The following is a 115,343-nucleotide window of genomic DNA, read 5'->3' on the forward strand; positions in this document are numbered from 1 at the left end:
ACTAAGACTTCATATTGGCCAACCTTGACTAACCTGAGGCTGGCTCAGTATCTGCCAGTCAGGTTATCTAGATGTAGTAAAAGACAGTTAAACCATGAGAACCTCCGCCTTGCTTACGCAACTTTTTTTGGCTGGTTTATCTTGGTAGAGGCGGGGTGTCTGTCGCATCTTTTTTGTTATGTAGAACTATTTCTTTTGCAAATGGATATATAAAAAATAACATCTTGGGCATGTTGATTTTCCCTATGTTACAACGGCATCTTCTAATAAATTTCTTACTTAAAACTTTCTCATTTTCAATGTTATAACCTTGTACTTCACAAGCTCTGCACCAAATTTCAACCGCTGCCTTAATTTTGTTGGTCGAGCTTAATCCATAAGATTTTCCGCATAAATAACTTAAAAGTACCAAAAATATAAAAGTAATAATTTCTTTTAACACGTCAACATTGTTATAAGATGATGTTGTAAGGTTAAAATAATTGTTCAATAGAATAATAATCAATATCGCCAACGATGAAATTGCCGTAAATTTCGTCACCATTAATATTTCTCTAAAGAATATTCCGTCTAGACGTTTTGCTTTTTTTGATAATGCATTCATTAATGCCAAAGCTTCATCGTCATCAAATTTTTGTCCTTGATTTACTATATTCTCTGTAATGTGACCAATAACTTCATCACTGAATTTTAGAGAGTATATGTCTGTTATGGATATAGCTTTTGCTATTGTGTTTCCAATTAGTTTGTCTTCATCGTTATTAGGGTTTACTTTTATCTGGATAAAGTTAGCAAATAGTGCTTCCAAAAAAGATTTATGTGCAAATTTAAATGCATTAATACTTGTTAAGTCTCTAACTAAAACCCCCGCAGTTCTAACGTCATTGAAGACTGATTCAAAAGCATTTTCACGAAGTCTTTCGCGCAAGGTCAAGGTATCACTGTGATGATCTCGACTACAACAACCTGGTATATTAGTAAATAATGGGAAGACGATTTCTTCTAGCTCTCTACCTGAGATGTGGTTAGAGTAACCCCCATTCTTTACCATTCCAACAGCTATTCCCAACATGAAATATGCTCGCTCTTGCACTGTGAGAACTGGTGCCTCTAAGTCTGTACCACTAATTGAGAGTAACTTCTGTGCTTGTCTTTTATATGCGTGTTCAATGAAACTATTTATTATTTTAGAAGAGTTTAATTTTGTTTTGTCTAAACCCTCCCAAATTATACTAGTTTGAAATAGAGTCGATGGTCTGGATATCAGATCTGAAAACCCTACTCCAGATTTTGTTGAGTCGTAATGTTCTAAAATACTTTTTGAAATGTTTTCAGGTGTATTTCTAAGTGCAAGTTTGATTTTTTCTCTATTGAAAGGTTCTAGTTTAATAGCTTTTACGCTGAATGTCGAACGTTCACCATTATTTAGTTGTAGGTAGTTTCTTGCTTCTTCGTTATTTAAAAAAAGATTAGGCCTACCTGTTATTATTATTTTTGATTTTTTATATCGAGCAAACTCCCATAGCTTCTTAAAGTGTTCAAGTCTCCGCAGTTGGTCACCCACCATATCAAGTTCATCAAATCCTTCTAGAATTATAACTAACTTTCCTTCTTGCAAAAGTTTCAAAACTGCTTTTACGTTATAATTAAAACGATATGCCCACGCTGCAACCATTTCTGTCATGGGCATATTTCTTGGGCTTTTACCTCTTAATTCCATTATAATAGGTTGTCTATCTATTTTTTTTGACTTTACTAATTCATTCGCAAATCTGAGTGATAAAACACTCTTTCCTTGTCCGTAATCACCTAAAAGTACTATCTGTTCTTCACTCTTTCTCTCTGATGCCCAGTTAATAAGATATTTTTCTACGCTTTTTATTGTTTTGCTTTTTTTATTTGTTAAGTCAGTTAGGGAGCCTTCACTTTCAACGTAAATGTCTTGGAGGGTTACTCTGTCTCCTTCAGATATTTCATCTGATTCAAATTGTTTCCTTAAACTCTCGTTATAATCAGAGAAGTCTATTAGGTTCTCTAATAAAGTGTTTTTTGAAAAGAAAAGTATTTCTCTATTTTTGCTTTTATTGAGTTCGTGGTTTACAATGTTTTTTATTGCGATTACAGTTTTTACATGTTCTGATTTCGTTACTTTTTTGAACTCAATTATGCTGTTCTCTATTGTTGTTTCGCTAGGCGGTTTTAATTGACATATTACTAGTAGTGGAGTTCCCATGTAGTTACTATAGAAACTGTTTTCCTCCTTGTTCCATTCGCTACTTTTTATTTTATACTGATTAGAGTACATATTAAGTAAATCTTTAGCTTCGCTTGGCCAATCTCTATCTAAATCTAGATAATTCAATTCAAAACTTTTTTTCCCTATATCTATCTGAGTAAGGTCTTCATCTACCAATTCTATCTTTGAAGGCTTCATTCCGATAACTGCAGCATGTAAGAAACTTAGCTCTTCTCTGACATCTTTCATGCTTTTATCGAGTTTGCTGACACTTCCTTTATCTCCCCATGTTTGAAATATTGCAACTACGAATGTACATAGTATTATCAGGAATAAAATAGACCATGCTTTATCTGACCAGGATGTTGTAGGGATTGGTATATTTTCAAATGGTAAGTAGTTGTACAGCATTAACAGTATCTGAAATAATGACACATCAAAAAACAAATGAGTTAACACTGTTACTATGTATGTGAATACAAAGCTTGTAGCAAAAAAAGCATACCTCTCTCTTGTATATTTTTTCCTTTTAAAAAGAATATAAAAGACAATAATAATTAGTATGACTATTATAGAGCCAAGGGTTATGTACCAGTTCATTGCAATATTTCCTGTTTTTATATTTTTATATTTTTATATTTAGCTGTATATTAAATTCAGACTTTATATTTCCATTATTCCCCCGCTTCGCTTTTACTCATACATCTTTGGGCGACTTGGTAGATGATGGTGTCGACTTGTTGCTGGGTAAGATCTTGGGTTTTCAGTTTCGGGATCGTTCCGACTAATTGTTTGTGGTTCAGGATCGGGAACGGTGGCTTGGTCTGACAGGTGACATACCAGCCGGGGAATACGAGGACTGGGGTTGATGATACTGGTGTCCCTGTAGCCTTGGTTAACCATTGACTGACCCATTTGCTTTGCCGTTCTGCCTGTTCTATGGGTTTGGTTTCTGTCCACGAGGGGAAGTCTAAGCGCCCGTCTTTATAAAATACTTGATAGCCTTTTTTGCCAGAGCTTGAGCCATTGCCATTGGTTTGGAGTAGGTCTTTGTTCCGTTTATGGCGGCCTTTGGTTTCAATGGCGAATACACCATTTTTGCCTACGACAAGATGGTCGATGTTAAAGCCGTCGGCTTGGACATCGTGAAACACTTGATAACCGAGTGCTTGTAAGCCTATGAGTTCATTGGCTGTGGCGATTTCTGCTGTATGACCTAGGCGTAATTTGATTAGTTTGGAAAAGAGTTTCCAGGTTTTAATGCCGAAGTAAATTACTCCTATTAAACCTGTTAAGGCGAACAACCAAGGGAATTTTCCGACTGTGATATGCGCTTGGATGCTGCTGGCGGCAAATGGAAGGCAAACAATCAATAGTCCCATCATCATGCAGCCGATTAAATCTAATTGCAGATCATGGATTTGCTCTTGTAAGCCATAGGCGGGGATACGGGTCAGTTGCTCACGATCAACGGGCAACTTGACGGTTGCATCGCGATGTTTGAGCAACACATACATCACACCCACTGTGACAAGAAGGCCAGACAGAAGTATCCCGTAGGATAAAAGAATGCTGCTGAAATCGGTCATTTACGTCCCTGAAGTAATGCGAGTCAATAGTTAACCCGATGACATAACCCGCTAATAAAATGTACTTATTATTTTGGAAAGTGGTGGCAGGCTTGTCTGCTTAGAGTTTGGGCGCACATTGCTGATTTGCTTCTTCTTCCCTAAATGGCGTGCTCGATGATTGAGTTCGAGTTTGCCCTGCATTTTCCTTAAGTGGTCACACTTTTTACTTAGTGGTCACACTTTAACCCGCTCTATACGGTTTAATCAATGCGTTTTATCACAAAAATGTATTTTAAATAATGACTTGTGGCCGGGGCTGTCTGAGTTTAAACGCAGTGTGTTAGTGACTAGAAGCTAACGCGATACTGTGGCATTTTTAAACAAAATGCTTGCCGCGATAGGGATGATTTGTTATTACTGGCCCATGAACAAAATATACGTAAGCGCAATTAACACCACCACTACCACCACGAGAATTCTCGGGGGGTAGTTTTTTGCGTCTTTAAAAAAACCCTCTGAGCGACATCGCCAGAGGGTTTTTTTATACCTTGGTTTTGTATTTCGCTCAGATTTAACTCAGATTTTACTCAGGAGAGATTGATGAAAACACATCGCGAAATTGCAGAACAACTTGACCTGTTTCACTCTGAACCACAGGCGCCAGGTATGATTTTTTGGCACCCGAATGGCTGGGCGTTATTCCGAGATATTCAAGAGCACATGAGGCGCGTGTACCGTCGAAATGGTTTTGAGGAGGTGAACACGCCTGTTTTTATGAAGAAGGAGTTATGGCAAACGTCTGGGCATATGGACATGTTTGCAGATAACATGTTTTTCGGTGGTGGGAAGGAAAACATCGATGAATATGTGTTAAAACCTATGTCTTGTCCTGCCCATATTTTGCTGTTTAAGCGCGGAGTACATAGCCATAGAGATTTGCCTCTGCGGCTATTTGAGTTTGGCTTGGTGCACCGTAATGAATCCTCTGGCTCGTTAAATGGTTGCCTGCGCGCACGCCAGTTCACTCAGGATGATGCCCATGTTTTTTGCTGTTGGTCTCAGGCAGAGGAGGAGATACGTGGTTTTCTCCAGCGTGCAAAGCAGGTTTATGGTGATTACGGCTACCATAATTTAGACGTAAAAATATCGACTAAACCTGAGAAGGCATTAGGCAGCGATGAGCAATGGTGCCGAGCACAAAAGCTATTGGATTCAGCCTGCTATAGTGAGGGCTTTGATGCCGAGTATCAAGCTGGCGAAGGGGCTTTTTATGGTCCCAAAATTGAACTGTCACTGACAGATTCTATGGGAAGACGCTGGCAGTGTGGAACAATTCAGTTTGATTTTAATTTGCCTGAAAGATTCGATGTTCAGTACGCCAATGAGCAAGGTGAATTCGAACGGCCAGTGATTATGCACCAAGCTATGTATGGCTCTATCGAGCGTTGGTTGGGGATTCTCTTGGAAGTCTCACAGGGTAACCTACCGGATTGGTTGCATCCTGTGCCTGTTGCTATCGCCTCAGTGAATGAGTCAAACAGTCAATTTGTCCGCCAGCTAGCCACATTATGCTTAGCACGAGACATGCGAGTGTTGGTTGATATCAGTCAAAACTCAGTTGCCCGCAAAATGAAACGCTTTCACAAGCAAAAAGTGCCTTACATCTTAACGGTTGGGGATAAGGAAGAAGCCGAGAAGTGTGTGTCAGTTAAGTGCCGCAAAGATGGTGTTATGACTCACATCCCTCTTGCTGAATTAGCTGACTATCTTGCGGATAAACTAGTTCGAAAACAATAACATAAGTGGAATGGTGTTTGCTATTTAAGGCTAGCTAGGGTTCCCACGGCTAGCCTTTACTCATTTTATGATCCTGCTCTTTGCGCTAAAGCTTAACGATAAAACGCTTCTACTGTGCCTTTTACTGTGAGTAAAAGTGGTTGGCCGCGACGGTCTAAGGATTTGCTTGGTACTTTTACCCAACCTTCACTGATGCAATATTCTTCGACATCAAAACGCTCTTTGCCGTTGAGCTTAATACCGATATCGTGCTCGAAAATTTCTGCCACATGGTGTGGGCTGCGTGGGTTAACGGAAAGGCGATCCGGTAAAGCAGGTAATGATGTTGTGTCGGTCATGGTCGTGATCTGTCATTGTCTATAGTGAAAAAGCGTGCGCTATTGTAGGCAATCCCAGCGCAACGCTCAAGACTTTAACTGTGACTGATTACGCGCCTTGCGTTACAAGGTTAGGTTGTCCTGTTAGGACACTGCTGTTAAGACACTGTGCCGCAGCTGGAAAAGGCTTTCAGCACTCGGCCGTTTTCTCTGCCCATGACTGAGCGCAAATAAACCTTGGCTAATGTGTCGGCATTGATTGCACTAAAACCGGGAAAATAGTCCTGATAGCTCGCTAACGACTCGCTTAATACCGTTGGGCTGACAATGTTTATTCGCTGCTGCGCAGGTAATTCTCCCGCGACGGCGGTAACAAAATGCTCAAGTGCGCCATTGATTGTGGCTGCACTGATGCCATCTTTTACTGGGACATCGGCAATAATGCCACTGGTCAGTGTAAAACTCCCCCCAGCGTTGAGGTATTGGCTACCTATTTGCACTAACTGTATCTGCCCCAATAACTTACTTTGGAGCCCTGTATACCAGTCTGCTTGAGTCATAGCGTTGAAGGGTTTAAACACGACGTCACCCATGGCCGAAATCATTGCATCGACTTTACCGATTTTTTCTAGCCCTTGTTTAAGTGAATGTTCATCCCGAATATCTATCAGGACATCCCCCGTTGTTCGCCCTACCTGAATCACTTCATGCTGAGTTGAATGAAATAAGCGGACTATCGCTTGTCCGATTGTGCCTGATGCACCCACTACGACTATTTTCATGACATGCTCCTAAATTGAATACGAATTGAGGATAGTCTGATTAATTAAATAGAAAAAGCGCATATAATCATCACATTGTTTCGTTAATGGATTTAATTAATGAATCTCACCCATCTGCAGTCATTTATGCTGGTTGCCAAAATGCACAGTTTTAGCGCTGCGTCTGAACAACTCGGGGCTTCTAAAGGTTTAGTATCGCGCCATGTTAAATCCCTTGAAGATGAAATGGGTTGTCAATTACTCCACCGAACTACTCGGCGAGTATCAATGACCGAAGCAGGGCAAGCGTTATATGGTAAAGCCTGCGAAATCGAGAGGCTGGCCAATGAAGCAGGACGTTTAGTGCAGGACTTAACGCAGGACTCCTGCGGCACTTTAAAATTTACCGCTCCAACGGAACTGGGCAAAAAATTGCTGAGTCCTATGCTGCTCCAGTTTATTGCTGCGTATCCTCAAGTGAAACTCGAACTGTGTTTTGAGCAGAATATTCAAGATGTTGAGTTCGGCAAGTTTGATCTCGCCTTAAGAACAAGCATTGCGCACAGCGATAATCTGATCGCCAGATATCTTGGCAGAATTCGTCATGTCTTAGTGGTTTCGCCCGCGCATCCCGCCGCAGAGGTGCGTCACCCTGATGATTTACGCCATTATCGTCTATTGTCTTCGGGTGAAACTCAGTGGGTGTTTGAACCGCTTGCTGGGGACAGTCTCACGCTCACTTTTGAGCCTACACTGTGTAGTTCAAACTATGCCACTACACATTTGCTTACTTTGAGTGGTACAGGTATCGCTAGCCTGCCTTATTATTTGGTAGAGGAGGATGTCGCTCAGCATAAACTCACTTTGCTCGTTCCCCAATGGCAATGCTATCCACATGAGTTGTATATGGTTTATGCCAAGCAGAGCCATTACCCAAAGAAGCTGCGTGATTTACAACATAAGCTACAAACTTGGTGCGAAACTCACTCAAAATATGTGGGTTAATGAGTCAAAGCGTCATCACAGCAAATCTTATCCGGCAGAGGGCGGAGCTTTTAGAATAAAGTGGGCAGAGTACACTGCCGCGCATTGAATTTTGTATTTGAATCTAAAGTCGAGCAGGCTTTTCCCTTTATCCATGCAGGCATAATAGAGCGGCGATGAACCAAGCGTTATGAACGACGACATTAGTATCTCGCTGCCCTCGCTGATTCATCGAATTGGGCGGGAGGCGGTTAAACAAGCTCAAGCGATTGCAACTCAGTATGATTGCGAGCTTAAGCGTGTGCGGCGTTCGAGAAATTGGTGCATTGTTGGCGCGGCGATTAAGATCCAATCCTGCAGTGCACATTTACAAAGTGAGCCATTGCTGGCGCAGCAGTTAATCGCTAATGATGGCCAGTTTGGTTATCTTATCAAAAAGTTGGAAGCTGCCTTGCTGCAACATGCGGACAAGTTAGAGCCCTTAGACGCTAAGTTGATTCGGCTTATCGCAGACAATCCCGCGATCACTTTAGGTGAGTTGATGCAACTGACCCAATGCACTATCACAGAGGCCAGATTGGCACGTTTTCAAGCCGACTCTTGGTAGTTTGCTTGCTTCGCGTTCTCACTATGCGCTTCTATTGCTGGGTTGCTTTTTCTAACACTTTTATTTGATTTTCGATTTGCTCGGCTTCAGCGGTCAGCATTGAGTAGGATCGAATATCGCCTTTTCTCTGTGCATGCATAGCTTCTTCAAGCTTGGCGTTATATTGCTGAGTTAATTTTTTTAAGGGATTTTTCTTAAAGATTGAAAACATGGCCATTTCTACTGAGTTGAGTATTTGGGTTATATACGTAGGTAACGGGATTTAAGTTTTACTTTTTGAAATTAAAAGTAGCGCCTTCAACTTCTAATCCACAACTCTTAAACCACAAACCACAAACCACAAACCACAAACCACAAACCACAAACCACAAACCTTCAATTCCACTGCCATCGGCCTCAGCAAGGCAGAGACTTTATGTTACATTTGCAGCAAACCAATGGGTTGCTATGTCTTATTTAGCTTGCAACCCATTGAAAATATTTTAAATCTTAAACTGACCGACGAGTTTACCTAGGTTAATTCCTTCTTGCGATACGGTTTGGCTGACTCTGGCAGCATCTTCACTGGAATGAAGTAGCTCATTCACAATCTCTTGGATGGCGAACACGTTGCGGTTGATTTCTTCGGTCACAGAGCTTTGTTCCGTAGCCGCCGTTGCAATTTGGGTGCTCATATCGTTGATTGCCGTGACCGCCGATGTCACTGAGCCAAGGCTTTCGGAGATTGCGCGAGAAGAGTCTACCGAGCGTACGCAGCTTTGCTGACTTTCTTCCATCGTTTTCACCGCCAGCGCCACAAGCTTGTGCAGTTCGGATAGCATCTCATTGATTTCTAGCGTGCTTGATTGCGTTCGACTCGCTAAGTTACGCACTTCATCGGCCACCACGGCAAAGCCTCTACCTTGTTCTCCGGCGCGGGCCGCTTCGATGGCGGCATTTAATGCTAATAGATTAGTTTGCTCAGCAATACCGCCAATCACTGACAGCACATTGTTGATTTTTTTAGATTGTTCGCTCAAGGATTGAATGCTGCCCGCCGCATTGTTGATTTGCGCCATGAGTGCCGAAATTTCTTCTAAAGACGCATCGACGCAGCGCTGAGCATTAGCTACATCGCCAGTGGCAGCGTGGGTCGCTTCTGCCACTTGCGTGGTATTTTGTGCCACTTCGCTGGCGGTAGCTGACATTTCAGTAATAGCAGTAACTACTTGATCGGTTTCATTGTTATGGCTGATGAGTTGGCTCGACATCACTTTGGTTTGATCGTGAATCGCGTTGGCTGCGGTTTTAACTTTAGCGGTCGCGTTTGCCACATCGCCTATGATGGTTTGGAGTTTATCGACAAACAGGTTAAAGGATTGGCCTAGTTGTGCAATTTCATCTTCACCTTTCACAATAAGACGTTTGGTTAAATCGCCTTCGCCTTTGGCTATGTCGTTTAAATTGTCTGCCATATTTTTAATAGGCGCGACCATACGTTGGGCGGTGATCAGAATAACAGCGGCAGTAATCGCGGCGAGTAACAGCGCAATTAGCAGAATGGCATAGGACTTATCGATCATCTGCTCTGTGACCGTTGCACGATAATCCTCAACGACAGCGTCGATATCATCGATATAAGCGCCCGTGCCTAGCATCCAATCTGTGCCAGGGATCATCATGGAGTAACCGATTTTCTCAATTTGCTCATTAGTATTCGGTTTTTGGAAATAGAAGGAGAAGTTACCGTCGCCCTTTTTAGCAGCATCGAGTAAACCAACAATGATTTTTGTGCCGCGGGGATCTGTCATATCAATTTTATTTTGCCCTTCGAGGTTGGGCATGACGGCATGGAATAGGTTTTTGCCTTGGGAGTCGTAGATAAAGAAGTAGCCTGAACTGCCAAAACGGATATCACGAAGCGCTTGGTTCACATTGCCATTTTCTTTTAAAGACAACTGATATTGCACTATGCCAGCGGCAATTTCGGTGGCTTCTTTTATTTGGGTTTTACGTTCACCGATAAGCTTAGTTCTAAACGTTGTGACTTCATCGGCAAGGGCGCTTTGTTCGACGTAGTAAGAAACTGTCATGAGTATGCACAGGGTCAAGATTAACGGGAACAGCGATAACAGCAGCAATTTGTTACGTAAACTGAAATTAGACATGCTTGATGACTCCGTGATGAACATCCTTTTATTGCAGGGCAGTATAGCTAATTCCCCATATTCTTAAGTGCTTAAGTTAACAAAAATATAATGTAAATGACAAAAAGCACGCTTTTTCTTATGCCTTATGGGTTGGGTATACCTTAAGTTGGGTCACTTTGGTTGATCTTAATCAAGGCCCTATGTGGAAAATGCGTTCACTATATTAGTTAAACTTGATGCAAATGGCGGCTAGACTTTCGCGAACCTTGAGCAGGTATCTAAACTTGCAGCGGGTCGGCAGCAAAGCGACATAGCGGCGAAGGGTAAGGGCGAAACAGTGACGAATGAAAAGCTGATTTTAACGCTGAAAATCTGCATTAGTGTGGGTATTTGTCTTATTGCGCTGGGTATTTATCTGCATAATTTTAATGACACAGTTGAAGCGATGGGCGTGCAGGGGATTATTCTCAGTGCTATGTGTGTCGCCTTTGGCATGGCGTTGTCATTACCGACTAAGATGTATTTAACCTTTATGTTGGTTAAGCGAGAGACTGAAAAACATCAATAATTTGTTCTTATACTTGGTTTTACTCAGCGACTAATTGGTTTACTTGGCCTTCCTGTTATTTAATCTAAGCTCCAACTCAAACCCGCTAAGCTCAGCTGCAAATGCCCCTATTGTGGTTTTTAACATAATTAACCCAAGACTAATGGGCCAAAAACACCGATAATTCCCCCTTAATGACTCATTACCAATGACGCGACTTGGTCGATGGGCTGCTACAGACTCGCATATTTAGTGGAAATCATATTCAATGGAAATCAAAGTTAATTTTCTCGACAATCTTAGACTTGAAGCCAAGTTTGATGATTTTACCGTGACCGCCGATCAACCGATCCGCTACAAAGGTGATGGTTCTGCTCCTAGTCCGTTTGATTATTTCTTAGCGTCGTCAGCCCTGTGTGCGGGCTATTTCGTGAAGGTGTATTGCAAAGCCCGCGATATTCCAACGGATAACATCAGACTGTCGCAGAACAATATTGTTGATCCAGAAGATCGCTACAACCAGATTTTCCAAATTCAGGTTGAATTGCCAGAAGATATTTCCGATAAAGATCGCGAAGGTATTTTGCGTTCAATTGACCGTTGTACTGTTAAAAAAGTGGTGCAAACGGGCCCAGAATTTAAGATTGAAACTGTTGAGAACTTAGACGCAGACGCCAATGCTATGCTGATGGGCCAGCCTAATGGCGCATCGAGCACCTTTATTCTGGGTAAAGATCTGCCGCTGGAGCAGACCATTGCCAATATGACGGGCATGCTCGCCGAGCTTGGGATGAAGATTGAGATCTCATCATGGCGTAATATAGTGCCGAACGTGTGGTCACTGCATATTCGTGACGCCGCTTCGCCAATGTGTTTTACCAATGGTAAAGGCGCGACCAAAGAAAGCGCACTGTGCTCGGCACTCGGCGAGTTTATTGAGCGGTTAAATAACAACTTTTTCTATAATGATCAATTCTTTGGTACCGAAATCGCTAATAGCGAATTTGTGCATTATCCCAATGAAAAGTGGTTTGCGTTAGAAGAAGACGATGCGTTGCCAGCGGGTATTCTGGATGACTATTGTTTAGAGATTTATAATCCAGACGACGAGCTGTGCGGCTCGCACTTGATTGATACTAACTCAGGTAATGTTAAGCGCGGCATTTGCGCGATTCCTTACACCCGTAAATCTGACGGTGAAACGGTTTACTTCCCATCGAACCTGATTGAAAACTTGTTCTTAAGCAATGGCATGAGTGCGGGTAATAATCTGCAAGAAGCCCATGTGCAGTGCTTGTCAGAGATTTTCGAGCGTGCGGTTAAACGTCAAATCATTGAGCAAGAAATTGTCCTGCCAGATGTGCCAATGCAGGTACTTGAAAAATATCCAAGTATCCTCGCGGGCATTAACGGCTTAGAAGAGCAAGGTTTCCCGGTTGTGGTCAAAGACGCTTCACTCGGCGGCCAGTTCCCTGTGATGTGCGTGACCCTGATGAACCCGAAAACCGGCGGCGTGTTTGCCTCATTTGGTGCGCACCCAAGCTTTGAAGTGGCACTAGAGCGCAGCTTAACTGAATTACTGCAAGGCCGCAGCTTCGAAGGCTTAAACGACGTACCAAAACCGACCTTTAATAGCATGGCGGTCAGCGAGCCAGAAAACTTTGTTGAGCACTTTATTGATTCAACAGGAGTGATTTCATGGCGCTTCTTTAGTAGCAAATTCGATTATGAATTTTGCGAATGGGATTTCTCTGGCACCAGCGAAGAAGAGGCCAGCGGTCTGTTTGGTATCTTAGAAGCGTTAGGTAAAGAGGTGTATATCGCTGAATTTACCGATTTAGGTGCATCGGCGTGCCGAATTTTAGTTCCTGATTACTCTGAGATTTATCCAGTTGATGACTTGATTTGGGATAACACCAATAAGGCGCTGGCATACCGTGAAGATATCCTAAATCTGCATTCGTTAAGCACTAAGCAATTGGCTAATTTGGTCAACCGTTTAGAAGAAAGCCAACTCGATAACTACACGGATATCCGCACCTTAATCGGCATTGTATTCGATGAAAATACCGTTTGGGGTCAGCTCACGATTATCGAGCTTAAGATTCTGATTTATTTGGCGCTCGGTGCGCACGAAGACGCGATTGAGCTAGTTGGTGAGTTCCTACAGTTTAACGACAATACCGTTAAACGCGGCCTGTTCTACCAAGCCATGAATGCTGTATTGGAAGTGACCTTAGATGACGAGCTAGAACTTGATGATTTTATCCACAACTTCAACCGTATGTTCGGTAAAGAAGTGATGGACAATGTCGTTGGCTCAGTCACAGGTAAAGTGCGTTTTTATGGCCTGACTAAGACCAGCATGCAGCTCGAAGGCATTGAGCCGCACTTAAGGTTGATTGAAAGTTATAAAAAACTGCATCAAGCCCGTAAAGCTGCGAAAGATCTGAATTAAGTCTGTTGTTTGGCAATAGCTTTATGCATTAAAAAGCGAACCTTAGGGTTCGCTTTTTTGTTGGCTGCCTTTTGATGCGCGCTTCTTATGAGCACTTGTGACTATCACTTATTAAGGGCGCTTGTTATTGCTATGTGTGCTTTGAAATGTTCAACCCGCTCAGGCTGTATTTGATATAACTCGATTTTTGCCGTTACGTTTCGCTTGATACAGGGCCGCATCGGCCCGCTTAAGCGTGTCTTCATAGGAGGTATCTAATGCTTCTATGCTGGCGACCCCGATACTTACGGTGGCAAACAAACCATTAACCGCATGTTGTTGCAGCGCAGAGTAAAAACAATCGCAGAGGTATTCAGCAAATTTAACCGCTTGCGAATGCTCGACACCGGGCAGGGCAATCACAAATTCATCACCACCAAAACGATACGCACTGTCAGTTTTTCTAAATTGAGTGCGACAGGTTTCAGCAACGGCGATGATAATTTTATCGCCAGCATGGTGGCCTAACTGGTCATTGATAGACTTTAAGTGGTCTAAATCGAGGATCAAGATTGAGGTGGGCGTACGGTGGCGCTGAAAAGTGTCGAATTGAACGGTTAAGTCACGTTCTAATCGGCGGCGATTATATAACCCTGTGAGCTGATCGGTATCGCTGAGCTGACGCAGCTGCAGTTCAAGCTCATGTCGCTGGGAGATATTACTGGCGACCCAGAGCACCACTGGCTCATCATTGACGAGAAAATCTAGCGCTTGAATTCGTCCCTCAAACCAAATGGGTTGATCTGGGCCCGCATCGGGTAAGCCTTTGACATCTTTATTACTGAGTTCATATTCTTCAATCAGTAATGCTCGGCTAGCTAAGGCTTGTTCGATAATGCCTAAGAAGTAATTTGTTTTATCGGGGTTTAATACATCAGCAATGTACAAACCGACTAAGCCACTGCCATCGTGGTAATAACGCCCATCTTTACCGCCGAATACAGCCACGTACCGACCACTTTTTGACAATATTAAGGCAGGATCTGGCAGTGCATCGAGGATTAACGCCATCTGTTCAATATTGATCATCAATTAAGATCCCTGTGGAAAATCACTTAACTTTATGTCTGCGTGTCCAAGTCATCATTACGAGCCGCTCTTTGGAGCTTTAGCCGCCAATGAATCCCGCTAACTCATAATAATCTATCCGCTTTTGGTGCGAACAACAAACCATAACGACACGCCGTACAATTTATTTGTCGTCACGATTTTGCCAAGTCGCCAGCGCGATTGATGCCACAAGCCATAACTCTCTCTTTCCTATTGTAACGAGTCAAAAGTGATATGTTGAACTTTGGTGTGTGTGCTTATGTTCAAAAGCTCAACCGCAGCGCTTAGTGAGCAGATGTTTTTCGAGTAGACTCTAGAACCTGAATTGCGGTTTTAATTTTATCCAGGGATTTATAATGCATACAGCCGATGATTTTATTGAACATTTAGCACTAGAACAGCATGTTGAAGGCGGCTATTACCGCTCATCCTATCGTTCTGAAACGCCGTTTGATAAGACTCGGGCATTATGGAGCAGCATCTATTTTTTACTGCGCACGGGGGAAGTTTCCCACTTTCACCGTCTAACCGCCGATGAAATGTGGTACTTCCATGCAGGACAATCGCTCACCATTTATATGATTGCCCCTGATGGCGTGTTAACCACGGCGCAATTGGGACTCGATTTAGCGGCGGGCGAGCGACCACAATTTTTGGTGCCTAAGGGCTGTATCTTTGGTTCGGCGATGAATCAACCCGGCTTTTCGCTCGTGGGCTGCATGGTGTCCCCCGGTTTTACCTTCGATGATTTCGAGTTATTTAGCCAAAAAACGTTACTAGCTCAATATCCGCAGCACAGTGAAATCATCAAGCGTCTGAGCCGATAGTGGTGTAAAAAAAGCGCGTTCATTAGTGCGTGAATTAACCCATTAATGAGTGAGAGTTCGATTCGGTCGAAATAACATCATTCGGCTAAATCAATGCTACTCAGTGTCGTTAAATTTGACTCAATAGTAAGATATCCCCGCGACAAGGCTTGTCTATTGGCGTTTAACCACGTAAAACATGCTTTTTGGCGTACCTCTATGTACCAAGTGTTATGGAGTAATTGAATTTGGAACACTTAGTGTGGGAGCTCGATCCTGTATTAATCTCGTTTATGGGACTAAAAATACATTGGTATGGAGTCTTGTTTGCTGTTGCTATCACTGCTGGTTTTCAGGTGATGAAGCGGATTTATATCAAGGAAAACCTCGATGTCGAGTCCCTTGATAATCTACTGATTTATTGTGTGGTTGGCATCATAGTGGGCGCGCGTTTAGCCCATTGTATTTTTTACGATCCGGCTTATTACTTTGCCCATCCGCTTAAGATTTTGGCGATTTGGGAAGGTGGGCTCGCCAGCCACGGTGGGGGTTTAGGGGCGATTCTGGCGCTGTATTATTACCAACGCAAAGTGAAGCTGCCCTTCCTGTTTTTGTTGGATAGACTTGCGATCGCCACCGCCATTTTTGGCTTTTTTGTGCGTATGGCTAACTTTGCCAACTCAGAGATTTTAGGCGATCCAACGACTCAACCTTGGGGCATTATATTTGCCCGTGTTGATATGTTGCCAAGGCATCCGGCGCAGCTTTATGAGGCTTTTGCCTATTTGGCTATCTTTGTCGCGCTTTATGCTCTGTATCAATTTACGCAGATTAAACAACGGCATGGCGCGATTTTTGGCCTGTTTCTGGTGTCGGTATTTAGTGCGCGAATTGCGATTGAATCGATTAAAGTCAGCCAAGCGGCTTACTCTGAATCAGTGCTAAGTGCGGGGCAACTGCTCAGCTTACCGTTTTTAGCCGTAGGTATAGTCTTGTTGTTTTTGGCGTATCGAAAAAAAGCCGTTTAAGTCAGAATATCAAACGGTTTAAAAAGGCTTTCTATCTAGATAGAAAGCCTTTTTTATGAAGGAATTAATCATCAAGGATGACGTTAGGCTGTCTTCACTATATTGCTCACTTGCACCATGGCATCCCGTGCGGAGCGGCTCACTCCCGAGAGTTGGAAGAATCCATGGATCACCCCAAGATAGCGGCGGCAGTGGGCATTCACGCCAGCCTCTAATAGATGCCTAAATAGCTGTTCTCCTTCATCGACGAGCGGATCAAATTCAGCTGTGATGATATGGGTTTCGGGCAGTCCCGCTAGGTCAGTGCTTCGCAGCGGACTGGCTTCGGCATCGGTTCTGGGGTGCCAATCTAAATACAGATCAAATCCAGTGAGTAAGGTATCGCGGGTAATAATATATTTCTCGCCATTGTCGCTATAGCTTTGGCTTTTAGCAGTGGCATCGAGCATTGGATAGATAAGCACTTGTTTTTGTGGCAACCATTGCCCTTTGGCTTTTAAACGTAGGCAAGTGACTAGGGCTAAATGGCCGCCGGCGCTGTCGCCCATCAGGGTAATCTTGTCCTTATCGCCACCCCATTGTTGGCAATGCGCATATATGACCTCGGCGGCATGGCAGGCATCGTCGTGGGCAGCGGGGTAAACATGTTCAGGGGCGAGACGATAGCTCACCGCAATCACCAGTGCGCCAGCATCATTAGCAAGTTTACGCAGTTGTTGATTGTGGGTTTCAACGCCGCCACTGACAAAACAGCCGCCATGGTAGTAAATGACAACGGGTAAATCGTTTGCCGCCGAGGGTTTGAACAGGGTTAATTCTGCGCCATCGATGGAAACTGCGCGCACCTCGAACACGTCTTCCGCTTCACCTGCGAGTACCGTGCTGGCGATATAACCTTGCCTACGTTGCTCAATGGTTTGCTCTCGCACCGATGGGCAACCCGCTGCGATAAACTCGCTAACCAATTGTTTAATTCCATCTTCTAAATAGAGTTGGCTCATTTAATCTTTCCTCGATGTTCAGTGTGCTTAGCAGTTCTGCAATGGGCTGAGTTTATCGGCAGCTTAACGGAATTGGTAGCCAAGATTAATGCTCAGCTATGAGCTTTGTTATGGGCTTATCATGATGGCGGAAATTAACTTTGGCATTAACTCAGTAATGAATACGGTTGCAGCCAGCATCTTTTTCACGATCACAGATTGAGTTGTAGTGTGCCATGTAAGAAAATTACCAACTAAATTGACTGACAGGCTTTATGCGCTTAGATTTCCGCCTTATTGTGCGTTCGATAGCACTTTGATGTCTATTTGTGAAAGTTGCTTTCAGTATCTTGGCTAAAATATAGGTTGCCAAGATGCCGTTTGAGCGACACATTGAGCCAGCGCTCACATCGTTATTCGTACTCTATTTGCAGGAATTCTTCGTGGCTAAAGCACCCAAAACATTGCAACAACGCATGAGCATAGTCGCCCTCACTTGGCCGATTTTTGTCGAGACCTTGCTGCAATCACTGCTTGGGATTAGCGACATTTTTATGCTCAGCCATTATTCCGATAACGCGGTAGCGGCAGTGGGACTCACGACTCAGCTGATGTTCTTCATGATGGTCATGTCCATGATGGTGAGCACAGGTGCGAGCATCTTGATTAGCCAGAATAATGGCGCAGGCCAGTCGCAACAGGCGGTTGATATCGGGGTGGCAAGTGTTGCATTGAGCTTAGGACTCGCCTTGATCATGGGCGCCTCTATGTTCTTCGGCGCTAAGGGGATTATCGGCCTGTTTGCGCTTGAACACGATGTGGCAGGCTTTGGATATGACTACTTAGTGATTTGCGGCAGCTTGAGTATAGGCTTGGTCATGAACATCGCTTTTGCTGCGATTTTAAGGAGTTACGGCTTTACCCGCTCGGCCATGTTAGTTACCTCAAGCACAGGCTTGATGAACGTCATTGGTAATTATATTGCCCTGTATTCTCCCTTTGGCTTGCCTGTTTATGGGGTAACAGGGGTGGCAATTTCCACCGTCACCAGCCAGATCATCGGCGCTGTGATCATGCTGATGGTGATCCGCTATAAAAAGATCCCGTTGCCGCTGCAACGACTTAAGCTTTTACCGCGCAGCACTTATTGGAGCGTGATGCGTATCGGCTTGCTCAATGCTGGCGAGATGCTGTCTTACAATGTAGCTCAGATGACCATTATCTATTTTATCAGTCAGATGGGGACGTTATCGCTCACGGCTTATACCTATGGGCTAAACATCAGCCGGTTTATTTATTGTTTTGCGGTGGCGCTCGGGCAGGCGACGCAAATTCAGACCGGATACTATGTCGGCAAACAATGGTTCGATGAAATCACCACTCGGGTGCAGCGTTACTGTCTAGTGGGCTTTATGGTTTCCCTTGGTATCGTCTTAGTATTCTACTGGCAGCGATTCACTATTGTTGGCTGGCTAAGTGAGAACGAAGAAGTCATTCAACTGACGGCGTTATTGCTTGCAGGTTCAATCGCGCTCGAAACGGGGCGGGTGTTTAATCTGGTGATTATTTCGGCATTAAAAGGCGCGGGTGATGTGGCGTTCCCTGTGCGGGTTGGCCTCTTTAGCATGTGGGGCATTGGCGTGCTATTGGCATGGTTCTTTGGATTGCATTTAGGTTACGGCGTGCTTGCAGCATGGCTTGCCGTTGCGGCAGATGAATGGATCCGCGGCCTGATTATGGTGTATCGCTGGCGCTCGTGCCGCTGGCAGCGTTTTACTCGAATACCGCCTGCGACTGCAGTGTAGTTTTGGTGAGATGAATTGGAAGCGCAGCAAATATTGGCCGCGCTTTTTGCTCGATAAGCTTAACTTTGCTGTTGCAGCAGGGTACGACACAGCTTAATAAAGTCCGATGAGGTGACGATACCGAGTACCTTTTTATCAACATCGACAACGGGCAAGCAGCCGAGTTTGTTTTCGATAAAATATTCCACCACCACAGTTAAGGGCTCGTCGGCGGTAAGATGCTGATAGTCTTGGTCCATCACAGTTGTGATCGGCGTGTATCGTTCTTTGCGCTCGAGCGCGCCTTGGCCGTACTTGTTCAACATAGTCATCACGCTGGCGATCATCTTTTTATGGGTGAGTACGCCAACGAGGGTGCCATCAATTTCAGAAATCACGGGTAAGTGGCGTACGCCACGGGTTTGCATCAGATGGTGGGCATCTTTCAAACTGGCGCCATCGCTGATGCAGATGACTTGATCACTCATAATATCGCTGACTTTCATTGTTAAATTCCTTTTCTTGCCATTCTTAGGCGTGCATTTAACACGCTGCGTTAGCCTGCACCGATGTTAGCAGCTTCCTTGTTCGCTGCGCCAGCCCTGCTTAAATAAAGTACGCCATTCAGTATAAGTGTTTGAATTGATAGAAATCATAAAAGGCTGACAAAGATGTCACAAATGTGTAACAGTGATGTCTCACAATCGGGGTCTCATTAGACCTCATACCAGTGAAGCCTTATCTAACAAGGAATAATAATAATGAATCGTACCGTAACTCGTCGTGACTTTTTGGCTATGTCGGCCAAAGGTGTTGGCGTTGCTGTGATCTCTTACGGCTTGATGGGCTGTAGCGATAGTAATGATGATAATTCTGTGCCCGCGCAATTTTTACATGGGATTGCCAGTGGCGATCCTGCGATTGATGCTGTGATCCTTTGGACCCGTGTCACGCCTGAATCTGAGGGCGATGTAAAAGTGAGTTGGCAAGTGGCAAGCGATGCGGCCTTTAGTCAATTAGTGACCACGGGTGAGATGGTCACTAATGCAAGCCGTGACTACACGGTTAAGATTGATGCCCGCGGCTTACGTGCTGGCCAAAACTACTTTTACCGCTTTATGACAGGTGACAAAACCTCTGTCGTGGGTAAAACCCGTACTCTGCCTGAGGGTGACGTAAGCTCAGTCAAATTAGCCGTGATGTCCTGTGCGAACTTTCCTGCCGGATACTTTAACGTCTATGAGTTAGCGGCGGCGCAGGATGATTTAGATGCCGTGGTGCATTTAGGCGATTACATCTATGAATATGCCCGTGGCGGTTATGCCAGTGAGCATGCTGCAGAGCTTGGCCGTGAAGTCTTACCGGCCACTGAGTTGCTGACATTGGGCGATTATCGCACCCGTTATGGTCAGTACCATACCGATGCGAGCCTGCAAAAGTTACACGCGAAAGTGCCTTTTATCACAGTTTGGGATGATCACGAAGTAGCCAACGATACTTGGCGTGATGGCGCCGAGAATCATAATGAAGGCGAAGGCGATTTTGCCGTCCGCAAAGAGGCGGCACTGCAAGCTTATTTCGAATGGTTGCCTATTCGTCCATGGCGCGAAGGGAACCATGAAGAGATTTACCGCAGTTTCAGTTACGGTAATCTTGTCGACCTGCACATGCTCGATACCCGCGTATTGGCCCGTGATAAGCAGCTCGATTATGCCGATTATATGGATCCGACAACGGGTTCGTTTGCGGGCGAGCGTTTCCTTGCCGATGTGACTTCGACTACTCGCACTATGCTGGGTCTGACGCAATTGTTATGGCTGCAGGGCACTCTGCTGCAAGCAACGGGCAAGTGGCAGGTGTTAGGGCAACAGATTTTGATGGGCAAGATGTCATTGCCGGCGGCGATTGCGACGCAGCAGATGAGCATTCCCCAATATGCCATGTTAGGTGCGTTAGCTAAGTTAGCAGCGCGTGCGGCGGCAAATGATCCCACGCTGACCGCCCAAGAATTACAATATCTTCTGGCTAATCAAGCCTTATTAACCCCAGAAGTTATCGCACTGCTGCAATTACCTGCCATTCCATACAACTTAGATGCTTGGGACGGTTACGCCTACGAGCGTGAGGTGATTTTAGGTACGGCTAAATCGAAAAACCTCAACCTAGTCGTGATCGCGGGTGATACCCATAATGCCTGGGCTAACGAGCTTAAAGATGTGAATGGCGATACCGTTGGGGTGGAGTTTGCGACCAGCTCAGTGTCTTCACCAGGTCTTGAGTACTATTTGAATCTGCCCGCTGAGCAGATCCCTGCGACTGAGGCGGCGATCGTCGAGTTAGTGCCAGATCTTAAGTACGCTAACTTAAAAGACCGAGGCTTTATGACGCTCACCTTTACCGCTGATGAGGTGCGCAGCGACTGGCATTATGTGGATACCATTTTGTCGAAGGATTTCCAAGCGGCAACGGCACGTGGTTATAGTGCCAAGGCAAAAGTGGGCGAGCATGTGATTACGCCTATCGTTTAACGCAGGTATTTATTCGCTGTTTTTCGGCCACCTTAGGGTGGCCTTTTTGTTGCTTTTTGCCTAAAAAGGCAAAATAAATGTCTGTTGTCACGCAAGTTCTTACTATTACTGCAGCACATCGCATTTTTTTGGTATAAAATTCGCTCCCAAAATTCGGCGGCTGCCTACACTTGCTAAGGCTAAGCTGTTTTAGTGTTTTGGGAACCTTTACCCGCCGAACAGACCTTACAGGGGTCATAAGCTTTAACGACCTAAGAATAAAATCAATGTGATGGGGACTGTGTCATGTCAGAAAAGTATTTTGTTACCGCGCAGCAATTGCTGGAAGATTCATTTTTATTAGCTTCGCAAGTGTATGAGAGTGGCTTTCGTCCGCAGTTTATCGTGGGTATTTGGCGTGGCGGCGCTCCAATCGGGATCGCGGTACAGGAATTTTTCGACTTTAAACAAGTTGAAACCGATCACATTGCCGTGCGTACTTCTTCCTATTATGGGATTGGCACCGACAAACAAAGCAAAGAAATCAAAGTTCATGGCCTGCATTACATCGTTGAAAATGCGAACGCGAGCGATGGTTTATTGATTGTGGATGACGTGTTTGACTCTGGCCGTAGTATCCATGCATTAAAAGAAAAACTCAGCCAACTGATGCGCCTGAATATGCCAACCGATATACGTATCGCTTGCCCTTACTACAAGCCAAAAAATACCGCAGTGCCTTTAAAGCCTGACTATTACATCCATGCCTCTGAAGACTGGTTAGTGTTCCCGCATGAAGTCACAGGTTTAACGCCGGAAGAAATTGCCGAAGGCAAGGGCGATTTAAAGAATATCCAGCACCTGTTTAAATAACCTGAATTCGGGATGATGAGTGTCGAAATATCTAAGTTTAACAAATTAAATCAATAAGATAAGTTATTTGTTTGAAACGAAAAATATATTTTCTGACTGAATGCGCAGATTTTTGCGCATATCAAGGCGCTCTGTTGTAGGCCATAGCGAGCTATGGTTAGACAGAGCAACGCAGAGAGGCCCGAAAAGATGCCTATTCAGCGGCTCTGCTTATCCCGAGCTCAGGTTAAAGAGCTTGCTCGCGGCGAAATATAGACTATTTTCGCAATAAAAAATGCGTTAACGATTAATCGTTAACGCATTTTTTGTTTTCTATATCGACGACTTATAAATCCATACAGTTAGCATAGTAAGTCACAGTGGCGGGCCAGTCGGAGAACACCCCAATCACACCGACATCTTTAGCTAACACATCGAGTAATTCAAAGGTATCGCCTTCGTTATCTATGGCTTCGGTAATGCTTTGATAATAAAAGCCGCCGCCATTTTTTAATAAACCAGAACGTTCCAGCGACCAAGTGATGATCTTAAGCCCAGCGCCTTTGGCGGCCTTAGCGTATTCCGAAGGAATGATTTTCTTATCCGCATCTAAGGCGACTAAAACCCAGAGTGGCGGCGCAATAATTTCGACACCTTGGATCTTCAAATCCGCCATTGATGGTGACCAAGTGGCTGAATTTTGTGGATCGAAAGCGCTGTTATAATCGTATCTGTCATCGAGAAATACGGCTTGTTTCGCAAACTCGGGTGCGTTGGCGACCCAATATTTGATGTCATCTAAGATAAATGATTGAGGGAATACTTGCGAAGCATCGACGCCTGCCGCCGTGTATTCATCTAACATTTTTTGTGCGTAATCCTGCTGAGTAAAACCATCGAATGGCATAGATACGCTGGCGGCTTTGAGCTCTGGCGTCATCTTCACGCCAGCTTTTTTAAACATTTCAATACTTTCGGCATGGGTCATCAAGGTGCCATTGCCAGCGTAGAGATCGGTGCGCCAGCTTGGAGTGCCATTGATGAATTCGGCCGCAGTGGTCGCTTTAGGATTGCTGCCTTCCATCTTACCCTTGAGGGTTTTAAATTCGGCGAGGGTGATATCGCTGGTGCAACAGGTCGCCGATGCGCTGACGCCATTGGCGGCATCAGCAGGAGTGAATGGGCTCGAACATTTATTGGCCAGTTCAGGCACGGCTAAAATGTTGGTCGTGCTGGCAAGATCGCACTGTGAGTGGCGGCACACTAAGGCTTTATCGGCGGTGAAGGTGACATCACATTCAACTATGCCTGCGCCCGAATCGATAGCCGCTTGGTAGGATTCCTTTGTATGCTCAGGGAATTGCATTGGTGCGCCACGGTGGCCGATGGAAAACTCGCTGCGATAAAAATTGTCAGTGGTGCATTGTTCTAAGCGGGTTTTAAGTGTGCTGTCTTGCATTTGACGCACGAGGAATAAAGGTCTTTCTCCCACTTGAGCTGGAACAGGTTTGCTGGCCGGTGGCGTGACTTCTGTGTTGTTATCGTCACTATTGCAACCAGCTAATAAAGCGCTGGTGGCAATTAACAGGCCGAGTGAGAGCGACGAAATAGGGCGTAGTTTCATCAGATTTACCTATGAGTAATGATGTAAATTATTAATATTAATCAGAAACTCTAAAGTGTTAATGTGACTAAAAAAGCCTATTTTTATGACATAAACAAGAATATATACCGTTTGCATGACGATTATCTTAGGCATGTTTGTTTGCGCTAGCTCGCGATAAACTGCCATAGACAGAGGATGAGCGGGATATATACGCAGTGTTGTTTTAGACTTGAGAATTGACTCCACTGGGCGAGTCGATGAAACTGGCATGAATATTTTCATCTGGGCGATCTTTCTGGGCCGAAATCAAGTACACTGCGCTCCTTTTGTTTTATGATGAGCGTTTGGTTCGCTTGATAAGACAAACGTGACAAGCATCATTTAGGAAATAGAGCAGAATGAGCAAGGGCAAAAAATACGATTTTCGCGTGACACAGGGCGACAAAGGTTGGAAAACTGAAATCACTCGTCGCATGACATCAACTAAAACGGTTGTGTCTAAGAGCCATGATGGTTTTGCGACCGAAGCCGAAGCGCAAGCTTGGGGCTTGACTGAATTACAAGTGTTTTTAGGCACGTTAACTGAGCGCAATAAACGTCGTTCAGAGAAACAAGCTAAAGCAAAATTAGCGGCAGCATTAGCGGCTGAAGCGGCAACTGATGCCGAAGATCTTGATGAAGATGATTTCGACGAAGAGTAACACTCACTCGTTTAGTATTGTCTTATCAAGCTAGTGTGACTGTTAGGGCGCGCATGACGCGTTCTGAAACGTCACTCTGGCTATAAATAACAAAAGGCGGATCTTAGGATCCGCCTTTTGTGTTTTTGTCGCTCAACCTCGTTGAGCTTATGAACTCATTTTTTCCTGTTCACTCCGCACGTTTTGGCCGATTAAGGGTCGTTATCGCTATAGTCTTGTTTTTAGAGAGTTTCAGCGCTATTGCGTATTCTATACCATTAATAAATAACGATAATTATTATCGTTTGGTTTACTTGGATTCAGGTCTGTGCTCATATGTAGAGAATTCGAACACACGTTTAATTTTATTAAGGTAAGGGAACTCCTATGAAACTACTTCAATCCAGTTTATTGCTGTGTTTGTCGGCTTCGGCAACCATGAGTTATGGCCAAGCCTTAGATGGAGAGGCGTTACGCTTGCTACAGGCGTCGCTAAAGGATTCGACTTTGGATGCACAAGCTCAGTTAACCAATACTAAGCGGGCATTGGCGTTAGATTTGAGCCATCAATATGCGCAGCTTGCGCCTATCTTACAGACTGAAATAAACCAGTATCAGTTGGCAGTAAATGCCGATGACATTCTGTCTCAGCATAGGCTCAATGATAATGTGATCACCAAAGCCGATGCGTCGATTCGCCGAGTGAAGGGCTTAAGTGCCAAAGCGGATTCTCTGGTGCAAGTGCGTCTGGCGGATGAAACCATGTTAACCCCATGGCAGCAAGGTGAGTCTCCTTTATTTGCCTATGAGCCCGATGGTGACGAGAGTCAGTGGGATTATATTGAAGCCTTTGATATTCATGGGCAAGTGCATCAATTAGACGTGTATAACCTACCGCAGCAGCCGGTGTTTGTGGTCGGTATCGACAGTAAAAAAGCCTTTTTGGCTGGCTTAGAGGTGATGCGGGCGACATTTGCCGAAGCACAATCGGCGAAAAAAGATGGCGTGCTACTGAGCCGTGCGCAAACACAGGCGGTGGCAGACAAGCCTATTTCAACCACAGTGATCAAACAAATATCCTTGAAGGATGACCATGAGCCGTGGATTTCTGGTCGAGCCGAGATTTACGGCATAGTGACTGGGGTTGACCCGAGCCGTGAAGAACCTGTGCTCGATATCGTCGAAATGCCCTATTTAGATTATGCGGATACGACCTATTATCCGAATCAAATCATCATCCATTGGGAGCGTTATCGTTGGGCGGCTGCGGACATGATCCTAATGGAGCATGACGATGGCACTAACTATAAAGTGTTGGCCACTAAGTTGTTGGAAGCGGCGGAGCAGATCTTAAAGTCGATCCCCGATCCTGAAGCTCAGGGTTATGCGCTGATCCCGCAAATCACCAATGGTATTTTAAGTGTGATGCCGGATGCTTGGTTCACTAATGACGATGACTTTGTTGACGTGTATTACACCTTGCAGGAAGGGGTTGAATATCCTAACTTGAACGGGGCTAACGGTAATGCGATGACGAGCTTTGCGCCATTAGTCATCCAACCAAGACCATGATGAATTATTGCGGCTAAATGCAATGGCTGGAATGTAAAAGCGGATCCTAAGATCCGCTTTTTTGTTTTTATCACTTAACGTTAGGCTAAGCCATTCACCTTAAGCTTTTAGCTTGAAACTACCTTGCATAATCGCCCAGTGGCCTGGGAAGCTACAGAAGAATTGGTAGGCTTCAGTAGCGCTCATGCCAGCAGTGCTAAAGGTGATAGACGTTGATTCGCCGCCGCCCACTAATGGCGTGTGAGCGATAACGCGAGTATCACCTGCTTTGACATAGGCTGCATCAGGACCGGCACTCATACCTTCGGTCGCTACGGCTGACATATCGGCTGCCTTAGTTAATACCCAGTTGTGGCCCATAGCTGCTTTTGGCAACGTGCCTGAGTGGGTTAAGGTTAAGGTCACTTCTTTACAGCTTGCAGGTACAGACAGCTCTTTAGTGTCAAATTGCATTGCATCAGTGGCGGCAATTTTCAGTTCACATTCGTTGGCACTCGCTTGGCTAGCGAATAATAATCCGAGGCCGATTAGGCTAGTGCTGGTCACGTTACGTAAAGCTGTGCTTTTTGCTTTCATCTGGTACTTCCTTAGTTGAACAAGGGTAGCCGAGTCCTTTTGACTCGGACATGCGCCTACCAGAATAAGCAATCTTCATTAAATGGGAATGAAATCAGCGTGTAAATTATGTATATGCAACTTTCGTTTGAAAGCTTGCATCGTTATTGGCGGCAAAATTGTTAGCGGTAAACATAGGTGAGTACTTAGTTGGAGTGAACTAAGTACTCAGAAGTTATTATTTATATGTTTGATTTATAAATGATAATTTGTAGGTTCTAACGCAGGGCGTCTACTTCAGAACTTCTTACGTTTTTAGTACGAAAGCTCCTGTCGATAGGGAATAGCACGTTGTGCACCTGGGCGAGTGACAGTAATGGCACTGGCCGCATTGGCAAATCCCACGGCGGCAGCAATTGACATACCTTCGCTCAAGCCGACGACTAGGGCGCCGTTGAAGGTATCCCCTGCAGCGACTGTGTCTATGGCTTGCACTTCAAGTGCGGGCACTAGCCCGGTAAAACCTGGGCTGCTGATATATGCGCCGCGACTGCCTAAAGTAATCACTACAATTCCTACACCTTGCTGGTGCAGAAGCTGCGCAGCCATTTGAGCATCATCGAGATGGTTAATTTCAACGCCAGTTAAAGCTTCTGCTTCAGTCTCATTAGGCGTAATCACATCAACCCATTTGAGTACATCGTGGCCAAGGGCGGTCGCTGGGGCGGGATTTAATACCGTAGTTACGCCAAAGGTTTTTGCCATTTGTAATGCCTTTGCCACTGTGGCAGCAGGCGTTTCTAGTTGAATTAAAAGGAATTGAGCACGGGAAAACAGAGCATAGTGATTTTCTAAATCATCGGGTGAAAGAGTGGCGTTGGCTCCCGCAGCAACACCTATGGTGTTTTCACCGTTGTCACCGATAAAAATCATCGCTGTGCCTGTACTCTGCTCCGCTATCTGGCTAATACCTTCTGTACTGATGCCATCTTTAATCCAGCTTTGACGCATATCATCGCCGATACTGTCTTGGCCGAGGTGGCAGATAAAGTCAGTGCGGGTGCCTGATTTAGCTAAACGCGCGCAGGCGACTGCTTGGTTGGCTCCTTTACCTCCCTGTTCGAGTCGATAATCTCGGCTCATTAAGGTTTGCCCTGCTGCGGGCAGGTACTCAAATTTCATCACATGATCGGCATTAGCACTGCCGATAACGAGTATCTGGCTCATAGAAAACTCACTGTTATTTTCATCTGCGATTGAGATAAGTTGGATCATAGACACGTAAACTGTCTACCAGTAAATCGACAAAACCGAGTCTGTCGAGCCCAAATAGCACAGTCGCATTGGCGGTTTTGCCTGTGAGTTGATAGCGATCAACCACTGTCATGCCTAAGGTCAACTCGCTTTGGGTTTCAATCCCGACCCAGCAATCTTGTGCCTCAAACAGCTCAGGTTTGAGCAACCAAGCGATAGTACAGGGGTCGTGCAATGGCGCGCCAATGAAGCCCCATTTAGGATCTCTGTGGTAAATCATAAAGAAATCTAATAACTCGGCGACGCACTGAGCAATTGGATTTGGGATGGCGCGAATCCGTTCTATATCTTCATCCATGATTTGCGCTTGATGGGTCACATCGAGCCCGCACATAGTGATGGGAATACCTGACTTAAAGACGATATCTGCGGCTTCGGGATCGACAAAAATATTAAACTCGGCGGCAGGCGTCCAATTACCGACACCCGCGGCGCCGCCCATCAGCACAATGCGCTCGATTTTAGGGCGCAGCTCGCTATGACTCGCCAGTAAAAGGGCAATGTTAGTCAGCGGCCCCGTGGGCACTAAAGTCACTGGCTGTGTGCTTTGGCGGATTTGTTGCGCCATCAGTTCAACGGCCGTTATGGCTTGTGGGCTGAAGCTCGGTTCGGGCAATGCGGGGCCATCGAGGCCAGTCTCGCCGTGAACATTGTCGGCGATAATCAGTTCACGTGTTAGCGGCTTAGTGGCACCGCCCGCGACTGGGATATCACCACGGTTTAACAGGGTTAAGATCCGCAGGGCGTTGTTGAGGGTTTTATCTGGGGTTTGATTGCCAGCGCTAGTCGTGACGGCAAGGGGAACGAGGTCTGGGTGAGCTAAGGCTAAGATCAGCGCGATAGCATCGTCATGGCCGGGATCGCAATCAAGAATAATGTGACGAGTCATACTGTTACTCCTTTAAACAGCGGTACTGGATACTTAGAATAGCATGCCATAAGTTAGGCGCTAGCCTGTGGAGGATACTTGCAGAGCAAACTGTGAGCGTTTTCGTCTTTTTATCAACAAGCTGCTAGAATTCTGCCCATTTTTGACACTAGGCGATGCTAGGTTAATCCATTCTCGCTCTGTCCGCTGCACAATATTGAATGACATATCCAAGCAAATACAAGGAAATAAGTAATGCTCACTCATCGAATCACTTGGCCCATGGCTTTACTCGCGGGCATGGTTGCCATGCAGATCTCTGGCTGTAGCGATCCTCAACCTATGGCCATTATTGAAAGCAATAACGAGTCATTGCTGCAGTTCGATAATGGTAAACTCATCCAATTTAAGGAAAAACCGAGTCCGCAGTATCGCCATATTCCCTGTGATTTACCCGCGGTAAATACCGTTGTAGCAAATGATATGGCAGTGGCTGCCATCACCCAAAATGGCGATGTGATCACTTGGGGAAATAGTTTTAGCGGCGGCGATAGTCGTGAAGTTGCTGCGGAGCTTAAACACGTCAAACAAGTCGTGCCTATAAAGGAAGGTTTTGCCGCACTACGTGAAGATGGCACTGTGGTGTACTGGGGACGTGCAGGGAAACTGAGCCTCGACAAAGCCCTGCAAAGTCGAATGACAAACATCACTAAACTCTATGCTAATCGTGAGGCGGTAGCCGCACTCGATGCTAGTGGAAAAGTGCACACTTGGGGTTATGGGGCCGAAGGCGGCAATAGCCAACATGTGCAGGATAAACTGTTTGATGTCGTGGATATTTTTGCTGAAGGACGAAGTTTTACTGCTCTTAAAAAAGACGGAAGCACTGTGATTTGGGGGCAAGTTGAACGGTCAACCAATATGAAAAAGCTGCTGCCACAGTTAATGGATGTTGTGAGTGTTGAATATACCCAAGGAACTTATGCAGCTCTAAAAAAGGATGGCAGCGTCGTAACTTGGGGGCAGAGTAGTGATGTTTATTCTATTCGCAGTGCGCTACTGGATGTCGCGAGTATTACGTCAAATAGCTGTGCTTTTGCAATCTTAAGTCCAACGGGTGAGGCGCACTTTTGGGGCAATGAAACGAACTGTGGTATCGATTGGCTTAAACAAACGGATATTAAAGGCGTGAACAGTATTGTCAGTGTTGGCACGGGATTTTTGTTGCTGCGTGACAATGCCGTACCGCAAATCCTGGTCGATGATAGTGACTACGCCTATCTATATGGTTTTCACTATGCTCAAGATATCCTCAATCGGTATTGGCAGGATGGAAGCAAGATCACCCCAGGTTCGGCATCATTTGTATTTACCCGTCCTGACGGCAAAGTCGTGCCAGTAGGTTATAGGGCTAACCTAGACAATGTTGAGAAGCTCATAGCGCGTATTCCACGATTAACTTGGTTAGCGAGGGCGGGTGAGGGGTATGTCGGGATCAGTGAAAAGGGGGAATGGGTCTCTTGGTCGATGAATAACGAGATGTTCGCTAAATCTCCGCTACCGCCTGCCGATTCGTTGGTGATAAAGCCGCTGGATTTTACCCCTGTTGCACAATGCGAAACGCCAGAGCAACGACAGGTGATTCTGAGTCAGGAAAGGCCTAAACCTGAAGTGAAAATGTGGTTGTTTAGTGAATAGCACTAACCTCTTTGCCGCTATTGTGCTGATAAACGGGATATTTCCCTGTTATTCAAGTCGTGATAGTGATTATTTCTTTTAAAGTGGCAGTTAATATAACTTTTTGACTGTTTTCAGCGAAGGTTCTTCGTTAGAATGCTGGGTGTTTTCTGTTCAATTTCATGATGTCGTATTAATTATAAGTGCGATACAAGGATGATAAGTATGAAATTAGCATTGTGTTCACCTATTGGATTGTTTCAAGGTGCCAGTGTGTTATTACTCTGCAGCTTAATTGGCTCAGAGCCAGTTCAAGCCACATTAGATTTAGCTCGGAGCGAAAGCGGCGCTGCTCATACCCATGTATTGCCGGTATTTGGTCAGCAATTAGGGTTCAATCTGCCTGCGGGCTGGAAGCAGGCTTATCATGAGGAGCAAGCAGGCATGTTTATGGCAGAATATGTGCCTGAGCAGGAAGCATTAACCCAGTGGAGTGCACTATTTTGCGTGCAGGGCTTTAAGGATATGGCCGAGAGTATTAGCCCTGAGCGTTTTTTAGATGCGATGGCCCAGACCTATAAATCGACCTGTGACGGCGAAGTGGTGTACCAGAAGCTCGGCGACACTGAAGTTGATGGACACGAGGGATTTAAAGCTATTTTAGGCTGTACAGCCATGCCCAATATCCACAATGCCACGCAAGTGAATCCCAAAGCCTATGCTTCGATTCCTCAAGGGGAAATTGGCTACTATACGGTTGTCAGTGGCAATAAAGATTTGTATCTACTGCATAAGTCGATGCGAGGTGCCGTTTTTTCTGCCGATAAACCACCACTGCAGGCAGATAATAGCCAAGATTTTATCTCCGCTTTAGTCCCATTCTCCTTGAAGTAGACTGTAGATGTTCGCTTGAGTTTGATGGACTTTCATCCGTATAGACGTCTATAATGCGCGCGCTCAGGCTCTATAATGTGCTGAGCCTTAAGGGAGTATCGCTGTTTTATTGATGGCTGTGCCCTATGAATCAAATTTTTAGTCAACCTTCTGAGGTGCTTGCGTGCGAAAGCCGCGAGATAATCGGGAAGCCAGTGAAATTCTGGCACTGCCCCCGCAACGGTAAAAGGTGAGAGAAGACCGCGTTTGATTGGTGTGTTCAAGACAGAACCCGATAGTCAGAATGTTAAAGGTCAGTCTCGCGTTAATTCTATTTTTACGGATTAACATAGCCTAAGTCCGGAGACCGGCCCTAAAGGTGTTTTTGAGATTTCGGTGGGCAGATCTCAAAATGCGATAGTCACTGTCAGTATCTTTTACTGAATGAACAGTATCGTGGCGCTAATGCCCCGTTTTCCTTGCAGGAGTTAAAGGTAAAATGGGAACAAATCCAACAAAAATCGCGCTGCTGATCGGTAGCCTTTGCAGTTTTTCCGTTATCGCGCCCGCTATGGCGGCAGACGATACCAGCACAGCGAAAGTCGACGAGCATCTTGTCGTGATCGGCCGCTCTGACAATACCCCGTTAAATATTGCCGCGAATGTGAATGTGATTGACGCTGCGGCGATTGAAATGAGCGGTGCCACTAGCGTGACTGAGGTTTTACGCGGTCAAAGCGGTATTCAAATTTCGGATAATAACATCGGTACTAGTTTTGCGATGCGTGGCTTTAGCGCCAGCACTGCCGTTAATAACACGCTGATTTTACTTGATGGTCGTCGCCTCAATAATATCGATATCGCTGCTCCTAGTCTTAATGCCATTCCGCTTAACCAAGTCGAGCGCATCGAAATTTTATCGGGTAGTGCGGGTGTGCTTTATGGCGACCAAGCGGTAGGCGGCGTGATCAATATTGTCACTAAATCCCCTGAAAATACTGGTGGTAGCGTGCAGTTATCCGGCGGCAGCTTTGATACCTATGAAGGTCGCGGTGATGTGTCTGGCGCGATCAACAAGGATTGGCGTTACTTTTTCACTGGTAGCTATAACCAAGGTGACAACTACCGCAAGCATAATGCCAATGAAACAGGGTCGATTTTAGGTCGCATTCAATATAAAACGGCCACAGATTCGTTCTTTATTGAAACCAGCTATTACGACGATGACCGTGAAAATCCTGGCTCATTGACAGAAGAACAGTTCAATAAAGACCCACGCCAATCTTTCAAGAGCAGCGAATATGTCCATGAGATGACCACTGCGGCGCGCACGGGTTATCAGCATCAGCTTAATCAAAATTGGGCTTTAGCAGCGGATTTAGATTATAGCGATACCTTAGTGTCTTCTTTTAATTGGGGGGCGAACAGCCATAACACGCGCTCACTGTTGATGTTTAGCCCTAAAGCGTTAGCGAACTACAGTACCCGTCAAGGTGAGCTAAATCTAGTCACAGGTTTAGACATCAGCCGTGGTAAGGCCGATTTTGACACTATGGCGCGGAGTAATGTACAACAAATGCAAAGCGCCTATCTACAAGCCACTGTGCCATTAAGCCATACCCTAAGTTATGTTGTGGGTGGTCGTTATGCGCGGGTGACCGACGAGTTAGTCGATGGTAATGTCTATCCTAATGGCATGGATTTAGATGAAGATGCGACAGCATTCGAGTTTGGCCTGAACTACCGTCCTAGTACAGAGCACAGATTCTATCTACGTGGCGATGAAAACTTCCGTTTTGCGAAAGTGGATGAGCAAGCTTATACCTCTAAAAATGTGTTTGGCTTAAAGCCGCAGACGGGCCGCTCCTACGAAGCGGGTTGGGATTGGACTCTTGCGAGCCAAACTTTACGAGTAAGCCTATACCGTCTCGATTTGGAAGATGAAATTGTCTTCGACCCAAGTGCGGAAAAACCTGAACTTGGCAGTTTCCAAGGTGCGAACGTTAATGCCGACGCTTCTCGTCGTTATGGCGCGAGTGCCGATTGGGATTGGCAGGTGACTCAAGCAATGCAACTCGGGTTAGAGTATAACTATATCGATGCTGAATTTACTGACGGTATCAATGATGGCAAGGAGCTGTCTTGGGTGGCAAAACACACGGGGCGTGGTTATGTCAGCATGGATTTTGCTGAGCATTTCCAAGTCTTTGCCGAAGCTATCTACACGGGTGATCGTTTTATTGAAGGCGATAACGGTAACGAAGGCGATAAGCTGGCCAGTTATGTGCTTGGTAATTTAGCCTTGAACTACAACCGTGATGCTTGGCTTGCCAGTCTGCGTATCGATAACCTATTTGATAAAGACTATGTTAGCGCAGGCTATTATGGTGGTGGAATATATAATGGTTATTACTCAGGCCGTGGTCGCGATATTCGTTTAACCCTTGGTTATCGTTTTTAATATCTGACTAAATGAGCGAATTTAGCAGCCTTTAAATCAATATAAAGGCTGCTTTTTTTGCAATTATTTACTCTTAAATTGTTTATCTTGTTCTTCTTTATTTAGCGGTTTAATACCAAGATAATATTCATAACTATTTTTATCGCTGTTATCGACAGTCGTCTCATTTTTGCTATTAATTTCTTTCGATGTACTGTCTTCTTTATTTGCATACATAGTTAATTTAGGCTTAGTCTGTTTAGGCTTAGTCTCATCAGCAGTCGACTTATTCGCTATGCTCTTAATTTCTTCATTATCAGTAGCGGATTTATCTTCTACCTTGCCAAATCTATAGTTAAAAATTGCATTGGTTTCTACTGTTTCAATGGTTGATTTTTTCATGGTTTTGTATGAAGCAACAATGCCATGCTTACCTAAGGTAACTTCGGGGTAAATTTTCTTACCAGTACCAACCTTCGCACCATCGATATACCAGTCTGCATCAACGTTACTCGTAAGGGTAATGACTGTGGACTTCAGGCCCAGTTTTTCATTGAGTAATGATTCTATTTTGTTGTTATATGACGGTTTAAACGTCATATTAACTCTGTAATGCAGTTCACCATTCATATTCATACTAGCATCAATAACCTTGTATGATAGCAGTACACTTTTATCACTAAGGAATGGATCTGAATTAATCGTGTTTTTAACTGTATACTTTTCGGTATTTTTTAAACAATCATTTATAGATTGAAATTTAGAACAGGTCATGGAGCTTTCTAGGTCAACTGACTTAATACTATCAACACTAGATAACTCAGCAACAATACGATTAACAATTTCTTTTTTTAATGCAAAAAGCTGTGCGCTTCTTTGGGTGCGTTGACTGTTAACAACTTCGTATTGTTTTAATATGTCTTGATAGTTTTCTTTATTTTTAACTTCGTCATCGACTGATTTCTTTTCAAGTGAATCAATGTTTTTTACTAAGGTTTCGATTCCTTTGAAGTAATTGCTCGGGTCACTTTCTGTTAAAATAGCATTGGGTAATGCCAATATTGCCTTGTTATAATTCTCTTTCTCGTTTTTGATGTTTTTTAATAGTGATTCATAATCATATTCACTTTTCTTATGATTAGATAAACGATCATTTATAGATATTAACAAGTTATCAATATCAAACTTTTGTTCGATTTGGTTTACTGTTTGGTTTTCAGTTGCTGTTATCAACTCTAAGGCGTACGAGTTACTTGCACACAAGCACAACAAAGCAATGGTAAATTTACTGTATCTCACGTTTCTCTCCGATATTTTATCTGAAACAGTCAAAACTGCTTACTATTTCCGTGCTTTGAGCAAAAAACTCTACGTTTTGACCATGATACTTAAGTTGATTTTTCTTTTCAAATGGATTGTTTGTTTGCCAATTCCAAATAAAGACATTTCCACTTTGATATCAGTTTGAGGCTCAATTGTATCCTTTGATTGAGTCATCTTATATTGGCAAGATTCTCATGACCATGATACTAAATGATGCTCATTACAGAACAATTGTTGCTGAAAACTGTGGCACTAGAGTGATGAGTAGTAATGAGCTAAAAGTCGACTATGTAGCGGGAATGCTATGCTTCAACACTGATGTTGAATTGGTCATTGTAAGTGAGAGGCATATTGCAATGAAATGCGAATGGGTGTCGCTTACCCTCGTTGTAGAAATAGAGATAAATTATTAGACGGACAGGCTCGTGACGACTTGAAGAATGGAAATGTTAAAATTGTTTTAAAACATGGGATTATATCTCCACCTCCAGCACCTTATTTGCTTCACCATTTGATGTTACATATAAGGTAGTCATTTTTTATTCTTTTCGTTAGGCTATTGTGCGACTTAGTACTGAAATTCTTTAAATTTTGGGTATGATGTGAAGAGTAACCGAATCATCTTATTGCTAATAAACAGGTGCAAAGTGTCTTATGACAGATCTTGAGCAACAGGTTTTTACTCAAGTTAGAGCTATCATAGCGAATGAAGAGCAAGTGATTGGCCGCCGAGGGATTTTAATTCCACTCAAAAAAGCGATCCTCGCTGAAGGCGACATTCGTAACGTGATCGACATTATCTCGAGCGATCCCGCATTAGCGGCGCACATGTTAATGCGCAGTAATTCCGCACAGGCATCTGGGGTGATTAACCCTAAGACGCGCTCTTTGAAAGAAGCTTTGGTCCGCTTAGGTCAAGTTAATATTTATCGCTACGCCTTTACGTTCTATTTAAAAGAACGCCTCGATGAACTACCACAGCCCTATAAAAAGTTGGTCCAAGGTTATTGGAAGCTGACTGAAGATATTGCAACTGATGCGGTGGATAGTTTAGCGGAGATGGAAGGTGTGGAGGTTGATGCTGACGAAGTACAAACCTTAGCTCTGTTCAGTGTGTTCGGGCAAATTATCGCACTTACGGCCTTTGCCTATTTAAATGCTAATGCCGAACAGTCATTTCCTTTAAGTGTGATTAAGTCATTGATTGATAATCAACAACAGACCTTAACCATCGAAGCGTTCGAGGCGTTAGATCTCGATCAGGATCTGCGTCAAGAATTTATGATCGCCCATAATTTGCGTCAGACCCGTAATCCTAATTCATCAGGGTTGATACTGCGCCGTGTCTTGTCTATGCGTGGATTGTTGATGAATCCGCTGTAATTTTGAGATTCGCTAAACAGCTGCTTGATCCTATGAAATAATCATACAATTCAATAAGAAAGCCTGCATCAGCAGGCTTTTTTTTTAGGTTTCACCTGTGTTAATTTGTCTTCTGCTGGCGGGATAAACCTTCACTCGCCACCAGTTGTAACCAATTTTGGATCAAGGCTGAGTTGGCGCTATGGCGGCGATAGGCGCCAAACAGAGGGCGTTTCAAGCCTTCTTGCCCTAGCTTCACCGTGGTGAGGCTTAGGCCATGTCCTTCATTTATCGACCAGTTCGGCAGGGCAGCGATACCATCTTTGCAGGCGATGCGTTGCAATAACATCATGGTTAAATCACAGGTTTTTTGCTCGCCCGCTTCTATGCCTGCGGGTTCTAAAAAGTGGCGATAGATGTCTAAACGCGTTAGTGGTACGGGATAACTGATAATAGGCAAGTGTGCTAATTGCTTAGGGGTGACATAGGCTTCTTTTGCTAGAGGATGATCTTTAGCAACCACTAACTTCACTTCAAAATCAAACAAATGCTGATAAGCGAGTGAATGCCCAGGTACAGGATCTGAGGTCAGCACTATATCCAGTTCACCCATTTCCAAGGCATTGAGCGAGTCGAACAAGTGACGGCTCGACAAGTCTAACTCGGCTTGGGGATGTTCTTGTCTAAATTGCTCCATCACAGGCATTAACCAGCGAAAACAGCTGTGACACTCAATGCCGACACGTAACTGATTGGTTTCGGTTTCAAGGCCATTCTTAAGATCTGTCTCGGTTTCTAGCACCTTAGGCAAAATTTCTTCCGCGAGATGAAGCAGACGCGCACCTTCTTGGGTGAATGACAGCGGCTTACTTTTACGCACAAAAATAGGCGAGTTAATCCTTTGCTCCAACTCCTTTATTTGGTGGGAGAGGGCGGATTGAGTGACAAAACGTTTTTTGGCTGCGCCCGCCAAACTGCCACTTTCCTTCAGGGCCATTAAGGTTCGCAGATGTCTTAGTTCGATCATGTTCACTCCAGGTGAAATTCGCTCATGTTGTGCTTGAAATCAATTCGGTTGCTGGAATAGAGACTAACACAATAAACTTCTAGACGTCCAGACGCCCATTGTTATTTATCAAGGCGGAAATACTGAAAAGTGCCAAGAGAACACAATCTGGTGGGTGCAAGTGCCGAATTTGGCTTATCTCAAATAAAGGAAGATAGGGTATGCAATTAAATAGTCTTGGGTTTCCCCGTATCGGGCGTCGACGTGAATTGAAATTTGCTTTAGAAAAATACTGGCGTGGTGAGAGTACTCAAGCCGAATTATGTGAAGTAGCGAGTGAACTGCGCCGTACCCATTGGCAGTGGCAAACCGCAGCGGGCATCGAGCAAGTACCCGTGGGGGATTTTGCCTTTTACGATCAAGTATTAACCCTGAGTGCGACCTTGAATGCCATCCCTGATCGCCACCGCGGCGAAGGCGCTATCGATCTCGATACCTTATTCCGTGTTGCCCGCGGCAGAGCGCCGACAGGCCAAGATGCGCCAGCCTCTGAAATGACCAAGTATTTCAATACTAATTATCATTATTTGGTGCCAGAGCTGACGCAAAACCAAGAGTTTTCGATTGCTTACGAGCAGTTTTTTGATGAAGTCAGCGAAGCGCAAGCGCTAGGCTATAAAGCCAAACCTGTTCTACTCGGTCCAGTCAGTTACTTATACCTTGCTAAAACCGTCGGCCAAGAGTTCGATAAGTTAAGTTTATTACCGAATTTATTAACGGCTTATGCTGATATTCTGGCGCGTTTCGCCGCCCAAGGTGTGGAATGGGTACAGTTAGATGAGCCTGTGCTGGCATTAGAATTAGACCTGCATTGGCAAGCGGCGATGACTAAGACTTATCAAGCATTAAGCACTGCTAACGTTAAGGTTCTCTTAGCGAGTTATTATGGCGGTATTGCGCATCATCAAGCCCTCGTATCTGCCTTGCCTGTTGCTGGTTTGCACTTGGATTTAGTTACGGCGCCAGAACAACTGGTTGTGTTTGCAAATGCGTTGCGCAGTGAGCAAATTTTGTCGGTGGGCGTGGTTAATGGCCGTAACGTGTGGGCGGCAGAAATCGATTTGATTGCCGAGCGTATTGGCGCAGTGGCGCGTGATTTAGGCGATCGTCTGTGGATTGGCACATCATGTTCATTGCTGCACAGCCCAGTCGATTTAGATGTTGAAGTCAAACTATTACCTGTGCTGCGTAAACAGTTAGCCTTTGCTAAGCAGAAACTGTTGGAATTGAGCAAAATTCGCCAATTATTGTTGGCGCCTAATTCGGATGAAGCACAAAAAATCAGTGCTTTTTGTATCGCTCGTCGTCAAGCCAAAGCACAGGCTGCGGATAAGCAAGTGATTGAGCGTGTTGCGGCATTAACCACTGCGGATTACGAGCGTGTCAGTGATTTCAGCGTACGCCAAAGCGTGCAGCAGCAAAAATACCGTTTACCCCTGTTACCCACTACGACCATAGGTTCGTTCCCGCAAACACCCGCTATTCGAGGATTACGCAGCCGCTGGCGTAAGGGCGAGATAAGTGATGCTCAGTATACTGAGCAGTTACAGCAAGTGACCCGCGATACTATCGAACGCCAACTAAAACTGGGTATCGACGTACTCGTGCACGGTGAAGCCGAACGTAACGACATGGTGGAATACTTTGGCGAGCAGTTAGCTGGCGTTGGTTTTAGTAAAAATGGCTGGGTACAAAGTTATGGCTCACGTTGTGTTAAGCCACCCTTGATTTACGGCGATGTGAGTCGTCCAAAAGCTATGACAGTCGAGTGGGCTGAGTTTGCCCAGAGTCTTACCGACAAGCCCGTAAAAGGCATGTTGACGGGGCCTGTGACAATTCTGCATTGGTCATTCGCCCGTGAAGATATCAGCCGCGATGCGATTGCGACACAACTGGCGCTGGCGATTCGTGATGAAGTGGTCGATTTACAAAATGCGGGGATTGGCATTATTCAAATCGATGAGCCCGCCTTTCGTGAAGGTTTGCCATTGAAGCAAAGTGAGTGGCAAACCTATTTAGATTGGGCGGTGAATGCCTTTAAACTCAGCGCTGCTGGCGTGACTGATGAGACTCAAATCCACACTCACATGTGTTACAGCGAGTTTAACGACACGATTGCCGCGATTGCTGCCATGGATGCCGATGTGATCACAATCGAGACGTCGCGTTCGCGGATGGAGTTACTCAACGCCTTTGAAGATTTTGAATATCCAAATGAAATCGGCCCCGGTGTGTATGACATCCACTCACCAAATATCCCAAGTGTGGAGGCCATGGTGCAGTTAATCGAGAAAGCGGCGCAGAAAGTACCCGTGCGTCAATTATGGGTCAACCCAGATTGTGGCCTAAAAACCCGAACTTGGGATGAAGTTGAACCTGCATTGAAAAACATGGTCGATGCCACGCGAGAACTACGTCGCCGCCTTGGTTAATATCACTGCTTGAGTGAGAGTTCTTAACTGAACTTATTGAGCTTACTCAGTAAAAAGACACCGGATGTTTATGCCTCCGGTGTCTTTTATTCGCTGCGAATAAGGGAAACGCCACAGTCTATTGGCCATGTTTAATATCAAGGTTCAATAGACGTACGGAGCGAATAACGATTCTTAGTTTAGGCTAATTAATCAGTAGTAAGCTATTGATAACCTTGTTAGATGTTAAGCATCTCGTGGTAAGCCTTTTTTGATAATACGCACCATGCGTTCAGTCTTGCGGCGTGCTTTTTGTTGTTCAATTGCTGCGATATCGGCAAGGCGCGATTGTTGCGCATTGAGCGCCCACTCGATATGTTCACTCACTATCTCATCGATATCGTCACTGTTATTGCGGGCGTTAAGTGCGGCAATAATACTTGGGCTTGCGGGGGCGTTACCCAGTGCGACTGCGATATTACGTAACCAGCGTTTATGGCCAATGCGGCGAATGGCGCTGCCTTCAGTTTGCTTTAGAAATTCGGCCTCGCTCCAAGCAAAAAGGCTGAGAAGGTCGGGCTGTTTTAACTGAGGGCGAATGTGGAAGTCGGTTTCGGCGGTGAGCGGCGCTTGGCGATTGATAGGGCACACGAGCTGACAATCATCGCAGCCATAGATGCGATTGCCCATGAGTGGCCTAAATTCTTCAGGAATGGCGCCTTGCAGCTCGATGGTGAGATAGGAAATACAGCGTCTGCCATCGACCACATAGGGTTCTACGATTGCACCTGTTGGGCAGGAGGTGATGCAGGCGACGCAACTGTTACAGCCTTCTTGGATTGGAATATCCACAGGCAGAGGCAAATTGATCAGTAGCTCACCTAAAAAGAACCAACTACCCGCCTCATGGTTGAGTATGAGTGAGTGTTTACCTGTCCAGCCGATACCGGCTTTTTCGGCTAATGGGCGCTCGAGTACGGGCGCTGAGTCGACGAAGGGACGGAAATCGGCGGCATCGAAACCGAGCGCAACTAACTCTGCACTGATTTGATCCCCCAGCTTTTTAAGCCGAGCGCGGATCAACTTGTGGTAGTCGCGACCTCCCGCATAACGGGAAATATAACCTAAGTTGGGATCGGTGAGATTCGTAGCAAAGCCAGCTTCGGGTGGTAAATAATCCATCCGTACGGATATCACCCGCACTGTGCCCGAATGCAATTCTTGCGGGCGAGCGCGCATCATGCCATGGGTGGCCATATACGCCATTTCGCCATGAAACCCTTTGTCTAGCCATGCTTGGAGTTTGGCTTCTTCGGCCGTTAAATCTGTATCGCAAATGCCAACCTGCGCAAATCCGAGTGCTTTTCCCCACGTTTTTATTTGCAGCGCGAGCCGCGACAGTGTGCTGGCATAGGATTGATTAGGGATTGGATTGGCTAAAGTCGACATGGATTCATTGCAGCGAGGCTCTTGGCTAGGTGGCAATATGATAGCAAGTTTTCACTTGTTGCGGACGAGTTTACTCAGTGAGCATGAATGAGGCGCGATTTTCTTTAGGCAATATGTTTATTTGCAGCTGAGATTGAGTCTATGATTAGGTTTAATGTTTCGCTTTTGGTATCAGTATGCTGAGTGCGTTTTCTCCTAGGGCATTTTTTCTTGCGATGAGTCTGTTAGGCCTAATGCCTAATCTTGTTTTTGCTGCGCCTGATAAGTTGAAATTGGTGACCGAAGCTTGGCCTCCCATGAGTTACGAGCAAGATGGCGTTCCCCATGGTTTTGCTGTGGACTTAGTGAATACCCTGCAATCGAGGCTGGGACAGAGCGAGAAAATCGAGGTGTTACCTTGGGCACGGGCGTATTCGATTGCCAATACTTCGGCGAATGTCTTACTTTTTGCGACGTCTATTAATGACGAGCGTGAAGATCATTTCGATTTCATTGGCCCGATTGCAACCAGCAAAATTGCTTTGTATGCGAGGGCGGCAGATCCCATAGTGCTCGAGCAACTTGCTGAACTGCAATCTAAAGATATTGTCGGGGTTTATCGAGAATCCGCTGGAGCACAGCTGTTACAACAAGCGGGTGTCGATAACTTACTGGTGGCGAGTTTTCCACAGCAATCGGCAAAGCAGTTACTGTTTTCTCGAATTCGTTTCTGGTGCCAAGCGGATCTTGCGGTTAAGCAGATATTAGAAGAGGTTGGCGCAAGTGAGGCCGATATACGCCAAGTGTATGTCGTATCTGAGATTAATCTGTACTTAGCCTTTTCTAAAGGGACCTCGGCGGTCACGGTCACGAGTTGGCAAACAGAGCTTGAGAAAATGAAAGACTCAGGGGAATTTAGTCGTTTATATCAGACATGGTTTGGTGCTCTGCCACCGCCCTTACAGCATCAAGTGTTTTGGCATAAAAGTGTTTAACTCTCACTCGCAGCCTCATTTTTGGCGGCTTTAACACAATTTCTTCCCGCATTTTTAGCCTCATAAAGGGCGTCGTCGGCACGTTTCAGTAGGCTGGCAAAGTCTTTGTCTTGATAGGTGTTGTCACTATTGGGCTGCGGCGCTAAGGTTGCGACTCCTGCGCTAACAGTCAATTTGAGTTCAGCGGGTAAATCCCCTGCGCCTAGGCGGCTAATATGAGCTTGCAACTGATGGGCAAGTTCACAAGCACGTTCAGCATCCGTGTTGGGTAAGAGAATTAAAAACTCTTCACCACCGATACGGCCAATAAGATCTTTATTACCTGTTAGGGCTTTACCTGCGCTTGCGATCGTCAGTAAGGCGCGATCGCCCAGTTCATGGCCGAAGTTATCGTTAATTTTCTTGAAGTGGTCCGCATCAAAGATAATCACCGAAAAAGGGTTTTGTTGTTTTAAGGCTTGCTGAAAATACTGCGCGGCTTGGGCATAAATATGCCGACGATTAGGGAGTTTGGTGAGGTAATCGGTGAGGGCGATGACCTGCAGTTGGCGATTTCTCTGTACTTGTTTATACGCAAATATCGACACTATTGTCAGGATAAAGCCCGTCAATAATAAAATAATGTGTTGTAATGATTTATTCTTCTCGAGTAGCGCGAGTTCTTGTTCTTTAAGGTTTTGGTTTTCAATCAAACGTTGATTTTCAGATTCAATCCTAGTGGTATCAAACTTCACTTTTAATTCTGTGGTTTGATGAGAGAAGGAGTTGTCATCGACTTTTTTGGTGAGGGCGACAAATTCCTGCAGTGCGCCATAGGCCGCAGGTAAATTATCCATCGCCGCATAGACATCACTTTTCAGCTGTAATAGTTGGGTGAGTCCCCGATCATTTTGCAGAGTTCTAAAGGCTTTTTCCCCTTGTTCGAGTTCAGTAAGCGCTTCTTTATAACGTGCTTGTTGAAACTTGATATTGGCCGTAAAGAGTTTCATAAAGCTATAAGCGGCATAATCTTTTTCGCTAATCACAGCTGCGGCTTCAGTTAAATATTTTTCCGCTTCATTAAGACGATGGAGTTTGATTAAGCTAAAGGCAATGTCCGTCGCCATAGTGGCGGCCACTTTTTCTAGCTGATGTTCCTTAAAGTATTGATAGCTGAGCAAGAAATGATCAATAGCTTGTTGATGTTCACCCAGTTCATCTAAAGCCAGACCTATTTCTGAGGTGACATACATTGCCTGCTCTTGGTTATTGTTCTTTAAATAGAGTGCTTTGAGTTTATTGTAGTAACGGATTGCACTTTGGGGATCGCCATAACGTCTAAAGCTGGTGGCCATATCGGCAAGATTGATGTTAGCCCAGCCGGTTAAATTCAGTGACTCGTAGAGATCTTGTGCAGTTATCAGATCGTCTAATGCCGCAGAAAAATCGCCAATATAGGAATACAGAGCGCCGCGAAGGCTGCGTGAGTCGGCAATGAGTTTAAGATCCTCATGCTCATAGGCACGCTTAACGCTGAGGTTAAAGCCTTCCATTGCGCTATCTACATCACCATTTAACTGCAAAAACCAAGAATGACAAAGCATGAGGTCGGTGATGAAATGCGCGGAAGCCGTTGGTGGAATAAGGGTGAGTGTTTGACTCGTATTCTTAACTGCCTGTGCTATGTCTGTATCCGTTTCGGCACTTTGATCCCAGCATTTTAGTAGCTGTAGCTTTTCATTGCGTAGTACATCGTCGGTTGCAATCAGTTTGCTCAATAACGCAAGATCGTTGTCAATTGCTTCGCGGGTCATGGGCTCACCGCTTTCAAGTCTTTCAAATATTTTATCAACCTGAGTCTTTTCTTCTGCCATAGCGAGGCTGAGCGGCAGCAAGAGCAGCAACAAGGTAAATGATAAGTATCGGAATGGACGTAGCAAAAAAGGTTTCCTGTTCGCATTAAAATCAATAGGTAATAATGAGCTTAGCATAACTTGTTTGTTCATTTTGAATATAGATGTATCTCAATTTTGCATTCGGCTAGTGATCAAGGTATAAACTTCGCCTTGAAAATTATTCTAAAAAGGAATCACCCTTGAAAAAATTACTTTGTGCTGCCCTACTTATGATAAGCAGCAATAGTTGGGCTGGTTCAGATTTAGAAACCTCGGGCGATGTATTGCACTTATTGCTCCCCGCAACGGCAATGGGCACGACATTATTCTATGAAGACGGTTACGACGGCAGCTGGCAACTCATTCAGGCGGCAGTATCGAGTCGATTAATTGTTGAAGGCCTAAAATATGGCGTGAGCAAAGACAGACCCGACGGTAGTGGCGACGATTCGTTCCCATCGGGTCATACTTCAGATAGCTTTATGGCGGCGACGTTTATTCAGCAGCGTTATGGCTGGCAATATGGTTTACCCGCCTATGTCGCTGCATCGTATGTTGGCTATACCCGAGTGGCGAGCGATCAACATTACCTAGAAGACGTGTTAGCGGGTGCTGCAATTGGCGCACTAGCGGGTTGGTATTTTACTCAGCCCTATGAAGGAATTACTGTCACACCGATAGCAGGTAACGGCGTTTATGGTTTATATGTGAGTGGTCAGTTTTAAGTTTATTTTTTGAATGAATGTTAATCGAGATTTTTTATGAGTGAATTATCAGCTGTTTACCGTGAAACTGCCGAGCAGATTTCTTACAATGTCGCGAATAAAGTGCTGCCAATGGCAAAACTACCTGACGGATTATTAGCCGCATATCAAAGCCTGTGCGCCGAACTGTTGGAAGACAGAGAGGGCAAATTTAGCCAAGCTTGGGCATCCTTGCCAGCTAGCGCGCGTAATCTCATGGAACAAGCTGCATTCCATGGTTTTTATATTGCGAATGCTTGGTTGCAGTTGAGTCGTGTTGCCCAAGAGATTTCTGAGCAGGCCGATACCGATGGTGAGATCCAAGAGCAAGAATATAACGGTATCTTTACCCGTTTAGCCGATGAGTCGCTCAAAGAAAGTCTACGTAAATTGAAAAAGGCACGTACCGATCGCTCTATGCTCAATAGCTTTAAACAGGTGATGGCGCCTTAGTTTTTATTGAAATAAGCGCTGAGTCTGAAAATCAAAAAGCCCGTCACTTTGCAGTGACGGGCTTTTTGTTGGCACAAACGCTTAGCTAAAGCTGCTTTGCCACGACTCAAGTCGCGGCAACGCTATGCTTAGAACGAAGTGCGTTTGTAGCGGCGATATTCTGGACTCCAGAAATTGCCTTCAATTGACTGTTGTAAGATTTCATCGCTCATTGGTAGCGTTAACCCTTGTTCAACTGCAACTTTACCCACAGCGAAAGCGATGTGTTTACTGACCGCGTGGATATCTTCCAGTTTCGGTAATAATGGGCCGCTACCGTCGATCGCCAGTGGTGAGCATTCCGCGAGTGCGCGGCTTGATGCCATTAACATGGCATCGGAAACGTGTCGGGCACCTGAGGCTAAAACACCTAAGCCAATACCAGGGAAGATAAAGCTGTTGTTACACTGGGCAATCTCATAGGTTTCACCATCGACCACAACTGGCTCGAACGGGCTACCCGTGGCGACTAATGCTTGACCTGAAGTCCAATGCAAAATGTCTTTTGGTGTCGCTTCAACACGGCTGGTTGGGTTAGACAGTGGGAAAATAATCGGGCGGGCACAATGGCTGTGCATAGCGCGAATAATTTCTTCGGTGAATAGACCCGGTACGCCAGACACGCCAATCAGCACGGTCGGCTTAGTGTTGTTAACCACATCCAATAGCGAAATATTGTCGCTGAAATTACTCCAGTTTTGGATATTGGTGCATTTCTGCGCCAATTTTTGCTGGAATGGCAACAGGTTAGGCATGTTGTCTAACAATAAGCCCCAACGGTCAACCATGCACACTTGAGTGCGAGCTTGCTCGTCGCTGATCCCTTCGGACACCATTTGCGCCACGATAGCTTCGGCGATACCGCAACCCGCGCTACCCGCACCAAGGAAGGCAATACGTTGTTGATTTAATTCAGTACCTGCAGCTTTACAAGCGGCCAGCAATGAACCGACAGCAACGGCAGCGGTACCTTGAATATCATCGTTAAAGCAGCAATAGCGATCTTTATAACGCTCTAAGATAGGCATGGCGTTCTTTTGGGCAAAGTCTTCGAATTGGATCAAAGTGTCTGGCCAACGCACATGTACAGCTTGCATAAAGGCTTCGATAAACTCGGCGTATTCTTCGCCACCGATGCGCGGATGGCGCCAGCCCATATACATAGGATCTTCTAACAACTGCGGATTATCTGTGCCTACGTCTAAAGTGATAGGCAGAGTATAAGCCGGACTGATGCCACCACAGCTAGTGTAGAGTGATAACTTACCGATAGGGATCCCCATGCCGCCAATACCTTGATCGCCAAGGCCTAAAATACGTTCACCGTCGGTAACAACGATGATTTTAACTTTTTGGCGAGTCGAGTTATTGAGAATGTCATCGATCCTATCTTTATTCGGATAAGAGATAAACAAACCACGGTTGCGGCGATAGTTTTTCGAGAAACGTTCACAAGCCAAACCTACCGTCGGCGTATAGATGATCGGCATCATCTCGCTGATGTTATTTTGTACTAAACGATAAAATAAGGTCTCGTTAGTGTCTTGGATATTACGTAGGTAAATATGCTTGTCTAAGTCGTTGTTGAAACTTCTAAATTGATCGTAGGCGCGGGAAGCCTGCTCCTCAATCGTTTCAATGGCATAGGGAACTAAGCCTTCGAGGTTAAAGAAAATACGCTCTTCTTCAGAAAATGCACTGCCCTTGTTAATCAGCGGGGCTTCAAGAATGGCAGGTCCTGCAAACGGAAGATAGAGGGGGCGTTTATTATCGTCCATGGGTAACCTTTTGAGTTATTGTTTAAGTGGTCAATACGTGCTGTAAGTCACGTAAGGTTATCATGAAATGTGATCTTTGTTGTCCGTGGAACGAGGTATTTGTGGTTTTTTTTGCAGCAGTAAAAAAGTCAGCTGTTTTAAACAGGATTTATGAGGTACTTCAGATGGAATTGTTATGCTGTTGCTTATGCCTAAGCAACTTTAGGTATAGCTTAAATTGGATATAAAAAAACGCAGCCTAAGCTGCGTTTGATATGAAAAACTGATGTGTTGCGTTATTCACCGCGATACTTAAGTGATAAGCCGCGAATAAAGTTACGCAGGATTTGATCGCCACACTCTTTAAAATTCTTATGATCCGGATTGCGGAACAGCGCGCTCAGTTCTGATTTTGACATTTGCACTTCGGCTAGAGCCAAGGCTGCAACTATGTCTTCTTCACGCATTTCGAGTGCCACTCTGAGCTTTTTGAAGATTAAGTTATTGTTTAAACGCGATACTGGCGCTGGAATTTCTGCACCTTCACGTAGGCCACGCTTTTCGATGATAAGGCCGTCTAGGAACTGACATAAAGTGGTGTCATTACAGGCTTTGTAACCTTCTTCCTCTTCTTTGTGCAGCAGAGCAATGATCTCTTCTGTTGGCACTTCTCTTCCAGCTTTGGCAAAAATTTTAATCATTTTGGCATTGTTGAAATCAAACACGAAGCGCAAACGGCGCAAAATATCATTATTAATCATGGTCATCTCTTGGCGCGGCTGCGCTGTCTGGTTTAAGAGGCGGTATTATATACCCAAACCGCCTCAAAAGCAGAATTTCGCAGGAATTTAACGCAGCGTAGCGAATGCTATTTATGACTTTGGCATAAATAGCTGTCATGCCATCTTAGTAATCAACTTTTAATTACGTTGTACCAATAAATAAACAGCGCCGCGAAAATCAGTAGATAACTTAGGCCAAACCAAGAGAGTAGCTTCATCTTAGTGCCATACCTATCGGCTTCGGGGAGCTGTTTGCTGGTCATTAAGCGGTAGTTTAACCAAGCAAAAATGACTGTGGTCATAAAGGCCAAGATCATCACAAACTCAAGCAGCGGTAACAGTGCGCCTTTAAAGAAGAGGATCAGCAATAAGCCAAAGGCACTGATGGCGAGCATGATCCCTGTGAGGCGTTTGTCTGAACTGGCCTTTGATGTGAGTAACTGCCAGCCCATATCTAAAGTGCGGCTGTAGCCATCGATCACTGTTACTGTGGTGCTAAAAATACAGAGAAAAGCCACAACACCAATAAGATAACGACTCTCGCCGCCCATGACTTGGCTGTAAAGGTTGATCAATTGATTAGCAAATTGCGCGCCCGAATCGGAAAAGTGCTCACCACTGCCGTGCATCACTAAGGCGCCCAAGGACAGAAACACGATCGCGAGGATCGCGGTGATGATGTAGCCTAAGTTAAAGTCGAGCAGCGCCTGCGCTTTCGTGACCGTCTGGCTTTTTTGTTTTTCGAGCAACCAGAGGGAATTCCAAGCGCTCACTTCAATCGGTGCCGGCATCCAGCCCATCATGGCGACCAGAAATCCCACATGGGCCCATTGCCAAGGTGAGGGAGAAACAAAATTGCTCGCTAATGGCTGAGCATGATCCCAAGCTAAGGTCACGGCAATTAAGGTGGTTAGGGTTAGGGCGAACATGATGATCTTAGTGAGTCTATCGAGTAGTTGATAATGGCCTAAGATCAGCAAAGCCAATGAACTCAGCAATACCAGCAGGGCTAACCAATCGATGGGAAGCGGAATAAATTGGGTCAACATAGCGGCGGTGAGCATGCAAACACCCGCAGTGCTGGCGACGGCGGCGATCACATTCAGTCCAGTAAATAGCAGCAAATAACCTCGGCCCTGTTTGAGGTAACCGTGCAGTAAACTCTCCCCTGTGGCGGCGGTGTAGCGTGCGCCAGCGGCAAAGAAAGGATACTTAAGTAAATTTACCCCTAAAATCACCCAAGCCAGTTGCCAGCCAAATTCGGCGCCCGCTCGAGTCGAGGCGACTAAATGAGATGCGCCAATCGCCGCTGCGGCCATAAGCACACCTGGCCCCATAGCTTTAATGCCAAGCGTCAGGTGTGTTATCCAAGAGGATGAAGGGGAGGTTGTCGAGGATTCTGTCATGTCGTTATTAAAAGTACCTGTTGAAAATTAATCTGGGGAATCGAACAAGCCCTTATGTTAAGGCTGCGCTCATGCTAAAGCTGTGCTAACGCTAAGTGAGTGGCTCAACATTAAAGGGAAAGTGATTGAACTGAAAGTCATTTTGTTCAATTTATCTATTTAATTTTTGGCTGAGCAAGGCTTCAATTCGTTTTAGGCTTGCTGCCATCTCGACTACGTTTTGTAATAACGCATCATCAGGTTGTACAGATGGACTCGCTGGATGTGGGCGCTGAGTAAGACGCTCTTTTTGTTCTAATACGCGGGTTCTAAATTGAGGCGCATCAACTATGCCGACTAAGCTTATCAAGGCACCTGCGCCCGATTGCCCAGCGGTTTCTACCGTGAGTTTATGCAGACCAAATAGGCGCATAATTGGGCCTTGGATCAATGCCATATCGGTAATTTTGTCCAAAGGTACAGAGTTTTCGGTACGAGTTAATATTCCGCGGCGCACAATCAACTTATTACTGGTGAGCTCGGCACTCATATTGCGAATATAGCGGCGAGTTCCCCACAGCCCGATTGGAAACCAAAGCAATAACAAGGGAATGCCGACTATGCTGAGGCTGAAATAGGCGGCCCCTGAAAGCAACCAATACAAACCTAGATTGGACTCAAACTCTGCTTGATGAATGATCTTGTCTTCCATGTTTCTTCCTTAAATTCTGATATTCAAGTACCACGATTTGTCTCGTTAGTTGAATTTTCTAGTGCCTAGACCTTTTTGATTCTCGCAGAAGGAAAGCATATTGTCTCAACATGTAACAAAAGTTTAACTTTCATTATGATCCCATTGACTTTGGTTTGTAACTCATTACCTTGTGTATTGTTAATTTATGGTTTTCTAATGGTTAATATAATTTTAATAAAATAGATAAAACAAGGGATATGTATGAACAGACCTCAGATTCTACCCAGTGCTTGTGCCATCGCGATTGCTTTAGCATTTGCGCCAACAATAGCCCATGCTGCCGATAAAGGCGCAGAAAAAGTTGAACGTATTGAAGTGACGGGTTCTCGTATTAAACGTACAGATATCGAAGGCCCTTCCCCGATCCAATCGATCAGCAAAGACGATATTGCTAATATGGGATTCGATAACCTACAGCAATTGCTCGAACGTATGCCTGCGAACGGTGCTGGTGCGTTTTCTACCCGTGGTAATAGCCAAGATTCAACTGCCAACGGTGGCGCGTCTATCAGTTTGCGTGGTTTAGGTCCTGATGCGACCTTAGTGTTGATTAACGGTCGTCGGGTTGCTGCGAGTGCTTTTGCTGAAGGTATTACTAATTCTTTCGTTGATATCAATAATATCCCTGTTTCAGCGATCGAACGTATCGACATACTCAAGGACGGTGCATCGGCTATTTATGGTTCTGATGCGATTGCCGGTGTGGTCAACATTATCCTGAAGAAAGACATTGAGGGTATTGAAGTCAATCTCGGCTACGGTGATGCTTCAGGTACGGGTTACGATGAAACTACGGCGAACATGGTTTGGGGGATGAAGTCTGATAAGGGCAGTGCCTCCGTTATTCTCGATTATTTTAAAAATGGTACCTTAGCTGCGACTGATTTAGGCCGTTTCGGCAGTGCAGATCAGACTCCTTATGGCGGTGAGGATTTCCGTTCTTCCCGTGGTTTTCCTGGTTATTTTTATGTTGATGGGGTGAAAACCATAGATCCAGCCTGTCCACCTGATCGGGCGACGCCAAGCGGCAGCTGTGTATTTGATTATGGGCCATATAACCTTGTTATTCCTTCTGCAGAACGAGTGGGAGCTATTGGGCAATTCGAATATCATTTCAATGATGATTTAACTGCTTTCCTTGAATTAGCTGCCCAGCACAACACGTCGGAAGCGGGCGGTGCACCAACACCTCTTGATGAGGATGCAGGCTTAACCGTACCAGGAACTCACCCAAATAACCCTTGGGGGAAAGATATTGAAATTGGTCGCTTCCGCACCGTTGATGCGGGTGCGCGTCGTTGGGATATCGAGTCTGATACTCTTCGTTTAGTCGCAGGTTTGCGTGGCGTAGTTAAAGATTGGGACTGGGAAGCTTCGGTGCAAAAAGGTCGCAGTGAGTCCACTCAAACGGGGGATCGCAGCCAAGGTTGGGTCAGAACCGATTATTTACAACGTGAAATCGATGCGGGTCGCTATAATCCTTTCGGTGGCACCATGAACTCCCAAGATGTCATTGATGACATTACCACTAGTTTAGTGCGCCAAGGTTTGTCAAACATGACTTCCTATGCAGCTAACATTTCAGGTCAAGCATTTACCCTTGCTGGTCGCGATATTATGATGGCGGCTGGAGCTGAATATCGTGAAGAAGATGTCAGCGATGTGCCCGATGAACAGTTCCAACGTGGATTGATTTTTGGTACTGAAGCAGTCTCTGCGGCGGCATCACGTGAGCAATATGCAGCTTATGTTGAATTATCTATTCCGGTAACGGATAACTTCGAGCTACAACTTGCTGGTCGTTATGATCACTATAGTGATTTTGGTTCAACGACTAACCCTAAAGTTGCCTTCCAATGGGGAGTGACTGACGAGATAACGGCGCGTGCTTCTTGGTCTACGGGTTTCCGTGCACCTTCTTTAGCACAAATAGGTCTTGGTCCATCGCGTGAAAGTAGTTTCTTCATTGATACTTACCGCTGCGCTGCTGATAGTGTTGATTGTGAAGCTTTAGATTACAACACTGAATTTGAAGGCAACTCGGAGCTGGATGCTGAGGAATCCGAAACTTGGAACGTCGGTATGATTTGGGCGCCAAGCCAGAAATTCGATGTTGGTTTTGATATCTATAGCATTACACAAGATAACAAAATCGATAAACAGCCGTTAGGCGATATCTATACCGCAAATTGTAATGATCAAAACAGCACTGTATGTGAGCGTTTAGCTCCACAGGTGGGTCAGACTTTAGGTCCAATCAGTATCATCCATTCAAGCTTTATCAACCTAAGCTCACAAGATGTGCAAGGGATGGATGTTTCGAGTCATTATGGCGTTGAGTTGGATAGCTATGGTGATCTGAAATTTGGACTTGAGTACAGTTATTTACATAGTTTCGAAAAAGATGGCCTAGATTACACCGGTGAGTACAAGTTCCCTCAACATCGCTGGTTACTTACTACTAACTGGACTATGGATAACTTTGCCGCCAACATTAATCTGAGTTATATCGGCGAGTTTGAAGATACACCAGATATCAATTTTGATGGCGTCCTCGACTTCGAAAGCAACAAGTCTCGTATGGTTGATGCTCAAATCTTAGTCGACATGTCAGGTACTTATCGCTTCAATGAAATGTTCAAACTGACATTGGGTGTAAACAACGTATTTGACGAAGAGCCACCATTTGCGATCGGTGACGGTGATACCGACCTTTACGGCTATGTTATTTCAGTACATAACCCTATGGGTCGCTACATCTACACTAAACTCACTATGAACTTCTAATATTAAGCCTACGTGCTTTATATCAAAGTGTAGTGAAATCGAAACGGCGCATTAAGCGCCGTTTTTTATGGGCAGATTTGCACTAACGCAAACTCAGTGTATCTTCGTTAGGACACGAATTAAACGGACTAAAAGGACGTTGCAATGATCACTTTATATGGCACACCGCGCAGTCGCGCATTACGAGTTGCTTGGGTGTTGGAAGAGTTGGGCGTTGATTGGGATTTTTCCTTTGTGGATATGACCAAAGGTGCGCATCGCAGCGCGGCATTTTTAGCGATAAATCCCTGCGGTAAAGTGCCTGTGCTAACTGATGATGAGTTAGTGTTATCTGAATCAGCGGCGATTTGCCTTTATCTAGCAGAAAAGTATGGCGAGGGTAAGTTGTTGCCACCCGCAGGGAGTAACGCATCGGGTTTGCACCATCAATGGGTGAGCTTCATCATTACTGAGCTTGAGCAGCCGCTTTGGACTTTGGGTAAGCATAAGTTTGCTTTACCGGAGGAGCAGCGTCATCCGCAGATCATGCCTTGTGCGGTATGGGAGTTTGATAAGGCGGCTGCATTGGCCGAAGCCATGTTGCCTGAAAGTGATTTTTTGCTCGGTGATGACGTTTCGGTGGCGGATATTTTATTGGCCCATACCTTAATGTGGGGTACATTGTTTGAACAAGCCATTCCGCCCAAACTCGCCGCTTATCGCGATAGGTTGTCTGCGCTGCCGTCGCGTCAATCGGCTTTGCAGAAGATGGATGCTGTGGTGGCTGCTAAGGGTTAATCAGGCAGAGTAGCTGATTATTTTAGCCTTGAATGATTCAGGTGCATTCCCACCATTATCTGAAAATCATTATGAGAATATAAAAAGGGCAGATAGTGATATCTGCCCTTGCTGTTAATGCGAGTACTAAGCTTCTGGATTTACACGCTTATAGCTGAGTCGCGGCCCATTTAGCACGGCTTTCACGGCTTTCGCTCATTTTGGTCGGTTCACGGAAGGCTTTATAGGCTTCCACGTCCAGTGCGATTAAGCTGACGTCGACTTCTAGGACCAGTTTGCACTCTTTCTTGATGCGCCAAGCTGCCGTGTTGTACAGCTCAGTAAAAGGCAATGAACTTAAAAATTCGGGGTTGTATTGAGTGTAAGTGGCTTGAGTGGGGTACACCACAAAAGCTAAATGACGCTTAGGTTCTTTTTTAAATAGTTCTTCGATACCATCGCAGGTGTTGAGCACTTGCATCTCAATGATGTCATCAATATCAAGCAGTTTCTTTTGCGCCAGCTCAGGTGCTGCTTGTTCGCCACTTTCCCAGGCTAATACATCGGCTTCGCTATGGTTAGTTAGCGTGCCAACTTGAGCCGCACTTAAGCTCAATGATTGGCGTAAGTAGCTAATTTCGATGGCATTCAAGCCAATGTTTTTAGACATAATCGTGTTCTCAATGCAATAAAAGTAAAATTAGTATTTAATCTTTAGCCAGATTTCTTCAACCCATTCCCAGAACGACTCCCAATAGATATCGGTAAAGCCGCCGTTTTTCCAGAAATGCACTTGGCCATCTTGGTCGATACAGTAAAAAGCATCGCCCTGCTGACAAATGGCAATCATGTCCCTTGGCATGCCGATAGACCAAGCATAACAAGTGACTTCAGGCAGATAAGTGTGTGAGTAAGGATCCGATGCGGTTACTGGCTCTATCGTGCCGTAAATCACATCACTGGCATACAGCAGGTATTCTTTTAGCTCCCGTGGTAATGAAATCAGGATTTGCTCTTCGACTTCGACGAGCTGCTCAAATGTGGGTAATTCGAGTGGTACAGGAACAGTTTCACTGCGTTCTTGGAGTTGCTCAATGATGTCGTGCATGGCGTTTCCTGCTGATAGGGCTATGGCGCGGGATTATATACTTAAAAAGACGTTCGATGCGAGAGAGTGCTTTTTTTCAGCTGATTTTTAATATGGTTTTTCAGGCGCTGTAAAATATAAAAAAAGCGCTGGCACCTTTGCAGGAGACCAGCGCAACAGTGGAAGCGGTTGTGGGTTAAGCGACTGAGACTCTTAATAAACTGGCTTCATCGACTCGCTTATAGTTAAGCCATGCTTTGTGGTACAGCTTGTGTGATTCTTGGCGTAATTGGGCAATCTGTGCCAGCTCAAATTCACTGAGTGATCTTTGCTGTTTACGGGCATTGGCTTCAATCCTTTGCACTTTTTCATATACCTTGTGCTCTGGGCCACTTTTGATATCGGCGATATCCTGCAAGTGTAATTGCACCTCGGCAATCATGCCAGATTGGGGTAAACGTACCAGCAAGTTGAGATCGCGATAGCCAGATGCTTTAGGTTCAGCAAAGCGGTTCTTTTGTTTTACCACTTGGGTCTGTTCGTTCAAAGTTTGATAAGCCTTCATCAGATCTTGAATGCTGTCGGTCACGATACTTGCCCTTGCAAGGTCGGTGATTTGACTGGCATCACCGTTAAATTTTGTCGCCACTTTGTCGGCAGCTCTTTGATAACTTTTCACCCGAGGAATAATCACTTGCGTCTGTGAATGATGGCCAATTCGGGTAAGCAACTGAGCCAGCTCAGCCTGAGCATCATAGGCTTGGTGATGGAGAACGGATAAGTCATTCGAGGTTTGACGAGGCGCATCAAAGGTCTGACTGCTGAGTGCGTATAGACCTTGTAGATCGTGGCTTTGTGCCTGTCTTGCACTGTAATTACCACGTTCTGTTTTTGTGTCACTGACGTCGAGAGAATTTGCTACACCAGCGCGGCTCGATAATAAGAGTAGAAAAATAAAAAAGGTACGAAATAACTTAGTCATGCGGCCTACTTCCTTATGGGTGAGTTGTACAGGTCACCCATCCACCATAGGCTTCTTTTGCTTAATTAAAGCTGAATCAATCATTAAGACTTGTTCATCTTGCGCATGGGTTCACATTCATCACTCAGGATTGAGGAGTTTAGCCAAAAAAAATGGCGCCACCTGTGACAGTGAGCGCCATTGTTGTTGCTCAGCTTATGCAGCCGAGCGGCGATTTAAATCTGGCTTACCAAATTTTTACGCGTTTTTCTGGTGCGATATACATAGCATCACCGGCTTTCACATCATATGTGGTGTAGAACTCAGGCATGTTAGACAGAGCACCCAGAGCACGGAATTCCGCAGGTGAGTGTGGATCGGTCGCTACGCGGTTACGCATCGCTTCTTCTTTGGCTTTCGCGCGCCAAATTTGAGTGAAACCGATGAAGAAACGTTGATCGCCCGTTAAGCCATCGATGACCGGCGCTTCTTGACCATTGAGTGATTTCTTATAGGCGCGGTATGCGATAGTCACACCTGATAAGTCACCAATGTTCTCACCTAGCGTTAAACCACCGTTGACGTGCAAATCGTCAAACACAAAGTAACCGTCGTATTGTGCAATCAGCGCTTGGCCGCGGGCAGAGAACTCTTTCAAGTCTTGCTCAGTCCACCAGTCACGCATGTTGCCTTCGCCATCGAACTTAGCACCTTGGTCGTCGAAACCATGGCCCATTTCGTGACCGATAACGGCACCAATACCACCGTAGTTGACTGCATCATCAGCCGCCAAATTGAAGAATGGCGGTTGCAGAATGGCCGCAGGGAAGACGATTTCGTTCATGGTTGGGTTGTAGTAAGCATTAACCGTTTGTGGGGTCATGTGCCATTCGTCTTTGTCGATTGGCGCGCCCAGTTTGGCTAATGACTTAGCATGTTCAACTTCGCTGGCACGAATAGCGTTACCGATTAAGTCGTCAGCTTTAATGCTCAGCTTGCTGTAATCTTCCCACTTGTTCGGGTAACCGATTTTCGGGTTGAATTTTGCTAACTTATCTGCCGCAGCCACTTTAGTGCTGTCGCTCATCCAGGTTAAATCTTTGATGCTCTCGCCGTAAGCGCCACGAAGATTTTCCACCAGTGCTTGCATGCGGTCTTTGGCTTCAGGCGTAAAGTGACGTTTAACGTACACTTTGCCGACAACTTCACCCAGCATACCGTTAACAGAGGCTACGCCGCGTTTCCAACGTGGTTCTTGCTCTTCTTGACCGTTTAAGGTTTTAGAGAAGAAATCGAAGTTTTCGTTGTCCAGCGCTTCACTCAAATAGTTCGCTGCATGCGTCAGCACTTGCCATTGCATGTAGGTTTTCCAAGTAGCTAAATCGGTCGTTTTTAACACCTCGTTCAGACCTTGGATATAGCTAGGCTGGTTAATGATGATGTCGGTTTGCTTATCCGCACCCAGCGCTGTTAAGTAAACAGTCCAATCGATATCCGGTGCCAATGTTGGCAGATCTTTCACTTGATATAGATTGTAAGTTTTCGTGCTATCGCGGTTTTCAACCACATCCCAATGCTTAGAGGCAATGGCCGTTTCTAGGGCAAGAATAGACTCAGCGCTGGCTTTAGGATTAGCAAGACCCGCAAGAGTAAACATCTTTTCTATGTGGGCTAGGTAAGCCTTACGGATATTAACGAAGCGTTCTGACTCGTTAAAGTAGTAGTCTTTTTCTGGCAGGCTTAGGCCATATTGATAGAGATGAGTCGCGTAACGGCTAGAGTTTTTCGCATCGATATCGATATAAAATGCCATAGGTGTACCCGCACCAGCGATTTGGCTGTGGGCGAAGTACTTCACCAATTCATTCTTATCTTTTAAAGCGTTAATGGCATCGAACTCACCTTGGATTGGTGTCACGCCCAGTTTGTTGAGTGTGTCAGTATCCATAAATGATCGATATAAATCGGCCACTTTTTGCTCGTCTGTGCCAACGGCCAGATTGGGCGTTGCTGCCACTTCTTCGATAATGGCTTTTACATCGTCACGTGATTTTTCACGTAAATCGTAGAAAGCGCCAATGCTAGTGCGATCGGCTGGGATCTCAGTGTTTTTCAACCAAGTGCCGTTAACATATTTGTAGAAATCGTCCTGTGGGCGAACCGCTTTATCAAAATTAGCGAATTCAATACCAGAACCCAGTACTTGAGTTACAGCAATTGCGGTGGCTGTTTTAGCGGTTTCAGGTACTTTAACGTCGGCTGGCTTGTCATTACAGGCAGTCAGGCCTGCGATAAGTGAGGCACACAGTCCCCCAATGAGTACTTTTCTCATGTCGTTTCCTTCGAGTTTATTATTGTGCCCATTATTGGGGCTGTTATTTTTTGCAAAATGGGATCGCTTCAGGCGCAATGAACTATGTTAATGCCTTACTAGGAATCTAAACAAGGTCATTACAGTGTTTATCGCGGATTTATCTTGAGTCATATGTAACTAAAGGTTACCAGTTACAGTCTTAAGCTCATTAGCGGCAAAGTTACCGTATGCAAGCCTTTTCAGGTAAGCGAGCACTTAGCTTTCGCTTTATTACACGCAATCAAATTAGCTGCCTGATCGGCTTCGCGGGGTTACCTGCGACCACGGTTTTGGCGGCTACATTTTTTGTAACTACGGCGCCAGCGCCTACGATGGCGTCATCACCAATAGTGACGCCTGGCATTATGATAGCGCCGCCACCAATCCATACCCGTTTACCGACCTTAATTGCTTTAGCTGTTTCTAAACCTGAGCAACGCAGCTCGGCATCGAGTGGGTGACTCGAGGTATAAAATTGTGCATTGGGGCCGACCATAGTCTGCTCACCAATAGAAATAGGTGCATTATCCTGCAAGGTGACATTCATATTGATAAACACTTTGTCAGCAAGGGATAGGTTGGCGCCATAACTGATAAAAATCGGCGTGGATATCGTTGCGGCTGGTGATTTATGGGGAATGAGCTGCTGACAGAGTTGGCTGTACTCTGGGGTATCTTGGTCAATTATTTGATTTAATTGTCGATTCAGCCGTTGCTGTTGAGCGCGTAAACTTAATAGTTCGCTGGCAAGGCAGTCATATTCTTGGCCTGTGATCATCTTTTGGAATTCAGTCATGTTATCTTTCCTTAGGGTGACTGTTGTCAATACGTAAGGGCTTAGATAGAAACACATCGCGTGCTGAGCAGCAATTCTTTGCCCTTTGAAGTGGTCGGCCTCATAATATGGCAGTTTTCTTTATTGAAGTTGAGTATTAACGTGCGTTTAGACAAATTTATCTGTGAGAGTACCCCACTGACTCGCTCATTAGCGAAAAAAGCCCTACATCGCGGTGATATCACTTGCGATGGCATAGTCGTCAAAGACTCGGGCTTTAAAGTGACTGAAGGTATGCGTGTTTGTCTCGAGGGCGAGCCTATCGCTTTAGTGGGTGTACGTTATTTAATGCTCAACAAACCGGTCGATACGATTTGTTCAACGATTGATGAAACCTATCCATCGGTATTGAGCTTAGTGGATGTGCCAAAGCCTGAAACCTTGCACATTGCTGGTCGTTTAGATGCCGATACCACAGGGCTAGTGCTGATCACGACCGACGGGCAGTGGTCGCATAAAATCACTTCACCGAAGAAAGAATGCGGTAAACGCTATTTAGTGCAACTCGCCGAACCTGTGGATGCTGGCTTGATTGCAGTGTTTGCCGCTGGTATTGAATTGCGCGGTGAAGATGGCTTAACTAAGCCTGCATTGCTGGAGATTATTGAGCCGCAATTAGTGCGACTCACCATCACTGAAGGTAAGTACCATCAAGTGAAACGTATGTTTGCTGCGGTGGGCAACTACGTGCAAGGGTTACACCGTGAAAGTGTAGGCCAAATTGAATTAGATCCCGCCTTAGCGCTGGGTGAATGGCGTTATTTGACCGCCGAAGAAATAGCATCCGTTTAACTCAAGGAATCTACAGAAATGCCGCCCGAGTTTGACTCGTGGCGGCATTTTTATTGGTGCGATAAAATCTGACTGATTACTGCTTCTTTAAAACCAAATTACCGCTGATAGTGTTCATTTTTACACTGGCAGTCCCCGAACCGGTTTGGAATGACAGCTCGGCGCGTGGCACGTATTTCTGCTTTTTAGGTTCATCTTGGGTTAAGGTATTTTTGATCTTGCCACCTGGGCCGCCGTCTAAGTCAAAGCTGGCATCCGGCATATCGGCAAAAGTCACTATGATATCGCCACTCACACTTTCTAAATTGGCTCTGTTGAAGTTTTTCGCCAGTGACACTTTTGAGTCACCGCTGACGGTTCTGAGTAGGATTTCCTTAGCGAGGCTAAAGTTAGCATTCACTTCGCCAGAAACTTGTTCAACCATCACTTTTTCGGCCTGAGTTTGACTTTTTAAGTCACCACTTACGAGGCGATAGTTCATTTCCCCTTTACTGTCAGTGTCTTGAATCGTGCCTGATACTGTCTCTAATTTCACTTTACCATCGAGTGCTTGAGTGATGATGTCGCCTGAGACTGTGTGCAACTCAGGTTTACCACTAAGGTTGTTAGCTTTGATATCGCCACTGACGGTATTCAAATCGAGTTCACCTTGGGCTTCGGCGACTTGCAGATTTGCTGAAATAGTATCTGCACTGAGTTTTACTGTCTTTGGCACTTTAATGGTGAGCTGCGAGCCTTTGTCATTACTGCCATTGTAGTGGCGGGGCATTTTGTCTTCGATATTGAGGCTGTTTCCCTGTTGCTCGAACACAAAGCCTTCGCTCAATTCATCGAGTGTACCTGTGACGCTGACTTCACTCTTATCCCAGGTTTGAATCGTCACATCGCCGCGCTGTACTTTGATCTGCAGTTGGGTGTCGCTACTAATATTAAGCTGTTTATCAACACTTTGCGCTGCGAACACATTGCCCATCAAACCTAAATAGAGTGTCGAAACCAATAGACTGGCTTTAGTGAGATTGAGGTTACTCATAGGGTGTTTCCTTGTGTCGAGTTTCTAATGGGTAGTTTTTGGCCCTGTTGCAATAGGTCTAGCTCACGTTGCTGCACCCAAAGCCAGAGTTGCCAAAGTTGTTTATCGGTTGGATTTGCTTGTAAAGCTTGGTAAATCTGGGTTGCCGCGCGTCTTAGTTCCGCCAAACCTTGCTCAACGGGCGCGCTGAAACTGCTGGTTTGCCAAGCTAGCGCATTCGTTGTCTGCTCTAGGTTATCCACTTGCGCTTGGTGCGATGCCGCGATTTGGGTTAACAGTAACTGTAAGGCCGCATCCCCTTGTTGCTCTGGCATAGCTGAGTTTTGGGCAAGCTCTGTCTGCTGTGTGGTTAATTGATTGAAATAAGGCAATTGGCTATATCCCAATGCCACTAGCATGATAAAGGAGGCGGCTATTGCCCACAGTCGGCCGTTCTGGGATTGGCGTGTTTGGGACATAAGCGGTTTGTCCATACGCTTTTCAATGCCTTGCCACAGATCATGGGTGGGCGGCATTGCTTTGGGAGCGCTATTGATCAGTTGCTCAAGCTGTTGTTCACGGGAAAGCGGCGTTAGCGTCATTACAGCATCTCCTGTAGTAGTTGCTTAGCTCTATGGTATTGGGTCTTGCTAGTGCCGACGGCAATGCCAAGCAAGTCAGCGATTTCATCGTGTTGATAACCTTCGATGGCGCAGAGTACGAACACCATGCGTGCCCGCTGCGGCAGTTTGAAAATCAACTTATCTAATCCGCTATAACTTTCATCTGAACTCATAGGTTCAGTCTCATTTTCCAGTGGGATAAATCGTGCCCAGAATGATTGTTGTTTACGAATACTGCTCAAGGCTTGATTGACACAAATGCTGTGTAACCAAGTCGAAAACTGACTCTCACCTCGAAATTGCGGCAACTTCTGCCACACTAAAATAAAACACTCTTGGGTAATTTCTTCCGCCATAGTTTTATGGCCGCAAAGGCGCAGTGATAGGGCATAAATACGTTGGTGATGGCTCTGATACAGCAGTTTAAAGGCGGCTCTGTTGCCTTGGCTGGCTAAGGTGACCAGTTCAAAGTCAGACATTGCGCTATTGAGTGGGAGTCTCCCTGCCGTCACTGTCATTCCCTGCCATAATTATTAAGTGTTGTAATTTTGACGCACTGAATGCTGCAAAAGGTTTGGAACTGTAAAAAATATATTTTATTAAGATTCATTATCCAGCGTAACATTTTTGTAATCTGTAGTAGAATTCGCCCGAAAATATACAGTTAAGCTGATGAAGTTATTCATTTTATACCAGTTGGTATGGTGATATTTATATCAGCGTTGAGACGGTATATTTAACAAAGTTAATACGCATTACTTTGCAAAATATGTCGATATCACCTTGATGAACTAAGCTAAAAATAATGAGGTGCTCACGGTATGGGAGCTTAAATCCACAAATTGTTAGAGTATTTGATATGAACTTTTCATGTATTGCTACACTTACGCTGTTAAAGGCCTAATTTCCAGCTATCTTTTTAAGATAGATTATTTATTCGGGGACTTTCTATGTTTATCCGCTCAAAGTTGTTACTCAGCGCAGCTGTGTCTATTTCGGCATTAGTTGCCATGTTTGGATTACAACTCCATTCAAATTCGGTTAAGTCTGAGCTCTCCCATGCCGCTCAAAATGTGCTTGAGTTAGAGCGCGACGTCTTAATTCTGCGTAAAAACGAAAAGGATTTCTTCGCTCGCAAGGATTTAAAATATGCCGAGCTACACAAGCAAAGCCACATGAAAATCGATAGCATTGTCCCAGAATTAGAGAGAGTCTTTAAAGAATACGGTGTGTCCAAGGCATCGCTTGAAAGTTTCGACAGGAATTTAAATCAGTATCAAGTTGCTTTCTCTGAAGTGGTGCAGCTACAGCAGGAGATTGGCTTAACACCCAAAACGGGGTTGTACGGCACACTGCGTTCTGCGGTGCACAATGTTGAAACGCTGCTTAAGCAATACAATCAGCTCGAACTCGAAGTGGCTATGCTGCAACTGAGACGTAATGAAAAAGATTTTATGCTGCGCCGTGAGCTAAGTTATGTTGAAACCTTCGATGCCAATATTGGCAAGTTTAATGACAAACTGCGTTCATCGAGCTTAGATGCTGATACCCAAAATAAAATTGCAGAGCTTATTACTCAGTATCAGAAAGATTTTAAAAGCTTAACCAATAAAGAGCAGCAACTCGGTTTGACCGAGAAAGATGGCACTATGGCGCGTCTTGTCGCGGCCAACCTACAAATTGAAAGCAGCGCGAATGACTTACATAACCTAGCGCTTAAGGCGATTGATGATGCTGAGAGCAGCAGCGTTAATGTAGGTATTGCTGTGTTCATATTTATCACGTTGCTGCTATCTTTCATCACCTATCTAATTATCCGCAGTATCATCGCGCCGGTTGAGCGTATCACGCAGATCATTGCTCGCATCGAAGTGAGTAAAGATCTGACCTTGAGATGCGATGCGTCAACGCAAGATGAACTTGGCGAAATTGCACTGCATTTCAATAGTATGGTGAGTAGCTTCCAGCAACTGATTGAGCAAGTGATAGAGTCGGTCGCGACAATTAACACCTCCTGTAAGCGCGTATCCGAAAATGCCATGCTTGCCTCTGAAGGCGTAGGTCAACAGCTCAATGAGACTGACATGGTTGCAACGGCGATCACTGAAATGGGCGCAACCATTGACGAAATTGCTAAAACAACTGAGTTAGCGGCATCAAAAGCGGGCCAGACCCACGATAATGCGCAAAGTGGCCAATTAGAAGTCGAGCAAACGATTCATAAAATCCAGTCACTTGCTGAGCAGCTCAATAGCTCTGCTGCGGTCGTTAATGAGCTGGAACGTGACAGCGAGACAATCGGTAGCGTGTTAGATGTGATCCGCGGTATTGCTGAGCAGACTAACCTCTTGGCTTTGAATGCGGCGATTGAAGCGGCGCGTGCGGGTGAGCAGGGCCGTGGTTTTGCCGTGGTTGCCGATGAGGTGCGTAACTTAGCGATGCGGACTCAATCGTCAACCCAAGAGATTGCGAACATTATTCAGACCTTACAGACGCGTACTCGCTCGATTGTGCAATTGATGGAATCGAGCCAAAAACAAGGCGTTGAGAGTGCGGAGCAGGCTGCTAGCGCTGGTGCGTTACTCAAGCTTATTAATACCGATGTGCGTAACATCATGGACATGAGTACTCAAATTGCCGCGGCGATTGAAGAGCAAAGCATGGTGGCGGCCGAAGTGAACAAGAACGTGGTGGTGATCCGCGATATCGCCGAAGAATCCTCCCATGCGGCAGATGCCAATGCGTCGGCATCGGATGAGCTGAAAGCGCAGGCTGAATTCTTATTCCGTGCGGTCAGTAATTTTAAAATCTAATATTTAAAAGCCAACTCTAATCTAATGAGCAGAAGCTAGCTTAGAAAATACACTAACAAAAACGCACTCCGAGGAGTGCGTTTTTATGTCTGAGTGATTAGCTCTGCAAGCTTAGTGATTCGTTAAAACAGCACACTGTGCATTGGAACCACTCAGATTAGTCAGAAAGTTCAGTGACTATAATAATGAGTGACAGAACTATTAGTGACGGAACATGGCAGAGATAGACTCTTCGTTGCTTACGCGACGAATTGCCTCAGCCAGTACCGCAGACATAGTTAACTGAGTCACTTTAGCCACTTTTAACATTTCTGGGCTTAAAGGAACAGTGTCAGTCACAATCACTTCATCAATCACTGAGTTAGCGATATTTTCAGCCGCTTTGCCAGAGAACACTGGGTGAGTTGCGTAAGCAAATACGCGGTTCGCACCATGTTCTTTTAAGGCTTCAGCCGCTTTACACAGAGTGCCGCCTGTGTCGATCATATCGTCAACGATAATGCAGTCACGACCTTGAACATCACCAATGATGTGCATAACTTGAGCAACGTTCGCTTGTGGGCGACGTTTATCAATGATCGCTAAATCAGAATCATCCAACAGTTTTGCTACTGCGCGAGCGCGAACAACACCACCGATGTCTGGAGAAACAACGACTGGATTATCTAAGTTCTTCGCTAACATATCTTCTAGCAGCACTGGGCTACCGAATACGTTATCAACAGGAACGTCGAAGAAACCTTGGATTTGCTCAGCGTGCAGGTCACAGGTCAGAACGCGGTCAACACCCACGCTAGACAGGAAATCGGCAACGACTTTTGCAGTAATAGGTACACGGGCGCTACGAACGCGACGGTCTTGACGAGCATAACCAAAGTAAGGAATAACTGCTGTGATACGGCCAGCAGATGCACGGCGCAGCGCGTCAACCATCACGATGAGTTCCATCAGGTTGTCGTTTGTCGGCGCGCAAGTGGATTGGATGATGAACACATCTGCACCACGTACATTTTCGTTAATTTGGACACTGATTTCACCATCGCTGAAACGACCAACCACTGCGTCTCCGAGTTTGCAAAATAGACGATCGGCTATCTTTTTAGCGAGACTGGGGGTGGCGTTCCCAGCAAAGAGCTTGATGTCGGGCACTGTATGAACCTCAGGCGTTTGCTTTATATTTTAGTGGCTAGAGTAACGACGATATAGGGACGGGAGGAACCCGAGGCGTTATCGTTAAGTGGTTACCCTAGAAGAAAGTAGTTTAAGGGTGACTGAGTCGCGTGATGAGCGGCGAAAGATTCATCCCTTGTGCAACAAATCCTTGCATTTCAGACGGTAATTTCGCCAAGGCTGCGAGAGCTTGTTGCTGTTGTGTGAATTCCCCGAACACGCATGCGCCTGTTCCTGTCATTCTCGACGGCGCATATTCTAGCAGCCAGCCTAATGCCTTGGCAACTTGAGGGTATTTAGAAACGACGAGTTTTTGGCAATCATTTGCCCAAGGTTGGCTCATTAAGGTATCTATGGCCAGTTTCGGGGTATCACGCGGTAAAAGTGGATCTTGGAATACGTCGGCGGTGGAAACATGCGCATCGGGAGCTATGACTAAGTACCAAGGCTCACTCGGATTTACCGCTTGTAAGCGTTCGCCCACACCTTCGGCAAAAGCGGCGAAACCATGAATAAAAACAGGAATATCGGCACCCAATCTAAGGCCGATTCTTGCCAATTCTTCGGTTGATAATTGGGTGTGCCATAACGTGTTCAATGCCACTAATGTGGTGGCTGCATCGGACGAGCCGCCACCTAAACCGCCGCCCATGGGTAGCCGTTTATCTAGCCAGATCTCAGCGCCGCCTTTAAAGCCTGTGGTTTGCTGTAATGATTTTGCGGCTCGCAGAATTAAGTTATCGCTGTCAGCGACAACGCCCGACATATTGGAGTGCAAAATCAGTTCAGGGGTTTCAGTGACCTTAAAATCGAGCATGTCGCAGCAATCGATAAACTGAAACAAGGTTTGCAGTTCGTGGTAACCGTCGGCGCGGCGGCCATTAATGTGTAAAAACAAGTTGAGCTTGGCTGGCGCAGGCCAATTGCGGGAAATTGCAGTGGGCATCTTAAGGTTGTTCTCCTACTAAGATCGCGGGCTTGCCAAGAGCTTGCCATTGATTCAGCTGTAGTTTGAGTTGTAAATCACCACGTTCAAGCTTTAATTGATGGGGCACACTGGCGCCGCTCTGGGATTGCCAACTTAAAAATGCGACCTGCCAAGGTGGTGGGGTTTGAGTATTGGTTAGCTGTTTAGGTTTGCCTTGGCTATCGCGTGCGATGACCTGATCATTGGGGCCAATTTGGCCTGTGATCCACAAAGGTAAATCGGCCAAGGGGATGGACCAACCGCTGACTCGCTCGAGTAAACGCTGGGCATTATCGTCGCGAAAGTCTTTGCCATCGATATGCAAATGGGCCGAGTTCGGGGTTGAGTTAAGCGTCAACACAGTCGTACCCAGCATAGTGGTGAGTGTCAGTTCGTCGCGATCTTCACTGTGGCGCCAGTAGATATTCGCGCTGAGCTTATCGTCGGGTGTTTTTATCGCCAGTTTACCCTGTAATTCCCAAGCGGTTGCTTGGCGCGCATCCGTGACTGTGATTGGGCTTAGGTCAGTCATCGGCGGCAAGGTTTCACACCCCGCCAGCAAGAGTAGGGCGCTTAAGGTAAAACAAGAGAAAATGGTTTTTGTGAGGCGCTTCAAATTATTCATCTATGACTGATATACCAAAGTCCTTATGATACGAGGGCTTGGAAAGAATACCAATGCCAAACGTAAAATTTCCATCGGCGGTCACTTAGATTTGTTCCTTCGGGGCAAATCCAGCCTTACCTATCATTGATAGAAAATTTAGGTAAGAAGTTAGACCTTTATTCGGTTTTGTTAAGCGTATTCTGTTTTTAGTTGGGCCGATTCAGTAGAATGCCCTTATTAAGAGAGTCGCCAAGAATCTAGAAAGAGTCAGATGAGCCTTGTAGCAATCGGTATTAACCATAAAACAGCCACGGTAGACCTGCGCGAGAAAGTTGCCTTCTCTCCGGACAAAATTCATGACGCTATGAAGAGTCTGGCCAGTCGTACACGCTCGGGTGAAGCCGTTATTGTCTCGACCTGTAATCGCACTGAGTTGTATTGCAACAACGGCGATGAGGCCGACATTATTGCGTGGCTTGAAGAATATCACGGCCTTGATCATAAGGACGTCGCGCCTTGTCTCTATAATTATCACGGTCAGGATGCCGTCAGGCATTTGATGCGTGTGGCCTCTGGGCTCGATTCGTTGATCTTGGGTGAGCCGCAAATTCTCGGTCAAGTAAAGCAAGCATTCGTTAAGGCCAAAGAGGCTGGAACGGTTGCCTTAACCATAGACAGACTCTTTCAAAATACCTTTTCAGTCGCTAAGAAAGTCCGTACCGATACTGAAATCGGCGCCGCCGCAGTGTCAGTGGCATTTGCCGCGGTTAGCATGGCGAAACATATTTTCTCGTCGATATCGACCACGAAAGTGCTGTTGATTGGCGCGGGTGAAACCATAGAGTTGGTTGCTAAGCATCTTAAAGACAACGGTGTGGCTTCAATGGTTGTGGCAAACCGGACGTTAGAACGCGCTCAAGGCATGTGTGAGGAGTTTGGCGCAACAGCAATTACACTGGCACAGATACCAGATTATCTCCCAAAAGCCGATATCGTGATATCCTCTACCGCCAGCCCTCTGCCTATACTAGGTAAAGGCATGGTCGAAAAAGCGCTAAAGCAGCGTCGCCATCAACCTATGTTATTGGTTGATATAGCAGTTCCCCGGGATATCGAGCCGGAAGTCGCCGATTTGGATGACGCGTTTCTGTATACAGTCGACGACCTGCATAGCATTATTGAACAGAATATGGCTTCTCGAAAAGAAGCCGCCGAGCAAGCTGAAGTAATTACTGAAGAACAATCTTTCCTATTTATGGATTGGATCCGTTCTTTAGAGTCGGTCGACAGTATTCGCGAGTATCGCAGCCAGAGCATGGCGGTAAAAGATGAGTTAGTGGAACGCGCCCTGAATAAATTAGCCCAGGGTTCAGACACTGAGCAGGTATTGATTGAACTAGCCAATCGCCTGACCAATAAACTTATCCACGCACCGACACAGGCCCTCACGGCAGCGAGTCGTCAGGGCGATTTGAATACTCTCGGTCAGTTAAGATCAGCGCTTGGATTAGATAAAAACTAAGGTTAGCGAGTTAAATGAAGGAATCCGTTATCCGCAAGCTGGAAGGCTTGCTCGAGCGCAATGAAGAAGTCATGGCTTTGCTGGGTGATGCTAGCGTCATTTCTGATCAAGACAGGTTTCGCGCGTTATCGAAAGAATATGCCCAGTTAGAAGACGTTGTTGCTGGCTTTAAAGCCTATCAGCAAGCGCAGGTCGATCTCGATTCTGCCAAAGAAATGCTGGAAGAAGATGATGCTGAAATGCGCGAAATGGCGCAGGAAGAGATGAAAGCCGCTAAGGCTAAGCTCGAGCATCTTGAAGATGAACTGCAAATTCTATTACTGCCAAAAGATCCCGACGACGATAAAAACGCCTTCGTTGAGATCCGTGCGGGTGCAGGCGGTGACGAAGCGGCCATTTTTGCCGGTGACTTATTCCGCATGTATAGCCGTTATGCCGAAGCAAATCGCTGGCAGATCGAAATCATGAGCTGTAACGAAGGCGAACATGGTGGCTTCAAAGAAGTGATCATGAAGGTGAGTGGCGACGGCGTATATGGCAAACTTAAGTTTGAGTCTGGCGGTCACCGCGTACAACGTGTGCCAGAAACCGAATCTCAAGGCCGTGTGCATACTTCAGCGGTTACTGTAGTTGTATTGCATGAAGTGCCTGAAGCCGAAGCGATTTCAATTAACCCAGCCGATCTGAAAGTTGATACTTTCCGTTCATCGGGTGCGGGTGGTCAGCACGTTAACAAAACCGATTCTGCCATTCGTATTACCCACATTCCAACGGGGATCGTGGTGGAATGCCAAGATCAACGCTCGCAACACAAGAACCGTGCCCAAGCCATGAGTGTACTGGCCGCACGTATACAAGCTCTTGAAGACGAAAAACGCCGTAGCGCCGAAGAAACGACCCGTCGTAGTCTGGTTGCCAGTGGGGATCGCTCCGAACGTGTACGTACTTACAACTTCCCGCAAGGCCGCGTGAGCGAACACCGCATCAACTTGACCTTATATCGCTTGAACGAAGTGATGGAAGGCGATCTCGATGCTATTTTATTGCCTCTGATGCAAGAGCATCAAGCCGATCAGTTAGCCGCACTGGCTGACGAGCAGGGATAGTTTTGTCAGATCAATCTAGCATAGCCGAAGCCCTGCAATGGGCTTATGTGCAGTTAGCATCAACCTCTGAATCCGCTCATCTGGATGCAGAGGTTTTGTTGTTATATTGCCTCAATAAAAGTCGCAGCTATTTATATACTTGGCCTGAAAAATCCCTGACGGTTGAGCAGTGGAAACGCTTCCAGCAAATGGTACAGAAACGCCAAAAGGGCGTGCCTGTGGCACATATTGTCGGTGAGCGCGAATTTTGGTCACTGCCTTTTATCGTCAACGACACGACTTTGATCCCGCGTCCCGACACGGAAATTCTGGTCGAAACCGCCTTGAATATGCCGCTTTCTACCTACGCTAAAGTGCTCGATTTAGGTACAGGCACTGGGGCCATTGCGCTGGCGTTAGCGTCTGAGCGTGAGTCTTGGCAAATCACGGCGGTTGATAAAGTCGATGATGCCGTGGCTTTGGCTATCGCGAACCGTGAGAACTTAAAGCTGCCGCAGGTCGATATTCTTCAAAGTGATTGGTTTAGCGCGGTAAAGTCGCGTGACTTTGACTTAATCGTCTCAAATCCGCCCTATATTGATGAGACTGACGAACACTTACACCAAGGTGACGTGCGTTTCGAGCCCCAAAGCGCGTTAACCGCCGCCGAGGAAGGCTTTGCCGATCTGTATTATATTGCCAACACTGCCCGAGATTACTTAAAGCCTAACGGCTATATCCTGCTCGAGCATGGCTTCGAACAGGCGGTAAGACTCAGAGCTAAGCTTATCGAACTGGGCTATGAGAATGTCGCTACAGTGCGAGACTTTGGCAGCAATGACAGATGTACTATGGGTAAATGGGCGGAATAACGCGCTGCTTTAAGTGAAGATATTTATCCAGTTATACCGATTTAACGAACGCCATTGGTTATCGCCAATGGCGTTTTTGTTTTCTAAATAATCACCTTAAGCAGATGTTAAGGTGACGATCGCAAACCTTAAACATCACAACGCTTTCACCATAAAGAATTTACTGCCGGTTTCTGGGTAGGCTTGTTGTATCCATTGCACGCGATAGCCGTGGCGCTCATAAAAGGGCTTAGCTTGGAAATCTAAAGTATCGAGTAGGGCAAATTGGCAGCCGCGCGCTTTTGCTTGGCTTTCGGCTTCTAATAGCAAGCGCGTGCCGATTTTTTGGTGTCTTAGGGCGTCATCGACCCACAGATACTCGATTAACAACCAATAGCCGAAGGTTTTGCCGCTTATTCCTGCTAACAGTTTACCTTCGGCGTCTTGTAATTTGATGCCGAGATTCTTACGGCTAAGCCCTTGCCATTGGGCTTGGTTAAATTCGACAATTTTTTGTTTTACGGCATCGGCGAACTCGGTTGATTCATCGTTAATTAAGCTTAAATTCATCGTCTCTTCTCGTTTGATTTTTTATGATGTTAGCTCTGACTATCTAGGCTGATAGGCATTGGTATGCCGTCACGGATTAGGGTAAACTAGCGCCTTTGTCACTGGCCATAAGTATCGTAATGGAAACTTTTTACAGTCTATATCCTGCGGTTAAACATCTGCATTTTACCTTTATCGCGTTGAGCGTGTTGCTGCTTACCGTGCGCTTTGTCCTGCATCTGCGCCAATCGGCTTTGATGGAGAAGAAACTGCTCAAGATAGCGCCCCATGTTATCGACACTTTCTTACTGCTGTCGGGCTTAACTCTGTGTTTTATGATCCAGCAATTTCCTTTTGTCGATCCTTGGATGACCGAAAAAATCGGTGCTGTGGTTGCCTATATTGTACTAGGCGCGATTGCTATAAAGGCGAACAGAAACAAGTTGTTCAAAGTGTTTGCTTACTTAGGCGCGATAGGCTGGTTGGTTTATGCTGCTAAATTGGCTCATTTTAAACAAGCGGTATTATTGGGTTAATGGGTAACTACACTCTGCAAGATGGCATTTCATTGCCCGAGTCGGCATTGGATGTAGGTGCGCACCTTGGATTTTCTAAACTAGAAGCCGCTAAATGGGCTTGGTTTGAAATGGCGGGAGCCGTATTAAGTCATTACTTGGTTGACCAACAACAGCGTTTTAATGCGCTGTTACATTGGTTTTACGAGGATTTAGGCTTTTGTGTCCGCGATAATTACTTCAGTACTGAGGCAGCGGATTTAGGCACTTGCTTAATTAGCCGCCAAGGGAATAGCACTACGCTGGCAACTGTCTTGATGTTACTGGCGAAGCAGTTAGATCTTGAGCTTGAACCGATATTGCTACCCGGCAATACGGTGCTGCGTTGCAAGATTGCCGGTGAAGTGAGTTATCTGGACCCTTTGACGGGCAAGGAGCTCAGCCGTCACCAGTTGCATGTGTTAGTACGTGGCGAGTTAGGCAATGCGGCCGAGCTTAAGGCGAGTTACTTAAAACCTGCAACGGTAAAAAAACTGCTGACGCGTATGCTGCATGAGCTAAAAGCCGGTTGCATAGTGTCGCATCAATTTGAGGCGGCGATGGAATGTTGCAGTCTCCTGTTGCAATGGCATAGCGATGATGTGCACCTTAATCGTGAGCGAGCCTTTATCGCGCAGCAGCTGGGTTGTATTAATGTGGCGGCTGCTGATTTGCAGCATTTTGTCGATAACAGCCCCCACGATCCCGTGATCGAAATCGTGAAGATGCAGCTCAAAGAATTAAACGAGCATGCCGAGATTTACCATTAAAGCAGAGCCTTTCGGGGCTCTTCTTATTTATCAACTGTTCAATCCAATCAGCAAAAATAATAACACTGGGCAGATGGAAGTTTGACCCAGGGACTTAAAGGTTAAGTCTCTAATAAAAATAAAATAATAACTGTATTAACAGGGAGAAATTAGCATGACAAGCACGGCTTTAGTGACGAACGATGCCACGGCGTTAGGGATACTCGCGACAATTCTAGGTTTTGTATTTTATACCAGTAGCAGTAGTCATCCTTTTTGGCAGAAGTTTTATCGTTTCATTCCCGCCCTTTTATTGTGTTATTTCTTGCCCTCTTTATTGAATACCTTTGGGGTGATCGACGGTAATACCTCACAACTGTATTTTGTGGCGTCACGTTATTTACTACCAGCGTGTTTAGTCTTATTAATTTTAAGCGTTGATTTAAAAGCTATTTTAAGTTTAGGGCCGAAAGCCTTAATCATGTTTTTAACCGGCACTGTCGGTATCGTCATCGGTGGCCCGATTGCCTTGCTGTTAGTGTCGATCATCGAGCCCTCTTTAATTGGAGTTGATGGTCCTGATGCGGTATGGCGCGGCATGACGACCTTAGCCGGAAGCTGGATTGGTGGCGGCGCAAATCAAGCCGCGATGAAAGAAATCTATGCGGTAGGTGGCAATATTTTCTCTGTAATGGTGACAGTCGATGTGATTGTCGCCAATATCTGGATGGCCGTATTGTTATTTATGGCCTCAAAGGCGAAAGAGATTGATGCCAGAACGGGTGCCGATACCTCAGCAATTGAAGCGTTAAAAGACAAAGTTGAAAAGTATCACGCTGAAAATGCCCGCATTCCTAATCTGCGCGATCTTATGCTGATTGTCGCCGTTGGTTTTGGTATCACAGGTATCGCCCATATGGCCGCCGATTTCCTTGGACCATTTTTTGAAGCGAACTACCCTTGGACCGAAGATTACAGTTTAACCTCTAAGTTCTTCTGGTTAGTGGTGATAGTCACAACCATTGGTTTGGCTATGTCCTTCAGCCCTGTGCGGCATTTAGAGGCGGCGGGGGCATCGAAAGTGGCGTCAGCTTTCCTTTACATCTTAGTGGCGACGATTGGTCTGCACATGGATGTGAGTAAAGTGCTCGACACGCCTCTGTACTTTTTAGTGGGCATTATTTGGATGTTAGTGCACGCCGGCTTTATGTTATTGGTGGCTAAGTTGATTAAAGCCCCGCTGTTTTACATGGCCGTGGGTAGCCAAGCGAACGTCGGCGGCGCAGCATCTGCCCCTGTTGTTGCTGCAGCATTCCACCCCGCTTTAGCGCCTGTTGGCGTGCTGTTAGCCGTATTTGGTTATGCGTTAGGGACTTACATGGCGTGGCTCTGTGGTCAACTTTTACAGGTAGTTGCGACATAGCGGCCTTAGCCCTATATTCAGTTCATCGCTGGGAAAGGTTCCAGCATTTTAGAGAGAAGTTGCGATGAGTAATAAAATCATAAACCTAGGTTCAATCGAGATTGCTAACGATAAACCTTTCGTGTTGTTTGGTGGCATGAACGTGCTTGAGTCTCGCGATCTTGCTATGTCGATTGCTGAAACCTACGCCGAAGTGACGCAAAAACTGGGTATTCCTTATGTGTTTAAGGCGTCCTTTGATAAGGCGAATCGCTCTTCAATCAACTCTTACCGTGGCCCTGGCATGGAAGAAGGTTTGAAGATTTTTGAAGAAATTAAAAAGACCTTTAACTTACCTTTGATCACTGACGTGCATGAAGTGCACCAGTGTGCGCCTGTTGCTGAAGTGGTTGATATCATTCAGTTGCCAGCATTCTTAGCCCGCCAGACAGATTTGGTTGTCGCTATGGCAAAAACCGGCGCTATCATCAACGTGAAGAAGCCACAGTTTTTAGCGCCGCACGAAATGCGCCACATCATCACTAAGTTTAACGAAGCGGGTAATGACGAGATCATCCTATGTGAACGTGGTTCAAGCTTTGGTTATAACAACTTAGTCGTTGATATGTTGGGCATGGATGAGATGAAGCAATCTGGCTACCCAGTGATTTTCGATGCGACCCATGCGCTGCAACGCCCTGGTGGCCGTGCCGATTCAGCGGGCGGACGTCGTGCACAGGCGACCGAATTAGCGCGAAGTGGTATGGCGCTAGGTTTAGCGGGTCTATTCATTGAAGCGCATCCCGATCCTGATAACGCTAAGTGCGACGGCCCATGTGCCTTGCCTTTGCATCAGTTAGAAAATTATCTGAAGCAAATGAAAGCGATTGACGATTTGGTTAAATCCTTCGATCCAATCGATACCAGCAAGTAATCGCAAGCTAAGACTTAATGAATTAGTGACTTAATGATTTAATCCCAAAGCCTCGACTCGTTCGGGGCTTTTGTTTTTCAGCTGAAATAATCCGATGGCTATAACCCTGTAGCTATCTGAAACATTAATGTTTTATGATGAGGTTTGCCTAACCCTCGTCTTTATTGCCGACCTCATTCTTTACGGAATACCTTCATGTGGATCTTACTAACTTTGCTGGCGGCATTTATGCAGGCTTGGCGTAATGCGTTTCAAAGCCAGCTGAGTAAAGAGGTGAGTGTCGCGGGCGTGACCTTAGCGCGTTTTATTTGGGCTGGGCCCATTGCCGCCGTGTATCTGGTAGGTTTATATCTTTGGCAGGATGTCGGTATCCCCGATTTTAGCGGCCGTTTTATCGGTTTTATCTTAGGCGCCTCGGCGATGCAAATCCTCGCGACGGGTTTGATGGTGAAACTGTTTAAGCTGCAGAATTTTGCTATTGGGGCTGGGCTGGCTAAGAGTGAAGCTGTGGTTGCGGCGATATTAGGCACAGTGTTTTTTGGCACTCATTTATCACCATTAGGTTGGTCGGGTGTATTACTGGGTGGTGTGGCGATTTTTCTGTTGAGTGCCAAACAAGGTCTTCGAAGTCTGTCGCTCAATACGGTATTGATTGGTTTAGCCTGTGGAACTTCGTTTGCGCTGACATCGCTCTGGGTGCGGGAGGCGAGTTTGTGTTTGAATATCGGCTTCCCCCATAGCGCCGCTTGGGTGCTGTTATTCGTGATTAGTCTACAGACCTTAGTGTTAGTCAGTTATCTGTTACTTAAGGATAAATCCACACTGGCCGCGTTATGGCAGCGACCTAAGCTTACCTTACTCACCAGTACCGCTAGTTGTTTAGGTTCTATCGGCTGGTTTAGTGCTATGTCGCTGCAGGCCGTGCCCTATGTAAAGACCTTAGGCCAAGTTGAAGTCTTCTTTATGATCTTGATTGCCAGCTTTTGGTTGAAGGAAAAAGTGAAGATAAAAGATATGCTTGGATTAGTGCTTATCGCTATGGCCGCTATTTTAGTGATGTGGGAATAGATTAAAACTCATTGATGTCATACTGGTTTTTTATACTAGAATAAAACTCGATTTAGCCAGTTTATATCAAGCTGATATGAACTGAGATACAAACATATACATACCTTGCCGCTCAGATTTTGATACCATTTTTAACCGAGTGCTGTGCGAGTTAAGGAACTAAACAGAGAACTATGCGAAGAAAAATAGCAAAATTAAATCTGCCATTGTGGCAATGGCTGGCAGTGATATTGTTTCCCATAGGGGTTGCTGTGGTCGCAAGTTATCTCTCTGCGCAGTATTTTGTGGAAGATAAAATCAAAGGTGTGGGGGGGATTTATGTTGGTCACATAGATACGTTGATCTCTCATGCCGATGAAATCAGCCATTATGCATTGGCGTTGAAGGACAGTGAGTGCAGAGAATTACACAACTATATGTTGTTCCAGCCTTACTTTCGCTCAGCTTTAATATTTGATTCGCAACGTGTTTATTGTTCATCTAAAACAGGTGATATTGATGCTCCTTTAGGCATAGTCAGTACCACTGAAAATCTTGAAATACCTAACCAGTTTATTATTGGCGGCACGCCTTTTATGCCTGAGGTGCCTGCGATAGTGGCATCAAACTGGGAACCGATATCCAAGCACGGCGCTGCTGTGATTATTGAAGGGCAATATTTAGTAGACTCCTTTGTACAACCCAATGTGTTTCCCAGCGCAGTGATCAATGTCGCTTTATCTATAAATGGTAAAACGATTCCTGAGTCACTTGGATTTATAAAAAATGAGGTGATGAGGCTCGATTCTGATAAGCACAATTTTTCAGTGTTATTAGCAATGTCACCTGCCTTTTTCTGGCATTTCTTTTGGATATTTTTGGCCATTTCTTTGCCCGTTAGCATAGTCTTGATTACGGGTACTATCCTATTTGCGCTCTATTCAAGGGTTACTCGCCATTCCCTTGCCGATGACATTCGCAGTGGGATAGAGAGCGAAGAGTTTTTTCTTAGTTTATCAGCCAGTGATTTGTGCCGAGGACGGTAAGGCCAAGGGCGTTGAAGCATTAGTGCGTTGGCAGCATCCTCAAATGGGTTTAGTGCGACCTGACTTATTTATTCCCATTGCCGAAGAGGGCAAGTTAATTGTCCCATTGACCAACTATATTTTTGAGCGGGCATTAAAAGATTTTGCCGATATGAAGGTCGAACCGGGTTTTAGAATTGCGTTTAACGTGGCGCCAGAACACTTTACGCAGGATGATATCGAGTCGAAATTTATTCATCTGCGGGATTCTTTGGAGCGGATAGGCGTTAAGCCGTTGATTGAAATCACCGAACGGCAATTATTAACGCCGGATATTTGCCACTGTATTGAAAGCTTGCGACAGTTAGGGATTCTAGTGGCAATTGATGACTTTGGTACAGGGCAAACCACTTTATCCCTGCTGCAAACGATGCCGTTAGACTATCTGAAAATTGATAAATGCTTTATCGATACCATAGGGCAAGATTCTGTCACTTCCCATGTACTCGATACTATCATCGAGCTTTCCCACAAGATGAATTATGTCGTGGTGGCAGAGGGGGTGGAGACGCAGGAGCAGGCGGATTATTTGACTAGTCGCCAAGTGCATTTTCTCCAAGGGTATCTCTTTGCTAAGCCGATGAAGCTGGCCGATTTAAAGCTATGGTTAGTCGAGCATTTTAAACGTTAGCATCATAAAATCAGTCAGCAATAAGGGCACCTAGGTGCCCTTATTGCTGTTCAAGCGTTATAGCTTAAGTTGTAGCCTAAAGCGTTTAAAGACTATAGCCAGTTTCTTCGTGTTCCGATAAATCTAAGCCGTTAACTTCTTGTTCTGTGCTTACACGAAGGCCGCCAAGTAGCTTGCGGATTATCACAAAGAGTAACCAAGTGACGACTGCTGTATAAGTGAATGTTGCCGCGACCCCGATAATCTGCACCCCAAGTTGGTCTATCATGGTTTCGTTCACGGCCGCAAAACCGTAGCCGCTGAAGACGCCTAATTGGGTCGAGCTAAACACACCGGCCAAAAGGGTTCCGAGAATACCGCCGACCCCGTGTACGGGGAAAACGTCTAAGGAGTCATCGATCTTAAGTTTCTGTTTGATATAAACCGTTGAGTAAAAACACACGATCCCGCCGAGTAAACCAATCACTAAGGCGCCCGCTGGGCCAACATAACCAGACGCCGGAGTGATAGTGCCCAAGCCTGCTACCATGCCGGTGACTATGCCAAGGGCGCTGGGTTTGCCAAATTTAATCCACTCAATTGCTGCCCAGGTCATCGCGCCCATAGAAGCGGCGAGATGAGTTGCTATAATCGCCATGGCTGCAGTGCCATTGGCGCCGAGCGCGCTACCACCATTAAAACCGAACCAACCGACCCACAGCATGCCCGCACCTGTGACTGTCATGGTCAGGTTGTGCGGCATAATCGCCGAGTTTAAAAATCCTTTGCGCGGACCTAGCACTTTAGCCGCCACGAGCGCTGCAACCCCGGCGGTAATATGTACTACGGTTCCGCCCGCGAAATCGTACAGTCCTAGCTGTGCTAACCAGCCTCCGCCCCACACCCAGTGGGTGATCGGCGCATAAACCAATAATAACCAAGCCCCTGAAAAGATGAGCACAGCTGAGAATTTCATTCGCTCGGCAAAGCCACCGATGATTAAAGCTGGCGTTATGATGGCAAAGGTCATTTGAAATAGCATAAACAGGGGCTCAGGAATATCCCCGCTGAGACTATCTCGGCCAATGCCAGACAGTAATGCTTTATTTAAGCCACCGATAAATCCATTGCCCGCATCGAAGGCGAGCGAATAACCTATGGCAAACCATAAAACTGAGACAAGGGCGGCGATAGAGAAGCATTGCATCAATATCGAGAGTACGTTTTTACTGCGTACTAAACCGCCGTAAAATAAGGCTAATCCGGGTAAGGTCATCAACAACACCAGCGCGGATGAGCTTAAGATCCACGCAGTATTCGCGGCGCTGAACTGACCCTCATCGGCGACAGCATTGGTCGCCAACATACTGAATAATATCAATAGATATTTAAAACTAAGTCTGAAGTTCGCTAGTATCATAGGGCATCCACTCCTTCTTCCGAAGTGCGAATGCGCACGACTTGTTGGAGTTCGGTCACAAAGATTTTGCCATCGCCCACTTTGCCTGTATGGGCCGCGGCAATAATGGCCTCGATAACGGCTTCTTCTTGATCGGAGTGAATGGCGACTTCGAGCTTCATCTTAGGCAAAAAGTCCACTGCGTATTCGGCGCCACGATACAATTCTGTATGGCCCTTTTGGCGGCCAAAGCCGCGCACTTCAGTGACTGTCATGCCATGGACGTTGAGCTGAGTTAAGGCTTCACGTACATCGTCTAATTTGAACGGTTTAATGATTGCGGTGACCAGTTTCAATTTTCTCTCCAACAAACTTCAGACTCAATTTATTGGAATAAAGCAGGAATCAGGCCATATAAACAAAGCATTTATTATCATTGCGTTAACATTCAGTCGCACCGAAATAGCATCAAGAATTGATGCAAAACGGTGCAAAACAGAATCAAATCGCCCTGATTTGGTGCGTTTTATTGGTGCAAGATAAGTTCTGCTGGCAAGTATCTGTGCAGATAGTGGCGAGTGAATATAAAGCGAGGGGAGTCAGCGTTTTAATGCGCTGCATGAATGCGGAGAATTAAATCGTTATTTACAGGTTATCTTTATTAAACAGTGAATTAACTTTGGTTGTGCTAGGCTAGTTGTGCTCGCTTAAACTGCTAGCTGTTTGACTCGCACCCAAAGCTCGGCATTGACTGGCGCACTTAAACCGTGCGCTTGTGCACGCTCACAGATATAGCCGTTAATTTGGTCTATCTCGGTTCGCCTTTGATGCGCAATATCTTGGTGCATCGACGAGAAGTTCCCCGCTGTTAGGCGGATCACTTGGTAGACCCTGTCGTGCAAAAATGATTTATCAAGCGACACGCCATCATGTGCGGCAACCATGACCAACTCATCGAGAATACCCTTAATCACCTCGCTAAAATCTGGCTCAGCTAGTTTGCCATTAGGACATTGATATAGCGCCGTGAGCGGATTAATGGCGGCATTGACTGCGAGTTTTTGCCACAGGCAAGGCACAATCGCATCGACCCATTCACTGCTCGGAATGGCAGCCAGCAAAGCGTTGCGATAATGCTCCGTCAGTTCAGCGCCAGCGAAATGCCCCAGTTGAGTCAGCCCTTGTCCGGTTTGCTTAATCTGCCAAGGGGCTTGACGTAACACCCCTTGGGACGTTGTCCCTAGGCTTAGTCCTCTGCCATTGGCTTGCGGATTAATCAGCGGTGCCAGCGCTAAATGAGGTCCCATGCCATTGTGTAATAACAAAATATGGCATTGGCTAGGCAGTTGCTTGAGCAAGGGAGAGAGCGCATCGAGCACTTGATAGGCTTTAACGCAGACAATCACCAGACGGATATTGTCGAGCGCATCGGCAGTTAAGATAGGCACCGAATACGGGATAGCTTGTACCTGTTGATGGTCATCTGCAGACGCTAATGGGGTGAAACTCAGTACTTGCTGGCCAGATTCGAGGGCATTACGGCCGATAAAACCGACATTCATGCCCGCAACTGTCAATTGGCGACAGATCAGTTGCCCAACGGCACCTGCACCTAAAATGGCAATATCCACAGCATGAGTCATATTCGCAGCCTTAAGGTTTCTGTATCAGCGCCCATGTATTGCGTTCGAACTAATCTTCCCGCAACTGAGCCGCACGAAAGTATTTGCCATAGGCCCAATTACAAAAGTAGAACAGCGCTATGCCCGCAAAGTCGGCGATAACATCCGCCACAGAGGCGCTTCGATAGGGTAAACGCGATTGCACTAGCTCAATTAAAATGGCATAGCTTGCCAATGTGAGCGATAGCCAATACCACTTAGGTCTGAAAGCGAGATAGGAGAGATAGGAGAGGCAAAAAAAGCTCCCAAGATGGCCAACCTTGTCGATATTCGGAATACTTTGCGAATAGGTTGGTCTGGAAAATACCAGATAACTGATCACGACAAAGGCTACGGCTAAAGCCAGCTTAAATAGGGTATTTTTAGTTATCACAAATATGTTTGCATTAGCTTAGAGTGGCCCAATGATAGGAAAATCCACCACTAAAGTCATCCATGATTACGCTTTATTCTAGGCTTTGCCTTCAACTTAGGCCTGTGTGTGGGTAAACTAGCTGCATATTAATTTGATATGGGACATAAAAACTATGCCTTCAATGGATATTGTGTCAGAAGTGAATGAAGTTGAACTGCGCAATGCGGTTGATAATACCAAACGTGAGCTGGCGACCCGTTTCGATTTTCGCGGTAAAACGGCTGACGTGGAATATAAGGACCATGTGGTCACGTTAACCGCTGAAGATGACTTCCAATGCCAACAATTAGTGGACATTTTACGTATGCAACTGAGCAAACGTAATGTGGATCCGTCTTCGATGGAAGTCGATGAGAAAGCCATCCACAGCGGTAAAACCTTCTCCCTCAAAGTGAAGTTTAAAGAAGGTATAGAAACCTTAATTGCTAAAAAACTGGTCAAGCTAATTAAAGACAGCAAACTTAAAGTACAAGCGTCTATTCAGGGCGAAAAAGTACGAGTTACAGGTAAAAAACGTGATGATTTACAAGCTGTCATGGCGTTGGCACGCGAGTCTGAGTTAGGCCAGCCCTTCCAATTTGATAACTTTAAAGATTAATCGAGCAAAATTGCTTTAACGTGATGCAGTATCGCGTTTGCCATTTCGTCTTTAAATGTAAAAGCCCTCACACTAAAGTGTGAGGGCTTTTTTATATTGATGACATAAGTGCTATGAGACCTTAATCTGATTTTGCTGGTGCACTTTTTGACGAATCATCCATTAATGATGTGCTGGGGTGCGGCGCATACTTGTTGACTAAGATAACCAAAAACAACACAGGAAAACCAATCACACTGGCGGCGACAAAGAAGTTCACATAGCCAAATGCGTCGACATAAGCCCCTGAGAAGCCCGCGATAAACTTAGGGAACAGCAACATAATCGACGACAGTAAAGCATATTGCGTCGCACTGTAGCCGCTGCTGGTGAGACTCGATAGATAGGCGATAAAGGCCGCCGTGGCGATTCCTGCGCTAAAGTTGTCCACGGAAATGGCAAAGGTTAAAAAGGGCACGTTGTAGCCAAGCACCGCCTGCCACGCGAATAACAGATTGGTTACCGCCACCAGTAACGCGCCGAGGAAAAGGATCTTCATCGTGCCATAACGTGCTAACAAAATACCGCCAAAAGCTGCACCGACTAAGGTCATGATCAGGCCATAGATTTTACTTAAATAGGCAATTTCTTCTTTAGTGAAGCCCATATCCACATAGAAGACGTTCGCCATAATGCCCATCACAATATCTGAGATCCGGTAGCAAGAAATCAGCAATAGGATGAGGATAGCGCTGCGGCCATAGCGTTTGAAAAAATCAATAAAAGGTAAAATACTGGCCGTGTAAACCCAAGACATGCCAGCGGCGATAACGCTTGGATAAGTGGCGCTTAAGCGTTGCTTCAAGGCTAGTTCGGTTGCATCGGCGGCGCGGGTATCGACTTTGGGCTCACGGCTAAAAAGCGTGGTCAAAATCCCCACGGACATTAATCCCGCCATAATCAGGTAAGAGGTTTGCCAGGCGACTAAGTTGTATGCTGTGTTACCGGGTTCGACCCAAGCCGCTATCGTGAGTGCACCTGCTGTGGCGATAATCATGGCGCTGCGATAACCCACTTGATAGGCGGCGGCTAATGCGGCTTGCATCTTTTCTGGGGCGGATTCAATTCGAAAGGCATCAATCACAATATCTTGGGTGGCGGAAGCAAAGGCGACCATTAACGCGAACAGTGCCAAGCGTTCGAGATCCTTGAGCGGATCGCTGAACGACATACCTAAGATAGCCCCCACCAATAACAGCTGAGCGAACAACATCCAGCTGCGGCGTCGGCCTAGAAAGCGAGTTAACAGTGGTATCGAGAGTCGATCGACTAAAGGCGACCAAGCCCATTTAAACGCATAGGCCAAGGCTATCCAGCTGAAATAACCGATTGAAGTGCGATCAACACCGGCTTCACGCAACCAAAAGGATAGCGTTGAAAATACCAGCATTAATGGTAGACCGGCGGAAAACCCCAGTAATAACAGGATCAAAACCCGCTTGTGATAATAGACACTGAGCGCATCGAGTGTACGTTGAATAAAACCTGTTGCGGACATAGGTATGAGTCTAAGTGTTTAATCCGCCTAGCTTACGGGTAAGGTGCCATAGGGTTCAAGGGCTAATGGCATTCCTTTTGTACAAGGCTCTCGTTTGGCGCATTTTGGTGATTGAATATGGCTTAAGCGTTAATCTTCTGTTGCTAAGCGTTTGCAGTGATTTTCATCGTCAGCATTAATTGTCGGCATTGATTGCCTGTATTAATACCTTGAGTAGAAGAGAGCACAAAAATGAAGGGGGAGGAATCAATTACGCGATATAAAAAGGCCCTGATAACAGGGCCATTTTCTATTGATAGGCATGCAGAACTTAAGGTCTTATCCCAACGCATCCCTGTGGCACTCGGCCGCCTAAACTCAGAAAGTCACAGCAATCATTTACTTGCTTACGCAGATATTGATTACCGCGGATCACACAGTCAGGCCACCTGTTAAAGCTGTGAAGCAAGTGCCAAAACACTTTTTCAGTTTCCGTTTGCGCTTCGCCAGTCGAATTCAATTGTTGCCATTCTTCTAACGTGTCCCATAAGTAAAGTTGCACTTCATGGAAGTCGAGTTCTTCACTCAAAAACGCTTTTCCATAAAAGGCGAGTTGGGGCGCTTTATTATCGATGAACTCAGTTGCCGTCATCGTTTGCCTCCTTTCTGTTTGCTATAACAGTATAGATGCAAAATTAGCGCTTTTGCTCGAAATTATTTTTGGATTACTGTTTAGGTAATAACTTAGCGGTTTTCAATACGATAGGTGTCACAGGGACGTCAGGCCAATTGAGCTTAGTGTTCGTGCCTGTCTCAACGACAGCCATAGCTTCGAGGACAGTTTTACCTTCAATCACTTCACCAAATACGGCATAACCCCAACGGCGTTTGGATGGGTCGAGCTTAGTATTGTCGGCCACGTTGAAGTAGAACTGGCGTGTGGCTGAGTGCGGCTCGTTTTCCCGCGCCATGGCGATAGTGCCTATGCTGTTGGTGAGACCATTTCCTGATTCGTTGACTATCGGCTTGCCGTCAGGCAACTCTTCATACTTAGGGGTGAGTCCACCGCCTTGCACCACAAAGTCACTGATCACACGGTGAAATATCGTGTTGTCGTATTCGCCTTTGACGACATAAGTTAAAAAGTTATCGACAGTGATAGGTGCGCGTGTTCTATCTAGCTCGACCACTATTTTGCCTAAGCTAGTGTCAAACTCGACTCTGGGATACAAGGTATCGGCTTGAATGTCGAGCGCGAGGCTATTGTGACTCATAAAGAGAAATAAGAGGGCTGATATCCAACGGAGCATATTGATTTCCTTATAATAAACTGACGCTGTTATTGTTGTAGAAACTGATTAAGCTCAGGATCATTGAGAATTTCACCTGTGAGTTGGCCGAGTAATTTATTCATATCCAGCTCTAAGGTCGCAAAATCGGGTGTTAAAGGGCCTTTCAAGGTGCCTTTTGCCTTGTAACGTTTAACCAGTTCTTGGGTTGAGTTTTTGGCTTGCACTGCGATTAACACACTGTGTTTTGCCTCATAGCCAAAAGTCTTTTTAGTGACATCCATTTGCAATTCTTCTAATTGAATTTGCACTGAATTAGTCGCGCTAGGATCGATTTGATAACCCGCTTGGCTAAAGCCTGCGCGGAATACTTCATCGAGCAGTAATTTAGGCGGTTCACTCGGGCCGACCAAACGTGTTTTTGTCCCTTCTTCAATAAAACGCGCCACGTAATCGACGGTGCGCGTATCGACTGTTTCAAGAGAGATAGGTACAGATTGCGCCGTTTGTTGACTGATATTGGGCACTTGGGGACTGAAAGCCATATGAGTCGGGTTTTGGCTGGCACAGCCCGCGAACAGCAGGGGAAAAGTCAAAGTCAGTAATAGCCGTTTCATGGGATCTCTCGTACAAGTAAAAGTGGCTACAGCATACCAGAAATCACTTTTGATGCCACAGAACACCTTGATTCAGTTGGAGTACAGCTTTTAGTGATAATATCCAGCGTTCACTATGGGTTAGTTCATTTCTTTAGGTGCAAAATATGCCAAAACTGTCGTTAATTTCGTTTATTGTGGGCCTGACACTGGCGTCCAGCATCATTAGCACCAATGCATTTGCTGGGGACTCTGCCCATATACTCGGCGGCAGTTTAGGCTACGGTAGCCAAGAGTTTGAAACTAAGAATGGTAAATATGATGCCGGTGACACCCTGAGTGGCGACTTATATTACCGTTATATGCTCAACGAGCATTTTGGGGTTGAAGCGGGTTATTTAGCTGGTTCCGGTGGTGTTGCGAGTGCGCTTGTCAGTATTATCAGCGAGATAAAAAACTTGAGTTATAACGGTGTTAGAACCACAGCCTACGGAGAGTATGCGTTGTCTCGCGGTAACAGCCTTTATGCCAAGCTGGGCGCTGCCTACACTCAAGTGAGCTATGAGATGGATAAGCAGGAGATGGACTCGAACGATGTCGGCTTTTATGGCGCGGTTGGTTGGCAATATCGCTTTAAGTCAGGATTCGGTTTGAATTTGGAATATGAATATCTTCCGATGAAAGAGTTAGAGTTGCAGGGGATCAACTTTGGAATGAGCTATCGATTCTAGTCCTGCTTAGCATTTAGCATTTAGCATTTAGCATTTAGCATTAAAGCGCCTTAGGGCGCTTTTTTCGTTTTATAACCTAGGATGATAAAGCATTAAACAGAATACTGGTTGGCAACAAAATGACAACATTTTGACCTTGCACTCTTTTAATGCAAAGGGAGACGGGTTAGAGTAAAAATTCGATGTTTAGAATGAGAGAGCACAGATGCTCCCGCGTCCTTTCTGTAAGGCATAGTCATGTTAACGATAGCTACGCAAATCGCCCCAGATAGCCTGATCAATCCAAAGGGGTTACCCCATTTCGGGCATTTCGATGGCATAGTCAAAACCTTAGGTTTAGCGGACTTTGCTTATTTCGATACTATGGATAAACCCGCTTCAGCGTGGGCCAAGCATTTCGATTATAAACAGTTTCAGTTTGTCTCTTTGGTCACGCCGCGTTATGTCCTTGGTATCGCACTTGCCGATATTGCTTACGTCGGCAGTGCGTTTTGTTATTTATACGACATAAAAACCAACACTCTCACCCAGCTTGATTGGCTAAAACCTTTAAGATTTGGCTATCAGATGACGCCATCGCCCGCCGAGGGGCGAAGTAGTATTGGCAGTAAAGGGGCGAAGTTAAGCTTTGAGATTGTAGAGGGTGGTTGGCGGTTAATGATTGATACTAAAAATATTCAAGCCGATGTGACTTTGCACTCAGCACCCTTAAGTTTGCCTATGGCCATGTGTAGCCCTACGGGATACAACGGCTGGACTTACACACAGAAACATAATGGTTTGACGGTTAAAGGTAGTTTGACTGTAGCTCATGAGCCGCAGCCGCTGAATCACGCTTTAGCTGGTTATGATTTTTCGGCGGGTTACATGCGCCGCGATACGAGTTGGCGCTGGGCGTCGATCAACGCGCGGATCCATGAGGGCATTATGGGGCTTAATTTAGCTGCGGGCGTCAATGAAACCGGCGCTATTGAAAATGTCTTTTGGATTAATGGTGAGCGTCATTTACTCGGACCAGTGCAGTTTGAATTTGATCGTCACGCCACGCTCGGCGCCGAAGTCTGGCGAGTTTACAGTCAAAATGGCCAAGTGGATCTACAATTTGCAGCGCGCAATTGTCGCAGTGAAAAGCGTAACTTGCTCTTGCTTAAGAGCAATTTTCGCCAATTCATCGGTCATTTCAGCGGCACGATTACCGATAATCAAGGGCGCAGTTACCAGTTGAATAATGTGCTGGGACTCGCCGAAGATCACTATGCCCGCTGGTAACCAAATGCGGGTCGTAAAACGCGACTAACCGACCACTGTTGTCTGTGTTGTGGCGTTTAATGCGGTTTATAAAATTCGCTCAGAATCGATATAAAAAACACTAAAAATAATCATAAAACAACAAGAGAACAGGACGACCTTATATGGATATCGCCTCGCTGATCCAGCACCCCGAAGTGTTACTGCTCGTGCTCGCGCCGTTGTTTTTCGTGTGTATTTTGCTGGAATGGTATTTTGGCGATAAAAAACAAAAGCTACCCTTGAGTGCACGTTATCGCGGCCAAGAAGTGCTGTGTAATTTCAGCCTCGCAGCAATGCATCAAGGTGCCGATCTGCTCACTGGCTTGTTGATCGCTAAGCTGTATCTGGCGATGTTTGGTTGGAAGTTATTCGATATTGAAATGGGCCCATTAAGCTTTATTGCCTTGATGGTTGCGCAGGATTTTTGTTACTACTGGTTCCACAGGGCGAGCCACAGAGTGCGTTGGATGTGGGCGGCTCACGTGGTGCACCACAGCTCTGAGAATATGAATTTTAGTACGGCTTTTCGTCAGAGTTTAATGTATCCATTGGCGGGAATGTGGGTATTTTGGTTACCGCTGGTGGTCATAGGTTTCGATCCAAACTGGGTGGTATTTGTGGTATTACTCAATCTGGGATTGCAATTTTTTGTGCATACCCAAGCGATTAAATCACTCGGACCGCTGGAATGGGTCTTTAATACACCGTCACATCACAGGGTGCACCACGGTCGTAATCCCCAATATATAGATAAAAACTATGCGGGCGTGCTGATTATTTGGGACAAGCTGTTTGGCACTTTTGAGCCCGAAGTGGAGACAGTGATCTACGGTATCACTAAGCCTGTGAATAGTTTTAATCCCCTTAAAGTGACGTTTAGCGAATGGCGAGACATGTTTGCTGAGGTCACCGCAATAGGCTTGAGTGTTAAACAACGACTACGTATCTTGTTTGCTCCGCCTTCCAGCAGTTTAAAAAACGAGGAATAACAATCCACTGTATTTTCCAAGTTAAATAGCGCAAATGGCTAATAGCCTCTTCAATTTAGCCTTGCTAGCCTATATTCCGTTTTTTGCCAGTATTTTGGTGTAAAAATGTACAACATCATACTTTGGTGGTACTTTTTGGGATAAGGAATTTAACTTGGGAGGACTTATCATGATGGATGAACCTCGATTATCCGCGGAGGAGCTTGCTTGTTTTAGCGAACTTTTTTCGCCGACTCGTGTGGGCACTGCCTTGACTAACGATCCCCTTGTCAATCACGTGCTCACAGTCACAACTGAAGTGCCGCAAGTTATCGCTTCGATTCTCGGTAAGGCAAAACTCACTCTATTAGCCGAAGTCGGGCCCTATAAACTCTGGTTTCCGCTACTGATGAAAGTGGATGACTTTGGACAGTTTCAACCCACTTTAGGCGTGCCTGAAGTGCTCGATGCTTCGGGAGTGGAGCGCAGTTGGCGGTTAACCCAAGCCGATGATGTGTGGATATTCGACCACGATCAAGGTGAGCAATGGTCAGTTGCCTCGTTATCCAGTTCTGGCATGGCTATTCGCGCTAAATCACAGCAGCAATTTAAGCAATTGCTAGGCAGCAAAGAGCTGCAATTACAATTGCCTAATGGCGAGACTTTACGTATCGATATTGAGCCTATCCGTAGTGAGAAAGGTTTGGCCTTTGTTAAGTTTCAGGCCGAAACCGAAGAACGTGAAGCGTTACGTCAATTCTTATTTAGTCGTCACCGCTCTCAGCATGCTCAGCTCTATCGAGACTTACGCTATACCCAAGCAACCTGAAGATACGAGTTTCAGAGCGCCTAGGCTGCTTCAATTCAAGGCGCATCAATGACAGAATGTCGGCCACCTTTTGAATTGATGCAACACGGAAGTGAAGCACCCTAGGCGCTCCGTCCCGGCGGGTTTTAACGCACTTTATGCTGCGTTGGTTATTTTTAACTTAGCCCGCTAGGTCTGCAAATAACCGCCTTGCCTAAAGTGCGTTAAACTCCCGCTGAATCCTGCATCTTCAGGTTGTTTGGGTATGGTACCCTGCATTGCAACAGTTTTCGGCCTTGTGTTAGTTTTCCTGTTATCTAAAAATCTCAGTTCTGCAACTCGAATGTGAAATCCACGGATTTAAAAACTGTCATTTGCGATTGCAGTGCTTTTCGCCGATTGTTACCTGCCAATCTGTCGCCCGATGGATTAGAATGGCATTGAATTCAAAACATCAGAGCGAGCGGTATGCACGTACATATTTTAGGAATTTGTGGAACCTTCATGGGTGGTCTAGCGTTATTGGCTAGGGCAAAAGGGCACAGAGTGACGGGCTCGGATGCCAATGTCTATCCTCCAATGAGCACGCAACTAGAGGACCAAGGCATTGAGCTTATTCAAGGTTTTGATCCCAGCCAGCTGGGTGAAGCAGGGCATTATCCTGACTTAGTTGTCATTGGTAATGCTATGAGTCGGGGTAATCCTTGCGTGGAAGCCGTGTTGAACATTGGCATCCCTTATACCTCTGGCCCGCAGTTTTTAGCCGATCATATTTTGCCTGAGCGTTGGGTACTGGCAGTGTCTGGTACTCACGGTAAAACCTCGACTTCTAGTATGTTAGCTTGGATTTTAGATGATTGCGGTTATGAGCCTGGGTTCTTAATCGGTGGCGTACCGCAAAACTTTGGTGTGTCGGCGCGTTTAGGCAAGACGGCTTTTTTTGTGGTTGAGGCCGATGAATACGACAGTGCCTTCTTCGATAAACGTTCGAAATTCGTGCATTATCATCCACGTACCTTAGTGATCAACAATCTTGAGTTCGATCATGCCGATATTTTTGCCGATCTGGCCGCGATTCAAAAACAGTTTAATCATTTAGTTCGCACTGTACCTGGCGAAGGAAAGATCGTTTGGCCAGCCGATTCCCATGCCGTTAAGCAAACGATTGATATGGGTTGCTGGAGCGAGCAGGAAAACTATCATTTAGCTGAATCGATCAGCGGTTGGTATGGCAAAGCCTTAAGTGATGATTGCCATCGCTTTGAAGTGTTTTTTGATGGTGAGTCCCAAGGCATTCTCGAATGGGATTTGATTGGTCAGCACAATATTGAAAACGCCATGATGGCCATTGCTGCTGCGCGTCACGTGGGCGTTAAGCCGAATGCCGCGATTGACGCCTTGGCTAAATTTATGCCACCTAAACGTCGACTCGAATTACTCGGAACCGTTAATGGCGTGAGCGTATATGATGATTTCGCTCACCACCCAACGGCGATTGCGACCACCTTAAAAGGCATGCGGGCTAAGGTCGGTCAGAGCAAGATTACTGTAGTACTCGAGCCGCGCTCAAACACTATGAAGAGCGGTGTCCATAAGGACACTTTAGCTTTTTCTATGATGCAAGCCGACGAAGCCTTTTTATATCAAGCCGATACCATCGACTGGAATATGAAAGAAGCCATGGAAGCGGCGGTGATCCCTGTGACTGTGTTACATCAAATTGATGATGTGGTCGCCAAAGTGGCGGCAACGTCCAAAGCGGGTGACACCATAGTGGTGATGAGTAACGGTGGCTTTGGCGGTTTACATAAGAAGTTATTGGCCGCATTAGAGCTACGTTCAACTGCAGAGCAGGTTTAAGATGAGCTACACAAAGTCGACAAAGGCGATTAGCTTAGCTTGGACAGGTGCCTCGGGTGCACCTTATGGGCTTAAGTTACTCGAGTGTCTATTGGTATCGGGTTATCAAGTGTTTTTGATGATCTCCAGTGCCGCTCGGGTAGTATTAGCGACTGAACACGGTTTGCAGTTAAGCGCCAACAGCGACAAAGCCCATGCCCAGCTGTTGGCTTTGCTGCACGAAAAAGGCGTGATTATCACTGGCGAGTTAGTGGTGTTAGGCAAAGATGAGTGGTTTTCACCGCCCGCATCGGGCAGCGCCGCACCTAAACAGATGGTGATTTGCCCTTGCTCGACGGGGACGTTAGCGGCTGTGGCTACCGGAATGAGTAATAATTTACTCGAACGCGCCGCCGATGTGGTGATTAAAGAGCGCGGCCAACTTATCCTAGTGCCGAGGGAAACTCCTTTTAGTGCCATACACTTAGAGCATATGTTGAGCCTTTCTCGCCTCGGCGCGACCATTATGCCCGCCGCCCCCGGTTTTTATCACAATCCCAAATCGGTTGAAGATCTGGTAGACTTTATGGTCGCTCGAATTCTCGATCATTTGGGCGTTGACCATGCATTAACGAGTCGCTGGGGTTATGACAAACAGTCTAACCGCGACCTCGACAATTGAGACTTATATGAAACACACCACCGAAGTGATGATCTCTGCGGAAGAGATAAGCCAGAAATTGGATCAAATGGCCGAGCTAATCAATGCCCATTATGCCCACAGCGAACGTCTGCTGATGGTAGGCTTGTTAAAAGGCTCAGTGGTCTTTATGGCTGACCTGTGTCGCCGAATTAAAGGCCATGTTGAAATCGATTTTATGTCGGTTTCCAGTTATGGCAATGCTATGACCAGCTCACGGGATGTGAAAGTGCTGAAAGATGTGCAATCAGATATCGCCGGTCGCGATGTATTGATTGTGGAAGACTTGATTGACTCAGGTAACACCTTAAGCAAAGTGCGCGAGATGCTGTTACTGCGCGAGCCTAAGAGCCTTGCACTGTGCACCCTGCTGGATAAACCTGAACGTCGTGAAGTGGATGTGAAGGTCGATTTTATCGGTTTCACTATCCCTGATGAGTTTATCGTGGGTTATGGTATTGATTATGCAGAGCAATATCGCAATCTGCCTTACATCGCGAAAGTCGTGCCACTCGATTAAGTGTCCGATATCGTTTAAAACTCCCGCAACAGGCGGGAGTTTTGCTTTTTACGGTTATATAAAAAATAGTATAAATAATTGAACCATTAAAGATTGGTTTTTCAATTGATTAGCTAATTTTTTGCTTTAGTTCTGCAACCCATCATTGTAATTGTGTTTTTTAGCACCATCTTATTACTTCCTAATGTGTAAGGATCGGTACAAATATGGCGAATATTACCCATGCTCTGGTACTCGAAGGGCTTAAAAAAACCTATAAAGGCGGTGTCGAAGCGGTCAAAGGCATCAGCCTCACCGTCAATCAAGGGGATTTCTTTGCCTTGCTCGGCCCCAATGGTGCGGGTAAATCCACCACGATTGGTATTATCAGCTCCTTAGTGCAGAAGAGTTCAGGTTCGGTCAAAGTCTTTGATTATGATATTGATAAGCAGCTAGAACACGCCAAGCTCTGCATTGGTTTAGTGCCGCAAGAGTTTAACTTCAACCAGTTTGAAACTGTGCTGCAAATCGTGGTGAATCAAGCGGGTTACTATGGTGTGCCAAAACCGGTTGCCCTTGAGCGTGCCAAAAAATATTTAAGCCAACTGGATTTGTGGGAAAAGCGCAATAGCCCTTCGCGGGAATTATCTGGTGGCATGAAGCGACGGTTAATGATTGCTCGCGCCCTGATGCACGAACCTAAATTATTGATTTTAGATGAACCTACCGCAGGTGTGGATATTGAACTACGCCGCTCTATGTGGGAGTTTCTCAAACAAATTAATCAGCAGGGCGTGACGATCATCCTAACGACCCATTACCTCGAAGAAGCGGAAATGCTTTGCCGTAATATCGGCATTATTGATAAAGGTATTTTAGTGGAATGCACTAGCATGAAGGCGCTACTGAGTAAGCTGAATATGGAGACGTTTATTCTTGATTTGCGTAGGGATACAGCTACTGCACCCGTACTCGATGGCATGACTTGCCGCTTAACCGACCCTCATACTTTAGAGGTGGATGTGGTGAAAGAGCATAATCTCAACGATGTCTTTAGCCAATTAAGTGCGGCCAATATAGAAGTGCTATCGATGCGCAACAAGTCTAATCGCTTAGAAGAACTCTTCGTCGAACTCGTGAAGAAAACTCAGGGAGTCTCTGCATGAACCAGCTCTACTTTATCGCCTTTAAAAGCATCTTAAGCAAAGAAATCAATCGTTTTACGCGAATTTGGATCCAGACCTTAGTCCCGCCAGCGATTACCATGACCTTGTATTTTTTGATTTTTGGTAACTTAGTCGGCAGCCGGATTGGAGAAATGGGCGGCGTATCTTATATGGAGTTTATCGCCCCTGGTTTGATCATGATGTCGGTGATCACTAACTCTTACTCGAATGTCGCTAGCTCATTTTACAGTGCCAAGTTTCAACGTAATTTAGAAGAGTTGATGGTGGCACCAGTGCCCCATTATGTGCTGATTGCTGGCTACGTAGGTGGCGGCGTGGCGCGCGGTTTGTGTGTTGGCCTGATAGTGACGTTAGTGGCCATGTTCTTTGTCGACATTAGCTTACATCATGCAGGTTTAGTGGTGATGACAGTGTTTTTAACTTCAGTGTTATTTTCATTGGGTGGCTTAATTAACGCTGTTTTTGCTAAAAGCTTCGACGACATTAGTATCATCCCCACCTTTGTGCTTACCCCATTAACTTACCTTGGCGGCGTATTTTACTCCCTGTCACTCTTGCCCCCTTTCTGGCAAGGCGTGTCGGCACTCAACCCTGTGGTCTATATGATCAACGTGTTCCGCTATGGCTTTTTAGGCTTCGCCGACATCAGCGTGCCACTATCCATTGCCATTATGATCGGTTTCTGTGTCGCCCTGTGGACCTTAGCGTATTACTTAGTCTCGCGCGGAATAGGGTTACGTTCGTAACTGCTTAAAAATCAAGGTTGAGATTTTGAAGGGCATAAATTGTTATGCCCTTTTTTATACGTAAATTTTGGTTTAGGCATTATTTTGCTTCATTTGTTATAGGAACTTGTTAAGGTAAATCTATAACTCGGCTCGTCATTTTTAAGGATAAAAGTATGAGAAATACTTTATACATACTCGTTGTGAGTTGTTTATTTGGCTGTAATAATGCAAAAAATGAAACGGTAGCCACTGACAACCTTTCAGATAACAGTGCTAAGGTTGCAGCTTCACCCGCACAAGATCTTGCGTTAAATCTACAGCAAAAAGTAGCTTCAGCACCCAAAGGTGCTAATTCATCTACAGAGAAAAATAAATTGTATCGTTATCAATTTAATGGCCGTCAGTTTACTGTCTTAACAGAACAGTTAGTCAAAGGAACTGTGGTTTACGATACCCAAATGTCTGTATTTGGAAAGATAAAAGGCTCGTTGGTACTTGTTACTCAGTTGCCATTATCAACCTTCTCCTCAGGCTTTAGCATTGATAACATTGCTGATAATACCTATCGACTGATCCCACTCGATAGCCGTATTTTATTGCTTGATGTGCTTAAGCATCTACAGGAGTTTGGTCAGGTTGAGCTGGAAGTTGATTATAGTCCAATGGATAAAGTCCCCACTATTTAGAGAGTTAGGTCGCAGATAATAAAAAAGCCGCAAATTGCGGCTTTTAAATTTTGGTTATCTTATTATTTACGGCGGCGTAGTGCAGCCAAAGGTAACAAGATGAATGATAGCCAACCTAAACTACCACCAGAAGATTTACTCGGTGTTTCGACTGGAATGTCATTTACTTTTATTGACACGGTACTTACCACGTCGTCCATTCCATCATTTACTGTCAAGGCAAACGTGAGTGTTTCAGTTGCACTGACTTGCGGTGCCGTGAAGCTCAACGAAGCCGAATTTGCACCGGTTAATGTTACTGTATTTCCTGACGTTTGAGCCCAAGAGTAAGTAAGTACATCACTGGAGTCAGCATCAACTGCTACAGCGTTTATGCTAACTGCTTCACCTTCTTTAACTTCGGTTGCACTAGGGGTTAAATTAACGGTTGGAAGACTATTATTGTTTACGGTGATTGACACCGTACTTACAACATCGTCAGTACCATCATTCACGGTTAGTGTAAATTCTAATACCTCAGAGGAATCCAACAGTGGTGCGGTTACACTTAATGATGCAGTGGTTTCACCTGTCAGTGTCGCTGCAGTACCTGAGGTTTGAGCCCAAGAGTAAGTAAGTGTATCACTAGTATCTGCATCAACTGCTGTTGCATTGATACTCATTGAGCCACCCTCTTTAACTTCTGTAGCGCTAGGAGTCAAAGTGACGCTTGGACGATTATTATCATTTACTTTGATAGATACAGTGCTAACAACATCCGCTGTACCATCATTCACTGTTAGCATGAACTCTAAAACCTCATTGGCTTCAACACTTGGTGCATTGAAACTTAAGAAGGCGGTATTGGCTCCTGTCAGCGTAGCAGTCGTTCCTGCGGTTTGTGTCCAAGTATAAGTGAGGACATCATTGGCGTTAGCATCAATTGCTGTTGCATTAATGTTAACAGTCTCACCTTCTTTTACTTCTGATGCACTTGTAGCTAAAACTACATTAGGTACGCGGTTATCACAGGCATTGAGATCGCCCGCAGTTTGTTCATTAAACACACTCGTTACAATATTTGAGAAGGTAATGTTATCGACAATCCAACCAAATTCATTCGAGTTAGTATCTGAAACAATACGGAAGCGGAAACGAACTTCGTTACCATTTAATTTAGTACCGAAGTTCACTGTTTCATTCGCGCCTGGGAACGCCATGAAGCCAGTAAAGGTTTGACGTCCAGGAAGTAGATCTTCGAGTACACCTGTATAGCCAGCACCTTCAAATACGCCACCAACTTGTGTTACATCCGCCCAATCGCCTCCATTGATACTGATTTCTACCACACCGCCATCATAGTTTTCTTCAATTTCAAAGTATTGGAACCAGCTAATTTTAAAGTCGCCACCATAGCCAACAGTTACAGGCTTAGTCTCGTAAGCAACGTCTGAAGCAAAACCGTTGTTGGCGATACGAAGGTATTGAGTGTCAACAGGGAAGTAGTCTACATAATCGCTTTCAAGTTTCGCAGTGCCTTTGGCCATATCACCACCGCTGATGACATGCTCTTTAAAATCGACTAACCCTGCCTGATTTTCCATATCACTTATAGACATATTGCTAACAGGGGCTTTATCTTTGAAGTCCATGTTAACTGTAGTCGTAAAGCTATACTCATCAGCCTCAGTTCCTTCATCTAACGATGGGAACGTCAGTTTTAATACTACGCTATCTGCAGTTGCAGCCTCATTGAGCGTCAGTTCAATAGGAATACTCGTCGCTTCCGCAAATAAGTCAAGAGAACCAAATGTGACTTTGCCATCATTTGCAAAGGTAATATTTTGGCCACTTGTAACCTCAACCTTACCTTCTAGTCCTTCAAATGTTTTGCTGCCTCGGTTAGTTATTGTGAAGCTAACCGTTCCTGTCTCACCTTTATCAAGAATGCCATCTTTACTGCAATAACCTACTGTCAAGCCTTCGTAATCGGCATTGACTGTGTGATTGCTAACCCCAAAACTAGATAGTTCAGCTTTATAAGATTCTACAACACCTTGATGTTTGGCATCGTAGCGAGCGGGTGAAACAGCACCAAGACCCATACCACGACGAGCAAAGGCTTTAACGAAAAGCTCATAGTCTTTCGGTTCATTTGCGTAGGCAGCGGCAAGTAAGGCGTCACGAGCCTCGGTATAAGTTGGCGCAATTGGTGTCATCTTATAAGCGGCAACGAGGTAGTTCATCATCATGCTTCGAGCTTCTGCAAAGCTATAACGTTCGTCGTTGATTAATGAAACATAACAGTCCCAAAGCATTGCGGCCCAAGGTTCACCTGCATCATGGACTTCAGCATTACCATTGACATCAGCTCCAGTTCCTTTGCCAAGTTCAACATTACCGAAGGTTAGTGGGTTGACTTCCATATCAGTACTATAAGGGTAGTTACGTATGCCGTTAAAGAAGGATGCAACATAAGTAATTGCAGCATAAGGTTTTTGGAATAACTCGTTGCCAGGGATCAGTGCATCATTTTCTTCAGAAATCACTAACAATGCATGGAAATCTCCCCAGCCTTCGCCCATCGAACGGCCTTGTTGGTTGATTAGACCTGATGAGTTACCTACTAAACGGTTACTGATGTAGTGCCCCCATTCGTGGGCAACAATCGCATTATCCCAAGAGCTATCTTTAAATGGCTTAGTATTGAACATGGTGACTGTGACGGGTTTAGTCGCATCGAGTTGCGCATAAATCAATGCGCCATCATTTTTTGATAAACCAATACTAGGGATTTTAACTGTATCATCGGTGCCACCCATAGGTGCTGGTTCTACAGTGCCAGAGTTATTCGCAATAAGCACACCAATAGCACCTGCTTGCTGAGCAAACTTAGCTTTAACGGTAAATCCACAGACACCACGATCGATAATGGCAATTTTTCCAGCTAATTCAGCAGTATTTGTTGGTGCACTACAACCATCGTTAACAGGAGCTACTCCGTCAACTAAACGAACCACATCGCCACTGATTTCAAATTGACCTTGTCCAAAGCTGGCGCGTTGTGTTGAATCGAGCAAACCGATAGCAGCATCAGAGGTCACTGTAACGCCATAGTCTTCCCCGTTCACGGCATCTTTGCTATCCCAGAGATACATTTGCATTCTAGGTGATCGGCCATCAGCAGGTGTACTCATGTTGGCATTATTAAAGCCTGAGTTGTCTTGAACTTCAGCCCTAATCGCATCACCTTCTTCGCCGCCACGACCATAGTTTTGAGCTTGAGCGTTACCCGCTGCTTCATCAAAACCGTGATCATAAAACAAATCATGTAGATAGTTGTTCATGTAGAACAAGTTAACGATCGATGCCTTACGGTTATTAACTGAGCTTTCAGCTTGAGTTGTATTGTATTTGTAGTCGAAGGTTTTATCGCTGGTGATCTCAGCTGTAAAGTCGCCGTTGGTAAAGCCATCTGGAGCAAGGGCGTCCACGTAAGCAAATACGTTATTACCAGAGGTTGTTGTAGCATCTTCTGCTAACCAAGGGTCCATTGTGCTGATAGGGCCTGAAGTGATAGTAACCATAGGAGCATCTAAATATTCAGTCGCATCGACTTGGTCTTTGCTCTCAGCTGGGACAACATTACCATGAGGCCCATCCCATGGAATACCTTGTTCGTCAGCGTATATACGGTAATTGAATGCAGCTTCCTGTGCGGTAAGATTATGTTTAAATAAAACTTTGTTATCTACATCACTAATGACAAAAGAATAGAATTCAGAATCCACACTTTCATTGTCGGCGACTTCAATTTCGACATAATGCGCAGGAACAAGTGAGCCCTTTAATTCAAAAAATACCGGTTTAGCTCTAGGTTCCCCCTTAAGCATTTTTGAACTATTAGACGCGGCTACATTAAAGGACTGATATTTACCAATCTTAGACGTCGCACTGATGCTCACATCGGCAACGCCCATTGCTCTTGATGCTGCTTGTACTGCATTTTCGGGATCATTGAAATCTGTTTTTATACCTTTCAATTCAGTGACATTTGCAGTGCTTGTGGGTGATAAGCTGCCAGAAGTTGCAACTAAATTAAATTCACGATCCATTAAAACATTGAAACTGCTATTGAATACCTCAACTCCTTGATATTCTTGTTGATATTTTGCAATCATAGCGCCACGACCAGTATCGTGTAGGCTTGCTAATATTGGCTTCAAATTGGTGTTTTTACTTGTCGATAATCCGGTGACTTGATTGAGGTAAAAATCTGCAGCAAATGCGAGTTTGTACTTAGCATCTAATGCACCCATATCTGGGGTTCTTTGACCAGATTTCGCCCATTGGAAAGTCGCAGTGCCAGTTTGGACATCATACTGATCTTTCATACCGCTGACTGAGTTAGCGGCCTGAGTTTGTTGACTGTTGGTCAGGTTATTTGAGATTTGGTTGATACGGAGTGTATTGTTGTCTGCATTGGCGGCAGCTGAAAGCAGCGCCGCTGATATGGCGATCGATAGTTTTGTCTTCACAACTTCTTCCTTGTCAATTAATGCTTTCAGCACTATAGGGAACGTGCATTCAGCTTGATTGTTATAGTTATGCTGCAATCTTTGATTTTAGCAATGAAGTTGTAACACAATTTTATCACCCAGTTAACACTTTTGGTTGAAAAAAGACCTGTGTCACATTTTATGGGTCGGCACATTATTTATGGTGAATTTACTGTTTTTCCTGTTTAAGGCTTAACCGCTCTGACTATTGGATTTTGTAGGCTGATTAAGGTTTCTGTTGACTGGATTTCATCGATAGATTGAATGCGATTGATGAGTACATGCTGTAAACCATCGATGGATTGGCACATTACCTTTACGAAAATACTGTAGTTGCCTGTGGTGTAATAGGCTTCGACGACTTCTTCGAGTGCATTGAGTTTGGCTATGGCGGCAGGATAATCACCAGCACTTTTAAGATTGATACCGATAAAACAGCAGACGTCATAACCTAAGGCTTTAGGATTTACTGTGATCTGCGCGCCTGTGATTATCCCCGCTTGCTTCATTTTTTCTACCCGAACATGGATAGTGCCGGCGCTCACGCTAAAGCGTTTAGCTAGCTCAGCAAAGGGCGTGCGGGCATCCTGCATTAAGGCTTCGAGGATATGATTATCGAGTTGATCGCGCTGAAATGCGGTATCCATAAATAAATTCTCTATAACGTAATGAATTGTCATAAAGTTACGTTTTTTTATGGGGAATTGCTACCGATTTTGCCCGTCTTAGTTGATTTTAGTGATCATTGTTCGCCCAAAGGCTCACAAAAAGGCACTTCTGCGCTAAAAGTCATACTGACACCCGTGTAGGGATGTTTGATGGTGAGTTCTGCCGCATGCAGTAATAGGCGAGGGGCTAAGGATTTGGCTAATGGGTCGGCGTAAAAACCATCGCCTAAGATCGGATGACCGAGCGCCATCATATGTACCCGTAATTGGTGTGAGCGGCCAGTGATTGGCGTGAGTTTCACCAGCGTTGAGCGTTTGGCACGACTTATTACTTGGTAGTGAGTTAAAGACGGTTTGCCCACAAGATGATCGACTTTCTGTTTGGGGCGATTTGGCCAGTCGCAGATCAGAGGATAATCAACGCTACCCGTGTCATTTTTAACATGGCCAGCGACCCTTGCAAAGTAGGTCTTGCTGGTTTCTCTGTCGTGGAACTGACGTTTTAATTCACGTTCGGCGCTACGAATAAGGGCGACAACGATTACGCCTGAGGTCGCCATATCGAGGCGGTGGACGATTTGGCTATGGGGATGTTCAGCTTTTACCCGAGCATAGACACTGTCGTAATGGGCGGGGGAGCGACCGGGCACAGACAACAATCCCGAAGGTTTGTTTATGACGATAATGTCTTTATCTTGATAAAGAATATCGAGCCAAGGAGTTGTCGGTGGTTGGTAAATAAAATCAGTCATAATGAGGCCTATTCGTCAATGCGCCGCAAAGATACTCTGCTAGGCTTGAGGGTGCAAGTGCGACGCCCAAAGATTGCCTGTGGCATGAACCTTTCTGAGATGACTAAAGCATCGAAGTAAAGCACATTAGTTGATGATTTGCTGATAGAGCTGGATTTGAGTTCTTGCTATAATTACGCTCTTTTTTGTTAACGACCCTGTTGAGCCTTTGAAGCCATGAGCCAGCCAGAGATATACACTCCCGAGAATCTTTCTCACGTCCATAACCGCCTTGAGTTATTGGCGCCTGCAAAAAATGCTGACTACGGTATAGAAGCCATACGCCATGGTGCCGATGCGGTATACATAGGGGGGCCCGCATTCGGTGCGCGGGCAACGGCAGGTAACAGTGTTGAAGATATCGCGCGCCTGTGTACTTATGCTCATCAATATCATGCTCAGGTATTCGTCGCCCTCAATACCATTTTGATGGATAACGAACTGGCCGACGCCGAAAAACTCATTTGGCAATTGTACGAAGCCGGTGCCGATGCGCTGATTGTGCAGGACATGGGTGTGTTGCAACTCAATTTGCCGCCGATTGCCCTGCATGCCAGTACTCAAATGGATAACCGCAGTCCAGAAAAAGTGGCGTTTTTAGAGCAAGTTGGTTTTTCACAGGTGGTGCTCGCCCGTGAATTAGGCTTGAGCCAAATCCGTGATGTGGCCGCGCATACTAATATGCAGCTCGAATTCTTTATCCACGGCGCTCTGTGTGTGGCTTACAGTGGTTTGTGTAACTTGAGTCATTCCTTTAGTAACCGCAGTGCTAACCGCGGTGAATGCTCGCAAATGTGCCGTCTGCCGGGCAATCTTAAAACCCGTCAAGGCGATGTGTTAGCGCAGAATGAACATTTATTGTCTTTAAAAGACAATAACCAAACCGAAAACCTTGAAGCGCTCATCGATGCGGGCATTCGCTCGTTTAAGATTGAAGGTCGCTTAAAAGATTTAAGTTACGTTAAAAATGTCACCGCGCATTATCGCCAAAAGCTGGATGCGATTATGGCGCGTCGCCCTGAGTTTAAGGCTTCGTCCCACGGCCGCTGTGAACATTCTTTTATCCCCGATCCTGAAAAGACTTTTAACCGTGGCAGCACAGATTACTTTGTTAACGAACGTAGCCAAGGCATTAAAGATTTCCGCTCGCCAAAATATATCGGTGAAGAAGTCGGTAAAGTGGTTAGCATAGGCAAAGACTTTATCCAAGTGAGCTCAACCCATGAGTTTAATAACGGCGATGGCTTAGCGTTTTTCCCTGCGAATTTTGCCATGGCTAAACAATCCGATGACAAGCTGCAAGGCCTGCGAGTTAACCGCGCCGAAGGCTTAAAGCTGCATATTTTGCAGGTGCCAAAGGATTTAAAAGTCGGCATGACTTTGTACCGTAACCATAACCAAGCCTTCGAAGCCCTGTTATCGAAAGAATCGTCTAAGCGGATTATCGGCGTCGATTTACGGTTGAGCGACACCGAAGACGGACTGGCGCTGACCTTGACTGATATCTATGGCCTAAGCGCTACAGTGAATTTAACGGTCGAGAAGACACCTGCGACAGATGTCGACAAGACCCTACAAAATACCCGTACTCAGCTGGGTAAGCTCGGCAGTACTGACTTTGTTGCCCGTAGCATTAGTATCGATACGGCCCAAGCTTGGTTCTTGCCTGCATCTGTACTCAATGGTCTGCGCCGTGATGGTGTGGCCGCCTTAGAGGCTGCTCGTGTGCAAGGCTATGTGCGTCCACTGCCGTGGAAGCATAATCAAGATGCAGTCTATCCCGTCAAGCATTTGAGTTACTTAGGCAACGTTGCCAACGAAAAGGCCAAGGATTTTTATCAACGCCACGGCGTAATTGAGATCCAAGACACCTATGAGAAAAATGGCGTCACCGAAGACGTGCCATTGATGATCACTAAGCATTGTCTGCGCTTTAACTTTAATTTGTGTCCGAAGGAAGTACCAGGCATCAAGGCCGATCCTATGGTGCTTGAAATCGGTAACGATGTGCTCAAGCTGGTCTTTGACTGTCCTAAATGCGAAATGATGGTGGTCGGTGAAAACCGTCAAGTGCGAGGCCAGAAACACCTTTAACATCTGTCATTTGGAGCATTGCAGAGTGTAATGCTCCTCACACCCATTCAGCCTGCATCCGCGCGCTTAATTTGTCTACCTATATCTATGTTACCCTCACCATAGCTACTCCCATATTTTCATCAAAGCCCAATATTGCACATTCGGTTATCAGCAGATATCTTATTGAAAATAATATCAATAATAAGGGATGTTAAAATGGGACTGTTAGACGGTTTACTCGGTAATGCTGCTGAGGTTGATTTACAGGAATTAGCCGAAGAATTAAGGCCTATTATGGGCATTCAAGAAGAATTAAAACTCGCCTACAAAGTGATCCGCGATTTGTTTATTTTCACCAATAAACGTTTGATCTTAATTGATAAGCAGGGGCTTACTGGCAAGAAGGTCACCTACCATTCCATACCGTATAAATCCATTACCCATTTTGAAGTGGAAACCACTGGCCATTTTGATTTAGATGCTGAGCTCAAAATCTGGATCTCAGGCCAGAGTGAGCCTTTAGTCAAAGAGCTTAAACGTGGTACGGATGTCGTTGGTATTCAAAAGACTATCGCCACTTTTGCACTTTAGTTTTAAGTGTTACTACTTAGATTTCCATTACTTCTATCGAGCTGGCGATTAAGGTAAGTAAGACAAATAAGGTAAGCCAAGTTAAATCAGGGCTTACCGCATTATCTATACTACCCTTCATATCTATTGGTACTGACATTATCCATATCAACTTGATTAATTTAACAATATCGCATTCGTGCTGGTGGTGTGCTCTATCGGCTCTCCTGCCATAGTGTAGGTTTCTGAGAGCTTGAGCTTACCTTGCTCATCATATTGATTGTGGATACCGACCCAGAATTGTTCTTCTCCTTGGATCTGTAAATTACCTTCTTCGGCAATGTGGCTATTGGGATGATAGCGCTTCATTGCATAAAGCTTACTTTCGTCGTCAAATTTTAAGTGGTAAGACAATATCGGCTCTTTGGCGTCGACATCCGCTGCGGCTTGAGCTTGTGCTTGTTTCGCTGTGGCATCGGCATTGGGGCTGTGATACTTGTTGCGGGACAAATATGCGCTATTGCTACTATGGCTAGCACTGTGTTTACTGTTATCTGAACGCTGGTTTAGCCCGTCATTTTCCCAATCAGCACGATCATAATCAAAGTCATCACCCTCGTCTTCGCTTGCATCATAGTCACTGATATCACAGTCATCATAGCCATAATGACGGGGCTCTGCGTCTTCCCATTCTGCTTCGTTATCTTCTTGAGTCGATAGATACTGATTAAAATCAAAGTAGTGACGGCTTTCTATAAGCTGGCCTTCTTCATCTAGCCAGACTTCGCGATACACTTGTCCTTGGGGCGTAAACCGTTGCCAATGGCCGACATCGAGGTAACGGCCATCGATAATTTGAATTGTGCCAGTTTCTAGAATTAAACCTTGAGGGGACAAGGATTTAGAGCTAAATAAATCCCCTTGAGTTCGTGTGAGCAACCAGCGAATGGCGCCATCTTCATAGTATTCGATGCGAGTATCGGCAATACCTTCTTGATAGTATTCCCTTTGATTATTCTCAAGATGATAGCCACAGCGGGTATTTGAGTGACTTTGATAGGATTCGAGAACCCCTTTTTTGTTATAAAAACTGGATTCTCTGAGGTAGCCTTGGCCGTCGCGCACTTCATACTCAGAGATAGTGCGTATCGTGCCATCTTGGTAAAACCAGCGGGCAGTGCCATCACGGTTGCCTTGGGTGTGCGGTAAATACATTTGAACTTGCTGGTTTTCGTAATATTCGATAAAGGGGGCTACCGAGAGGTTATTTTTATATTGGCCTTCAGCCGAGAGCACGCCACTTTTGTAGTAGCTTTTAAACAGGCCTTCCCTGAGTCCTTTCTCTAGGTACATTTCGAGAGACAGTTGGCCATTGTCATGGTACCAGTAGGCCATGCCTTGCTCTTTACCCTGTTCAAATGGGATTTTTGCCTCAAGCTGGCCATTGGCGTACCATTTTTCACGATTCCCCTGTGCGAGACCGTTGTCGAAGTTAAGTTGTAATGCGAGCTGGCCATTAGGGTGCCATTCTTGGCGAATACCATAGATAAGCCCCTGCGGATTAAATTGCTCACGCCATGACAATTGACCATTTTCAAAAAAGGTTTCAAAGCTCTTGCCCGCGTCATTGACGAGTATTTTTTGTTTGAGCTGGCCATTAGGATGAAACCATACCTCTTTAACTAAGTTGCCATGCTCGTGACTCAGTTCGGCCTGAAGGGCGCCACATTCATAGTACATATATTCAATGCCGTGGATTTTATTCGCCAGCATAGGTCGAGTCAGCCAGCGTTTGCCAGACTCATAATAGCGACTCAAGGTATTGACGTAGTTGCCATCACGATCAAGTTCAGCATCCTCTCTGACTTGCCCATTACTGTAATAGCGTTTGACTAATATGCCGTTCGTACTGCGTTCTTCACTCTGGGTTATGTTGCCCTCATGATCATACCAAGCTTGCTGTCCAAGTTGTTGATCATTAATAAAGTTACCTTCAAATAACAAGGTCCCCAGAGCGTCGAACTGGCGGGAAACGCCATGACGTTCACCAAAGTAGTTTGAGTCAACGGCTTCTGTGAGATTGGGCGTTTGGGTGACAATTCTGAGCATACCCGCGCCGTCTTCAGAATCGAGTTGATGATAAGTGCGATGTAGTTGGCCAGTTAAGCTGGCGTAATCTTGAATGTCGCCTTGTACTTTATAGTCTGCATCGAGCGTAAAGTGGCTTATTAACAGAGCATCTCGATTGTTAAGTTCAACCTGCCATAATGTGGTTTCCTGGTGGTTCTTTTGAGCTGTGATACTGCAGACTTTTTCTGTGCCGAGCCAAAAATGTTGCTCTGGAAACGGGAGTTGATTGCCCATTTCGAGGCGGTCAAATTCGGTATGATGAAATTCGCAGCATTCATTAGCATTTTCCCAGCCTAAGAGTTCTATTGCTTGGGGCGCATCGTAGTGATAGAGAGTTAAGTTGTGGTCGGCATTTTCTTCACAAGCGGTCGCGTCTGCCTTTGTCGCATAGATTTTTAAGCTGAAGTGACGCTGGAATAGCGGTACAGCGACTGACGGCGCCTGAGTTAGCGCTTGTTCTTGGCAGGCTACAGGTGATTCAGTTTGAAGCTGAATGTCTTTTGGATCGCGGCTAGTTTGGCTTGAGGGGAATAACTTGGCTTTGAGTGCGCGAAACAACGACATCAGGGGAAATCTCCATATCCATATGTAAAACAATAAGCTTATCTGAGGGATACTCATGGACCTTGAGTATTTCAGTGCGCATATCATAGCGGTTAATGGTTTCGTTTCTCAATGTTTGATTGTTAAAAATACTGTTTAATCAGCAGAGAGAGCGAATAAAAGCAGAGGAATAAACACAAAATGCTTGATAACTTTTTTGCAAAATTACCCACAGATTTATCGGCGGAAGTGTTTGAAAAACTGGCGGGTAATGACTCTGTGACCATAGAGCGCATCGTTTCTAATGGGCAAGCTACGCCTGACGGTAAATGGTACGATCAAACTCAGCATGAATGGGTGATGTTACTTAAAGGGGAGGCGACGCTTGAATTTGAACAAGGTAACCCCGTTACGCTAACCCCAGGTGATTACTTAACGATTGTGCCCCATCAAAAACACCGCGTCGCTTCGACTTCTAAAAGTTCAGAAACCCTATGGCTCGCGGTATTTTACGATTGATGAGGGCAATCGCGTTAACACCGCCGACTAACGATTCTGCCATAGCCAACTGGGCGTATTGAGCAGGTCTTGGCCTTGGATCTGCGTTTGGCCTAAGGTTTTGTCTAGGGCCAAGGTATTGCAGTGTTCAAATTGACTTAAAGCATTGATAAGCCTGTTGGCGTGGGACACCACCCATAGCTGGCAATCCTTAGACACCTTAGCGATTAAGCGGGCAAGTGCGGGCAATAAATCCGGATGCAGACTGGTTTCTGGCTCGTTTAACACCATAAGTTCTGGCGGTCTTGGGGTCAGTAGGGCGGCGATTAACAGCAAATAACGCAAGGTGCCGTCCGACAATTCACTGGCATTGAGTGGCCTTAATAAACCATGCTGATGAAATGCGAGCACTAAAATTCCGCCCGCTTGAGGTTCGATTCGAACCTTAGCACCGGGAAACGCATCGCTCACCGCATGATCGAAAGCGGTTTTATCACCAATCTCAAAAATGGTTTGAATTGCCGAGGCTAAATCACGGCCATCGTGGTGCAATACCGGCGTGGCCGTGCCTAATTGTGGTCGCCTTGCGGGGGCTTCGGTATCGGTTCTGAAGTGATCGTAAAAGCGCCACGCGCGGATACTGTCGCGAAGCTTGATCACTTCAGGGCTGCGCTCTGGATCGGCAAGCTCAGTAAAAATACTGTCGCCAGTTTGCAGGTGGGCGCCTAAGGTTATCCAGCCTTGCCCATCAGCGCTGCGGCTTTTCACCATAGGACCACGGCGCTCGACTAACACAGTGGAGGGGCGATACTTAGGTCCGTTCCAAATGGCTTCGCGCTTGATTTGTGGATCTAAGCCAAACAGCGTAGTGGCGTCGGGTTTGGGTAAACCGAGTTCAATAAGATAGCTAAAATCTTCGCCAGCAAACCCAAGCTTAAGGCGTTTTGGCGCTTGCCTGACGGTGGCTTCAATGGCGGTGTCGCCTGCTAACATGCCTTTGGTGAAGTTTTCTGGCCCCGCCCAAAAGCTGGAGTCGAGTCCGCCTTCTTGGGCTAAGGCGTTGACGACGCCGCCTTGCGCCGTTTGTGCCAGTAAACGTAGCGCCTTGTATAGATTCGATTTACCACTGCCATTTGCCCCTGTGATTAAATTGAGTTGCCCTAGGGGCAAGACGATTTCACGCAGAGAGCGATAATTGAAAATGGCGAGTGTGGTCAGCATAGAATATCCAAGACTGAAGCGGGCAGATAAGCCAGTAAAATTATCGACAACGTAAATTAAACAGAGCGATAAAACAATGGCGTTTACAATAGTACTTTATTGAGCACGCGTTGCCAGTTACCACCCATAAAACGGTCGCGATCGGTAGCTTTAAAGCGCGCCTTGGCTAAGGCATCATCGATACGGCTCATGCGATCGATATGATTTAGCTCAGGGATCACGACATGCCTTGGCTCTGCATCGAAACCTAGCACGCCTTTCGCCCTTAAGCTGTACCACCATTCTTGATATTCTTTAATGCCTTGGGCGTTGTCATTATTAAGAGCGAGCAAGTTTTCTTGGCCGCGCAGTGGGAAGTCGTTGGCGATTGCCACGCTATCTACACCGCCGACGCGCGATACGTATTCCAACTGGCGAATATAGTCATCGATCGTAGGCACAGCATTATTAGTGAGCCAGAAGCTCATCATAAATACGCCGAATACGCCGCCGCTATCGCCGATAGCGCGGATCACTTCATCTGGGGAACAACGGGCATGGTTTACTATGCCGCGCGCCGCGCCGTGACTCTGCACTATGGGAGATTTCGTGATTTTTGCGACATCTAAAGCGGTTTGAGCGCTGGAGTGACTCACATCGACCAAGATATTGGTGTGATTGAGTTTGGCGATAAGTTCGCGTCCGTGGGCGGTGAGCGGCCGATTGAGTCCGCCACTGGCATCATTATCTAAGGCGCCACCGGCAAAGGTATTGCCGTAATGATGGGTGAGTTGCAATACGCGTAGCCCTTGTTGATGAAACTCATCTACCCGCGCCCACTGGTTAGCTTCGCTGTCTTCTTCGACACAATCTGCGCCTTGGATTTGAAAGTATACCGCAGTGCGCTGGCTGTCGCGTGCACGTTGAATATCTCGCCCCCTCAGACCTTGCAGTAAAATATCGGGATGATCGCTCACCCGTTTAGCGGCCTGCTTAATGCTTTCCATGCAAGCTTTATAAGTGCGTTTGTAGTTTTGAGTGCCATCGGCTTGTTCTATGGTCTCAATAGCCGAAATATCGCAAAGATAGGCATCGAGCTTAGCGGCGGTTACATCACTTAAGTCATCGGGTAGGAAGGATAAACCATCGACATATATCCGCCTCTGTGCGGTGGCAAAGCTAGGTAAACTGGCGAGTGGGCTTAACAGGGTTGCTGCGCCAAGACCTTTAAGGAGTGTACGACGGTAGTGATTGACTGCCTTGATGGGCATGCTCGATTCCTATCAATAACGCAAATGTAACTTCTTTATACCTTTTTAGGGCGTAGAAGTCTTTGATTAAATCCCTTTTTTGGCCTTTTCCCCTAGGCTGGAGTGATGATGATTTATTGTTGCAGAGCTGTGTTCATTATCGTTTGTGCCAGTACTTTTGCCAGAAAATGAAACCCTAAGGTTATGATCATCGAGTGGCTTCAAGCATGGCTTTGGCGAGAGAGTTAAGGCCGTTGGTGCGTGATGGGCTGAGCTGACCTTCTAGTCCCAATTGTTTGAAGTAAGCTGTAGGATCAAATGCTTGGATCTCAGCGCGACTTTTGCCATGGCAGGCGCCAAGTAATAAGCCAATCAATCCCTTGACGATGCGGGCATCGCTGTCGGCTAAATAATAGTGTTTACCAGCCTGTTCGAGGTGATAAATCCACGCATCACTTTCACAACCTTTTACTTGAGCGGCTTCGACGCGAAGTTCTGGGCTTAAACTCGGTAAGTCTTTCCCTAGCAACATAATTTGGCGATATCTTTCCTGCCAGTTAGGTGCCTTGGTAAAACTTGCCAGCAAGGTCTCGGAATCTTGCACTGAATAGTGAAAATCGGTCTCGCTTGGCATAGGCATAGTCGAATCTGTCATAGGGCTAAATCCTGTCTCACTTATTTGAGCGTAACTTGTCTTGAGCGCATGAGTCGCGTGGTTCAGTGGCTAAATACCTGATCACAGCAGTAAGTCTTTTACCGAGGCCAACGCAGCAATAAAGCGGTCGATGTCGTCTTTATTGGTGTAGATACCGATAGAGGCGCGGCAACAGCCCTTAAGATTCAGACTCTGCATTAATGGCATGGCGCAGTGATGGCCGCAGCGCACGGCAATCCCTTGTTGATCCAGTAAAATACCTACATCTTGATGATGTTCATCGGCAAGATTAAAGGCGACGACGCCGATATTGTCATCAAAGGCGCCGTATAAATGCACTTCACCGAGCGCGCGCAATTGGCTTTGTAAATAGTTAACTAATTCAGCTTCATAAGCTTGAACCTGCGGTGTAAGCTCGGTTTGTAAAAATGTAATGGCCGCGCCTAAACCTATGACTTCGGCAATTGGTGGCGTGCCCGCTTCTAAGCGATTCGGTAGGCTGCCAAATTCTGTTACCTCAAAGCTCACACGTTTAATCATCTCGCCACCAGTTAATAGTGGCGCGATAGTATCTAACACGTCGAAACGGCCGTAAAGCACACCAACGCCAGTGGGACCATACATTTTATGCCCCGAAAAAACGTAAAAATCGCAATCGATTTCAGCCACATCCAGCGTTAAATGTGCCACTGCCTGCGCACCATCAACTAAGGTTATTGCACCTTGCTTCTTCGCTAACTGCACTAGCTGAGCCACTTGATTGACTGTGCCTAGGGCGTTGGAAACATGGCATAGGGCGACGATTTTTGGCTTTAACTCGAGCAAGGTTTTATAGGCGCTGAGATCTAAGCGGCAAGCTTGATCGAGAGGGATAGGCTCAATCACAGCGCCCGTGCGTTTCGCCAGCTCCTGCCAAGGTACGATATTGGCGTGGTGGGCGGCGGCGTCAATTAATATCACATCACCAGCGTTGACGTGTGCAGTGAGTCCAAAGGCGACTAAGTTGATTGATTCTGTGGTGCCGTGGGTAAAGATGATTTCTTCACGGCGTTCGGCCTTTAAAAATTGCTGCAGTTGATCGCGTACTTTTTCATAACTTAAGGTCGAGCGCGCCGATAACTGGTGCGCCGCGCGATGCACATTGGCATTGTCGTTAGCGTAAAACTGCGCCATAGCATCTAACACCATTTGCGGTTTCTGGCTGGTGGCTGCGGTGTCAAGATAACACAAGGGATAGCCATCAAGCATTTGATGTAACGCTGGGAATTGCGACCGGATCTGAGCATTTTGCTTTTCTGCCTCTGATGAGCAAAGTGTCACTGTGGTATCAGGCACAGCATTCGCCGAGGCATGGGATGTTTCAATGTCGGCCATTGTATTCGTTGCTGTGTGAGTCACAGTATTTGGCGTAGGTGATGCAGCTTGAGTCATGAATGAGGCTAAAGGCAAAGAAAAAGGCCAAGGGATCTTCTGTGATCTACCATGTTAATGCAAGTTTTAGCAGTTTGTTGAGGTGTAGGTATTGGAAGGCGGTATTGAGCGTCTAATTTCACCAACGTTTGTTCAAACTTCTGCCCTCTAGTATTTCGCGCGCCTTAAACAGGTTTTGACTTTCTAACGTATCATCGAGCTTAGCTATGATGCGATTTTTCTAATGTTTCAGTTTTTCTTTTAAATTCAGCTAATACTTTAGGCTCAATTCAACCACCCAAAGTGAAAACTGCGACTATTCTAAATGTGACGTCCTTTGATATCTGTGTTTGTTGGAGACCCGTTTTATGGTGCAGTTTTTAAAAGATTTACGGATTAAACATAAGATGATCGCCCTCGTTGGGGTGATGTTAGTGCTGATCCTGATTTTGTCTGGTTTTAGTCTGTTGAAGATGCAGCGAGTTTCTGAGGAAATCCAAGGCATTGCAAAGGAAAATATTCCATTAGTGAGATTATCAACCGACGTCACCATTAAGCAGCTCGAAAGCTCAGTGATTCTGGAGAAAGCATTTCGTGCCGCTGATGTTGACGCCGTATCCAGTCCACTCATTTTAGCGGCTTTTATTACGGATGTTATTCAGCACAATGAAGACATTAGCAAGGAGTTGCTCTCGACTCAAACCATGCTTGGAGAGGCATTAAAAAACGCTAACACTCCTCAAGTACGTGAGAAAACACAGCAGCTAAATCAAGATGTTGACACGATCATTTAACATTTTACAGCTTATAAAGCCCTGCTTGGCACCGTTATTTCGGGAATTCAGCAAAAAGAAGACCATACAGCTTTGGCTAAGCGGGTTGAATCCTTAGAGGTGGCGCAAAATGTGTTTAATGCTGAGCTAAGTCAATTCGTTGAGCGCTGATGACTCAAGCTGCAGTTTCTGTAACAGAGGAAGAAGAACTCAGGGCGATTTATGGTTTAACGATTATTTCTATCGTGTCTTTAGTCATTGGCTTATTGATAGGCATAGCTTGCAGTCAATACATGGTCAAATCTATCAATCGGTTACGTAATTCTGCCGCTAAGATGGAACAGGGTAACTTTAACCAAGAGCTGCGCGTCGACTCTAAGGATGAACTGGGCGAACTTACCGTCAGTATGAATCAAATGGCGTGGACCTTAAGTAAAACCGTCGGCCAAGTGATTGCTCGAAGTGAAGAAATTGCCTCTATGGTGACTGAGCTTAATGCGGTGGCCGAAAATAATCGTGAGGCCATGTTAAGGCAGCAAGATAATACCGACCAAGTCGCCGCCTCTATGACCCAAATGGCGGCAACGATCACTGAAGTGGCGAGTAGTGCCGAAACCGCTTCTTACTCAGCGGGACAAGCCGAGCATAAAGTGAAAGAAAGTTGCGAGGTTGTCGATGCGAGTGAAAAAATTTCCAAACAGTTAGTTACCAGCGCCCAGTATTCTAATCAACTTATTCAACAGGTTCAGGCGAGTACTGGAAAAATCCTCAATTTTGTCTCTGTAGTCGATGCGATAGCGGGGCAGACGAACTTGTTGGCCCTAAATGCATCGATTGAAGCGGCGCGGGCGGGAGATCAAGGTCGTGGGTTTGCTGTGGTCGCTGAAGAAGTGCGGGCGCTGGCAACTCGTAGCCAAACCGCCACGCAGGAGATCAGCGATCTTATCCAAACACTTGTGAAAGATGCTAAGTCCTCAGTCGATTCCTTTGCCAATAACGATAAGCAAATCAGTGAATCGTCACTGCTTGTTAATCAAGCCAAGCAGCACCTATTTGAGATTTTAGATGCCTTAACTGAATTGACTCAGGCCAATGCTCAGGTCGCGACCGCAAGCGAGCAGCAAGCCGTCACCGCTGAGGATATCAGTGAGCGTATTAATGAGATTCGAGATTCAGGGGAATTGGTACTTGGCAGCGCCAATGAAACTGCAAAAGCCAGTGAGTCATTGTCTCAGCAGGCCAATTCACTAAGGGAAACCATGCAGCAGTTTAAGGTACGCGCTGTTTAATTGAAAAATAAAAGCGAAGTCTAGGACTTCGCTTTGGGCTTAACTTATTGTCTTTTACAACTCCTGTTTTTAGAAGTTATAGGTGACACCTAACATAAAGTTGCGTCCCATCAGTGGGGCGTAATCTTTGAGTAACGAGGTGTGTGGCCGCGCGTCTTGGTCGAGTAGATTTGTGCCTTTGACATAGAACAGCATGTCACCCGCAGAAGTGTATAAACGGTAGGTGACGGCGGCATTCACTAGCGCATAGCCTGCTGTTTCGGTTTCATTTTCGGCCGTATCCGTTTGTTTGGCATAGCCAATCGCGCCGACTTCAGCGTGCCATTGTTGTTGGTCAAAGTTTAAAGTTGAACCGATACGCATGGGCGAAATGAGTGGCAAGTTACCACCATCGACCAGCTTGCCACGGGTGTAATCGCTGAACATATCCAATGACCAAATATCGTTAAACGGGATGCTGGCTTGGGCCTCGAGGGAATAAAGCTCGGCATCGCCTTGGGTGTATTGGTAAACCGGTAAATTACCTTCAGCATCGCCGTTGACTATATCAGAGGCGATTAAACCCGTATTTTTCTCGTAATAGAAATTATTGACTCGGTTGTAGGCCATGCTCAATGAGCCTGTCCACGCACCCTCTAATTTGCGCAGGGTTAAGTCGATATTATTGGCCACCTCTTTATCGTTATTGCCACTATTAGTGATGATTTGACCATTTTCAATGCTGAACTGCGAACCAAGCTCGAAACTTTGGGTGGCATCGTGGGGACCATAGCTGTAAAGCTCTTCGGCGGTGGCCGAACGTTGGGCGCGGGTGAGCGATAGTCCTAAGTTATAGGCTGGATCTAAGTCCCACACCATGCCCGCCGATACGGTGAGATCATTATCGACTAGGTCTTCGGCTTGGTAGGTTTGTTCGCCATTTAGTGTGTCTAACGTCATGCTGTCTGGCGCTAAGCGGTAATGCTCTAAGCGGCCGCCAAGCTCGAAGCGAAAATCTCCGACCTTACGTTCTTGCACGATAAAGGCGGCTAAGGTATCGGTTTTGCTGTCTGGTGTCAGCGCTTCTTCGCCTTCAACGGCAAAATCACGGTGTACAGCATGCAGCCCCATAGTGCCTTGCCACTCACCCCAAGGACGATTGTTAAGGCTTAAGCGCGCTTCACTTTGCTTGTTAAAGAAAGTCGTGCCGGCAACCCCATCTTCTTCCTCAGCATGTTGATAATCGGTATATCCCGCATCAAAACGCAGTTTACTGAAGCCGGCAAATGGATCTAACAAACCACTGTGCAACTGCCATGCGGTTTTCTTTAAATCTATGGTGATATCGGGTGCATCGGCTTCGCCGCGGCCGGGAATACCGTAATTCGATTCAGTACGCGTGCCGGACACGCTGACAAATCCCGTGTCACCCGTATAGCCAACCCCCGCGGCATAGTCGTCGAGTTTTTGATTACTATTCGCCAGTTTTCCATGGGTTTCGGGCAGATTGGCAATGGCATTTCCCGGAATATCGACATCATCGGTAATGCGGTGGGTGCCATCTACATGCCAATTGAACTGACCATTGCCGCCATCGATATCACCGTTAAAGGTGCGGCCATTGCTGGCCGTGTCGTAGCGAGTGCCAAATTGCCCCGACAGCTCATCGACTGGGCTCTCGTGGTAGCGTTTATCCACCACATTGACCACGCCGCCAATGGCGCCGTTCCCGTAAAGCAATGTACCTGGGCCGCGCAGGATCTCAATTTGCTGCGCCGAGGCGGCTTCCGCTGTTACCGCGTGATCGGCCGATACCGTTGATGCGTCACCAACAGACAGGCCATTTTCAAGCACTTGCACTCGAGGACCACCCATGCCGCGAATGATGGGGCGACTCGCCCCCGCACCAAAGTGAGAGGCTTGTACGCCGGGCAGTTTTTCTAAGGTGTCACCTAGCGTCGGCTCGATATTGAGCTTGAGTTGATCTTCGGTCAGTACACTTATTGGCGTTGTGCTTTCGAGCGCAGAGCGGGCGAGCGGCGATGCGGTCACGACAATGTTTTCCATCGCCGTTTTTGTCAGTGAAATATCCTGCGTCATCGCGCCAGTGGTTATCTGCAAATCCCTATCAACATGCTTAAAATCGGCATCGTTAATGTGGAGATGGATATGACTATTGTCGGCGACAGCTAACTGATACTGGCCCTGTGGATTTGTGCTTGTACTCGTCCCACCGTCGATACTGACAAGGGCGCCAGCGATAGGTGCGCCTTGCAGATCGGTCACTTGACCTTGTAATTGAGCGGCCATAACCGGTGAACACACGCCAGCCACTGCTAGCGCTATTGAAGATAGTGCAAGTTTCATTGTGCCTTTCCTTTAGATAAGCAAAAAATAGATTTTTTTAAATGATTGAATTTGCTTAAGACAGTAAGGGCGGTGCACGCACGTTGAAGTGACGTAACCAAGGTAAACTCGGTT

The 115,343-nt window shown here is 45.7% G+C and carries 97 protein-coding genes, 2 pseudogenes and 1 riboswitch (1 of these 100 only partly in view); of the genes and pseudogenes, 48 read left to right on the plus strand and 51 right to left on the minus strand.

What is annotated here, in order from left to right; all coding sequences use genetic code 11:
• Positions 1–136 precede the first annotated feature (136 nt).
• Positions 137–2,836: a hypothetical protein gene (locus tag Q4Q52_RS03480; RefSeq protein ID WP_311989848.1), complete on the minus strand. Its 2,700-nt coding sequence runs from the start codon at positions 2,834–2,836 to the stop codon at positions 137–139.
• Positions 2,837–2,910: 74 nt separating this feature from the next.
• A complete protein-coding gene (locus tag Q4Q52_RS03485; protein ID WP_311989849.1) occupies positions 2,911–3,825 on the minus strand; it encodes a nuclease-related domain-containing protein in 915 nt (304 codons plus the stop codon).
• 540 nt (positions 3,826–4,365) lie between these two features.
• Between Q4Q52_RS03485 and thrS the strand changes: the two genes are divergently transcribed.
• Positions 4,366–5,604 carry a threonine--tRNA ligase gene (gene thrS, locus Q4Q52_RS03490; RefSeq protein ID WP_311989902.1) on the plus strand — a complete coding sequence of 413 codons (1,239 nt, stop codon included), beginning with the start codon at positions 4,366–4,368 and terminating at the stop codon, positions 5,602–5,604.
• A gap of 92 nt (positions 5,605–5,696) precedes the next feature.
• On the opposite strand, the gene Q4Q52_RS03495 is transcribed toward thrS, so the two are convergent.
• The gene (locus Q4Q52_RS03495) at positions 5,697–5,942 is read right to left on the minus strand and encodes a DUF3297 family protein (protein WP_006080205.1); all 246 of its coding nucleotides are present in this window, start codon (positions 5,940–5,942) and stop codon (positions 5,697–5,699) included.
• 137 nt (positions 5,943–6,079) lie between these two features.
• On the minus strand, positions 6,080–6,703 hold the full coding sequence (locus tag Q4Q52_RS03500) for a short chain dehydrogenase (RefSeq protein WP_311989850.1): 624 nt from the start codon (positions 6,701–6,703) through the stop codon (positions 6,080–6,082).
• A gap of 99 nt (positions 6,704–6,802) precedes the next feature.
• Between Q4Q52_RS03500 and Q4Q52_RS03505 the strand changes: the two genes are divergently transcribed.
• Both Q4Q52_RS03505 and Q4Q52_RS03510 read left to right on the plus strand, forming a co-directional pair.
• Positions 6,803–7,687: a LysR family transcriptional regulator gene (locus Q4Q52_RS03505; protein ID WP_311989851.1), complete on the plus strand. Its 885-nt coding sequence runs from the start codon at positions 6,803–6,805 to the stop codon at positions 7,685–7,687.
• A gap of 169 nt (positions 7,688–7,856) precedes the next feature.
• The gene (locus Q4Q52_RS03510) at positions 7,857–8,273 is read left to right on the plus strand and encodes a ribosome recycling factor family protein (protein ID WP_311989852.1); all 417 of its coding nucleotides are present in this window, start codon (positions 7,857–7,859) and stop codon (positions 8,271–8,273) included.
• Positions 8,274–8,304: 31 nt separating this feature from the next.
• Here the strand turns inward: Q4Q52_RS03510 and Q4Q52_RS03515 are convergent, their stop codons facing one another.
• Together Q4Q52_RS03515 and Q4Q52_RS03520 are read right to left on the minus strand one after the other, a co-directional pair.
• The gene (locus Q4Q52_RS03515; protein ID WP_226058193.1) at positions 8,305–8,484 is read right to left on the minus strand and encodes a DUF6435 family protein; all 180 of its coding nucleotides are present in this window, start codon (positions 8,482–8,484) and stop codon (positions 8,305–8,307) included.
• A gap of 271 nt (positions 8,485–8,755) precedes the next feature.
• A complete protein-coding gene (locus tag Q4Q52_RS03520; RefSeq protein ID WP_311989853.1) occupies positions 8,756–10,420 on the minus strand; it encodes a methyl-accepting chemotaxis protein in 1,665 nt (554 codons plus the stop codon).
• A gap of 319 nt (positions 10,421–10,739) precedes the next feature.
• Between Q4Q52_RS03520 and Q4Q52_RS03525 the strand changes: the two genes are divergently transcribed.
• Both Q4Q52_RS03525 and Q4Q52_RS03530 read left to right on the plus strand, forming a co-directional pair.
• Positions 10,740–10,970 carry a hypothetical protein gene (locus Q4Q52_RS03525; protein WP_006080209.1) on the plus strand — a complete coding sequence of 77 codons (231 nt, stop codon included), beginning with the start codon at positions 10,740–10,742 and terminating at the stop codon, positions 10,968–10,970.
• 247 nt (positions 10,971–11,217) lie between these two features.
• Positions 11,218–13,407 (plus strand): OsmC domain/YcaO domain-containing protein, encoded by a 2,190-nt coding sequence (locus tag Q4Q52_RS03530; protein ID WP_311989854.1) that lies wholly within the window; start codon positions 11,218–11,220, stop codon positions 13,405–13,407.
• 159 nt (positions 13,408–13,566) lie between these two features.
• On the opposite strand, the gene Q4Q52_RS03535 is transcribed toward Q4Q52_RS03530, so the two are convergent.
• Positions 13,567–14,475, minus strand: coding sequence for a diguanylate cyclase (locus tag Q4Q52_RS03535; RefSeq protein ID WP_311989855.1), 909 nt, complete (start codon positions 14,473–14,475; stop codon positions 13,567–13,569).
• Positions 14,476–14,852: 377 nt separating this feature from the next.
• On the opposite strand from Q4Q52_RS03535, the gene Q4Q52_RS03540 reads away from it, so the two are divergent.
• Positions 14,853–15,323, plus strand: a complete 471-nt coding sequence (locus Q4Q52_RS03540) for a cupin domain-containing protein (RefSeq protein WP_259214866.1) — start codon at positions 14,853–14,855, stop codon at positions 15,321–15,323.
• A gap of 227 nt (positions 15,324–15,550) precedes the next feature.
• Positions 15,551–16,330, plus strand: coding sequence for a prolipoprotein diacylglyceryl transferase (gene lgt, locus Q4Q52_RS03545; protein ID WP_006080213.1), 780 nt, complete (start codon positions 15,551–15,553; stop codon positions 16,328–16,330).
• 83 nt (positions 16,331–16,413) lie between these two features.
• Here the strand turns inward: lgt and Q4Q52_RS03550 are convergent, their stop codons facing one another.
• On the minus strand, positions 16,414–17,331 hold the full coding sequence (locus Q4Q52_RS03550) for an alpha/beta hydrolase (RefSeq protein ID WP_311989856.1): 918 nt from the start codon (positions 17,329–17,331) through the stop codon (positions 16,414–16,416).
• A gap of 422 nt (positions 17,332–17,753) precedes the next feature.
• On the opposite strand from Q4Q52_RS03550, the gene Q4Q52_RS03555 reads away from it, so the two are divergent.
• On the plus strand, positions 17,754–19,115 hold the full coding sequence (locus Q4Q52_RS03555) for an MATE family efflux transporter (protein WP_311989903.1): 1,362 nt from the start codon (positions 17,754–17,756) through the stop codon (positions 19,113–19,115).
• Between the two features lie 59 nt (positions 19,116–19,174).
• Here the strand turns inward: Q4Q52_RS03555 and Q4Q52_RS03560 are convergent, their stop codons facing one another.
• The gene (locus Q4Q52_RS03560) at positions 19,175–19,600 is read right to left on the minus strand and encodes a CBS domain-containing protein (RefSeq protein WP_311899668.1); all 426 of its coding nucleotides are present in this window, start codon (positions 19,598–19,600) and stop codon (positions 19,175–19,177) included.
• 255 nt (positions 19,601–19,855) lie between these two features.
• Here Q4Q52_RS03560 and Q4Q52_RS03565 point away from each other — a divergent pair, with 255 nt between their 5' ends.
• Together Q4Q52_RS03565 and Q4Q52_RS03570 are read left to right on the plus strand one after the other, a co-directional pair.
• Positions 19,856–21,622: an alkaline phosphatase D family protein gene (locus Q4Q52_RS03565; protein ID WP_311989857.1), complete on the plus strand. Its 1,767-nt coding sequence runs from the start codon at positions 19,856–19,858 to the stop codon at positions 21,620–21,622.
• Between the two features lie 285 nt (positions 21,623–21,907).
• Positions 21,908–22,474, plus strand: a complete 567-nt coding sequence (locus Q4Q52_RS03570) for a phosphoribosyltransferase (RefSeq protein WP_028759331.1) — start codon at positions 21,908–21,910, stop codon at positions 22,472–22,474.
• Between the two features lie 325 nt (positions 22,475–22,799).
• Here the strand turns inward: Q4Q52_RS03570 and Q4Q52_RS03575 are convergent, their stop codons facing one another.
• Complete coding sequence (locus Q4Q52_RS03575) at positions 22,800–24,077, minus strand: glycerophosphodiester phosphodiesterase family protein (RefSeq protein ID WP_259520603.1); 1,278 nt, start codon at positions 24,075–24,077, stop codon at positions 22,800–22,802.
• A 380-nt stretch (positions 24,078–24,457) separates the two neighbouring features.
• Between Q4Q52_RS03575 and Q4Q52_RS03580 the strand changes: the two genes are divergently transcribed.
• Together Q4Q52_RS03580 and Q4Q52_RS03585 are read left to right on the plus strand one after the other, a co-directional pair.
• Positions 24,458–24,760, plus strand: coding sequence for a DUF3622 domain-containing protein (locus Q4Q52_RS03580; protein ID WP_006080221.1), 303 nt, complete (start codon positions 24,458–24,460; stop codon positions 24,758–24,760).
• Positions 24,761–25,126: 366 nt separating this feature from the next.
• Positions 25,127–26,311 (plus strand): DUF3103 domain-containing protein, encoded by a 1,185-nt coding sequence (locus tag Q4Q52_RS03585; protein WP_311989858.1) that lies wholly within the window; start codon positions 25,127–25,129, stop codon positions 26,309–26,311.
• A gap of 99 nt (positions 26,312–26,410) precedes the next feature.
• Here Q4Q52_RS03585 and azu read toward each other — a convergent pair whose 3' ends face one another.
• The 3 genes from azu to rihA all read right to left on the minus strand — a co-directional run bounded on the left by azu (position 26,411) and on the right by rihA (position 29,069).
• The gene (azu, locus tag Q4Q52_RS03590) at positions 26,411–26,887 is read right to left on the minus strand and encodes an azurin (RefSeq protein ID WP_006080224.1); all 477 of its coding nucleotides are present in this window, start codon (positions 26,885–26,887) and stop codon (positions 26,411–26,413) included.
• 294 nt (positions 26,888–27,181) lie between these two features.
• Entirely contained in the window at positions 27,182–28,093 is a 912-nt protein-coding gene (gene rbsK / locus Q4Q52_RS03595) for a ribokinase (protein ID WP_311987380.1), read from the minus strand.
• Between the two features lie 19 nt (positions 28,094–28,112).
• Positions 28,113–29,069 carry a pyrimidine-specific ribonucleoside hydrolase RihA gene (gene rihA / locus Q4Q52_RS03600; RefSeq protein WP_259507810.1) on the minus strand — a complete coding sequence of 319 codons (957 nt, stop codon included), beginning with the start codon at positions 29,067–29,069 and terminating at the stop codon, positions 28,113–28,115.
• Between the two features lie 234 nt (positions 29,070–29,303).
• Between rihA and Q4Q52_RS03605 the strand changes: the two genes are divergently transcribed.
• The 3 genes from Q4Q52_RS03605 to Q4Q52_RS03615 all read left to right on the plus strand — a co-directional run bounded on the left by Q4Q52_RS03605 (position 29,304) and on the right by Q4Q52_RS03615 (position 34,059).
• Positions 29,304–30,746 (plus strand): hypothetical protein, encoded by a 1,443-nt coding sequence (locus tag Q4Q52_RS03605; protein WP_311989859.1) that lies wholly within the window; start codon positions 29,304–29,306, stop codon positions 30,744–30,746.
• 204 nt (positions 30,747–30,950) lie between these two features.
• Entirely contained in the window at positions 30,951–31,619 is a 669-nt protein-coding gene (locus Q4Q52_RS03610; RefSeq protein ID WP_311989860.1) for a hypothetical protein, read from the plus strand.
• 136 nt (positions 31,620–31,755) lie between these two features.
• Positions 31,756–31,989: riboswitch (cobalamin riboswitch) on the plus strand.
• A 108-nt stretch (positions 31,990–32,097) separates the two neighbouring features.
• The gene (locus Q4Q52_RS03615) at positions 32,098–34,059 is read left to right on the plus strand and encodes a TonB-dependent receptor (protein WP_311989861.1); all 1,962 of its coding nucleotides are present in this window, start codon (positions 32,098–32,100) and stop codon (positions 34,057–34,059) included.
• Positions 34,060–34,122: 63 nt separating this feature from the next.
• Here Q4Q52_RS03615 and Q4Q52_RS03620 read toward each other — a convergent pair whose 3' ends face one another.
• Positions 34,123–35,337 (minus strand): hypothetical protein, encoded by a 1,215-nt coding sequence (locus tag Q4Q52_RS03620; protein ID WP_012090173.1) that lies wholly within the window; start codon positions 35,335–35,337, stop codon positions 34,123–34,125.
• A gap of 678 nt (positions 35,338–36,015) precedes the next feature.
• On the opposite strand from Q4Q52_RS03620, the gene Q4Q52_RS03625 reads away from it, so the two are divergent.
• Positions 36,016–36,744, plus strand: a complete 729-nt coding sequence (locus Q4Q52_RS03625) for an HDOD domain-containing protein (RefSeq protein WP_006084102.1) — start codon at positions 36,016–36,018, stop codon at positions 36,742–36,744.
• A 100-nt stretch (positions 36,745–36,844) separates the two neighbouring features.
• Here Q4Q52_RS03625 and Q4Q52_RS03630 read toward each other — a convergent pair whose 3' ends face one another.
• Positions 36,845–37,750, minus strand: a complete 906-nt coding sequence (locus tag Q4Q52_RS03630; protein ID WP_311899680.1) for a LysR substrate-binding domain-containing protein — start codon at positions 37,748–37,750, stop codon at positions 36,845–36,847.
• Between the two features lie 200 nt (positions 37,751–37,950).
• On the opposite strand from Q4Q52_RS03630, the gene metE reads away from it, so the two are divergent.
• Positions 37,951–40,221: a 5-methyltetrahydropteroyltriglutamate--homocysteine S-methyltransferase gene (gene metE / locus Q4Q52_RS03635; RefSeq protein WP_311989862.1), complete on the plus strand. Its 2,271-nt coding sequence runs from the start codon at positions 37,951–37,953 to the stop codon at positions 40,219–40,221.
• 225 nt (positions 40,222–40,446) lie between these two features.
• On the opposite strand, the gene queG is transcribed toward metE, so the two are convergent.
• The gene (gene queG / locus Q4Q52_RS03640) at positions 40,447–41,649 is read right to left on the minus strand and encodes a tRNA epoxyqueuosine(34) reductase QueG (protein WP_311989863.1); all 1,203 of its coding nucleotides are present in this window, start codon (positions 41,647–41,649) and stop codon (positions 40,447–40,449) included.
• 176 nt (positions 41,650–41,825) lie between these two features.
• On the opposite strand from queG, the gene Q4Q52_RS03645 reads away from it, so the two are divergent.
• Positions 41,826–42,623, plus strand: coding sequence for an ABC transporter substrate-binding protein (locus Q4Q52_RS03645; protein WP_220776630.1), 798 nt, complete (start codon positions 41,826–41,828; stop codon positions 42,621–42,623).
• On the opposite strand, the gene Q4Q52_RS03650 is transcribed toward Q4Q52_RS03645, so the two are convergent.
• Positions 42,620–44,542, minus strand: coding sequence for a diguanylate cyclase (locus Q4Q52_RS03650; RefSeq protein ID WP_311890981.1), 1,923 nt, complete (start codon positions 44,540–44,542; stop codon positions 42,620–42,622). The genes Q4Q52_RS03645 and Q4Q52_RS03650 overlap by 4 nt on opposite strands.
• 155 nt (positions 44,543–44,697) lie before the next feature.
• Here Q4Q52_RS03650 and Q4Q52_RS03655 point away from each other — a divergent pair, with 155 nt between their 5' ends.
• On the plus strand, positions 44,698–45,222 hold the full coding sequence (locus Q4Q52_RS03655) for a phosphatase PAP2 family protein (RefSeq protein ID WP_311890980.1): 525 nt from the start codon (positions 44,698–44,700) through the stop codon (positions 45,220–45,222).
• A 36-nt stretch (positions 45,223–45,258) separates the two neighbouring features.
• Positions 45,259–45,693, plus strand: coding sequence for a DUF3069 domain-containing protein (locus tag Q4Q52_RS03660; RefSeq protein WP_006084096.1), 435 nt, complete (start codon positions 45,259–45,261; stop codon positions 45,691–45,693).
• 128 nt (positions 45,694–45,821) lie between these two features.
• Here the strand turns inward: Q4Q52_RS03660 and Q4Q52_RS03665 are convergent, their stop codons facing one another.
• The 4 genes from Q4Q52_RS03665 to Q4Q52_RS03680 form a co-directional block, all read right to left on the minus strand.
• The gene (locus tag Q4Q52_RS03665) at positions 45,822–47,510 is read right to left on the minus strand and encodes an NAD-dependent malic enzyme (RefSeq protein WP_011845811.1); all 1,689 of its coding nucleotides are present in this window, start codon (positions 47,508–47,510) and stop codon (positions 45,822–45,824) included.
• 275 nt (positions 47,511–47,785) lie between these two features.
• A complete protein-coding gene (locus Q4Q52_RS03670) occupies positions 47,786–48,250 on the minus strand; it encodes a DUF1456 family protein (RefSeq protein WP_006080239.1) in 465 nt (154 codons plus the stop codon).
• A gap of 152 nt (positions 48,251–48,402) precedes the next feature.
• A complete protein-coding gene (locus tag Q4Q52_RS03675) occupies positions 48,403–49,677 on the minus strand; it encodes a divalent metal cation transporter (protein ID WP_311989864.1) in 1,275 nt (424 codons plus the stop codon).
• A 151-nt stretch (positions 49,678–49,828) separates the two neighbouring features.
• Complete coding sequence (locus Q4Q52_RS03680) at positions 49,829–50,368, minus strand: PH domain-containing protein (RefSeq protein ID WP_226058174.1); 540 nt, start codon at positions 50,366–50,368, stop codon at positions 49,829–49,831.
• A gap of 243 nt (positions 50,369–50,611) precedes the next feature.
• Here Q4Q52_RS03680 and Q4Q52_RS03685 point away from each other — a divergent pair, with 243 nt between their 5' ends.
• The gene (locus Q4Q52_RS03685) at positions 50,612–53,197 is read left to right on the plus strand and encodes a TonB-dependent receptor (RefSeq protein WP_006084091.1); all 2,586 of its coding nucleotides are present in this window, start codon (positions 50,612–50,614) and stop codon (positions 53,195–53,197) included.
• 144 nt (positions 53,198–53,341) lie between these two features.
• The gene (locus Q4Q52_RS03690; protein WP_011845816.1) at positions 53,342–53,974 is read left to right on the plus strand and encodes a glutathione S-transferase family protein; all 633 of its coding nucleotides are present in this window, start codon (positions 53,342–53,344) and stop codon (positions 53,972–53,974) included.
• A 148-nt stretch (positions 53,975–54,122) separates the two neighbouring features.
• On the opposite strand, the gene Q4Q52_RS03695 is transcribed toward Q4Q52_RS03690, so the two are convergent.
• The 5 genes from Q4Q52_RS03695 to Q4Q52_RS03715 form a co-directional block, all read right to left on the minus strand.
• Positions 54,123–54,623, minus strand: a complete 501-nt coding sequence (locus tag Q4Q52_RS03695; protein WP_311989865.1) for a DUF4447 family protein — start codon at positions 54,621–54,623, stop codon at positions 54,123–54,125.
• Between the two features lie 30 nt (positions 54,624–54,653).
• Positions 54,654–55,061, minus strand: coding sequence for an SMI1/KNR4 family protein (locus Q4Q52_RS03700; protein ID WP_011845817.1), 408 nt, complete (start codon positions 55,059–55,061; stop codon positions 54,654–54,656).
• Between the two features lie 175 nt (positions 55,062–55,236).
• Complete coding sequence (locus tag Q4Q52_RS03705; protein WP_311989866.1) at positions 55,237–56,022, minus strand: RelA/SpoT domain-containing protein; 786 nt, start codon at positions 56,020–56,022, stop codon at positions 55,237–55,239.
• 226 nt (positions 56,023–56,248) lie between these two features.
• Positions 56,249–58,333: a M13-type metalloendopeptidase gene (locus Q4Q52_RS03710; protein WP_311989867.1), complete on the minus strand. Its 2,085-nt coding sequence runs from the start codon at positions 58,331–58,333 to the stop codon at positions 56,249–56,251.
• Positions 58,334–58,595: 262 nt separating this feature from the next.
• Complete coding sequence (locus Q4Q52_RS03715; RefSeq protein WP_311989868.1) at positions 58,596–59,150, minus strand: sugar O-acetyltransferase; 555 nt, start codon at positions 59,148–59,150, stop codon at positions 58,596–58,598.
• 78 nt (positions 59,151–59,228) lie between these two features.
• Here Q4Q52_RS03715 and rsuA point away from each other — a divergent pair, with 78 nt between their 5' ends.
• Positions 59,229–59,981, plus strand: coding sequence for a 16S rRNA pseudouridine(516) synthase RsuA (rsuA, locus tag Q4Q52_RS03720; RefSeq protein WP_311989904.1), 753 nt, complete (start codon positions 59,229–59,231; stop codon positions 59,979–59,981).
• A 76-nt stretch (positions 59,982–60,057) separates the two neighbouring features.
• On the opposite strand, the gene Q4Q52_RS03725 is transcribed toward rsuA, so the two are convergent.
• The 3 genes from Q4Q52_RS03725 to Q4Q52_RS03735 are packed head-to-tail and all read right to left on the minus strand — an operon-like array spanning position 60,058 to position 62,128.
• Positions 60,058–61,014 carry a DUF4097 family beta strand repeat-containing protein gene (locus tag Q4Q52_RS03725; RefSeq protein ID WP_311989869.1) on the minus strand — a complete coding sequence of 319 codons (957 nt, stop codon included), beginning with the start codon at positions 61,012–61,014 and terminating at the stop codon, positions 60,058–60,060.
• Entirely contained in the window at positions 61,011–61,595 is a 585-nt protein-coding gene (locus Q4Q52_RS03730; RefSeq protein ID WP_311989870.1) for an anti-sigma factor, read from the minus strand. Before Q4Q52_RS03730 ends, Q4Q52_RS03725 begins: the two co-directional genes overlap by 4 nt.
• On the minus strand, positions 61,595–62,128 hold the full coding sequence (locus Q4Q52_RS03735; protein WP_311989871.1) for an RNA polymerase sigma factor: 534 nt from the start codon (positions 62,126–62,128) through the stop codon (positions 61,595–61,597). The genes Q4Q52_RS03730 and Q4Q52_RS03735 overlap by 1 nt, the downstream gene beginning before the upstream one ends.
• 438 nt (positions 62,129–62,566) lie before the next feature.
• Between Q4Q52_RS03735 and Q4Q52_RS03740 the strand changes: the two genes are divergently transcribed.
• Positions 62,567–64,429 carry a methyl-accepting chemotaxis protein gene (locus Q4Q52_RS03740; RefSeq protein ID WP_311989872.1) on the plus strand — a complete coding sequence of 621 codons (1,863 nt, stop codon included), beginning with the start codon at positions 62,567–62,569 and terminating at the stop codon, positions 64,427–64,429.
• 201 nt (positions 64,430–64,630) lie between these two features.
• On the opposite strand, the gene Q4Q52_RS03745 is transcribed toward Q4Q52_RS03740, so the two are convergent.
• The 3 genes from Q4Q52_RS03745 to lolB form a co-directional block, all read right to left on the minus strand.
• Complete coding sequence (locus tag Q4Q52_RS03745; RefSeq protein ID WP_006080255.1) at positions 64,631–65,578, minus strand: ribose-phosphate pyrophosphokinase; 948 nt, start codon at positions 65,576–65,578, stop codon at positions 64,631–64,633.
• A 112-nt stretch (positions 65,579–65,690) separates the two neighbouring features.
• A complete protein-coding gene (gene ispE / locus Q4Q52_RS03750; protein ID WP_259483036.1) occupies positions 65,691–66,545 on the minus strand; it encodes a 4-(cytidine 5'-diphospho)-2-C-methyl-D-erythritol kinase in 855 nt (284 codons plus the stop codon).
• Position 66,546: 1 nt separating this feature from the next.
• Positions 66,547–67,191 carry a lipoprotein insertase outer membrane protein LolB gene (lolB, locus tag Q4Q52_RS03755; RefSeq protein ID WP_311987351.1) on the minus strand — a complete coding sequence of 215 codons (645 nt, stop codon included), beginning with the start codon at positions 67,189–67,191 and terminating at the stop codon, positions 66,547–66,549.
• Between the two features lie 253 nt (positions 67,192–67,444).
• Here lolB and hemA point away from each other — a divergent pair, with 253 nt between their 5' ends.
• Genes hemA through prmC form a run of 3 tightly spaced genes read left to right on the plus strand, consistent with a single transcriptional unit; the run spans position 67,445 to position 70,652 of the window.
• Positions 67,445–68,695 (plus strand): glutamyl-tRNA reductase, encoded by a 1,251-nt coding sequence (gene hemA, locus Q4Q52_RS03760; RefSeq protein WP_006084077.1) that lies wholly within the window; start codon positions 67,445–67,447, stop codon positions 68,693–68,695.
• A gap of 14 nt (positions 68,696–68,709) precedes the next feature.
• Positions 68,710–69,801, plus strand: a complete 1,092-nt coding sequence (prfA, locus tag Q4Q52_RS03765) for a peptide chain release factor 1 (protein ID WP_006080259.1) — start codon at positions 68,710–68,712, stop codon at positions 69,799–69,801.
• Between the two features lie 2 nt (positions 69,802–69,803).
• Positions 69,804–70,652, plus strand: coding sequence for a peptide chain release factor N(5)-glutamine methyltransferase (gene prmC, locus Q4Q52_RS03770; RefSeq protein ID WP_006080260.1), 849 nt, complete (start codon positions 69,804–69,806; stop codon positions 70,650–70,652).
• Between the two features lie 135 nt (positions 70,653–70,787).
• Here the strand turns inward: prmC and Q4Q52_RS03775 are convergent, their stop codons facing one another.
• Complete coding sequence (locus tag Q4Q52_RS03775) at positions 70,788–71,201, minus strand: GNAT family N-acetyltransferase (protein WP_259214898.1); 414 nt, start codon at positions 71,199–71,201, stop codon at positions 70,788–70,790.
• A gap of 119 nt (positions 71,202–71,320) precedes the next feature.
• On the opposite strand from Q4Q52_RS03775, the gene Q4Q52_RS03780 reads away from it, so the two are divergent.
• The 6 genes and pseudogenes from Q4Q52_RS03780 to Q4Q52_RS03805 all read left to right on the plus strand — a co-directional run bounded on the left by Q4Q52_RS03780 (position 71,321) and on the right by Q4Q52_RS03805 (position 77,582).
• Positions 71,321–71,716 carry a SirB2 family protein gene (locus tag Q4Q52_RS03780; protein ID WP_006080263.1) on the plus strand — a complete coding sequence of 132 codons (396 nt, stop codon included), beginning with the start codon at positions 71,321–71,323 and terminating at the stop codon, positions 71,714–71,716.
• Positions 71,716–72,504 carry a SirB1 family protein gene (locus Q4Q52_RS03785; protein WP_006080264.1) on the plus strand — a complete coding sequence of 263 codons (789 nt, stop codon included), beginning with the start codon at positions 71,716–71,718 and terminating at the stop codon, positions 72,502–72,504. The genes Q4Q52_RS03780 and Q4Q52_RS03785 overlap by 1 nt, the downstream gene beginning before the upstream one ends.
• 154 nt (positions 72,505–72,658) lie before the next feature.
• Entirely contained in the window at positions 72,659–73,906 is a 1,248-nt protein-coding gene (locus Q4Q52_RS03790) for a DUF819 domain-containing protein (RefSeq protein ID WP_011845831.1), read from the plus strand.
• A 64-nt stretch (positions 73,907–73,970) separates the two neighbouring features.
• On the plus strand, positions 73,971–74,819 hold the full coding sequence (gene kdsA / locus Q4Q52_RS03795; RefSeq protein WP_071938555.1) for a 3-deoxy-8-phosphooctulonate synthase: 849 nt from the start codon (positions 73,971–73,973) through the stop codon (positions 74,817–74,819).
• A 195-nt stretch (positions 74,820–75,014) separates the two neighbouring features.
• Positions 75,015–75,887, plus strand: coding sequence for a DMT family transporter (locus Q4Q52_RS03800; protein ID WP_311989873.1), 873 nt, complete (start codon positions 75,015–75,017; stop codon positions 75,885–75,887).
• Between the two features lie 173 nt (positions 75,888–76,060).
• Positions 76,061–77,582, plus strand: a pseudogene (locus tag Q4Q52_RS03805) (EAL domain-containing protein).
• A gap of 85 nt (positions 77,583–77,667) precedes the next feature.
• Here the strand turns inward: Q4Q52_RS03805 and Q4Q52_RS03810 are convergent.
• The 4 genes from Q4Q52_RS03810 to Q4Q52_RS03825 form a co-directional block, all read right to left on the minus strand.
• Positions 77,668–78,981, minus strand: coding sequence for an ammonium transporter (locus Q4Q52_RS03810; protein ID WP_311989874.1), 1,314 nt, complete (start codon positions 78,979–78,981; stop codon positions 77,668–77,670).
• Positions 78,978–79,316: a P-II family nitrogen regulator gene (locus Q4Q52_RS03815; RefSeq protein ID WP_006080270.1), complete on the minus strand. Its 339-nt coding sequence runs from the start codon at positions 79,314–79,316 to the stop codon at positions 78,978–78,980. Before Q4Q52_RS03815 ends, Q4Q52_RS03810 begins: the two co-directional genes overlap by 4 nt.
• Positions 79,317–79,667: 351 nt before the next feature.
• Positions 79,668–80,603 carry a 2-dehydropantoate 2-reductase gene (locus Q4Q52_RS03820; RefSeq protein WP_311989875.1) on the minus strand — a complete coding sequence of 312 codons (936 nt, stop codon included), beginning with the start codon at positions 80,601–80,603 and terminating at the stop codon, positions 79,668–79,670.
• 49 nt (positions 80,604–80,652) lie between these two features.
• Complete coding sequence (locus Q4Q52_RS03825; protein ID WP_107949082.1) at positions 80,653–81,015, minus strand: VanZ family protein; 363 nt, start codon at positions 81,013–81,015, stop codon at positions 80,653–80,655.
• Positions 81,016–81,169: 154 nt separating this feature from the next.
• Here Q4Q52_RS03825 and Q4Q52_RS03830 point away from each other — a divergent pair, with 154 nt between their 5' ends.
• Positions 81,170–81,655, plus strand: coding sequence for a YajQ family cyclic di-GMP-binding protein (locus tag Q4Q52_RS03830; protein WP_006080274.1), 486 nt, complete (start codon positions 81,170–81,172; stop codon positions 81,653–81,655).
• Positions 81,656–81,776: 121 nt separating this feature from the next.
• Here the strand turns inward: Q4Q52_RS03830 and Q4Q52_RS03835 are convergent, their stop codons facing one another.
• From Q4Q52_RS03835 to Q4Q52_RS03850, 4 genes are all read right to left on the minus strand, one after another.
• Positions 81,777–83,192 (minus strand): AmpG family muropeptide MFS transporter, encoded by a 1,416-nt coding sequence (locus Q4Q52_RS03835; RefSeq protein WP_311989876.1) that lies wholly within the window; start codon positions 83,190–83,192, stop codon positions 81,777–81,779.
• Between the two features lie 310 nt (positions 83,193–83,502).
• Complete coding sequence (locus Q4Q52_RS03840; RefSeq protein WP_107949078.1) at positions 83,503–83,823, minus strand: hypothetical protein; 321 nt, start codon at positions 83,821–83,823, stop codon at positions 83,503–83,505.
• A gap of 73 nt (positions 83,824–83,896) precedes the next feature.
• The gene (locus Q4Q52_RS03845; protein ID WP_106651567.1) at positions 83,897–84,481 is read right to left on the minus strand and encodes a peptidylprolyl isomerase; all 585 of its coding nucleotides are present in this window, start codon (positions 84,479–84,481) and stop codon (positions 83,897–83,899) included.
• Positions 84,482–84,510: 29 nt separating this feature from the next.
• Positions 84,511–85,077: a YajG family lipoprotein gene (locus Q4Q52_RS03850; RefSeq protein WP_106651566.1), complete on the minus strand. Its 567-nt coding sequence runs from the start codon at positions 85,075–85,077 to the stop codon at positions 84,511–84,513.
• Between the two features lie 146 nt (positions 85,078–85,223).
• On the opposite strand from Q4Q52_RS03850, the gene Q4Q52_RS03855 reads away from it, so the two are divergent.
• The 10 genes from Q4Q52_RS03855 to Q4Q52_RS03900 all read left to right on the plus strand — a co-directional run bounded on the left by Q4Q52_RS03855 (position 85,224) and on the right by Q4Q52_RS03900 (position 94,492).
• Positions 85,224–85,787, plus strand: coding sequence for a porin family protein (locus Q4Q52_RS03855; protein ID WP_311989877.1), 564 nt, complete (start codon positions 85,224–85,226; stop codon positions 85,785–85,787).
• Between the two features lie 237 nt (positions 85,788–86,024).
• A complete protein-coding gene (locus Q4Q52_RS03860; protein ID WP_311987333.1) occupies positions 86,025–87,056 on the plus strand; it encodes a DUF2804 domain-containing protein in 1,032 nt (343 codons plus the stop codon).
• Positions 87,057–87,199: 143 nt separating this feature from the next.
• Positions 87,200–88,066, plus strand: coding sequence for a sterol desaturase family protein (locus Q4Q52_RS03865; protein ID WP_311989878.1), 867 nt, complete (start codon positions 87,200–87,202; stop codon positions 88,064–88,066).
• A gap of 169 nt (positions 88,067–88,235) precedes the next feature.
• Entirely contained in the window at positions 88,236–88,874 is a 639-nt protein-coding gene (locus Q4Q52_RS03870; RefSeq protein WP_311987463.1) for a hypothetical protein, read from the plus strand.
• Between the two features lie 447 nt (positions 88,875–89,321).
• Entirely contained in the window at positions 89,322–90,713 is a 1,392-nt protein-coding gene (gene mpl, locus Q4Q52_RS03875) for a UDP-N-acetylmuramate:L-alanyl-gamma-D-glutamyl-meso-diaminopimelate ligase (RefSeq protein ID WP_311989879.1), read from the plus strand.
• 1 nt (position 90,714) lies between these two features.
• Positions 90,715–91,374, plus strand: coding sequence for a flavin prenyltransferase UbiX (locus tag Q4Q52_RS03880; protein ID WP_006080284.1), 660 nt, complete (start codon positions 90,715–90,717; stop codon positions 91,372–91,374).
• A gap of 7 nt (positions 91,375–91,381) precedes the next feature.
• The gene (gene hpt, locus Q4Q52_RS03885) at positions 91,382–91,912 is read left to right on the plus strand and encodes a hypoxanthine phosphoribosyltransferase (RefSeq protein ID WP_011845844.1); all 531 of its coding nucleotides are present in this window, start codon (positions 91,382–91,384) and stop codon (positions 91,910–91,912) included.
• 206 nt (positions 91,913–92,118) lie between these two features.
• A complete protein-coding gene (locus Q4Q52_RS03890; protein ID WP_311890959.1) occupies positions 92,119–93,057 on the plus strand; it encodes an ABC transporter ATP-binding protein in 939 nt (312 codons plus the stop codon).
• Positions 93,054–93,824 (plus strand): ABC transporter permease, encoded by a 771-nt coding sequence (locus Q4Q52_RS03895; protein WP_006080287.1) that lies wholly within the window; start codon positions 93,054–93,056, stop codon positions 93,822–93,824. Before Q4Q52_RS03890 ends, Q4Q52_RS03895 begins: the two co-directional genes overlap by 4 nt.
• A 155-nt stretch (positions 93,825–93,979) precedes the next feature.
• Positions 93,980–94,492 (plus strand): hypothetical protein, encoded by a 513-nt coding sequence (locus tag Q4Q52_RS03900; RefSeq protein WP_311890958.1) that lies wholly within the window; start codon positions 93,980–93,982, stop codon positions 94,490–94,492.
• Positions 94,493–94,554: 62 nt separating this feature from the next.
• On the opposite strand, the gene Q4Q52_RS03905 is transcribed toward Q4Q52_RS03900, so the two are convergent.
• From Q4Q52_RS03905 to rluA, 3 genes are all read right to left on the minus strand, one after another.
• Positions 94,555–99,009, minus strand: a complete 4,455-nt coding sequence (locus Q4Q52_RS03905) for a rhombosortase-dependent M36 family metallopeptidase (RefSeq protein WP_311989880.1) — start codon at positions 99,007–99,009, stop codon at positions 94,555–94,557.
• A gap of 206 nt (positions 99,010–99,215) precedes the next feature.
• Positions 99,216–99,677 carry a transcriptional regulator AsnC gene (gene asnC / locus Q4Q52_RS03910; RefSeq protein ID WP_006080290.1) on the minus strand — a complete coding sequence of 154 codons (462 nt, stop codon included), beginning with the start codon at positions 99,675–99,677 and terminating at the stop codon, positions 99,216–99,218.
• Positions 99,678–99,772: 95 nt separating this feature from the next.
• On the minus strand, positions 99,773–100,450 hold the full coding sequence (rluA, locus tag Q4Q52_RS03915; RefSeq protein ID WP_012588501.1) for a bifunctional tRNA pseudouridine(32) synthase/23S rRNA pseudouridine(746) synthase RluA: 678 nt from the start codon (positions 100,448–100,450) through the stop codon (positions 99,773–99,775).
• 216 nt (positions 100,451–100,666) lie between these two features.
• Between rluA and Q4Q52_RS03920 the strand changes: the two genes are divergently transcribed.
• The gene (locus Q4Q52_RS03920) at positions 100,667–102,583 is read left to right on the plus strand and encodes a U32 family peptidase (RefSeq protein WP_106651557.1); all 1,917 of its coding nucleotides are present in this window, start codon (positions 100,667–100,669) and stop codon (positions 102,581–102,583) included.
• A gap of 198 nt (positions 102,584–102,781) precedes the next feature.
• Positions 102,782–103,156, plus strand: coding sequence for a PH domain-containing protein (locus tag Q4Q52_RS03925; protein WP_106651556.1), 375 nt, complete (start codon positions 102,782–102,784; stop codon positions 103,154–103,156).
• A gap of 156 nt (positions 103,157–103,312) precedes the next feature.
• Here the strand turns inward: Q4Q52_RS03925 and Q4Q52_RS03930 are convergent, their stop codons facing one another.
• Complete coding sequence (locus Q4Q52_RS03930) at positions 103,313–105,829, minus strand: toxin-antitoxin system YwqK family antitoxin (protein ID WP_311989881.1); 2,517 nt, start codon at positions 105,827–105,829, stop codon at positions 103,313–103,315.
• A 180-nt stretch (positions 105,830–106,009) separates the two neighbouring features.
• Between Q4Q52_RS03930 and Q4Q52_RS03935 the strand changes: the two genes are divergently transcribed.
• The gene (locus tag Q4Q52_RS03935) at positions 106,010–106,327 is read left to right on the plus strand and encodes a cupin domain-containing protein (protein ID WP_311989882.1); all 318 of its coding nucleotides are present in this window, start codon (positions 106,010–106,012) and stop codon (positions 106,325–106,327) included.
• A gap of 27 nt (positions 106,328–106,354) precedes the next feature.
• On the opposite strand, the gene Q4Q52_RS03940 is transcribed toward Q4Q52_RS03935, so the two are convergent.
• The 4 genes from Q4Q52_RS03940 to Q4Q52_RS03955 form a co-directional block, all read right to left on the minus strand.
• Positions 106,355–107,527: an AAA family ATPase gene (locus tag Q4Q52_RS03940; protein ID WP_311989883.1), complete on the minus strand. Its 1,173-nt coding sequence runs from the start codon at positions 107,525–107,527 to the stop codon at positions 106,355–106,357.
• 83 nt (positions 107,528–107,610) lie between these two features.
• On the minus strand, positions 107,611–108,777 hold the full coding sequence (locus tag Q4Q52_RS03945) for a membrane dipeptidase (protein WP_311989884.1): 1,167 nt from the start codon (positions 108,775–108,777) through the stop codon (positions 107,611–107,613).
• Positions 108,778–108,964: 187 nt separating this feature from the next.
• Positions 108,965–109,411: a SufE family protein gene (locus Q4Q52_RS03950; protein WP_311989885.1), complete on the minus strand. Its 447-nt coding sequence runs from the start codon at positions 109,409–109,411 to the stop codon at positions 108,965–108,967.
• Positions 109,412–109,492: 81 nt separating this feature from the next.
• A complete protein-coding gene (locus tag Q4Q52_RS03955) occupies positions 109,493–110,842 on the minus strand; it encodes a cysteine desulfurase (RefSeq protein ID WP_261272250.1) in 1,350 nt (449 codons plus the stop codon).
• A 347-nt stretch (positions 110,843–111,189) separates the two neighbouring features.
• On the opposite strand from Q4Q52_RS03955, the pseudogene Q4Q52_RS03960 reads away from it, so the two are divergent.
• Positions 111,190–112,883, plus strand: a pseudogene (locus tag Q4Q52_RS03960) (methyl-accepting chemotaxis protein).
• A gap of 69 nt (positions 112,884–112,952) precedes the next feature.
• Here the strand turns inward: Q4Q52_RS03960 and Q4Q52_RS03965 are convergent.
• Positions 112,953–115,229 carry a TonB-dependent receptor gene (locus Q4Q52_RS03965; protein ID WP_311989886.1) on the minus strand — a complete coding sequence of 759 codons (2,277 nt, stop codon included), beginning with the start codon at positions 115,227–115,229 and terminating at the stop codon, positions 112,953–112,955.
• 55 nt (positions 115,230–115,284) lie between these two features.
• A protein-coding gene (locus tag Q4Q52_RS03970) for a hypothetical protein (RefSeq protein ID WP_311989887.1) crosses the window boundary here: on the minus strand, positions 115,285–115,343 show its final stretch. 238 nt of this gene lie beyond the right edge of the window; 59 of the gene's 297 nt are visible here — the last part of the coding sequence; its start codon lies beyond the right edge, outside the window; its stop codon occupies positions 115,285–115,287.

Source organism: Shewanella sp. SP1S2-4, from assembly GCF_031932075.1.
GTDB lineage: Bacteria > Pseudomonadota > Gammaproteobacteria > Enterobacterales > Shewanellaceae > Shewanella > Shewanella baltica.

Bases quoted from the DNA above. Each gene is read 5' to 3' on its own strand.
- Q4Q52_RS03480 (WP_311989848.1), bottom strand. From the start codon at position 2,836: ATGAACTGGTACATAACCCTTGGCTCTATAATAGTCATACTAATTATT.
- Q4Q52_RS03485 (WP_311989849.1), bottom strand. From the start codon at position 3,825: ATGACCGATTTCAGCAGCATTCTTTTATCCTACGGGATACTTCTGTCT.
- Q4Q52_RS03495 (WP_006080205.1), bottom strand. From the start codon at position 5,942: ATGACCGACACAACATCATTACCTGCTTTACCGGATCGCCTTTCCGTT.
- Q4Q52_RS03500 (WP_311989850.1), bottom strand. From the start codon at position 6,703: ATGAAAATAGTCGTAGTGGGTGCATCAGGCACAATCGGACAAGCGATA.
- Q4Q52_RS03505 (WP_311989851.1), top strand. From the start codon at position 6,803: ATGAATCTCACCCATCTGCAGTCATTTATGCTGGTTGCCAAAATGCAC.
- Q4Q52_RS03510 (WP_311989852.1), top strand. From the start codon at position 7,857: ATGAACGACGACATTAGTATCTCGCTGCCCTCGCTGATTCATCGAATT.
- Q4Q52_RS03515 (WP_226058193.1), bottom strand. From the start codon at position 8,484: ATGTTTTCAATCTTTAAGAAAAATCCCTTAAAAAAATTAACTCAGCAA.
- Q4Q52_RS03520 (WP_311989853.1), bottom strand. From the start codon at position 10,420: ATGTCTAATTTCAGTTTACGTAACAAATTGCTGCTGTTATCGCTGTTC.
- Q4Q52_RS03530 (WP_311989854.1), top strand. From the start codon at position 11,218: ATGGAAATCAAAGTTAATTTTCTCGACAATCTTAGACTTGAAGCCAAG.
- Q4Q52_RS03535 (WP_311989855.1), bottom strand. From the start codon at position 14,475: ATGATCAATATTGAACAGATGGCGTTAATCCTCGATGCACTGCCAGAT.
- Q4Q52_RS03540 (WP_259214866.1), top strand. From the start codon at position 14,853: ATGCATACAGCCGATGATTTTATTGAACATTTAGCACTAGAACAGCAT.
- Q4Q52_RS03550 (WP_311989856.1), bottom strand. From the start codon at position 17,331: ATGAGCCAACTCTATTTAGAAGATGGAATTAAACAATTGGTTAGCGAG.
- Q4Q52_RS03560 (WP_311899668.1), bottom strand. From the start codon at position 19,600: ATGAAAGTCAGCGATATTATGAGTGATCAAGTCATCTGCATCAGCGAT.
- Q4Q52_RS03565 (WP_311989857.1), top strand. From the start codon at position 19,856: ATGAATCGTACCGTAACTCGTCGTGACTTTTTGGCTATGTCGGCCAAA.
- Q4Q52_RS03570 (WP_028759331.1), top strand. From the start codon at position 21,908: ATGTCAGAAAAGTATTTTGTTACCGCGCAGCAATTGCTGGAAGATTCA.
- Q4Q52_RS03575 (WP_259520603.1), bottom strand. From the start codon at position 24,077: ATGAAACTACGCCCTATTTCGTCGCTCTCACTCGGCCTGTTAATTGCC.
- Q4Q52_RS03580 (WP_006080221.1), top strand. From the start codon at position 24,458: ATGAGCAAGGGCAAAAAATACGATTTTCGCGTGACACAGGGCGACAAA.
- Q4Q52_RS03585 (WP_311989858.1), top strand. From the start codon at position 25,127: ATGAAACTACTTCAATCCAGTTTATTGCTGTGTTTGTCGGCTTCGGCA.
- azu (WP_006080224.1), bottom strand. From the start codon at position 26,887: ATGAAAGCAAAAAGCACAGCTTTACGTAACGTGACCAGCACTAGCCTA.
- rbsK (WP_311987380.1), bottom strand. From the start codon at position 28,093: ATGAGCCAGATACTCGTTATCGGCAGTGCTAATGCCGATCATGTGATG.
- rihA (WP_259507810.1), bottom strand. From the start codon at position 29,069: ATGACTCGTCACATTATTCTTGATTGCGATCCCGGCCATGACGATGCT.
- Q4Q52_RS03605 (WP_311989859.1), top strand. From the start codon at position 29,304: ATGCTCACTCATCGAATCACTTGGCCCATGGCTTTACTCGCGGGCATG.
- Q4Q52_RS03610 (WP_311989860.1), top strand. From the start codon at position 30,951: ATGAAATTAGCATTGTGTTCACCTATTGGATTGTTTCAAGGTGCCAGT.
- Q4Q52_RS03615 (WP_311989861.1), top strand. From the start codon at position 32,098: ATGGGAACAAATCCAACAAAAATCGCGCTGCTGATCGGTAGCCTTTGC.
- Q4Q52_RS03625 (WP_006084102.1), top strand. From the start codon at position 36,016: ATGACAGATCTTGAGCAACAGGTTTTTACTCAAGTTAGAGCTATCATA.
- Q4Q52_RS03630 (WP_311899680.1), bottom strand. From the start codon at position 37,750: ATGATCGAACTAAGACATCTGCGAACCTTAATGGCCCTGAAGGAAAGT.
- metE (WP_311989862.1), top strand. From the start codon at position 37,951: ATGCAATTAAATAGTCTTGGGTTTCCCCGTATCGGGCGTCGACGTGAA.
- queG (WP_311989863.1), bottom strand. From the start codon at position 41,649: ATGTCGACTTTAGCCAATCCAATCCCTAATCAATCCTATGCCAGCACA.
- Q4Q52_RS03645 (WP_220776630.1), top strand. From the start codon at position 41,826: ATGCTGAGTGCGTTTTCTCCTAGGGCATTTTTTCTTGCGATGAGTCTG.
- Q4Q52_RS03660 (WP_006084096.1), top strand. From the start codon at position 45,259: ATGAGTGAATTATCAGCTGTTTACCGTGAAACTGCCGAGCAGATTTCT.
- Q4Q52_RS03665 (WP_011845811.1), bottom strand. From the start codon at position 47,510: ATGGACGATAATAAACGCCCCCTCTATCTTCCGTTTGCAGGACCTGCC.
- Q4Q52_RS03670 (WP_006080239.1), bottom strand. From the start codon at position 48,250: ATGATTAATAATGATATTTTGCGCCGTTTGCGCTTCGTGTTTGATTTC.
- Q4Q52_RS03675 (WP_311989864.1), bottom strand. From the start codon at position 49,677: ATGACAGAATCCTCGACAACCTCCCCTTCATCCTCTTGGATAACACAC.
- Q4Q52_RS03680 (WP_226058174.1), bottom strand. From the start codon at position 50,368: ATGGAAGACAAGATCATTCATCAAGCAGAGTTTGAGTCCAATCTAGGT.
- Q4Q52_RS03685 (WP_006084091.1), top strand. From the start codon at position 50,612: ATGAACAGACCTCAGATTCTACCCAGTGCTTGTGCCATCGCGATTGCT.
- Q4Q52_RS03690 (WP_011845816.1), top strand. From the start codon at position 53,342: ATGATCACTTTATATGGCACACCGCGCAGTCGCGCATTACGAGTTGCT.
- Q4Q52_RS03695 (WP_311989865.1), bottom strand. From the start codon at position 54,623: ATGTCTAAAAACATTGGCTTGAATGCCATCGAAATTAGCTACTTACGC.
- Q4Q52_RS03700 (WP_011845817.1), bottom strand. From the start codon at position 55,061: ATGCACGACATCATTGAGCAACTCCAAGAACGCAGTGAAACTGTTCCT.
- Q4Q52_RS03705 (WP_311989866.1), bottom strand. From the start codon at position 56,022: ATGACTAAGTTATTTCGTACCTTTTTTATTTTTCTACTCTTATTATCG.
- Q4Q52_RS03710 (WP_311989867.1), bottom strand. From the start codon at position 58,333: ATGAGAAAAGTACTCATTGGGGGACTGTGTGCCTCACTTATCGCAGGC.
- Q4Q52_RS03715 (WP_311989868.1), bottom strand. From the start codon at position 59,150: ATGACTGAATTCCAAAAGATGATCACAGGCCAAGAATATGACTGCCTT.
- Q4Q52_RS03725 (WP_311989869.1), bottom strand. From the start codon at position 61,014: ATGAGTAACCTCAATCTCACTAAAGCCAGTCTATTGGTTTCGACACTC.
- Q4Q52_RS03730 (WP_311989870.1), bottom strand. From the start codon at position 61,595: ATGACGCTAACGCCGCTTTCCCGTGAACAACAGCTTGAGCAACTGATC.
- Q4Q52_RS03740 (WP_311989872.1), top strand. From the start codon at position 62,567: ATGTTTATCCGCTCAAAGTTGTTACTCAGCGCAGCTGTGTCTATTTCG.
- ispE (WP_259483036.1), bottom strand. From the start codon at position 66,545: ATGCCCACTGCAATTTCCCGCAATTGGCCTGCGCCAGCCAAGCTCAAC.
- lolB (WP_311987351.1), bottom strand. From the start codon at position 67,191: ATGAATAATTTGAAGCGCCTCACAAAAACCATTTTCTCTTGTTTTACC.
- hemA (WP_006084077.1), top strand. From the start codon at position 67,445: ATGAGCCTTGTAGCAATCGGTATTAACCATAAAACAGCCACGGTAGAC.
- prfA (WP_006080259.1), top strand. From the start codon at position 68,710: ATGAAGGAATCCGTTATCCGCAAGCTGGAAGGCTTGCTCGAGCGCAAT.
- Q4Q52_RS03775 (WP_259214898.1), bottom strand. From the start codon at position 71,201: ATGAATTTAAGCTTAATTAACGATGAATCAACCGAGTTCGCCGATGCC.
- Q4Q52_RS03780 (WP_006080263.1), top strand. From the start codon at position 71,321: ATGGAAACTTTTTACAGTCTATATCCTGCGGTTAAACATCTGCATTTT.
- Q4Q52_RS03785 (WP_006080264.1), top strand. From the start codon at position 71,716: ATGGGTAACTACACTCTGCAAGATGGCATTTCATTGCCCGAGTCGGCA.
- Q4Q52_RS03790 (WP_011845831.1), top strand. From the start codon at position 72,659: ATGACAAGCACGGCTTTAGTGACGAACGATGCCACGGCGTTAGGGATA.
- kdsA (WP_071938555.1), top strand. From the start codon at position 73,971: ATGAGTAATAAAATCATAAACCTAGGTTCAATCGAGATTGCTAACGAT.
- Q4Q52_RS03800 (WP_311989873.1), top strand. From the start codon at position 75,015: ATGTGGATCTTACTAACTTTGCTGGCGGCATTTATGCAGGCTTGGCGT.
- Q4Q52_RS03810 (WP_311989874.1), bottom strand. From the start codon at position 78,981: ATGATACTAGCGAACTTCAGACTTAGTTTTAAATATCTATTGATATTA.
- Q4Q52_RS03820 (WP_311989875.1), bottom strand. From the start codon at position 80,603: ATGACTCATGCTGTGGATATTGCCATTTTAGGTGCAGGTGCCGTTGGG.
- Q4Q52_RS03830 (WP_006080274.1), top strand. From the start codon at position 81,170: ATGCCTTCAATGGATATTGTGTCAGAAGTGAATGAAGTTGAACTGCGC.
- Q4Q52_RS03835 (WP_311989876.1), bottom strand. From the start codon at position 83,192: ATGTCCGCAACAGGTTTTATTCAACGTACACTCGATGCGCTCAGTGTC.
- Q4Q52_RS03840 (WP_107949078.1), bottom strand. From the start codon at position 83,823: ATGACGGCAACTGAGTTCATCGATAATAAAGCGCCCCAACTCGCCTTT.
- Q4Q52_RS03845 (WP_106651567.1), bottom strand. From the start codon at position 84,481: ATGCTCCGTTGGATATCAGCCCTCTTATTTCTCTTTATGAGTCACAAT.
- Q4Q52_RS03850 (WP_106651566.1), bottom strand. From the start codon at position 85,077: ATGAAACGGCTATTACTGACTTTGACTTTTCCCCTGCTGTTCGCGGGC.
- Q4Q52_RS03855 (WP_311989877.1), top strand. From the start codon at position 85,224: ATGCCAAAACTGTCGTTAATTTCGTTTATTGTGGGCCTGACACTGGCG.
- Q4Q52_RS03860 (WP_311987333.1), top strand. From the start codon at position 86,025: ATGTTAACGATAGCTACGCAAATCGCCCCAGATAGCCTGATCAATCCA.
- Q4Q52_RS03865 (WP_311989878.1), top strand. From the start codon at position 87,200: ATGGATATCGCCTCGCTGATCCAGCACCCCGAAGTGTTACTGCTCGTG.
- Q4Q52_RS03870 (WP_311987463.1), top strand. From the start codon at position 88,236: ATGATGGATGAACCTCGATTATCCGCGGAGGAGCTTGCTTGTTTTAGC.
- mpl (WP_311989879.1), top strand. From the start codon at position 89,322: ATGCACGTACATATTTTAGGAATTTGTGGAACCTTCATGGGTGGTCTA.
- Q4Q52_RS03880 (WP_006080284.1), top strand. From the start codon at position 90,715: ATGAGCTACACAAAGTCGACAAAGGCGATTAGCTTAGCTTGGACAGGT.
- hpt (WP_011845844.1), top strand. From the start codon at position 91,382: ATGAAACACACCACCGAAGTGATGATCTCTGCGGAAGAGATAAGCCAG.
- Q4Q52_RS03890 (WP_311890959.1), top strand. From the start codon at position 92,119: ATGGCGAATATTACCCATGCTCTGGTACTCGAAGGGCTTAAAAAAACC.
- Q4Q52_RS03895 (WP_006080287.1), top strand. From the start codon at position 93,054: ATGAACCAGCTCTACTTTATCGCCTTTAAAAGCATCTTAAGCAAAGAA.
- Q4Q52_RS03900 (WP_311890958.1), top strand. From the start codon at position 93,980: ATGAGAAATACTTTATACATACTCGTTGTGAGTTGTTTATTTGGCTGT.
- asnC (WP_006080290.1), bottom strand. From the start codon at position 99,677: ATGGATACCGCATTTCAGCGCGATCAACTCGATAATCATATCCTCGAA.
- rluA (WP_012588501.1), bottom strand. From the start codon at position 100,450: ATGACTGATTTTATTTACCAACCACCGACAACTCCTTGGCTCGATATT.
- Q4Q52_RS03920 (WP_106651557.1), top strand. From the start codon at position 100,667: ATGAGCCAGCCAGAGATATACACTCCCGAGAATCTTTCTCACGTCCAT.
- Q4Q52_RS03925 (WP_106651556.1), top strand. From the start codon at position 102,782: ATGGGACTGTTAGACGGTTTACTCGGTAATGCTGCTGAGGTTGATTTA.
- Q4Q52_RS03930 (WP_311989881.1), bottom strand. From the start codon at position 105,829: ATGTCGTTGTTTCGCGCACTCAAAGCCAAGTTATTCCCCTCAAGCCAA.
- Q4Q52_RS03935 (WP_311989882.1), top strand. From the start codon at position 106,010: ATGCTTGATAACTTTTTTGCAAAATTACCCACAGATTTATCGGCGGAA.
- Q4Q52_RS03940 (WP_311989883.1), bottom strand. From the start codon at position 107,527: ATGCTGACCACACTCGCCATTTTCAATTATCGCTCTCTGCGTGAAATC.
- Q4Q52_RS03945 (WP_311989884.1), bottom strand. From the start codon at position 108,777: ATGCCCATCAAGGCAGTCAATCACTACCGTCGTACACTCCTTAAAGGT.
- Q4Q52_RS03950 (WP_311989885.1), bottom strand. From the start codon at position 109,411: ATGACAGATTCGACTATGCCTATGCCAAGCGAGACCGATTTTCACTAT.
- Q4Q52_RS03955 (WP_261272250.1), bottom strand. From the start codon at position 110,842: ATGACTCAAGCTGCATCACCTACGCCAAATACTGTGACTCACACAGCA.
- Q4Q52_RS03965 (WP_311989886.1), bottom strand. From the start codon at position 115,229: ATGAAACTTGCACTATCTTCAATAGCGCTAGCAGTGGCTGGCGTGTGT.